At 67.3% G+C, this 111,984-nt stretch carries 113 protein-coding genes and 2 pseudogenes (2 of these 115 cut by a window edge); 77 read left to right on the top strand and 38 right to left on the bottom strand.

Going from position 1 to position 111,984, the window contains the following annotated elements:
* From HNQ61_RS08605 to HNQ61_RS08580, 6 genes are all read left to right on the top strand, one after another.
* On the top strand, window positions 1-1,838 hold the 3' portion of the coding sequence (locus HNQ61_RS08605; protein WP_170039924.1) for an ATP-dependent helicase. It extends 499 nt beyond the left edge of the window; only the last 1,838 of its 2,337 coding nucleotides appear in the window; its start codon lies off the left edge, out of view; it ends in the stop codon at window positions 1,836-1,838.
* 89 nt (window positions 1,839-1,927) lie between these two features.
* Complete coding sequence (locus HNQ61_RS08600; RefSeq protein ID WP_170039922.1) at window positions 1,928-2,671, top strand: alpha/beta fold hydrolase; 744 nt, start codon at window positions 1,928-1,930, stop codon at window positions 2,669-2,671.
* A 192-nt stretch (window positions 2,672-2,863) separates the two neighbouring features.
* A complete protein-coding gene (locus tag HNQ61_RS08595; RefSeq protein ID WP_170039920.1) occupies window positions 2,864-3,121 on the top strand; it encodes a hypothetical protein in 258 nt (85 codons plus the stop codon).
* Between the two features lie 139 nt (window positions 3,122-3,260).
* Complete coding sequence (locus tag HNQ61_RS08590; RefSeq protein WP_170039918.1) at window positions 3,261-3,524, top strand: hypothetical protein; 264 nt, start codon at window positions 3,261-3,263, stop codon at window positions 3,522-3,524.
* A 322-nt stretch (window positions 3,525-3,846) separates the two neighbouring features.
* On the top strand, window positions 3,847-4,140 hold the full coding sequence (locus HNQ61_RS08585; protein WP_170039916.1) for a hypothetical protein: 294 nt from the start codon (window positions 3,847-3,849) through the stop codon (window positions 4,138-4,140).
* 180 nt (window positions 4,141-4,320) lie between these two features.
* Window positions 4,321-4,584: a hypothetical protein gene (locus HNQ61_RS08580; protein ID WP_170039914.1), complete on the top strand. Its 264-nt coding sequence runs from the start codon at window positions 4,321-4,323 to the stop codon at window positions 4,582-4,584.
* Window positions 4,585-4,696: 112 nt separating this feature from the next.
* Here the strand turns inward: HNQ61_RS08580 and HNQ61_RS08575 are convergent, their stop codons facing one another.
* Window positions 4,697-6,007: a DUF5723 family protein gene (locus HNQ61_RS08575; RefSeq protein ID WP_170039912.1), complete on the bottom strand. Its 1,311-nt coding sequence runs from the start codon at window positions 6,005-6,007 to the stop codon at window positions 4,697-4,699.
* A 483-nt stretch (window positions 6,008-6,490) separates the two neighbouring features.
* On the opposite strand from HNQ61_RS08575, the gene HNQ61_RS08570 reads away from it, so the two are divergent.
* The 4 genes from HNQ61_RS08570 to HNQ61_RS08555 all read left to right on the top strand — a co-directional run bounded on the left by HNQ61_RS08570 (window position 6,491) and on the right by HNQ61_RS08555 (window position 11,642).
* Complete coding sequence (locus tag HNQ61_RS08570; protein WP_170039910.1) at window positions 6,491-7,342, top strand: carboxypeptidase-like regulatory domain-containing protein; 852 nt, start codon at window positions 6,491-6,493, stop codon at window positions 7,340-7,342.
* Window positions 7,343-7,581: 239 nt separating this feature from the next.
* Window positions 7,582-9,381 (top strand): translation elongation factor 4, encoded by a 1,800-nt coding sequence (gene lepA / locus HNQ61_RS08565; protein WP_170039908.1) that lies wholly within the window; start codon window positions 7,582-7,584, stop codon window positions 9,379-9,381.
* A gap of 281 nt (window positions 9,382-9,662) precedes the next feature.
* Window positions 9,663-10,622 carry a heme-binding protein gene (locus HNQ61_RS08560; RefSeq protein ID WP_183685582.1) on the top strand — a complete coding sequence of 320 codons (960 nt, stop codon included), beginning with the start codon at window positions 9,663-9,665 and terminating at the stop codon, window positions 10,620-10,622.
* A 183-nt stretch (window positions 10,623-10,805) separates the two neighbouring features.
* Window positions 10,806-11,642, top strand: a complete 837-nt coding sequence (locus HNQ61_RS08555) for a glycosyltransferase family 2 protein (protein WP_221305257.1) — start codon at window positions 10,806-10,808, stop codon at window positions 11,640-11,642.
* A 92-nt stretch (window positions 11,643-11,734) separates the two neighbouring features.
* Here the strand turns inward: HNQ61_RS08555 and HNQ61_RS08550 are convergent, their stop codons facing one another.
* Window positions 11,735-12,178, bottom strand: a complete 444-nt coding sequence (locus HNQ61_RS08550) for a DUF5615 family PIN-like protein (RefSeq protein WP_170039902.1) — start codon at window positions 12,176-12,178, stop codon at window positions 11,735-11,737.
* On the bottom strand, window positions 12,175-12,756 hold the full coding sequence (locus tag HNQ61_RS08545) for a DUF433 domain-containing protein (RefSeq protein WP_170039900.1): 582 nt from the start codon (window positions 12,754-12,756) through the stop codon (window positions 12,175-12,177). Before HNQ61_RS08545 ends, HNQ61_RS08550 begins: the two co-directional genes overlap by 4 nt.
* Window positions 12,757-13,095: 339 nt before the next feature.
* Between HNQ61_RS08545 and HNQ61_RS08540 the strand changes: the two genes are divergently transcribed.
* The 11 genes from HNQ61_RS08540 (at window position 13,096) to HNQ61_RS08490 (ending at window position 27,433) form a co-directional block, all read left to right on the top strand.
* Window positions 13,096-14,100: an ROK family protein gene (locus HNQ61_RS08540; RefSeq protein ID WP_170039898.1), complete on the top strand. Its 1,005-nt coding sequence runs from the start codon at window positions 13,096-13,098 to the stop codon at window positions 14,098-14,100.
* 716 nt (window positions 14,101-14,816) lie between these two features.
* Entirely contained in the window at window positions 14,817-15,566 is a 750-nt protein-coding gene (surE, locus tag HNQ61_RS08535) for a 5'/3'-nucleotidase SurE (RefSeq protein ID WP_205762200.1), read from the top strand.
* A complete protein-coding gene (locus tag HNQ61_RS08530) occupies window positions 15,548-16,222 on the top strand; it encodes a protein-L-isoaspartate(D-aspartate) O-methyltransferase (protein ID WP_205762198.1) in 675 nt (224 codons plus the stop codon). The genes surE and HNQ61_RS08530 overlap by 19 nt, the downstream gene beginning before the upstream one ends.
* A 151-nt stretch (window positions 16,223-16,373) precedes the next feature.
* Window positions 16,374-18,122, top strand: a complete 1,749-nt coding sequence (locus HNQ61_RS08525; protein WP_170039894.1) for a hypothetical protein — start codon at window positions 16,374-16,376, stop codon at window positions 18,120-18,122.
* 207 nt (window positions 18,123-18,329) lie between these two features.
* Window positions 18,330-19,271: a glycosyltransferase family 2 protein gene (locus HNQ61_RS08520; RefSeq protein ID WP_170039892.1), complete on the top strand. Its 942-nt coding sequence runs from the start codon at window positions 18,330-18,332 to the stop codon at window positions 19,269-19,271.
* Entirely contained in the window at window positions 19,268-20,416 is a 1,149-nt protein-coding gene (locus HNQ61_RS08515; protein ID WP_170039890.1) for a glycosyltransferase, read from the top strand. The genes HNQ61_RS08520 and HNQ61_RS08515 overlap by 4 nt, the downstream gene beginning before the upstream one ends.
* A gap of 535 nt (window positions 20,417-20,951) precedes the next feature.
* A complete protein-coding gene (locus HNQ61_RS08510) occupies window positions 20,952-21,734 on the top strand; it encodes a methyltransferase domain-containing protein (protein WP_170039888.1) in 783 nt (260 codons plus the stop codon).
* Window positions 21,710-22,876 carry a glycosyltransferase gene (locus tag HNQ61_RS08505; protein WP_170039886.1) on the top strand — a complete coding sequence of 389 codons (1,167 nt, stop codon included), beginning with the start codon at window positions 21,710-21,712 and terminating at the stop codon, window positions 22,874-22,876. Before HNQ61_RS08510 ends, HNQ61_RS08505 begins: the two co-directional genes overlap by 25 nt.
* Window positions 22,873-23,982 (top strand): glycosyltransferase, encoded by a 1,110-nt coding sequence (locus HNQ61_RS08500; RefSeq protein ID WP_170039884.1) that lies wholly within the window; start codon window positions 22,873-22,875, stop codon window positions 23,980-23,982. The genes HNQ61_RS08505 and HNQ61_RS08500 overlap by 4 nt, the downstream gene beginning before the upstream one ends.
* Before the next feature lie 149 nt (window positions 23,983-24,131).
* The gene (locus HNQ61_RS29530; RefSeq protein WP_170039882.1) at window positions 24,132-26,570 is read left to right on the top strand and encodes a polysaccharide biosynthesis tyrosine autokinase; all 2,439 of its coding nucleotides are present in this window, start codon (window positions 24,132-24,134) and stop codon (window positions 26,568-26,570) included.
* Between the two features lie 461 nt (window positions 26,571-27,031).
* Entirely contained in the window at window positions 27,032-27,433 is a 402-nt protein-coding gene (locus tag HNQ61_RS08490) for a hypothetical protein (RefSeq protein ID WP_170039880.1), read from the top strand.
* Between the two features lie 268 nt (window positions 27,434-27,701).
* Here the strand turns inward: HNQ61_RS08490 and HNQ61_RS08485 are convergent, their stop codons facing one another.
* Window positions 27,702-28,268 carry a GNAT family N-acetyltransferase gene (locus HNQ61_RS08485; protein WP_170039878.1) on the bottom strand — a complete coding sequence of 189 codons (567 nt, stop codon included), beginning with the start codon at window positions 28,266-28,268 and terminating at the stop codon, window positions 27,702-27,704.
* Between the two features lie 197 nt (window positions 28,269-28,465).
* Between HNQ61_RS08485 and HNQ61_RS08480 the strand changes: the two genes are divergently transcribed.
* The 14 genes from HNQ61_RS08480 to moaA all read left to right on the top strand — a co-directional run bounded on the left by HNQ61_RS08480 (window position 28,466) and on the right by moaA (window position 42,275).
* Window positions 28,466-28,633: a hypothetical protein gene (locus tag HNQ61_RS08480; RefSeq protein ID WP_170039876.1), complete on the top strand. Its 168-nt coding sequence runs from the start codon at window positions 28,466-28,468 to the stop codon at window positions 28,631-28,633.
* Window positions 28,634-28,711: 78 nt separating this feature from the next.
* Window positions 28,712-30,439 carry a single-stranded-DNA-specific exonuclease RecJ gene (gene recJ / locus HNQ61_RS08475; protein WP_170039874.1) on the top strand — a complete coding sequence of 576 codons (1,728 nt, stop codon included), beginning with the start codon at window positions 28,712-28,714 and terminating at the stop codon, window positions 30,437-30,439.
* A 571-nt stretch (window positions 30,440-31,010) separates the two neighbouring features.
* Window positions 31,011-32,438 carry a DUF4139 domain-containing protein gene (locus HNQ61_RS08470; RefSeq protein ID WP_170039872.1) on the top strand — a complete coding sequence of 476 codons (1,428 nt, stop codon included), beginning with the start codon at window positions 31,011-31,013 and terminating at the stop codon, window positions 32,436-32,438.
* Window positions 32,439-32,560: 122 nt separating this feature from the next.
* Window positions 32,561-33,088 (top strand): 16S rRNA (guanine(966)-N(2))-methyltransferase RsmD, encoded by a 528-nt coding sequence (rsmD, locus tag HNQ61_RS08465; RefSeq protein ID WP_170039870.1) that lies wholly within the window; start codon window positions 32,561-32,563, stop codon window positions 33,086-33,088.
* Window positions 33,085-33,579: a pantetheine-phosphate adenylyltransferase gene (gene coaD / locus HNQ61_RS08460; RefSeq protein ID WP_170039868.1), complete on the top strand. Its 495-nt coding sequence runs from the start codon at window positions 33,085-33,087 to the stop codon at window positions 33,577-33,579. The genes rsmD and coaD overlap by 4 nt, the downstream gene beginning before the upstream one ends.
* A complete protein-coding gene (pta, locus tag HNQ61_RS08455) occupies window positions 33,576-34,559 on the top strand; it encodes a phosphate acetyltransferase (RefSeq protein ID WP_170039866.1) in 984 nt (327 codons plus the stop codon). The genes coaD and pta overlap by 4 nt, the downstream gene beginning before the upstream one ends.
* Window positions 34,560-35,225: 666 nt before the next feature.
* The gene (locus tag HNQ61_RS08450) at window positions 35,226-35,558 is read left to right on the top strand and encodes an STAS domain-containing protein (RefSeq protein ID WP_170039864.1); all 333 of its coding nucleotides are present in this window, start codon (window positions 35,226-35,228) and stop codon (window positions 35,556-35,558) included.
* Between the two features lie 133 nt (window positions 35,559-35,691).
* Window positions 35,692-36,156, top strand: a complete 465-nt coding sequence (locus HNQ61_RS08445; RefSeq protein WP_221305256.1) for an ATP-binding protein — start codon at window positions 35,692-35,694, stop codon at window positions 36,154-36,156.
* A gap of 19 nt (window positions 36,157-36,175) precedes the next feature.
* The gene (locus HNQ61_RS08440; RefSeq protein WP_170039860.1) at window positions 36,176-37,735 is read left to right on the top strand and encodes a SpoIIE family protein phosphatase; all 1,560 of its coding nucleotides are present in this window, start codon (window positions 36,176-36,178) and stop codon (window positions 37,733-37,735) included.
* A 7-nt stretch (window positions 37,736-37,742) separates the two neighbouring features.
* Window positions 37,743-38,627, top strand: a complete 885-nt coding sequence (gene rsmA / locus HNQ61_RS08435; RefSeq protein WP_170039858.1) for a 16S rRNA (adenine(1518)-N(6)/adenine(1519)-N(6))-dimethyltransferase RsmA — start codon at window positions 37,743-37,745, stop codon at window positions 38,625-38,627.
* A 1,518-nt stretch (window positions 38,628-40,145) separates the two neighbouring features.
* The gene (locus HNQ61_RS08430) at window positions 40,146-40,451 is read left to right on the top strand and encodes a hypothetical protein (protein WP_170039856.1); all 306 of its coding nucleotides are present in this window, start codon (window positions 40,146-40,148) and stop codon (window positions 40,449-40,451) included.
* Between the two features lie 79 nt (window positions 40,452-40,530).
* Window positions 40,531-40,776, top strand: coding sequence for a molybdopterin converting factor subunit 1 (moaD, locus tag HNQ61_RS08425; RefSeq protein WP_170039854.1), 246 nt, complete (start codon window positions 40,531-40,533; stop codon window positions 40,774-40,776).
* Window positions 40,777-40,779: 3 nt separating this feature from the next.
* Window positions 40,780-41,226, top strand: a complete 447-nt coding sequence (locus HNQ61_RS08420; protein WP_170039852.1) for a molybdenum cofactor biosynthesis protein MoaE — start codon at window positions 40,780-40,782, stop codon at window positions 41,224-41,226.
* Window positions 41,223-42,275, top strand: coding sequence for a GTP 3',8-cyclase MoaA (gene moaA / locus HNQ61_RS08415; protein WP_205762196.1), 1,053 nt, complete (start codon window positions 41,223-41,225; stop codon window positions 42,273-42,275). Before HNQ61_RS08420 ends, moaA begins: the two co-directional genes overlap by 4 nt.
* Before the next feature lie 80 nt (window positions 42,276-42,355).
* On the opposite strand, the gene HNQ61_RS08410 is transcribed toward moaA, so the two are convergent.
* Complete coding sequence (locus tag HNQ61_RS08410; RefSeq protein WP_170039850.1) at window positions 42,356-42,670, bottom strand: pinensin family lanthipeptide; 315 nt, start codon at window positions 42,668-42,670, stop codon at window positions 42,356-42,358.
* A gap of 618 nt (window positions 42,671-43,288) precedes the next feature.
* On the bottom strand, window positions 43,289-44,317 hold the full coding sequence (locus HNQ61_RS08405; protein ID WP_170039848.1) for an LLM class flavin-dependent oxidoreductase: 1,029 nt from the start codon (window positions 44,315-44,317) through the stop codon (window positions 43,289-43,291).
* 208 nt (window positions 44,318-44,525) lie between these two features.
* Between HNQ61_RS08405 and HNQ61_RS08400 the strand changes: the two genes are divergently transcribed.
* The 23 genes and pseudogenes from HNQ61_RS08400 to HNQ61_RS08290 all read left to right on the top strand — a co-directional run bounded on the left by HNQ61_RS08400 (window position 44,526) and on the right by HNQ61_RS08290 (window position 62,440).
* A complete protein-coding gene (locus HNQ61_RS08400) occupies window positions 44,526-45,008 on the top strand; it encodes a tRNA (cytidine(34)-2'-O)-methyltransferase (protein WP_205762194.1) in 483 nt (160 codons plus the stop codon).
* Window positions 45,005-45,874, top strand: a complete 870-nt coding sequence (locus HNQ61_RS08395; RefSeq protein ID WP_170039846.1) for an alpha/beta fold hydrolase — start codon at window positions 45,005-45,007, stop codon at window positions 45,872-45,874. The genes HNQ61_RS08400 and HNQ61_RS08395 overlap by 4 nt, the downstream gene beginning before the upstream one ends.
* Before the next feature lie 254 nt (window positions 45,875-46,128).
* Complete coding sequence (locus tag HNQ61_RS08390) at window positions 46,129-47,343, top strand: acetyl-CoA C-acetyltransferase (protein WP_170039844.1); 1,215 nt, start codon at window positions 46,129-46,131, stop codon at window positions 47,341-47,343.
* Between the two features lie 115 nt (window positions 47,344-47,458).
* Complete coding sequence (locus tag HNQ61_RS08385) at window positions 47,459-48,370, top strand: hypothetical protein (RefSeq protein ID WP_170039842.1); 912 nt, start codon at window positions 47,459-47,461, stop codon at window positions 48,368-48,370.
* On the top strand, window positions 48,367-49,206 hold the full coding sequence (locus HNQ61_RS08380; protein WP_170039840.1) for a hypothetical protein: 840 nt from the start codon (window positions 48,367-48,369) through the stop codon (window positions 49,204-49,206). Before HNQ61_RS08385 ends, HNQ61_RS08380 begins: the two co-directional genes overlap by 4 nt.
* A gap of 72 nt (window positions 49,207-49,278) precedes the next feature.
* Window positions 49,279-50,163 carry a 3-hydroxyacyl-CoA dehydrogenase family protein gene (locus HNQ61_RS08375; RefSeq protein ID WP_170039838.1) on the top strand — a complete coding sequence of 295 codons (885 nt, stop codon included), beginning with the start codon at window positions 49,279-49,281 and terminating at the stop codon, window positions 50,161-50,163.
* A gap of 80 nt (window positions 50,164-50,243) precedes the next feature.
* Complete coding sequence (locus HNQ61_RS08370) at window positions 50,244-50,735, top strand: hypothetical protein (RefSeq protein ID WP_170039836.1); 492 nt, start codon at window positions 50,244-50,246, stop codon at window positions 50,733-50,735.
* 2 nt (window positions 50,736-50,737) lie between these two features.
* Window positions 50,738-51,094 carry a TIR domain-containing protein gene (locus HNQ61_RS08365; protein ID WP_170039834.1) on the top strand — a complete coding sequence of 119 codons (357 nt, stop codon included), beginning with the start codon at window positions 50,738-50,740 and terminating at the stop codon, window positions 51,092-51,094.
* A gap of 217 nt (window positions 51,095-51,311) precedes the next feature.
* Window positions 51,312-51,983, top strand: coding sequence for an NAD(P)H-binding protein (locus tag HNQ61_RS08360; protein WP_170039833.1), 672 nt, complete (start codon window positions 51,312-51,314; stop codon window positions 51,981-51,983).
* 204 nt (window positions 51,984-52,187) lie between these two features.
* Window positions 52,188-52,607 (top strand): VOC family protein, encoded by a 420-nt coding sequence (locus HNQ61_RS08355; RefSeq protein ID WP_170039832.1) that lies wholly within the window; start codon window positions 52,188-52,190, stop codon window positions 52,605-52,607.
* Window positions 52,608-52,619: 12 nt separating this feature from the next.
* Entirely contained in the window at window positions 52,620-53,111 is a 492-nt protein-coding gene (locus tag HNQ61_RS08350; RefSeq protein WP_170039831.1) for a hypothetical protein, read from the top strand.
* A gap of 76 nt (window positions 53,112-53,187) precedes the next feature.
* Window positions 53,188-53,526: a hypothetical protein gene (locus tag HNQ61_RS08345; RefSeq protein ID WP_170039830.1), complete on the top strand. Its 339-nt coding sequence runs from the start codon at window positions 53,188-53,190 to the stop codon at window positions 53,524-53,526.
* 67 nt (window positions 53,527-53,593) lie between these two features.
* A complete protein-coding gene (locus HNQ61_RS08340; protein WP_170039829.1) occupies window positions 53,594-53,953 on the top strand; it encodes a hypothetical protein in 360 nt (119 codons plus the stop codon).
* A gap of 41 nt (window positions 53,954-53,994) precedes the next feature.
* Window positions 53,995-54,546, top strand: a complete 552-nt coding sequence (locus tag HNQ61_RS08335) for a DinB family protein (RefSeq protein WP_170039828.1) — start codon at window positions 53,995-53,997, stop codon at window positions 54,544-54,546.
* A 140-nt stretch (window positions 54,547-54,686) separates the two neighbouring features.
* Complete coding sequence (locus HNQ61_RS08330; protein WP_170039827.1) at window positions 54,687-55,337, top strand: DUF6891 domain-containing protein; 651 nt, start codon at window positions 54,687-54,689, stop codon at window positions 55,335-55,337.
* A gap of 203 nt (window positions 55,338-55,540) precedes the next feature.
* Window positions 55,541-55,906: a hypothetical protein gene (locus tag HNQ61_RS08325; RefSeq protein ID WP_170039826.1), complete on the top strand. Its 366-nt coding sequence runs from the start codon at window positions 55,541-55,543 to the stop codon at window positions 55,904-55,906.
* Between the two features lie 90 nt (window positions 55,907-55,996).
* Window positions 55,997-56,638, top strand: a complete 642-nt coding sequence (locus HNQ61_RS08320) for a hypothetical protein (protein ID WP_170039825.1) — start codon at window positions 55,997-55,999, stop codon at window positions 56,636-56,638.
* A gap of 55 nt (window positions 56,639-56,693) precedes the next feature.
* The gene (locus HNQ61_RS08315; protein ID WP_170039823.1) at window positions 56,694-57,668 is read left to right on the top strand and encodes a hypothetical protein; all 975 of its coding nucleotides are present in this window, start codon (window positions 56,694-56,696) and stop codon (window positions 57,666-57,668) included.
* 63 nt (window positions 57,669-57,731) lie between these two features.
* Window positions 57,732-58,468: pseudogene (locus HNQ61_RS29190) on the top strand (DNA alkylation repair protein).
* Window positions 58,469-58,575: 107 nt separating this feature from the next.
* Window positions 58,576-59,175 carry an HD domain-containing protein gene (locus tag HNQ61_RS08305; protein WP_170039821.1) on the top strand — a complete coding sequence of 200 codons (600 nt, stop codon included), beginning with the start codon at window positions 58,576-58,578 and terminating at the stop codon, window positions 59,173-59,175.
* 254 nt (window positions 59,176-59,429) lie between these two features.
* Window positions 59,430-60,965: an NUDIX domain-containing protein gene (locus tag HNQ61_RS08300; RefSeq protein ID WP_170039819.1), complete on the top strand. Its 1,536-nt coding sequence runs from the start codon at window positions 59,430-59,432 to the stop codon at window positions 60,963-60,965.
* Between the two features lie 191 nt (window positions 60,966-61,156).
* The gene (locus tag HNQ61_RS08295) at window positions 61,157-61,735 is read left to right on the top strand and encodes a GNAT family N-acetyltransferase (RefSeq protein WP_170039817.1); all 579 of its coding nucleotides are present in this window, start codon (window positions 61,157-61,159) and stop codon (window positions 61,733-61,735) included.
* 96 nt (window positions 61,736-61,831) lie between these two features.
* A complete protein-coding gene (locus tag HNQ61_RS08290; RefSeq protein WP_170039815.1) occupies window positions 61,832-62,440 on the top strand; it encodes a short chain dehydrogenase in 609 nt (202 codons plus the stop codon).
* Window positions 62,441-63,091: 651 nt separating this feature from the next.
* Here HNQ61_RS08290 and HNQ61_RS08285 read toward each other — a convergent pair.
* Window positions 63,092-64,654: an adenosine deaminase family protein gene (locus tag HNQ61_RS08285; protein ID WP_170039813.1), complete on the bottom strand. Its 1,563-nt coding sequence runs from the start codon at window positions 64,652-64,654 to the stop codon at window positions 63,092-63,094.
* 229 nt (window positions 64,655-64,883) lie between these two features.
* Here HNQ61_RS08285 and HNQ61_RS08280 point away from each other — a divergent pair, with 229 nt between their 5' ends.
* Both HNQ61_RS08280 and HNQ61_RS08275 read left to right on the top strand, forming a co-directional pair.
* Window positions 64,884-65,303 (top strand): hypothetical protein, encoded by a 420-nt coding sequence (locus HNQ61_RS08280; protein ID WP_170039811.1) that lies wholly within the window; start codon window positions 64,884-64,886, stop codon window positions 65,301-65,303.
* Window positions 65,304-65,700: 397 nt separating this feature from the next.
* Window positions 65,701-66,111, top strand: a complete 411-nt coding sequence (locus HNQ61_RS08275; protein ID WP_170039809.1) for a hypothetical protein — start codon at window positions 65,701-65,703, stop codon at window positions 66,109-66,111.
* Between the two features lie 345 nt (window positions 66,112-66,456).
* Here HNQ61_RS08275 and HNQ61_RS08270 read toward each other — a convergent pair whose 3' ends face one another.
* Window positions 66,457-67,779, bottom strand: a complete 1,323-nt coding sequence (locus tag HNQ61_RS08270) for a hypothetical protein (protein WP_170039807.1) — start codon at window positions 67,777-67,779, stop codon at window positions 66,457-66,459.
* A gap of 280 nt (window positions 67,780-68,059) precedes the next feature.
* On the opposite strand from HNQ61_RS08270, the gene trhA reads away from it, so the two are divergent.
* The 4 genes from trhA (at window position 68,060) to HNQ61_RS08250 (ending at window position 70,751) form a co-directional block, all read left to right on the top strand.
* Complete coding sequence (gene trhA / locus HNQ61_RS08265) at window positions 68,060-68,698, top strand: PAQR family membrane homeostasis protein TrhA (RefSeq protein ID WP_170039805.1); 639 nt, start codon at window positions 68,060-68,062, stop codon at window positions 68,696-68,698.
* A gap of 148 nt (window positions 68,699-68,846) precedes the next feature.
* A complete protein-coding gene (locus tag HNQ61_RS08260) occupies window positions 68,847-69,227 on the top strand; it encodes a type II toxin-antitoxin system RelE/ParE family toxin (RefSeq protein WP_170039803.1) in 381 nt (126 codons plus the stop codon).
* Entirely contained in the window at window positions 69,224-69,577 is a 354-nt protein-coding gene (locus HNQ61_RS08255; protein WP_170039801.1) for a helix-turn-helix domain-containing protein, read from the top strand. The genes HNQ61_RS08260 and HNQ61_RS08255 overlap by 4 nt, the downstream gene beginning before the upstream one ends.
* Before the next feature lie 298 nt (window positions 69,578-69,875).
* Window positions 69,876-70,751 (top strand): Ig-like domain-containing protein, encoded by an 876-nt coding sequence (locus HNQ61_RS08250; protein WP_170039799.1) that lies wholly within the window; start codon window positions 69,876-69,878, stop codon window positions 70,749-70,751.
* 173 nt (window positions 70,752-70,924) lie between these two features.
* Here HNQ61_RS08250 and HNQ61_RS08245 read toward each other — a convergent pair whose 3' ends face one another.
* The 10 genes from HNQ61_RS08245 to HNQ61_RS08200 all read right to left on the bottom strand — a co-directional run bounded on the left by HNQ61_RS08245 (window position 70,925) and on the right by HNQ61_RS08200 (window position 80,352).
* Window positions 70,925-72,280, bottom strand: a complete 1,356-nt coding sequence (locus HNQ61_RS08245) for a radical SAM protein (RefSeq protein ID WP_170039797.1) — start codon at window positions 72,278-72,280, stop codon at window positions 70,925-70,927.
* A gap of 189 nt (window positions 72,281-72,469) precedes the next feature.
* Window positions 72,470-73,399 (bottom strand): phosphoenolpyruvate carboxykinase (ATP), encoded by a 930-nt coding sequence (locus HNQ61_RS08240; RefSeq protein ID WP_170039795.1) that lies wholly within the window; start codon window positions 73,397-73,399, stop codon window positions 72,470-72,472.
* Window positions 73,400-73,406: 7 nt separating this feature from the next.
* Entirely contained in the window at window positions 73,407-73,793 is a 387-nt protein-coding gene (locus tag HNQ61_RS08235) for a lasso peptide biosynthesis B2 protein (RefSeq protein ID WP_170039793.1), read from the bottom strand.
* Complete coding sequence (locus HNQ61_RS08230; RefSeq protein WP_170039791.1) at window positions 73,790-74,068, bottom strand: PqqD family protein; 279 nt, start codon at window positions 74,066-74,068, stop codon at window positions 73,790-73,792. Before HNQ61_RS08230 ends, HNQ61_RS08235 begins: the two co-directional genes overlap by 4 nt.
* 141 nt (window positions 74,069-74,209) lie before the next feature.
* Window positions 74,210-75,355: a tail fiber domain-containing protein gene (locus HNQ61_RS08225; RefSeq protein WP_170039789.1), complete on the bottom strand. Its 1,146-nt coding sequence runs from the start codon at window positions 75,353-75,355 to the stop codon at window positions 74,210-74,212.
* A 94-nt stretch (window positions 75,356-75,449) separates the two neighbouring features.
* A complete protein-coding gene (locus tag HNQ61_RS08220; protein WP_170039787.1) occupies window positions 75,450-76,508 on the bottom strand; it encodes a tail fiber domain-containing protein in 1,059 nt (352 codons plus the stop codon).
* A gap of 54 nt (window positions 76,509-76,562) precedes the next feature.
* Window positions 76,563-76,925: a hypothetical protein gene (locus HNQ61_RS08215; RefSeq protein ID WP_183685580.1), complete on the bottom strand. Its 363-nt coding sequence runs from the start codon at window positions 76,923-76,925 to the stop codon at window positions 76,563-76,565.
* 7 nt (window positions 76,926-76,932) lie between these two features.
* Window positions 76,933-78,711, bottom strand: a complete 1,779-nt coding sequence (locus HNQ61_RS08210; RefSeq protein ID WP_170039785.1) for a hypothetical protein — start codon at window positions 78,709-78,711, stop codon at window positions 76,933-76,935.
* A 357-nt stretch (window positions 78,712-79,068) separates the two neighbouring features.
* Window positions 79,069-80,112, bottom strand: coding sequence for a radical SAM protein (locus HNQ61_RS08205; RefSeq protein WP_170039783.1), 1,044 nt, complete (start codon window positions 80,110-80,112; stop codon window positions 79,069-79,071).
* 81 nt (window positions 80,113-80,193) lie between these two features.
* Window positions 80,194-80,352 carry a hypothetical protein gene (locus tag HNQ61_RS08200; RefSeq protein WP_170039781.1) on the bottom strand — a complete coding sequence of 53 codons (159 nt, stop codon included), beginning with the start codon at window positions 80,350-80,352 and terminating at the stop codon, window positions 80,194-80,196.
* Between the two features lie 955 nt (window positions 80,353-81,307).
* Here HNQ61_RS08200 and HNQ61_RS29820 point away from each other — a divergent pair.
* The 3 genes and pseudogenes from HNQ61_RS29820 to HNQ61_RS08185 form a co-directional block, all read left to right on the top strand.
* Window positions 81,308-81,526 (top strand): annotated as a pseudogene (locus HNQ61_RS29820) (DEAD/DEAH box helicase); the annotation flags it as partial.
* Window positions 81,527-81,839: 313 nt separating this feature from the next.
* On the top strand, window positions 81,840-82,856 hold the full coding sequence (locus HNQ61_RS08190; protein WP_170039779.1) for an ankyrin repeat domain-containing protein: 1,017 nt from the start codon (window positions 81,840-81,842) through the stop codon (window positions 82,854-82,856).
* A 417-nt stretch (window positions 82,857-83,273) separates the two neighbouring features.
* Window positions 83,274-83,423: a hypothetical protein gene (locus HNQ61_RS08185; RefSeq protein WP_170039777.1), complete on the top strand. Its 150-nt coding sequence runs from the start codon at window positions 83,274-83,276 to the stop codon at window positions 83,421-83,423.
* A 57-nt stretch (window positions 83,424-83,480) separates the two neighbouring features.
* Here the strand turns inward: HNQ61_RS08185 and HNQ61_RS08180 are convergent, their stop codons facing one another.
* From HNQ61_RS08180 to HNQ61_RS08165, 4 genes are all read right to left on the bottom strand, one after another.
* Entirely contained in the window at window positions 83,481-84,803 is a 1,323-nt protein-coding gene (locus tag HNQ61_RS08180) for a tyrosine-type recombinase/integrase (protein WP_170039775.1), read from the bottom strand.
* A 16-nt stretch (window positions 84,804-84,819) separates the two neighbouring features.
* A complete protein-coding gene (locus tag HNQ61_RS08175) occupies window positions 84,820-85,035 on the bottom strand; it encodes a helix-turn-helix domain-containing protein (protein ID WP_170039773.1) in 216 nt (71 codons plus the stop codon).
* A gap of 229 nt (window positions 85,036-85,264) precedes the next feature.
* Complete coding sequence (locus HNQ61_RS08170; RefSeq protein ID WP_170039771.1) at window positions 85,265-86,557, bottom strand: toll/interleukin-1 receptor domain-containing protein; 1,293 nt, start codon at window positions 86,555-86,557, stop codon at window positions 85,265-85,267.
* A 367-nt stretch (window positions 86,558-86,924) separates the two neighbouring features.
* Window positions 86,925-88,337, bottom strand: coding sequence for an RCC1 domain-containing protein (locus HNQ61_RS08165; protein ID WP_183685577.1), 1,413 nt, complete (start codon window positions 88,335-88,337; stop codon window positions 86,925-86,927).
* A 756-nt stretch (window positions 88,338-89,093) separates the two neighbouring features.
* Between HNQ61_RS08165 and HNQ61_RS08160 the strand changes: the two genes are divergently transcribed.
* Both HNQ61_RS08160 and HNQ61_RS08155 read left to right on the top strand, forming a co-directional pair.
* Complete coding sequence (locus HNQ61_RS08160) at window positions 89,094-89,234, top strand: hypothetical protein (protein WP_170039765.1); 141 nt, start codon at window positions 89,094-89,096, stop codon at window positions 89,232-89,234.
* Window positions 89,235-89,277: 43 nt separating this feature from the next.
* The gene (locus HNQ61_RS08155) at window positions 89,278-91,191 is read left to right on the top strand and encodes a recombinase family protein (protein WP_170039763.1); all 1,914 of its coding nucleotides are present in this window, start codon (window positions 89,278-89,280) and stop codon (window positions 91,189-91,191) included.
* Window positions 91,192-91,588: 397 nt separating this feature from the next.
* On the opposite strand, the gene HNQ61_RS08150 is transcribed toward HNQ61_RS08155, so the two are convergent.
* The 5 genes from HNQ61_RS08150 to HNQ61_RS08130 all read right to left on the bottom strand — a co-directional run bounded on the left by HNQ61_RS08150 (window position 91,589) and on the right by HNQ61_RS08130 (window position 95,150).
* A complete protein-coding gene (locus HNQ61_RS08150; protein WP_170039761.1) occupies window positions 91,589-92,209 on the bottom strand; it encodes a hypothetical protein in 621 nt (206 codons plus the stop codon).
* A gap of 70 nt (window positions 92,210-92,279) precedes the next feature.
* The gene (locus tag HNQ61_RS08145; RefSeq protein WP_170039759.1) at window positions 92,280-93,086 is read right to left on the bottom strand and encodes a hypothetical protein; all 807 of its coding nucleotides are present in this window, start codon (window positions 93,084-93,086) and stop codon (window positions 92,280-92,282) included.
* Between the two features lie 265 nt (window positions 93,087-93,351).
* A complete protein-coding gene (locus tag HNQ61_RS08140) occupies window positions 93,352-94,032 on the bottom strand; it encodes a hypothetical protein (protein ID WP_170039757.1) in 681 nt (226 codons plus the stop codon).
* A complete protein-coding gene (locus tag HNQ61_RS08135) occupies window positions 94,029-94,370 on the bottom strand; it encodes a hypothetical protein (RefSeq protein ID WP_221305255.1) in 342 nt (113 codons plus the stop codon). The genes HNQ61_RS08140 and HNQ61_RS08135 overlap by 4 nt, the downstream gene beginning before the upstream one ends.
* Before the next feature lie 372 nt (window positions 94,371-94,742).
* The gene (locus HNQ61_RS08130; protein WP_170039753.1) at window positions 94,743-95,150 is read right to left on the bottom strand and encodes a hypothetical protein; all 408 of its coding nucleotides are present in this window, start codon (window positions 95,148-95,150) and stop codon (window positions 94,743-94,745) included.
* A 272-nt stretch (window positions 95,151-95,422) separates the two neighbouring features.
* Between HNQ61_RS08130 and HNQ61_RS08125 the strand changes: the two genes are divergently transcribed.
* Window positions 95,423-96,715 (top strand): tetratricopeptide repeat protein, encoded by a 1,293-nt coding sequence (locus HNQ61_RS08125; protein ID WP_170039752.1) that lies wholly within the window; start codon window positions 95,423-95,425, stop codon window positions 96,713-96,715.
* Window positions 96,716-96,726: 11 nt separating this feature from the next.
* On the opposite strand, the gene HNQ61_RS08120 is transcribed toward HNQ61_RS08125, so the two are convergent.
* Window positions 96,727-96,975: a hypothetical protein gene (locus HNQ61_RS08120; RefSeq protein WP_170039750.1), complete on the bottom strand. Its 249-nt coding sequence runs from the start codon at window positions 96,973-96,975 to the stop codon at window positions 96,727-96,729.
* Window positions 96,976-97,158: 183 nt separating this feature from the next.
* Here HNQ61_RS08120 and HNQ61_RS08115 point away from each other — a divergent pair, with 183 nt between their 5' ends.
* The 3 genes from HNQ61_RS08115 (at window position 97,159) to HNQ61_RS08105 (ending at window position 99,403) form a co-directional block, all read left to right on the top strand.
* Entirely contained in the window at window positions 97,159-97,893 is a 735-nt protein-coding gene (locus HNQ61_RS08115) for a hypothetical protein (RefSeq protein WP_170039748.1), read from the top strand.
* Window positions 97,894-98,362: 469 nt separating this feature from the next.
* Complete coding sequence (locus HNQ61_RS08110; protein ID WP_170039746.1) at window positions 98,363-98,797, top strand: helix-turn-helix domain-containing protein; 435 nt, start codon at window positions 98,363-98,365, stop codon at window positions 98,795-98,797.
* Window positions 98,798-98,800: 3 nt separating this feature from the next.
* Window positions 98,801-99,403, top strand: a complete 603-nt coding sequence (locus tag HNQ61_RS08105; protein ID WP_170039744.1) for a hypothetical protein — start codon at window positions 98,801-98,803, stop codon at window positions 99,401-99,403.
* A 162-nt stretch (window positions 99,404-99,565) separates the two neighbouring features.
* On the opposite strand, the gene HNQ61_RS08100 is transcribed toward HNQ61_RS08105, so the two are convergent.
* From HNQ61_RS08100 to HNQ61_RS08080, 5 genes are all read right to left on the bottom strand, one after another.
* On the bottom strand, window positions 99,566-100,018 hold the full coding sequence (locus HNQ61_RS08100; RefSeq protein WP_170039742.1) for a hypothetical protein: 453 nt from the start codon (window positions 100,016-100,018) through the stop codon (window positions 99,566-99,568).
* Window positions 100,015-100,416 carry a hypothetical protein gene (locus HNQ61_RS08095; RefSeq protein ID WP_170039740.1) on the bottom strand — a complete coding sequence of 134 codons (402 nt, stop codon included), beginning with the start codon at window positions 100,414-100,416 and terminating at the stop codon, window positions 100,015-100,017. The genes HNQ61_RS08100 and HNQ61_RS08095 overlap by 4 nt, the downstream gene beginning before the upstream one ends.
* 215 nt (window positions 100,417-100,631) lie before the next feature.
* Window positions 100,632-101,219 (bottom strand): hypothetical protein, encoded by a 588-nt coding sequence (locus HNQ61_RS08090; protein ID WP_170039738.1) that lies wholly within the window; start codon window positions 101,217-101,219, stop codon window positions 100,632-100,634.
* A 222-nt stretch (window positions 101,220-101,441) separates the two neighbouring features.
* Window positions 101,442-102,059 (bottom strand): hypothetical protein, encoded by a 618-nt coding sequence (locus HNQ61_RS08085; RefSeq protein ID WP_170039736.1) that lies wholly within the window; start codon window positions 102,057-102,059, stop codon window positions 101,442-101,444.
* Window positions 102,059-102,718 (bottom strand): hypothetical protein, encoded by a 660-nt coding sequence (locus HNQ61_RS08080; RefSeq protein ID WP_170039734.1) that lies wholly within the window; start codon window positions 102,716-102,718, stop codon window positions 102,059-102,061. The genes HNQ61_RS08085 and HNQ61_RS08080 overlap by 1 nt, the downstream gene beginning before the upstream one ends.
* A 363-nt stretch (window positions 102,719-103,081) precedes the next feature.
* On the opposite strand from HNQ61_RS08080, the gene HNQ61_RS08075 reads away from it, so the two are divergent.
* Window positions 103,082-103,384: a hypothetical protein gene (locus HNQ61_RS08075; protein ID WP_170039732.1), complete on the top strand. Its 303-nt coding sequence runs from the start codon at window positions 103,082-103,084 to the stop codon at window positions 103,382-103,384.
* A gap of 749 nt (window positions 103,385-104,133) precedes the next feature.
* On the opposite strand, the gene HNQ61_RS08070 is transcribed toward HNQ61_RS08075, so the two are convergent.
* From HNQ61_RS08070 to HNQ61_RS08055, 4 genes are all read right to left on the bottom strand, one after another.
* Window positions 104,134-104,454, bottom strand: coding sequence for a hypothetical protein (locus tag HNQ61_RS08070; RefSeq protein WP_170039730.1), 321 nt, complete (start codon window positions 104,452-104,454; stop codon window positions 104,134-104,136).
* A gap of 315 nt (window positions 104,455-104,769) precedes the next feature.
* Window positions 104,770-105,060 carry a hypothetical protein gene (locus HNQ61_RS08065; RefSeq protein ID WP_170039728.1) on the bottom strand — a complete coding sequence of 97 codons (291 nt, stop codon included), beginning with the start codon at window positions 105,058-105,060 and terminating at the stop codon, window positions 104,770-104,772.
* A gap of 218 nt (window positions 105,061-105,278) precedes the next feature.
* Window positions 105,279-105,638, bottom strand: coding sequence for a hypothetical protein (locus HNQ61_RS08060; RefSeq protein WP_170039726.1), 360 nt, complete (start codon window positions 105,636-105,638; stop codon window positions 105,279-105,281).
* A gap of 165 nt (window positions 105,639-105,803) precedes the next feature.
* On the bottom strand, window positions 105,804-106,082 hold the full coding sequence (locus HNQ61_RS08055; protein WP_170039724.1) for a ribbon-helix-helix domain-containing protein: 279 nt from the start codon (window positions 106,080-106,082) through the stop codon (window positions 105,804-105,806).
* A gap of 1,120 nt (window positions 106,083-107,202) precedes the next feature.
* Here HNQ61_RS08055 and HNQ61_RS08050 point away from each other — a divergent pair.
* On the top strand, window positions 107,203-108,282 hold the full coding sequence (locus tag HNQ61_RS08050) for a DUF5677 domain-containing protein (RefSeq protein WP_170039722.1): 1,080 nt from the start codon (window positions 107,203-107,205) through the stop codon (window positions 108,280-108,282).
* Between the two features lie 868 nt (window positions 108,283-109,150).
* Here HNQ61_RS08050 and HNQ61_RS08045 read toward each other — a convergent pair.
* Window positions 109,151-109,732 carry a hypothetical protein gene (locus HNQ61_RS08045; protein WP_170039720.1) on the bottom strand — a complete coding sequence of 194 codons (582 nt, stop codon included), beginning with the start codon at window positions 109,730-109,732 and terminating at the stop codon, window positions 109,151-109,153.
* Window positions 109,733-111,014: 1,282 nt separating this feature from the next.
* On the opposite strand from HNQ61_RS08045, the gene HNQ61_RS08040 reads away from it, so the two are divergent.
* Complete coding sequence (locus HNQ61_RS08040) at window positions 111,015-111,938, top strand: DNA-processing protein DprA (protein ID WP_170039718.1); 924 nt, start codon at window positions 111,015-111,017, stop codon at window positions 111,936-111,938.
* A 4-nt stretch (window positions 111,939-111,942) separates the two neighbouring features.
* Window positions 111,943-111,984 carry the beginning of an HAD family hydrolase gene (locus HNQ61_RS08035; protein ID WP_170039716.1) on the top strand. It continues 444 nt past the right edge of the window, so only the first 42 of its 486 coding nucleotides appear in the window; its start codon is at window positions 111,943-111,945; its stop codon lies beyond the right edge, outside the window.

The raw sequence follows: 111,984 nt of genomic DNA, 5'->3' as shown, positions 1-111,984 counted from the left end.
AACGCGTGGTGGCGGATGTGTATCCGCGCTACCAGCAGGCGCTCAAGGACGCCAACGCCTTCGACTTCGACGACCTGCTCGTGAAGCCGGTGGAACTGCTGCGCACCCATCCGCACGTGCTGCGGCGGTACCAGGACCGCTTCCGCTTCCTGCTCGTGGACGAGTACCAGGACACCAACCGCGCGCAGTACGTCTTTCTGCAGCTGATGGCGGCGGAAGCCCGCAACCTGTTCGTGGTGGGCGACGACGACCAGAGCATCTACGGATGGCGCGGCGCCGACATCCGCAACATCCTGGACTTTGAAAAGGACTTTCCGGATTCGCGGATCGTGCGGCTGGAGCAGAACTACCGGTCGTCCGCCAACATCCTGGACGCGGCCAACCGCGTCATCAGCCACAACGTGAACCGCAAGGGCAAGACGCTGCGCACCGACGCGGCGGCCGGCGAGCGGATCACTCTGGTGGAGGCGGCGGATGAATCGGACGAGGCTCGCTGGGTGGCGGAGGAGATCCAGGCGCGGATGGCGGATGACGCACGCCTGTCGCTGCGCCACTTCGTCATCCTGTACCGCACCAACGCGCAGTCCCGGGCGATGGAAGAAGGGCTGCGGCGCGAGGGCATGCCGTATCGCGTCATCGGCGGCACGCGGTTCTACGAGCGGCGCGAGGTCAAGGACGCGCTCGCCTACCTGCGGCTGGTGAGCAACGCGTCCGCGGATGAGGCGTTTCTGCGCATCGTCAACGTTCCCCGCCGCGGCATCGGCGACGCATCCGTCACGCGGCTGGCGGAGCACGCGGCGGCGCGTCGCATCCCCCTCCTGGCGGCTGCGGCGGAGGCGGGTTCGGTGGATGGCATCCGCGGCGTGGCGGCCAAGGCGCTTCCGGAACTGTCCGCGCTGATCGGAAAGTACGCAGCGCTCGCCTCGCTGGAAGGGGTGGAGCTGGATCAGCTGCTGCGCGAACTGGTGCTCGAGTCCGGGCTGGTGGAGGCGCTCAAGGCGGAAGGCCCGGAAGGCAAGGACCGCCTGGCCAACCTGGACGAACTGATCGCCGGCGCGGCGGAGATCCAGCGCCGCCTGGTGGACGAAGATCCCGAGCTGATGATGGAGCTGGAGGATGCGGGGGAGACGTCGCCGCGCCCGCTCGACCTTTTCCTGGGCCACGTGGCGCTGGTGGCGGACGTGGACCAGCACGATCCCACGGCCGACGCGGTGTCGATGATGACGCTGCACAACGCCAAGGGGCTGGAGTTTCCCTTCGTCTTCATCAGCGGGATGGAGGACGGCCTGTTTCCGCTCATCCGCGCGTACGACGAGCCGGAGGACCTGGAAGAGGAGCGGCGGCTGTTCTACGTCGGCGTGACGCGGGCGGAGCGCAAGCTGTACCTGGTGCACGCCAAGCGGCGGCGGCGCGGGGCGCAGTACATGGACAGCGCGCCCTCCCCGTTCCTGGAGTCCGTCCCCGAGGACCTGACGGAGACGCGCAAGACGCCGCGCATACTGGAGCGTTCCTCCTCGTGGTCGCAGCCGTGGAAGCAGGGAGGCTCGTACACTTCCCGCCGCGAACGGCTTTTTGGCGGCGACTCAGCGTGGGGCGGGGGAAAGAAGAAGGACGACGGGGACGATTCCGGGTACCAGGTGGACTACGCGGACTCGCAGGACGCGCCCTCGCTGCGAAAGGGCGCCCGCGTCCGCCATCCCACCTTTGGCTCGGGGACGGTCAAGGAGCTCACCGGCTACGGCAACGACGTCAAGGCCGCGATCGAGTTCGACTCCGTGGGGCGCAAGACGGTGGTGGTGCGCTACGCGAATCTGGAAAGCGAAACGGATTGGGATTGAGGGCGCTCGCGGCGGTGCTGTGTGCGATCCTCGCATCCGCGCCCGCGAGGGCGGACGGGCTTGCATCCACACCAGGCACGGAGACGGTGATGGTTGATGGACGGATTTCCGCGCCGCGGTCCGGCAGGGTGGGCGCGGCGGTGGCCGTGGCGGCGCTGGCCGGCGCGGGCGTGGTGATGGCTCTTCCCGCGCGGCCCGCGCCCCCGGTGCCGGGCGACCGGCGCGAGACGGTGTTTCTGGTGCACGGCATGGGGCGCACGCCCGTTTCCATGCTGCTGCTGCGCCGCCGGCTGGAGCGCGACGGCTACCGCGTGGTCAACTGGGGCTACTGGCGGTCGACGGGGAGCGTGCGCGACCTCTCCGCGCGGCTGGCGCGCGAGGTGGCGGCGCAGCGCGGCGACGCGGCGGCCATCCACTTCGTGGGGCACAGCCTGGGCAACATCATCGTGCGGTGCCTGCTGGCGCACGAGACGCCGGGGCCGGTGGGGCGCATCGTGATGCTCGCGCCGCCCAACCAGGGCTCGGCCAAGGCGGACCGCTACGCCTCGCTGGTGGGCTGGCTGCTGCCGATGATCCACGAGCTGCGCACCGATCCCGCCAGCACCGCGCGCACGCTGGCGCTCCCCGACAGCGTGGACGTGGGGATTATCGCCGGCACGCTGGACGGCAAGGTGCGCGTGGCCGAAACGCACCTGGACGGCGCGCGCGACCACATCACCGTTCGTTCCGCGCACAGCTTCATCATGAACCGCCGCGACGTCCATGCGCTGATCGTCGGATTCCTGCGCGACGGCGCCTTTTCGGCCAGCGGGGAAGCACCCGCCATCCGCTGACGGACGGCGGTTCACGCACGGCGAGGCTGGCCGCTCCACGGGGGCGGTCGGCCTTTCTGCTTTCCATCTCAGGAAACGGCGCAATGAGACGGCTGGATGAATCCTTATCCGCCGCTATATTGATCGCACTCTCGGCGCCGCGGCTCGGGTGTCCGTTGCGCTGGATCATCAACCGTTCGATGGGAGCAAGTCATGAGCAAGATGAAGCTTGAACTCGACGCGCTGACCGTGCAGACGTTTGCGACCGCGGCGGAGGTGGACGCGTACGAGGGTACGGTGGACGGCCACGCCGCGCCGCCCAAGACCAACGGCTGCGGCTCGGAGATCGACGCCTGCCCGTCGTCGCTGGGCTGTACGTACCAGTGCGACACGGTGGAGTTCTGCAGCTCGTTCCGGGTCTGCAACACCCTGGACCAGTGCGTGACCACCGTGCGCTGCGAGATCGGCTGAGCATCCGCGGATCTGAACGAACCCCTTTCCCGCCCGGAGAGGGGTTCGTCGCGTCCGGCCCGCAGCACCGGAGAAGCACGACCGTGGCGGTACTGATGCCGTCGCGTCTCGATCTGAACCGCTCTCAAGAAAGCACGCCATGAACAAGATGAAGCTGGAACTCGACTCGCTGGATGTGCAGTCGTTCGCGACCGCCAAGGTGGATGGGTACCAGGGCACGGTGGACGGCCACGCCAAGACTCCGGCGTGCACCCTCGGCTGCGGCTCGGAGATCGATGCCTGCCCGTCGTCGCTGGGCTGTACGTACCAGTGCGAGTCGATCGACCGCTGCACCGGCCTGGGCTGCGAGTCGTTCGACACGAACTGCCCCACCAACGTGTGCGCCGTGACCGAGACCTGCTGATCGCTCGGTGAGAGCCCCTCGCCCGCTGGCGAGGGGCTCTCATCGATCCGCATCCCGCTCGCCCGCGGATCCGTTCCGCGAGCGCGACCAGGTCCTCCCGCGATTCGTCCTTCCCGTCAGTTCCCCCGCGTTCCTCCGCCACCCCCGCGTCCTCCGCGTGAACGCCGTTCGCGAAGCCTGCGGCGGCCGGCAGTCTTGTGGAAAGTGCACAGCGTTGCCCGGTGACAATCTCCTTATCTGACTTTATATTACGGAACTCGATCGCACGGCGGCCCGTACGCCGGCGCGATCCAACAAGGAACCGCTCGCAAGGAATCATCCCATGAGCAAGATGAAGCTGAACCTCGACACGCTGGCCGTGCAGTCGTTCGAGACCGCCGGTGCCGGCGCCGCCGCCCGCGGCACGGTGGATGGCCACGCCATCGCCAAGACGTACAACGGCTGTACCTCGGAGATCGACGCGTGTCCGTCGGCGCGCGGCTGTACGTTCCTGGAAAACTGCGAGACGCAGAACTGCGTCACCTACGACGCGGCCTGCAAGACGTACAACGGCTGCACCTCCGAGGTGGATGCCTGCCCCACCGGCCGCGGCTGCTCGGACGTCTTCGTCTGCTGATCGGCATCTGCAAAGAACCCCTCGCCCGGCACGCCGGACGATGGGTTCTTTTTCTGCCCGCTGCACCCGCGCCAGTGCTCGCGCGGCGACGATGAAGAGTTGCACGGCCGGCGCGATCCGCGCGCCCGCCGCATGGACCGCCATCACCGCGGTCCGGAACCACGGAAAAGGAACATCCTCATGAACAAGATGAAGCTGGAACTGGCGGAGCTCGAAGTGCAGTCGTTTGAGACCGCTGCCAACGCCGGCGCGCGCCTGGGAACGGTGAACGGCCACGCGGAAGGCAAGACCACCGTCGGCTGCGAGGGCACGGCCGTCATCTGCCCCGTGGAATCGGACAACGACCACTGCCCGTCCATCGGCTGCACGTTCTTTCGCCCGTGCGACACCAACGTGCCGTGCGAATCCGTGGACTGCGCGCCATCGGAATTCTACATCTGCTGATCCACGCGGCGGAAGCGAAGAACCCTCTCCCCGGCGGCCGGGGAGAGGGTTCTTTTCGTTCCGGCCCGCCAGAGCCCGCGGGGGATGCGCGTCCGCGGGATCGAAGCGTGGGTCAGGGCATGGTGGTGTCGGCGCGGCCGCTGAGGGAGATGGTGCTCACCCAGCCGTTGCGCTCGTCGTTGTCCTTGCCGGTGTGCAGGCGGGCGATGCCGAACTGGATGGGCCCCAGCGAAACGCCGCCGGACAGCATGTTGCCGCTTTCGCCGTCCGTGGCCACGCCCGCGCGCAGGGTGATGATGGGCAGCTTCTGCTGCACGCCCAGGCTGAGCTGGTTGCGCCACAGCGCGCTCACCGGCGAGGCGTCGCCCAGCTCCGACGTGTACGAGGCGCCGATGGTGGTGCGGGTGGGGAGCACGTACGCGCCGCCCACGCGCAGGGTGGTCGGCATGGCCAGCTCCAGGTCGCCGCGCAGCGACTGCGCCAGAGCGTTGATGGCCGGCGAGACGGTGGTGGCGTCCAGGTCGAACTCCGTCTCGCTGTCCTCGTAGCGCGCCAGGATCGCCTCGGGGTCGCCGTCGTCGTAGTCGGCGCTGTTGAGCGTCACCGAGCGGATGCGCATGTTGTCGTCGTTCCACTTCATGGTGTTGACGACGTTGTCCACCGCCACGCCCAGCGTGAGCCCCGGAATGGGCTCCATGGCCGCGCCCAGGTCCAGCCCGTAGCCGTTGCCGCCCTTGGCCTGCAGGCCGGCGTACGTCACTTCCACGTCGGTGGGGACCGCGTTGTTGAAGACGGTGCGCTGGTTGACGAAGGCGGAGCGCACGCGGTCGCGCGGCAGGAAGTAGTGGCCGGTGGCGCCCAGGGCCAGCGGGCCCACGCGGGTTCCGTAGCCGGCGTGAAAGTCCCAGAACGAGGCGCGCGAGCCCGCCGTGTTCTGGATGTTGTACTGCGCCAGCTTGCTCTGGTCAAAGCCGTTCAGCACCAGGTCCACCAGGCTCTTGTTGATGCTGTGCTCGCCCTGGATGCCGTACGTGACGCCGAACGCCAGGCGGCGGATCTGCATGGAGATCAGCGGCGCGCGCAGGTAGCCCTCCACGCCGGTGCCGTCGCTGGGGATGTCGTCCAGGATCTCCTGCCGCTCGGCGTCGTCCAGGTCGTTGTAGTTCACCAGGTCCCACACCTGCCCGGGCGTCACGCCCACGGACTGCGCGCCCAGCGCCAGGGTGGGGAAGGAGACCGACCAGTGCGGGCTGTTGGGCAGGCCCAGGTTGGCGGGGTTCTGGTACAGCGACTCCTGGCCGCGCGCCACGCCGATGTACGCGCCGCCCATGCCCAGAGCGCGCGAGGAAAGCGGGACCTGCGCCGAAAGCGGCGCGGCGGCGAGCACCGCGGCCAGCGCGGCGCATGCAACGTTCTTGGTCATCAGACGGTGTTTCAGGGTAGCGGGCCGTGGTGTCCGCGAACGCGGGAACGGCGCCGGAAGTGTGCGGGAACAGCGGTCGTGCGGGCGATGCCGCTCACGTGCGGAATCGCCTTGAAGCTATGTGGATTCCGTGCACGGGGCAACCGTGCCGCCATCCCGGCGGGGCCATTCCCGGACGGCCGGGCGCACGGGCTCCGTCCGCGCCGCCCATGACCGGTATTCGTCACGCGCGAGGGAGAACGATCGTCCCCCGCGCGTCCGGACATCCACAAGGTATGCGGCAGGCACCCGCCCGGCGTGGGTCAGTCAACCCATCCGGCCCGAATCCCGCATCACCCGCCCTCGCCCGGTCCCGATCGCCGCTTTCAGGGTGGATGACGGGAAAGGGAACTCGGCCGCGCGCCGGGGATACACAGTACGCCGGCATCCGGTCTGGATGCCGGCACCGCCGCAGGTACGACTTCCCTTCGCCCGCCAACCGCCATGAGAACCAAGCTCGCACTCCGTCCGCTGCTCGGCGCCGCGCTGCTGGCCGCCGCCATCGCGCCGCACGCGGCCGCGCAGACCATTCACGCCGCGGTGGTGCGCGGGTCCAGCGGCGAGCCGCTGCCCGAGGTGCTGGTGCGCGCCCAGTCTGAGGACGGGCGCACTGTGGGCGCCGGGTTCACGCGGCTGAACGGCGTGGCGGTCCTGCGCCTGCGCGAGGCGGGAACGTTTCGCCTGGTGGCGCAGCGCGGCGGGTACAACGACGCGAGCGTGGGAACCGTGCGGGTGGGCGAGGACGGCGACGTGACCGTGCCCGTGCGCATGACGGCGCGGCCGTTCAGCATGGACACGGTGACGGTCATCGCCCAGCTGCGCAGCGAGCGCGGGCGGCAGGCCTTCAACCGGCGCCGGGTGATGGGCGAGGGCGTGTACCTGGACAACGACTATCTGCTGCAGCGCAACCCGCGCGAGGTGACGGACTTTCTGATCGGCGTGCCCGGCATCGCCATGCGCCCGGGCCGGGAGGGCGCCGTGCCCGTGAGCATGCGGGGCACTCGCTGCATGGTGACGCTGGTGGACGGCCGCCCCGTTCCCGCGCTCATGCAGCCGGTGGAGCGCGACGTGGTCCGCCAGAGCATGAACCGGCTGACGGCCAACCCCCGCGGCCACGTCATCTCCGATCCCGCGGGACGCTCGCTGAACCGCATGGTGTTTCCGGACGACGTGGTGGCCATCGAGGTGTACCGCGAGTGGAGCGAGGTGCCGCTGGAATACCGGCAGTACGCGTTCACGCCGCAGACGCCGGAACGCTGCGGCGCCTACCTGTACTGGACCGGCGCGCGCTGGTAGCCCGCCGCGCGGGGCACCCCGCGCACGGAGGGAAGATGGAGGCCCGGCCCCGGATCACCGGCGGCCGGGCTTCCGCGTTTCCGGCCGCCGCCTTTCCCGGCGCGTCCTCCCGCGCGCCGGGACGATCGCCCGTCATCCGCCCGGGACGGCGCCGGGGCTTTCCGCAAACCGTGGTGCGGGGTTAACTTGCAGTCTTCTGCGCCCTGATTTTTCAAGACCGATCGAGCGGGACACGCACGTTGCGACTGAATCATATCCGTAACTTCTGCATCGTCGCACACATCGACCATGGGAAGAGCACCCTGGCCGACCGGCTGCTGGAAACCACCGGCACGCTGCAGATGCGCGAGATGAAGGACCAGGTGCTCGACTCGATGGACATCGAGCGCGAGCGCGGCATCACCATCAAGCTCAACGCCGTGCGCATGCGCTACAAGGCGCGCGACGGCGGCGACTACCAGCTGAACCTGATCGACACCCCGGGCCACGTGGACTTCACGTACGAGGTGTCGCGCTCGCTGGCGGCGTGCGAAGGGGCCATCCTGGTGGTGGACGCGTCGCAGGGCGTGCAGGCGCAGACGCTGAGCAACCTGTTCCTGGCGATGGAGGCGGGGCTGGAGATCATTCCCGTCCTCAACAAGATCGACCTTCCCGGCGCCGAGCCGGAGCGCCGCCGCGCGGAACTCGTGGAACTCCTGGGCGTGGACCCGGCGGACGTGATCGCCGCGTCGGCCAAGGCGGGCATCGGCATCGAGGACATTCTGGAGGCGGTGATCGCCAAGGTGCCGCCCCCGCAGGGCGACCCCGAGGCCCCGGCGCGCGCCCTGATCTTTGACTCGTACTACGACAAGTACGTGGGGGCGGTGCCCAGCATCCGCGTGGTGGACGGCGTGCTCAAGCCGGGGATGCGCATCGCCTTTGGATCCAACGACAGCGTGTATCCCATCGACGAGGTGGGGTACCTGCAGGTGGGCCGCTTTGCCGCCAAGGAGCTGCGGCCGGGCGAGGTGGGATACGTGATCGCCGGCATCAAGCGCGTGGCCGACACGCGCAGCGGCGACACCATTCTGGACGCCGAGAACATGGCGTCGGAGCTGCTTCCGGGATACCAGGAAGTGAAGCCGATGGTGTTCGCGGGGATCTATCCCACCGACACCGAGCAGTACGAGGACCTGCGCGACGCCCTGAGCAAGCTGCAGCTGAACGACGCCTCGCTCGTGTACGAGCCGGAAACGTCGCTTGCGCTGGGCTTCGGGTTCCGCTGCGGCTTCCTGGGGCTGCTGCACATGGAGATCATTCAGGAGCGGCTGGAGCGCGAGCACAACCTGGACCTGATCACCACCGTCCCCAACGTGAAGTACACGGTGCGGATGACGGACGGCGAGGTGCTGTGGGTGGAAAGCCCCAGCACCCTGCCCGATCCCACCAAGATCGACGAGATCGAGGAGCCGTACGTGCGCACGCGCGTGCTGTGCCCGGCGGAGTACATCGGCGCGGTCCAGAAGCTGTGCCACGACCGGCGCGGCAACTTCATGGGGATGGCGTATCCGGACCCCCAGCGCGTGGAGCTTCAGTACGAACTGCCGCTGGCGGAAATCGTGCTGGACTTCTACGACCGGCTCAAGAGCGCCACGCGCGGCTACGCCTCGCTGGACTACGACCTGATCGGCTATCGCGCCAACCCGCTGGTGAAGCTGGACATGCTCATCAACGGCGACCCGGTGGACGCGTTCAGCGTCATCATCCACCGCGACAAGGCGTACGAGTACGGCCGCAACATCGCCGAAAAGCTGCGGCAGCTCATTCCCCGGCAGCAGTTCGAGGTGGCGATCCAGGCGGCGATCGGGCAGAAGATCATTGCCCGCGAAAGCATCAGCGCGCTGCGCAAGAACGTGACGGCCAAGTGCTACGGCGGCGACATCAGCCGAAAGCGCAAGCTTCTTGAGAAGCAGAAGGAGGGCAAGAAGCGGATGAAGCAGGTAGGAACGGTGGAGATTCCGCAGGAGGCTTTCCTGGCCGTGCTGCAGCTGGGCGGCTGAGGCGGCTCACCTCGCACCTCCGAGAGCGACCCGCGGGGCCGCTGCGCATTTCGCGCGGCGGCCCCGTTCTGTCTCACCGGAGTTCCGGTCCGGTCCAGGGCGCGGGCCGGCGTGTGGAGGCATGGCGCGCCGCATCCGCTCATCCGCGGAACGGAACGACGGCGGCGGCCGTGTCGTCAGTGGGAGCCCGCGAACGTGATGCTTGACGCCGGCGTGCCCGCGATGCATTTCTTTGGCGTCTTTCTTTGCGGTTCACGCCACACCATCATCGGGGGTTCATCATGAGCGGTATGCAGCTTGGGAAGGACTTTGTCTTCAATCCCGAAATTCAGACGCCGCCGGATGCGGGGCTCAAGGCCGCCGCGGCGCCCGTCGCCGAGGGGGCGGAAAGCGGACTGGGGCTGCTGGGCCAGCTGCACGGGCACTGGAAAGGCACGGGCTTCAACACCATCTGGCGTCCCTTCTTCGGCGTGCCCGGCCAGGGCCACTTTCTGGAACTGAACCGCACGACGGAAACGCTGACCGTTGAGAAAATCCATGGCGCCATTCCCAACCGCGGGTTGCTGCAGAAAGACATCGACATGTTCGGTGTGCACTACCTGCAGAAGGTGAAGGACGCCAACACGCTCGAGGCACTGCACTTTGAGCCGGGCATCTGGCTGAACATCCCCGAAACCAGCAATCCACTGGAGCCACCCACGGTCGCCCGCCTGGCTTCCATTCCGCACGGGACGACCGTGCTCGCCCAGGGCACCGCCAGGCATACTCCGGGCGGCCCCACGTTCGACCCCGTCGACATCACGCCCTTTCTGATCGGCCACCCCACGGAGCTGAGGCCGTTTCCGGAGTCGAACCTTGCGGTCACGACCAAGTTCCGCTCACCGGTTCTCACGGGGATCACGCAGAGCATGGTGGACAACGCCAACTCCGTGCTGGCGAGCGACAACGCGGGCAAGAAGATCACTGGCACCAGCACGTTCCGCATCACCTCCGACCCGCAGCCCGTGGCCGGGGGCGGGACGGCCAACACGGCATTCCTTCAGGGACTTCCGGGTGGCGCGCCCAACGCTGACGCGGTGAAGACTTCCGCCATCTTCTGGATCAACGAGGTTTCCGACGGCACCGGGACGCACCTGGAACTGCAGTACACGCAGACGGTGCTGCTGGACTTTGGCGGGCTCAGCTGGCCCCACGTGTCGGTCGCCACGCTGCGCAAGGTCAAGTCCCCGACCCCGGACTGAGCCGGCCGCGGCTGCACCGCCGGCGCGCTGGACAGGGGCGTCTTCCCGCGCGGGAGGACGCCCCTGTCTGCATGGGTCCGTTTGTCCACCGTGGGGCTCGGGGTTACAATCCCGGGCTCGCGCGCCGCGTTCGGCCGCGCGTTCACACGCATCGTTCACGGGGGATGGATGGCGCAGCCGCGGATGTCGGTCGTCATCACGACGTACAACCAGCCCGGGCCGCTGGAGCTGGTACTGTGGGGATACGCCGCCCAGACCGTCCCCCCGCACGAGGTCATCGTGGCGGACGACGGCTCGGGGGCGGAGACGCGCGCGCTGGTGGACCGGCTGCGGCGCGAAACGGGGCTTCCGCTGGTCCACGTGTGGCACGCGGACCGGGGATTCCGCAAGACGGAGATCCTCAACCGCGCCATCGTCGCGTCGACGGGCGATTACCTGCTGTTCACGGATGGGGACTGCATTCCGCGGCGCGATCTGGTGGAGGTGCACCTGCGCGAGGCGGACTGGGGGCACTTTCTGTCCGGCGGATACCTGAAGCTCCCGGAATCCGTCACTCGCGCGATCACGGTGGAGGACGTGCGGGAGGGGCGGGCGGCGGATGCGGGGTGGCTGCGGTCGCGCGGATGGCAGCCGGGCCGGCACGCGCTGCGCCTGACGGGTTCCGCGCGGCTCGCCGGGGTGATGGACCGGCTGACGCCCACCGCTCCGACGTGGAACGGCCACAACGCGAGCGGATGGAAGGAAGACATCGTCGCGGTGAACGGCTACGATCTGGACATGGAGTACGGCGGACTGGACCGCGCACTGGGCGAGCGGCTGGAGAACCACGGCGTTCGCGGGCTGCAGATCCGCTTTCGCGCGCCGGTGCTGCACCTGCACCACGAGCGGCCGTACGCCGACCCCGCCAAGGTGAAGCGCAACCGCGAGTTCCGCGGCCACATCCGCCGCGAGGGCATCGTCCGCTCGCCGCGCGGCCTGGCGGAACTGGAGCCCGCCTCCGAACTGCTCGTCATCCGCTGAGAACGCTCGTCATCGACCGAAAACGGATCGGATCACGCAGAGCAGCAGAGGAGCAGAGAAGGAACGACGAACAGGGAGAGCGATCCGCGCGATCACTCTCCTTTGTTGTTCTTTGCTGCTTTATCTGAACATCCCGCGCTGCGCCAGGAAGAAGCGAGTGCCGGGTCGGGGATCTCGAACATGCTCACCTGTCCCCGGTCGTTTACGACGAGAACGCGGTTGATCATGTCGACCGGCGGATCGGCGGATTCGATGAAGGCGAGCGCGGCCTCGAAAAGCCGGATCTGCTCCGCGCGGGGCACGTCCGGCAGCGAGATGGCACCGGGGTGAACCTCCTCCCGCTGCAGCATGGGCCGGAAATCCTTCCAGTTTCCGGTGACAAGCGTCAGATCTTCATCCAGCATCCGCCGCCGGATCGCGAAGTCCTGCCGACCCTTCCAATCCAGATGCTGGATGTGGTAGGCATTGTACCCACGTCCGTTCGCGACGTCACGCAGCCTGGGCGTAACGTCTTCGTCGATCAGGAACTGGATCACGCGCCGCGGGCATCCTCTGCCCGTTTCATGGCGCGGGTCCATTCCGCGCGGGGCCGTCCCCGGCGCGGGTACAGCTTCGCGTACTGCGTGGCAAGGTCGATGTCGCCCTCCCGCAGCCGCGGGTAGTCTTCCGTCAGCTCCTCGCGCGTCGCGCCGAGTTCCAGCTTGCGCGCGATCGAGTACACGGGGATGCGCGTTCCCGCGAACACCGGGTCGCCGCCGTGTACCTCGGCATCGCTCTCCACCCGCGCGCTGATCCGGGTGAGGAGATCCAGGCGTGCCTCGAACCTCTCGATCGTCTGCCGCAGATCGATGACAACCGAGCCCATCTCCAGCCTCCGGGGGAGTTCGGCGAGCGCCTTGCCGCGGAACAGGCGGTACACTTTGGACCGGATCTCGGGCGCGAGGAGGGAACTGAAGCTCAGGAACACGGCCGCTCCGGCATCCACCACCCGCGTGACGTGGTCCGCGGACCGGCGCAGCAGGCGCGACTGGATCTGCTTTCGGTCGATTGCCTGATTGACCGCCTTGATCGCCACGCCGGCCAGAAACGCGGCCTCGTTCACGGTGATTGCCATCTCTACACTGGTGCGCCGCTCAGGTACTGCAGTCATAATCCATCCCCGGTTAAGGATGGATTATACCCGCGTCATCATCCATGGTCAATCCTGAAAGGGCGGACCCCGGTGGATGCGATCGGGCGGCAGAGCGGAGGACGTGGGCGCTTCCCGGTCCATCCATCCGCGTTTCCTCGCTGACCTTTGTGAGAATCCCAATCCGCGGAGGGGAGCAGCACTCGTGGCGGGTTCGGGAATGGACTTTCCATCCCTTCGCACGGGATGTAGGTTGGCCGCGCCGGTATTTCGGACAAGGACGGGCCGCACCGCGCCGCCCCCGGCGCCCACACAGGAGAACGCATGACGCCCGGAACGGCGCAGAAACGGTGGATCGTGGGGGTGGACCTGGGCGGCACCAACATCGTCGTCGGCCTGGTTCCCATTGAAGGCGGCGAGGTGATGGGCTTTCGCACCGTGCCCACCGACGCCCAGCGCGGCGCCAAGGCCGTGGTGGACCGCATCGTGGCCATGGTGGACGAGGCGATCACCGACGTCACCGCCTCGCACGGCACCACGCGCGACGCGGTGGCCGGCGTGGGGATCGGCTCGCCCGGCCCGCTGGACCGCAAGACGGGAACGGTGATCAACACTCCCAACCTGGGGTGGCGCAACTTTCCGCTGCGCGATCTGGTGGCCAACCAGGTCAAGCTCCCCTGCACGCTGGACAACGACGCCAACTGCGCCACCTACGGCGAGTGGTGGCTGGGCGCCGGCCGCGGGGTGAGCACGCTGGTGGGGCTTACGCTGGGCACGGGGATCGGCGGCGGGATCGTACTGAACGGCGAGATCTACCACGGCTGCAGCGACGTGGCCGGCGAGATCGGCCACATGACCATCGACAGCAACGGCCGCAAGTGCAAGTGCGGCAACTACGGCTGCCTGGAGCAGTACGCCAGCGGCCCGGCCATCGCCCTGCGCGCGGTGGAGGGGATCGAGGCGGGCGCGTCCACGGCGCTGGTGGAGATGGTGGACGGCCGCCTGGACGAGATCACCGCCGCGACGGTGTACGAGGCCACGGTGCAGGGCGATCCCTACGCGGCCGAGGTGATGAAGGACACGGCCAAGTTCCTGGGCGCGGGCGTGGCGAGCATCATCAACATCCTGAATCCGGAGATGGTGGTGATTGCGGGTGGGGTGACGCGCGCGGGCGACACGCTGTTTGAGCCGCTGCGCGCCGAGGTGCGCCGCCGCGCGTTCCGCAGCGCGCAGGAGTGCTGCCGGATCGTCCCCGCGCTACTGCCGGGGACGGCGGGCGTGGCGGGCGCGGCGGCGGTGTTCAAGCGGGAGAATTACGGCGCGGTGTGAACGGAAGTGCGTGAGTGCGGGGTGCGTTAGTGCGTTAGTGCGAGGGAACTGAAGTGCTCGGTGCTCAGTGCCTGGTGCTCAAGGTGACTGTGGCGCGCACTGCCGGTGGGGCCCTCACCTCGCGTGCTTCGCACGACGACCCTCTCCCACGAACAGATGTGGGAGAGGGAGCACACACCAGTTTGGCGCGGATCGGCTGGGTCCAGGGCGGCCCCCACCCGGGCCGGCACCACCGGCCCACCCTCCCCAAAAAAGACTGGGGGAGGGTTGCGGCGGGCGGAGAGTTCAGCGCCCGAGTGGGCGGCTCCGGCGTGGCGGCCGATTGTGTTGAGCGAACGAATACGCCGCTCAAACGGCGGGAACCCCCGACACGGCGCTATTCGCGCCCCGTTCGGGGCTTCAACCGCAACGGAATCCGCCGATGGGTGCCGTGGTCCGCCATCGCGCTGAGGTCTCCCCCTCTCCCGCTTGCGGGAGAGGGGGCCGGGGGGTGAGGGCTGCCCGCCGCCGCGCGAGATCGTCCGGATCGAGCTGAGTGCAGCGCGCCTCCCTCCGCTGGGAGGCGGCGCTGCGATGAGACCGCACTGACGCACTCACGCACTCACGCACCCAGCACTCACGCACTTTCTTCTTTCTACCCAGTACTGTTCTTGGAAAATTCCAGTCCGTGGCAGCGCTCCCGGCATCCCAGAATCAAGCTGCCCGAGAGCGAGCCCATGTTCATCCTGTGCACCAACGACGACGGGTACCAAGCCCCCGGGCTGGCTGTGCTGGCCGAGGCCGCGCGGAGCCTGGGCGCAGTGCACGTCGTGGCGCCGGACCGGGAGCAGAGCGCCCAGAGCCACGCGCTCACCATGCACTTTCCCCTGCGCGCGCGGCTGGTGCGCGAAGGCATGCACCACGTGGACGGCACGCCCACCGACTGCGTCGCCGTGGCCATCGGCGCGCTGCTGGAACAGCGCCCGCACCTGGTGCTGAGCGGCATCAACCATGGCCCCAACATGGGCGAGGACGTGCTCTACTCCGGCACCGTCGCCGGGGCCATGGAGGCGACCATCCTGGGCATTCCCTCCATCGCCGTCTCGTACGCCGGGCGCGACGCGGAGCACCTGGAAAGCTACGGGCCGCTGCTGGCCCGCCTGCTTCCGCAGCTGGCGGACTTCGGCCGGTTTCCGCCAGAAACGCTGCTGAACATCAACCTGCCGCCCATCGACGCGGGTGACGTAAAGGGGATCGAGGTCACGCGGCTGGCCCGGCGTGTCTATCTCGACTCGCTCACCCGCGCCAAGGACCCCAACGGGCGCGAGTACTTCTGGATCGGCGGCGGCGAGGTGGAATGGTCCGCGCCCGAGGGCACGGACTTTCACGCCGTCAGCCGCGGCTTCGTGTCCGTGACGCCGCTGCACCTGGACCTCACCAACCACGCCCTGCTGCAGGACGTGGCCGCGTGGAAGCTGGCGCTGTGAACGACCGCTTCATCGGGCAGCGCCGCGCCCTGCTGAACGTGATGCAGGAGCGCGGGATTCACGACATGAACGTGCTGCGCGCCTTTGACGCGGTGCACCGCCACGAGTTTCTGCCCTCGTCCGTGCTGCACCGCGCCTACGAGGACGCGCCGGTGCCCATCGGGTTCGGGCAGACGGCGTCGCAGCCGTCGCTTCAGGCGCTGTACATGCAGGTTCTGCAGCTGAAGCCGTCCGACAAGGTGCTGGAAATCGGCACGGGATGCGGCTTTCAGACGGCGGTGCTGGCCCAGCTCGCGGACCGCGTGTACTCGGTGGAGCGCCTGCGCGACCTGAGCGTGCGCGCCCGCGAGCGGCTGGATGCGCTGCGGGTGTCCAACGTGGCGCTTCTGGTGGGAGACGGCACCATCGGGTGGAGCCGGTACGCGCCGTACGACGCCATTCTGGTGGCCGCGGCGGCGCCGGACGTCCCCGGTCCGCTGCTGGACCAGATGGCCGAGGGCGGGCGGATGCTGATTCCCGTGGGCAGCCGAGACGTGCAGCGCCTGGTGTGCATTCGCCGCGTGGACGGGCGGTATACGGAAGACGAGGTGACGGCGTGCACCTTTGTTCCGCTGCTGGGGCGCTTTGGATGGGAGAGCGAGGCGCCCCGCGGATGACGCGGTCCCCGTGCGGCGTGCACGGGGACCGCTTTCGTTGACAGAAGATTCTGCCCGCGGTACGTTCCGTCGCATACCTGCTCGCTTTCCGGCACATCGCGCGCATGCGGTTCGTCTCCGCGCACATCCCCATTCCCACTCCCGCGACCCGATGACCGCTCCCAACGGCGACTCCATGGACGGCTTCGTCTTTCCGCCGTTCATTCCGTCGGCTTCGCGCGCCGCGCAGACGCCGCCGCCCGCGCCCGCCGCGGCTCCGGCGCCAGCCCCCGCGCCGGAACGGACGAGCCTGCCGTGGGATTCGGACACGCCCGTCATCCGCGACACCGCCGCACCCCGCGCGGAACCCGCCACGGCGGAGGACGACGATCTGCCTTGGCTGGAGGTTCCCTCGGCCGGGGAAGCCGTCGAGGCCAGGCCCGCGGATGACGGTCAGCCGTGGAGCACGCCGGCGGACGAGAGCGCCGCGGAGCAGCCCTGGAACAACTCGGCGGAGGACGACGCGGCCGCGCAGCGGTGGAGCAGCGCACTGTCCAACGAGCCCGCCGCGGATCTGCCGTGGAACAGCGCGCCCTCAGATGACGCCTCCGACCTGCCGTGGGACACCGCCGCGCCGGACGCCTCCACCGCGGACGCCTCGTGGTCTCCCTCCGATCCGCCCGCCGCCGACGCGCCGTGGGCTTCGTCGGACGAAAAGGCTTCCGACGCGCCGTGGGCCGCCGCCGACCACACTTCTTCCGACACACCGAGGACTTCGTTCGAGAGCGCGCCTTCGGATCAGGCAGCGCCGGACGCGCCCTGGGCTTCGTCGGATGAGGCCCGATCGGACGCGCCTTGGAATTCTTCTGAGAACGACGCCCCCGAGGCGCCGTGGAGCGCATCGGATGAGGCGGCCCGGTCCGACGCCCCGTGGACCGCTCCGGAGAACGCCGGCTCGGCTGCGCAGGATGATGCCATTTCCGGCACGCCGTGGAGCGCTTCGGATGAGGCCGAGGCTGACGCGCCGTGGGCGACCCCGGAGAACGATACATCCGACGCGCCCTGGGCCTCAGCGGATGCAGCCACGCCGGATGCACTCTGGGCCAGCGGGCCGGAGCACGACACGGCGGTGTCCGGCGGATCGGTTCAGGACACGGATGATCTGCCGTGGATGAGCGCCGCGGCGGATGATTCCGTGGTGGATGAGCCCGAGTACGGCGTAGACGCGGTCCCCGACGCGCGCCCGTGGTCGGATAGCACCCCGGCGGATGAGGATGCGCCCGACCCGAAGCCCGCGGCGGCGCAGGCGGACGACCCGTTCCCGGACTGGCTGGCGTGGGATGCCCGCGCGGAGGCGGAGGCATCCGCGGAGAGCAACGCCGTGCCGCCGCTGGACGGCCTCGACGCCTTCCTGAGCCCGTCCGACGCGGACGCGGCGGACGACGTGGTGTGGCCCGTGGCGCAGCCGACGGCCACGGTGCCGGAGTCGGAAGAGGAGTTCTCGTTCGAGTCGCTGCTGGAGCCCGCGCCGGTGCCCCAGCCCACGGTGGAGTTCGCCGTCGCGCCGGAGACGACGCCGGTGGATGCAGGCGAGGAGCCCGCGGCTGACCCGTTTACCGCCGCAGCGCTTACCGAAACCGAGGTCCTGGTGCCCGCGGCGGATCCGTTCGCCACGGATTCCGGCGAGTTCGCGGCGCAGGTGGTGGAGAGCGAAGCCGCCGTCGCCGCCTCGGCACCCGCCGCCTCGGGCGCGGCGCACCCGCTGCAGGGCGCGTTCGAGCAGGCCGCGGCGCGGCTGGAGGAGATCGCGCGCACGCTGCGCGAAAACCCGGATCAACTCATCGCGGGCGCGGCGGGCGATCCGCTGGCCCTGCTGGTGACGGGATACGTGCTGGGCGCGGCTCACGGCCCGCAGCGCTGACCCGTCCGCCGCGACGGAACGGACCGGCCCTCCCGCGTGCCACGCGGGAGGGCCGGTCTTCGTTTGTGCGGCGGCGGCTGTCGCCGGAGTCCGCGTGCGGGATTGCGCCGGCGGGGACGGGGCCGGACGGTTGCGCGGGTTGCCACGGCCGGCGCGGCGCGGCTAGCTTGCCCGGCTCGCCGCCGCTCCCCTCCCGCACCCCGCCGCATGGCCGAACCGGCTCACGCATTCCGGACGACCGGCGCCGCGCCGCGCATCACCGTGGGCGTGGTGACCTGGCAGCGTCCGGAAATGACGCTGCGCTGCGTGCGCTCGCTCGCCCTTGCCGCGCAGTTGATCGCCGAGGCGCGCGTAGTGGACGAGGGATCGGAGCCGCCGCTGGTGCTTTCCGCCGCGGATCTGGGCCCGGGCGTGCCGCCGGTTGTGCTCACGCGCGAACCGTCACGGCCGGGGCTGAGCGCGTGCCGAAACCGCATCGCCCGCGAGGCGCGAACGCCGTATCTGCTTTTCCTGGATGATGATGCGGTGGTGCTCACCGCCGAGTCCATCCGCGCCGCGCAGGCCGTGCTGGACGCCGATCCGTCGGTGGCGGTGATCGCGTTCTCCCAGGCGGAGGCGGATGGAACGCTCTCCGCCGGGCAGCCCGCCGCGGTGGATTATCCCGCCCGCGTGCAGACGTTCATCGGGTTCGCGCACCTGATCCGGCGGGATGCGCTGCTCGCGGTTGGCGGGTACCGTGAGCTTCTGCGCATCAACGGCGAGGAGCGGGAACTGTCGATGCGGCTGCTGGATGCGGGGATGAGCGTGGTGTACCTTCCCGGCGCGCCCATCGCGCACCTGCGTGACTCGGCCGGCCGCGACTCGCGCGCGTATCTGCGCATCATCACGCGCAACGACGCGCTCATCGCCATGCTGAACGAGCCGCTGCCCATGGCGCTGGCCACCGTTCCCCTGCGGCTGCGCCGCTACTTTCCCATGCGGCGCGGGTGGGAAGTGGACGATCCTGGCGGATTCGGCGTGGTGGTGCGCGATCTGGCCGGGTCGCTCCCCACCGTTCTGCGCCAGCGGCGGGGCGTCCGCTGGGCCACCATGCGCGAGTGGCGTCGATTGGCCGCGGCTCCGCCGTACGAGCCGCCGCCCGCCCCGTGAGCCGTCCGCTGCGCCTGCTTACGCTGGGCCATTCCTACGTGGTGGGCACCAACCGCGCGCTCGCCGACGCCATGGCGCGGGCGGGCGGCGGGCGGTGGGAGGTGACCGTCGCCGCGCCGGACGCGTTCCCCGGCGACCTGGGCCCCATCCGCCTGGCCGCGGTCCCGGGCGAGGCGCCGCGGCTGGAGCCGGTGCCGGTCCACGGGGCCGGGCGCATCCACACCATGCGGTACGGTTCCCGCCTGCGCGCGCTCCTGCGCGAGGGGTGGGACGCGGTGCACTGCTGGGAGGAGCCGTTCATCGCCGCCGGGGCGCAGGTGGCCGCGTGGACGCCGCGCGACGCCCGGCTGGTGTACGCGACCTTTCAGAACCTGCCCAAGCGGTATCCGCCACCGTTCGGATGGATGGAGCGCTATGCCATGCGCCGCGCGGCGGGGTGGATCGCGTTCGGCGCGACGGTGGAAGAAACGCTCCGCACCCGGCCCCTGTACCAGGCCCGCCCTCACCGCGTGATCTCGCCCGGCGTGGATACGGCGCGCTTTCGCCCGGACGCGGAGGCGCGCGGCCGCGTCCGGGAGGCACTCGGCTGGTCCGCGGACGGTCCGCTGGTGATCGGCTACCTGGGCCGCTTCGTGCCGGAAAAGGGAATCACGCTGCTGCTGCGCGCGCTGGCGGGTGCGCGACAGCCGTGGCGGGTTCTGCTGGTGGGCGGCGGGCCGATGGAGGGCGAGCTGCGGGCGTGGGCGGCGGGGCAGGGGGACCGCGCGCGCGTGGTGACCGGCGTGCGGCACGAGGAGGTGCCCGCGCACCTGAACGCGATGGACCTGCTCTGCGCGCCCAGCCAGACGACCGCGCGGTGGCGGGAACAGCTGGGCCGCATGCTGCTGGAGGCGATGGCGTGCGGCGTTCCCGTCATCGGCAGCGACAGCGGCGAGGTTCCGCACGTGCTGGCGGACGCGGGCGTCGTGGTGGCGGAGGCGGATGGGGCCGCGTGGACGCGCGAGATCGACCGGCTGCTGGCGGATTCCGGTGAACGCGCCGCGATGGCCGCGCGCGGGCTGGCGCGCGTGGAGGCGGAGTTTGCGCTCCCCGTGGTCGCGCGGAGGCACCTGGCGTTCTTTGAGGAGCTGGTTCGCGGGGCGTAGATCGTCGCGTGGTTGCCGTCTGGTGATTGCATGCGAGAAAAGCTGGTGCCGGCCCGGGCGGGGATCGCGGGCGGCCCCCACCCGGGCCGGCACCACCGGCCCACCCTCCCCGCGCGAGAGCGGATGAATCCGCCGCTCGGACAGCGGGAACCCCCGACTCGACGCCCACAGGCGCCGTTCGGGGCTTCAACTGCCTCCGACGCGAGCGGAGGCGGCGCCCAGTCCGCGAAGGCGGACTTCGTGTTTCTCGAGGCGCGGTTTCAACCGCCGGGCCGATGCCGGAGTCCTGTGCCGCAGTCGACCTTCGCGCTGAGGTCTCCCCCTCTCCCGCTTGCGGGAGAGGGGGCCGGGGGGAGAGGGGTGCCCGCGGCCGCGCCAGATCATCCGGAGCACACCGGACCCGCAGTTCTCCCCTCTCCGTGCGCAGTTTGCACGGGGAAGGGCCGCGGGAGGGGCCACCAGGTCCGCCATTCGCACGATCCGTGTCCGATCCTGTCTGATCCTGATCACCCGAAGTTCATCCACCGGAGCCCACGTGACCCAGCCGGACGCGGATCGCATCGCCGAGGGCGAGTACGCGCGCAAGCAGCTTTCCGGGCGCGCCGGCCTCATCGGCTGGAGCCACGAGCGCCGCTTCCGCACCGCGCGCGGCATGGTCGCGCCGTACGCCGCGCGGCGGCTTCTGGACTACGGGTGCGGCGACGGGACCTTTCTGGCCCAGGTGCACGACCTGTTTCCCGCCGCGACCGGCGTGGAGGTGGACGACGGCCTGGTCCGCGACGCGCGCGCCCGCTTCGCCCCCGTGGGCGGGCTGGAGTTCGTGCACACGGGTGATGTCGATCGTCTCCCCGCTGGCGCATTCGGTGTGGTGACGTGCATGGAGGTGCTGGAGCACTGCACGCCGGACTCGGTGGACGGCGTCGTCGCGCAGATCCGCAGGCTGGCCGCTCCGGACGCCGCCGTCATCATCAGCGTGCCGGTGGAGACGGGGCCGGCGCTGCTGGTGAAGCAGGCGGCGCGCGCCGCGGCCGGGGCGCGCGGCATCAGCGGCTACCAGGACCGCGAGCACTACGCGCCGGGCGAACTGGCGCGCATGCTGGTGGCCGGGCGCGGCACGCAGATCGACCGTCCCGTCTACGAAACCGCGTTCGCGGACGGCTCGCCCAACCGCTACCACGGCCACAAGGGCTTTAACTGGCGCGCGCTGGCCGCCCGGCTGGAGCGCGACTTCGTCATCCGCCGCACCCGCTTTTCTCCCCTCCCGCTCCTGGGCCCGCTGCTGAACAGCCAGGCGTGGATGCTGTGCAGCCCGCGCTGACCCGCCGCGTGGGCGTGGTCTACGACTACGACGCGGAGCAGTGGCCCAGCATGGCGCTCGCCGGCGACCTGCTGGCGGACGGCCTGCGCCAGCACGCGCCGCACTACGACGCCGTCCCCATCCGCCCCGACATGCCGCATCCGGTCAGCCGCCTGCTGGGCGCGCGGGGGCGCAACGCGGACCGCTTCGCCGCGCGCCACGTTGCCTATCCGCGCTGGCTGCGGCGCCACGCCACGGGGATGGACCTGTACCACGTGGTCGACCACAGCTACGCGCAACTCGTCCACGCGCTCCCCGCGGAGAGGACGGTGGTGACCTGCCACGACCTGGACGCGTTTCGCTCCCTTCTCCCCGATCCCGAGCCGCGGCCCGCGTGGTTCCGGATGATGATGCGGCGCGTGCTGAGCGGTCTGGCGCTCGCGGCGCACGTCGTGTGCGACAGCGACGCCGTGCGGGACGAACTGATCGCGCACCGGTTGATGGACGGCAGACGGGTGACGACCGTCCCGCTCGCCGCGCACCCGGACTTCGGCGCGCAGCCCGACGCCGCGGCGGACGCCCGGGCGGCGGCGCTCCTGGGACGGCCATCGTCCAACGTCCTGGACCTGCTGCACGTGGGGAGCACGGTGCCGCGGAAGCGGATCGAACTCCTTCTGCGCGCCATCGCCCCCGTGCTGGCGGACGGGCGCGTGCGGCTGGTGCGCGTGGGGGGCCCGCTGACACCGGCGCAGTCGGCGATCGCGCATCAACTGGGGATGGACGGGCGGATGGTGACGCTGCCGACGCTGGACCGTCGAACGCTGGCGGCAGTGTACCGGCGCGCGGCGCTGGTCATCAACCCGTCCGAGCGCGAGGGGTTCGGCCTGCCGCTGGTGGAGGCGATGGCGTGCGGCGTTCCCGTGCTGGCCAGCGGCCTGGCCGTATTCCGCGAAGTGGGCGCGGAAAGCATCACGTACGTGGCGGGAGAGGATGTGACGGTGTGGAGTGATGCGATCCGCGCGGAGCTGCGGCGGCTGGATGATCCCGACGCGCGGCTCATTTCGCGCGCGGCGGTGCTGGCGCGGGCCAGCCGGTTCACCCTGCCGCGCTACGCCGCCGGGATCAGCGCCGTGTACGACCGCGTGCTGGCGGGTGCCGCGTGAGCCGGCTGCGCGTGCTGCACGTGGGCAAGTTCTATCCGCCGCACCGCGGGGGGATGGAAAGCCACGTGGCCACCCTGTGCCGCCAGCTGAAGGCGGACGCGGAGGTGCAGGTCATCGTTTCCGCGGATGGGAAAAGGACGGAGACGGACGTGGTGGACGGCGTGCCGGTGACGCGGATCGGCACGGCGTTCGGCTTCGCCTCCGCATCCATCAATCCCGGGATGGCGCGGGCGATCCGCCGGGCGGAGGTGGACGTCATCCACTTTCATCATCCCAATCCCACCGCCGTGCTGTCGTACCTGGCCAGCCGCAACCCGGCGCCGCTCGTGGTCACCTACCACAGCGACATCGTCCGCCAGCGCGTGCTGGGCGCGGGATTCGCGCCGGTGCTGCACCTCTTTCTCCGCCGCGCGCGGGTGATTCTGGCCAGCTCCGCGGAGTACGCGCGCACCTCACCCACGCTGCGCCGCCACGCGGACCGGGTGCGCATCGTCCCCTTCGGCATCCGCGTGGACGAGTACGCCGCGCCGGACCCGGCGGAGGTGGCCGCGCTGCGCGGACGGCTGGGCCCGCGGGTGGTGCTGGGCGCCGGTAGGCTGGTGTACTACAAGGGTTTCGAATACCTTGTGCGGGCCATGGCATCCGTTCCGGGCCAACTGGTGCTGGTGGGCGACGGGCCGCTCCGCGAGCCGCTTCAGGCGCTGGCGGAGGAGCTGGGGATCGCGGACCGCGTGACCTTTGCCGGTGCCGTCCCCGACCTGGCGCCCTGGTACGCCGCCGCGGACGTCTTCGTGCTCCCCGCCGTGGAGCGCAGCGAGGCGTTCGGCCTGGTGCAGCTGGAGGCGATGTCGGCGGGGCTTCCCGTCATCAACACGCGCATCCCCAGCGGCGTCCCCTTTGTGTCGATGGATGGGGAAAGCGGGCTCACCGTACCCCCGCGCGACGCGCCGGCGCTGGCGGACGCGCTCGCCCGCCTGCTGGACGACGAGCCGCTGCGCGCCCGCCTGGCCCAGGGTGCCCGGGACCGCGTGGCCGCCAGTTTCAGCCTGGAGCGCATGGCGGCGGAGACGATGGACGCCTACCGCGCGGCCCTCGCCGCCGGCTGACAGACCCTCGCGGGGAACCCGCATCCGCGTTTCTGGTAACGAGATGCGAGCGGGGCCCGCCCCGCGCCGGAAGATCGGCTTTCACCGCGCTCCGCGTACGGCCCGCCCTTCCGGGTGATCAGACCCACACCGCCCAACCCGCCGTATCCGTGTCCGACATCGTTCCCCGTCAAGACCGCCCGTACCCTGAAGCTGTCGCGGCCGCGCCGGTGCTGCGCTCCATGCCCGTGCTGGACGGCTACCCCGTCTCGGAGGGCATTCCCCTGGGCGAGTACCTGGCCGCGCTGCGCCGCTACGCGTGGCTCATTGCGCTGGCCGTGGCGCTGTCGCTGGGGTTTGCCACGTACCGCATCAAGCGCGAGCTGCCCCGGTACGCGGCGTCGTCCTCGGTGCAGCTGGTGAACCCGCGCCAGCAGCTGGCCCCGGCCACCGCGCAGGGGCAGGCCCAGGACGTGGCGGGATGGTACACGGACCCCGTGCTGTCGCAGATTCAGGTGCTGCGCAGCCGCGCCGTGGCGGCGGAGGTGGTGGATTCGCTGGGGATGCGCCTGCAGCCGCGCGACCGGCTGTTTCCGTACGCCTCCATCCAGCACATCCAGGTGATGAAGAGCGCGCGGACGGGCGATACGCTGCGCGCCACCTTTGCCGCCGACCGCGTGGTCGCGCGGATGAACGGGCGCACCGCGCAGGGGCTCTACCGCCAGCCGCTGGACCTGGGGCCGGTGGTCATCACCTTTGCGCAGCGGCCGGCGGGGATCACCTCGGCCACCTTTGACGTCGTCGATGAGCAGTCCGCCATCCTGAACGCGCTGGGCTCGCTGACGGCCGCGCAGCGCGAGGTCACCAACTTCGTCGACATCCAGTACGGCGCCAACGATCCGGTGATGGCGCAGCGCGGGGCCAACGCGTTCGCCTCCGCCTTTCAGGAGATCAGCACCCGCTCGGCGCAGACCATGTCGCGGCGCCGGCGCGTGTTCGTGGAGCAGCAGCTGCGCAGCACCGACTCGCTGCTCGTGGTCCTGCAGGCCCAGCTGAGCGCCTTTCGCAAGGGCGTGCGCTCGTTCTCGCCGCGCGAAACGTTCCGCACCACGGAAGAGGGGCTGGCCAATTTTCGCCTGCAGCGGCAGAAGCTGGTGGGTGAAAAGAGCATCTACGACCAGATGGGCCGCGAGCTTACGAGTGACGCCGGGCGCGAGGGCGCGGAGCAGATCGCCGCGCTGGCCGCGTCGCCGGAAGTGGCGTCCAACAGCGGCATCATGCTGCTGTACCAGTCGTTGGTGCGCTACCAGACGGCGCGCGACTCGGCCACCACCGGCCAGTGGGCGCGCGCGGGGAGCAACCCCGACGTGCAGCAGCTGGATTCGCTCATTGCCACCTACCGCGGCCGGCTGATCCGCGCGGTGCAGTCGCGCAGCGGGTCGCTGGCGGGGCAGATCGGCATTCTGGACCAGGTGATGGCGTCGGACGTGGCCGCCATCTCCGGCCTGCCGGACGCGGAAGCGGAGGAAACGCGGCTGTCGCGCGAGGTGGAAACGCTGCAGAAGCTGGTGGACGATCTGCGGCGCGACCGGCAGGAGGCGCGCATCAACGAGGCGGTGCAGGCGGGGCAGGTGGAACTGGTGGACTGGGCCATGCTCCCCGGCGGGCCGGTGGGGAGCGGCGGCAAGAAGCGGCTGATGTTCGCGCTGCTGATCGGCCTAGCGCTGGGCGGCGGCGGCGCGCTGGCGCTGGACCGGCTGAACACCTCCATCGCGCGGCGCGAGGACGTGGAGCATGCCACGCGCATCCCCGTCATCTCCGTCATCCCCCGCATGTCGGAGCCCCGGGAGGCGCCGGGGCGGCTGGGGGCGGCGGGCAAGATGCTGGCGCGGCGGCGCGACACGGACTCGGCGGACGGGCTGGTGGTGGTGAACGACGTGCAGGCGCCGGGGTCGCAGGCGTACCGCAAGCTGCGCACGCACCTCATTTTCAGCCAGCAGGGCGCGCCCATGCGCACGCTGATGGTCACCAGCCCGGCCGCGTCGGAGGGCAAGACGACGGTGACCAGCAACCTGGCCGCGGTGTTCGCGCAGCAGGGGCTGCGCGTGCTGGTGGTGGATGCGGACCTGCGCCGCGCCAAGGTGCACAGCGTGTTCGGCCTGCCGCGCACGCCCGGGCTGAGCGAGACGCTGCTGGGCGAGCTGCCGGTGGAGGACGCGGTGCGCCCCTCGGGAGTGGAGAACCTGGACGTGCTGGCGGCCGGGCGGCTGGTACCGCACGTGTCGGAGCTGCTGGGCGGCGCTTCGATGGGGCGGCTGCTGCGGGAACTGGGTGCGCGCTACGACCTGGTGATCGTCGACACGCCGCCGGTGATGGCCGCGGCGGACGCCGAGATCCTGGCCGCGCAGTGCGACGCGCTGCTGATGGTGGCGCGCGCGGGGCAGACGGACCGCCAGAGCGCCCGCCACGCCGCCGACCAGCTGCGAGCCGTGGGCGCGCGCATCGTGGGCGCCGTGCTGAACGACCCGGACAGCAAGATGGGCGGGACGGGGCAGTATGCCTATTACTACGAGTACCGCCAAAACAAGGACGACGACGCGGCCGGCTGATCCACCGCCGCGCATCGTCCCCGGAACTCCGGGTGAGGGCGGGAGCATCAGACGATGCTCCCGCCCTTGTTTATCCAGACGAATGACGGATCGGAGAACGTTTGTGCCTGCTGGAGCAACTGAAGTCGCCGCAACAACGGCGGAAAGTCCCCCGAACAGATGGGGGACTTCACCTGCGACAGCGGCAGACCGGTACAAACTTTCCGGGATGCGCATGACTGCACCAGAGTGTCCGGGCAGTGTCCCTTCCGGAGCGGGCGGGGAGGAGCGGATTCCGTGCGCGCGGTGGAGAGAACCGCGGACCCGTCATTCTGGAGCCCCGTCTGACGGGGAATCGGTATCAGTTCGTGAATGAAAAGAAAATCGTTGCTTGTCGACAATCAAAGGCGTATTCTGTGAGTGCGGCTGCGCAGCCCGCTTCTGAAGTGCAGATGGTCACCCCTCTCCTCACGGAGGAATCCATGACGACCCGCAAGTTGATCTGCATGCTGGCCGTGCTCGCGACCGCGGCCTGCGATGGCGGCCGGCAGCCCGTCGCCAGCGCGGAGGGCGGTCCGCGGCTGCTGACCACACCCTCGCTGACCGTGACCGTGACGTCCGGCACGCCGACGCTGACGTGGTCCGCCTCCACCGGCGCGACCTCGTACGAGATTCAGCGCTACATCTCCGATTGGGGCGGCATTTATACGTCGATTCCCGTGGCGGTGTCGCCCAGGTCGTACACGGACAGCGAAACGTGCATCTCGTCCATCAACAAGGGGCACTACGTCGTATACACGGTGGACGCGCTGGACAGCGTGACCGGACAGCGCCTTTCCAGCAGCAGCAAGTCGTTCTACCTGTGCGGCTGGCCGCCGGAGTGAACGCACGCGCCTGAACGCGGAAAGGGCCACCCGAGCGGGTGGCCCTTTCTCAATCCGGTCGATTACGATGGAGTCGCGTGTTCCGACCAAGGCCGCGCGGAGTGAGAACGGCACCGCATCGCGTTCAGGATGGTCAAGGTCCATCACGGAGCCTCCCCCACTGCATCTCAACACCCCTGCGGAAAACCGGCATCGGGCACTCGGCACTGAGCACTTCTGTGTTCCCTCGCACTCACGCACTAACGCACCCAGCACTCACGCACTTCCCCTAGTATTCCCGCCACGCCGGATTCGTCAGGCTCGTCCGCACGTGGTCCTCCCACTTTCCGTTCAGCAGCAGGTAGTCGCGGGCGAATCCCTCCACCACGAAGCCGAGCCGCCGCAGCAGGCGGCCGCTGCGCTCGTTGCGGGGGATGTAGTTGGCCTCGATGCGGTGCATGTTCTGCTCGGTGAACATGTAGCCCAGCGCCGCCTCCAGCGCCTCGCGCATCACCCCGCGGCCCTCGTACTCCCTGTCCAGCCCGTACCCCAGCACGCAGCAGTACGCCGGGGAACGAAAGATCTGCGTGAAGTTGGCGTTGCCCACCACGCGCTCCGGCCGCGCCGCGTCAAAGAAGAAGAGGCGCACGCTGCGCCCGTCGCGGAACTCGGCCAGGTTGGCCCGCACCTGCGCCGCCCAGAACCCGGCCGTAAAGAACTCCGCCCCCATGCGCGGGCGCGATTCCGCCAGGTGCTCGCGGTTGTCGGAAAAGAAGCGCACGATCTCGCTCACGTCGTCCGCCTCGGCAAGGCGGACGATCAGGCGGGGCGTGGTGAGGCGCATCGGTGTCAGCATGGCGGGCCGGGCGGAAACGGGAAGCGGTGCATGCCGCGGAACGGCGGAAAGCTAGCCGTCCCGCCGCCGCGCGAAAGGGTCGCGGGCGATCCACCGCGTCCCCCACGCCGGCGGCCGCCGCCCTCCCCGGCATGCCCGTTGCGAAACCGGGCCCGGCTCGCAGTCCCAACCTCACCATCGCACCGCCGGAGCACGCCGTGGCCGAAGACCGCAAGGAGCCGCCCTTTGAGGGAGGATCTCAGCCCGTTCCCCACCAGAAGGATCCCGTGCCGGGGCCGGGCCGCAGCGTGGCCCAGGTGGTTACGCTGATCCTGTGCGTGCTGGTGGTGGCCGCCGCCGCCGTCTGGATCTTTTCGCACGTCTGATCCCGGGGCGCGCCACCTGTCCGTTTTGTGGCGGGTGGCGGCTTGACCCATGGACGGCTTGACGGCTAGCTTTTTGGCATGCCAGCCACCATCGCCGAACGCCGCTGGGTCGTATCCCCCGCGCCCGACAACGCCGCCGTAGAACGTCTGAGCCAGGCGCTGCGCCTGCCCGCCGCCCTGTGCCGCCTGCTGGTGCAGCGCGGCTACGGCGATGCGGATGCGGCGCGCGGTTTTCTGCGCCCCGCCGCCGCGCACATCCATCCGCCAGCCGGCCTGGCCGGCATGGGCGACGCCGTCGCGCGCCTGCGAAAGGCCATCGACGGGCGCGAGATCATTCTGGTTCACGGCGACTACGACGTGGACGGCATCTGCGCCACCGCCCTGTACGTCCGCGCCCTGCGGATGATGGGGGCCGTGGCGCTTCCGTTCGTTCCCCACCGCGTGCAGGACGGGTACGACCTGGCCGACGCGGGGATCCGCGCCGCGGCGGAAATGGGCGCGTCCCTCATCCTCACCGGCGACTGCGGCATCGTGGCGCATGACTCGGTGGACCGCGCGCGCGCCGCCGGGGTGGACGTCATCGTCACCGACCACCATACGCCGGGCGACACCCTTCCCGCCGCGGTCGCCGTCGTCAATCCCAACCGCGCCGATTGCGGGTACGCGTACAAGGGCTTGGCGGGCGTGGGCGTGGCGTACAAGGTGTGCTGCGCGCTCGCGGAGGACATCGGCTTTCCGCTGGAGCGGCTGCACGGCTTCCTCGATCTCGTGGCCATCGCCACCATCGCCGACGTGGCGCCGCTTTCGGGGGAGAACCGCGCGCTGGTGCGGTGGGGGCTCAAGGTCCTGCAGCAGACGCCGAATCCGGGGCTGCGCGCGCTGCTGCGCGTCACCGGGCTGGCGGACAAGGGCGAACTGACGAGCACGCAGGTGGCCTTTCAGCTGGCGCCGCGCATCAACGCCGTGGGGCGCATGGGCGAGGCGCAGCGCGGTGTAAAGCTGCTGCTGACGGACGACGAGGGGGAGGCGATGCAGATCGCCCAGTCGCTGGAAGATGACAACCGGTGGCGGCAGACGGTGGAAGGCGACACGCTGAAGCAGGCCCTGGCCGCGCTGGAGATCGGTTTTGATGCGGACCGCGACCGCGGCGTGGTGCTGTCGGGAGAGGGATGGCACCCGGGGGTGATCGGGATCGTGGCGTCGCGGATGGTGGAGCGGCTGCACCGGCCCGTGGTGATGATCGCCATGGGCGAGGACGGCGAGGGGAAGGGGAGCGCGCGGTCCACCTCGCGCTTTCACCTGTATGATGCCATGCGCGACTGCTCGGCGCACCTGGTGCGCTTCGGGGGGCACAAGGTGGCGGCCGGGTGCAGCATCCGGCGCGAGAACGTGGATGCCTTTCGCGACGCGTTCAACGCCCGCGCCCGCGCGCTGCTCTCGGATGACGACCTGGTGCCCGAGGTGCGCATCGACACGGAGATCGAACTGCACCACGCGGATCTGGATCTGGTGCGCATGCTGCGGCACGCCGGCCCGTTCGGCGCGGGGAACGCCACGCCGGTGTTCGCGGCGCGCGGGGTGGCCGTGGTCGGGTCGCCGCGCATCGTGGGCAAGGGGCACCTGAAGGTCACGCTGGGCGCGTTCGGTTCGCGGATCGACGCCATCGGCTTCGGGATGGCGGAGCACGCGGCGGAGCCGTGGTTCGGACGGCAGCTGATGGACGTGGCGTTCAAGCTGGAAGAGAACACGTACAACGGCCGCACCAGCGTGCAGGCGCGCCTGGTTGACCTGCGCCCGGCGGGCTGAGCGCTCGGCGGGCGGAGTCCAGGGCGGCCCCCCACCCGGGCCGGGACACCGGCCCACGCTCCCCCGAATAAGACCGGGGGAGGGTTGTTCGCGGCCGAGGCTTCGGCGCGGGGAGCGGAGATTGGGCCCGCGGCGCATCCCGTTGAGCGAATGAATCCGCCGCTCGAACAGCGGGAACCCCCGACGCGGCGCTATTCGCGCGTCGTTCGGGGCTTCAACTGCACCTGGAGAGGAACGAGGCCGAGAGTGCAGTCCGCGAAGGCGGACTTCGTGTCTTTCGAGGCGCGGTTTCAACCGCCGGACGAAAAGGTCGCCGCCCCGATCCGAATCAGTCATCCACACGACACTGGGGTGTGCTCCCTCTCCCACATCCGTTCGTGGGAGAGGGTCGTCGTGCGGAGCACGCGAGGTGAGGGCCCCAGCCGGCCGCCGCACCCAGGTTCGCCTCCCGCCCATCCTCCTCCCCGACCGCCAGTTTCCCTGATCCGTCAGATCCACCGCTCCCCCGCCGTTCTCCACCGGCGCCGCGCTCCGCGGCGCCGCAGCAGGTTCTCCACCGCCCAGGCTCCACATGACCCACCTTCGTCTTGCCCTCGCCGCCGTGCTCGCCGCCGTTCCCGTCGCGGCGCAGACGCCCGTCATCTCCACCGCCGCGGACAGCCGCGACGTATCGCTCACCATCTACAACGGCGGGTACGCCGTTCTCCGCGAGCAGCGCGAAGTTCCGCTCACGACGGGGATGAACGTCATCCGCTACGAGGACGTCGCGCAGACCATTCAGCCCGCGACGGTCAGCGTTTCCGGCCGCAACAGCCCCATCCGCGTCCGCGAGCAGAACTACCAGTTCGACCTGGTGAGCCCGCAGGCCATTCTCGACAAGTCCATCGGGCGCACGGTGCGCTTCCGCCGCGCGCGGCCGGACGGCGGCGTGGAGGTGCTGGAGGGCACGCTGCTCAGCACGGGCGCCAACGGCACCGTCCTGCGCACCACCGACGGCCGGCTCGTCCTCAATCCGCAGGGCGAAGTGGAAGTCACGGAGCTTCCCGCCGGCCTCATCTCGCGCCCGTCGCTGCTGTGGATGCTGGATTCCGAGCGCGGCGGCCGGCAGACGCTGGACGTGTCGTACCTGGCCGGCGGGCTGGGGTGGTCGGCGGATTACGTCGCCGTCTTCGATTCCGCGGACGGCCGGGTGGACCTCACCGGCTGGGTTACGCTCACCAACGGCAGCGGCACCACGTGGCGCGAGGCGCAGCTGCAGCTGATGGCGGGTGACGTACGTCGGGTAAGCTCCGTGATCCAGGGAAGGGTAGCGGGGGCGAACTTGCAGCGGGAGGCGCCCGCCGCGTACTCCGCGCCGGCGTTCGTGGAGGAAGGTTTCTTCGAGTACCATCTGTACACGCTGCAGGGACGGACGACGCTGGCCAACAACGAGACCAAGCAGATGACGCTGCTCACGGCGCCGGGCGCGCGGGTCCGCCGCCGTCTCGTGTTCGATTCGCAGCGCTCGTGGAACTGGAACGCCCAGCCCGGCGCTGGCGTGGTGACGACGGAGGTGAAGGCGGCCATCATGCTGACGCTGTCCAACACCGAGGCAAACGGGATGGGTATGCCGCTTCCCGCCGGCGTGGTGCGCACGTACAAGCGCGACGCGCGCGGCAACATCCAGTTCCTGGGCGAGGACCGCATCAGCCACACGCCGCGCGACGAGGACGTGCGCCTGTACCTGGGCGACGCGTTCGACGTGGTGGCCACCCGCCGCGTGGTGGAAGACCGCACCATCAGCGACCGCGCGAACGAGACGGTCGTGGAGATCACCGTCCGCAATCACAAGGACACCGCCGCGGACGTGGACGTCACCGAGCACTTCTGGGGCGAGGGGCGCATCCTGAACAGCACCGCGGAATCCACCCGCGTCGATGCGCGCACCATCAACTTCGCCGTCAGCGTTCCCGCGCGGGGCGAGCGGGTCATCACCTACCGCCTGCGCCAGACCTGGTGAACGACGGCTACGCGCATCCATCCGCGTCACCGGCGGGTCGGGAGGGATGAGGATGGATGCGCGGCGCGGGCGGGCCGTGTAGGTTGTCCGCCGTCGTGCAGGCCGGACAGCGGATACGGTGGATGAGAATCGTTGCGGGGGAATGGGGCGGGCGGCGCATCAGCGCGCCGCCGGGGCGGGAAACGCGCCCCACCACGGACCGGGTGCGCGAGGCGTGGATGAGCGCCGTCGCGGACTTCCTTCCGGACGCGCGGGTGCTGGACCTGTTCGCCGGCTCCGGCGCGCTGGGGCTGGAGGCGCTCAGCCGCGGCGCGCGTCACGCCGTGTTCGTGGAGAACGGCTCGCCCGCCCTGCGCGTCCTGCGCGAGAACCTGACCGTGCTCGGCGCCGGCGAGCGCGGCGAGATCGTCAAGGCGGACGCCATCCGCTACGTGGCGGGTCTGGAGCGGGAGGCGTTCGACGTCGCATTCGCCGATCCGCCGTACGCGCAGGGATGGGCGGCGGCGCTGGTGGACGCGTTCATCGCCGTGCCCTTTGCCGCGCTTCTCTGCGTGGAGCACGGCCGCAACGACCCGCTTCCTGCCACGGACGGCGCGCGCACCCGCCGCTACGGCGACACCCAGCTCACCTTCATCCCCGCGCCCGAATGACCCCGCACCGCATCGCCATCTGCCCGGGATCGTTCGACCCCATCACCCTGGGGCACGAAGACATTATCCGCCGCAGCTTCCGCTTTGCCGACCAGGTGATCGTGGCCGTCGCGTTCAGCGCCACGCAGGTCAAGAGCGGAATGTTCTCCGTGGAAGACCGCGTGCAGATGATCCGCGAAACCTTTGCGGACGAGCCGCGGGTGGAAGCGGTGGCGTTCCAGGGGCTGCTCGTCAACTTCGCCCAGGAGCGCGGCGCCAGCATGATCGTGCGCGGGCTGCGCGCCGTGAGCGACTTCGAATACGAGTTCCAGATGGCGCTCATGAACCGCCGCCTGTGGGACGGAATGGAAACCGTCTTTCTGGCGCCGGACCTGGACCATTCCTACCTGTCGTCGTCGCTGGTCCGGCAGATTGCCTCGCTGGGCGGCGACGCTTCGCCCTTTGTGTCGGCCGCGGTGCTCGCGCGGCTGCAGGCCCGTTTCGGTGCATGAGCTTTCTTGACGACGTTCGCCGCCGTGCCGCGGCCCAGCCGCGCCGCATCGTTCTCCCGGAAGGCGCGGACGAGCGCACGCTGGTGGCCGCCGCCCGCCTGGACCGCGACGGGCTGGCGCGCGTGACCGTGGTGGGGGGGGAGGAGATCGCCGACGAACTGCGCCGTCTGGGCGCGGACGGCGTGGAGGTCGCCAACCCGGCGCGGGACGGGCGCCGCGACCACTTGGCCGCGCACCTGCTGGAGCGCCGCCGCGCCAAGGGGATGACGGAGGATGACGCGTATCGCCTGGCCGCCGATCCGCTCCTGTTCGGCGCGCTGCTGGTCGCCACCGGCGGGGCGGACGGGTGCGTGGCCGGCGCGGTGAACACCACGGGTGACGTGCTTCGCGCCGCGATCTGGGCGGTGGGCCCGGCGGAGGGAATCCGCACGGTGTCGTCCACCTTCTACATGGTGGTGCCGCCCTTTCGCGGCGGTGAGGCGGCGGAGGTGCTGAGCTACGCGGACGGCGCCGTGGTCCCCGATCCCACCGCGGAGCAGCTGGCCGACATCGCGCTCGCCAGCGCGGACGCGCGCCGCCGCGTGGTGGGCGACGAGCCGCGCGTCGCGTTCCTGTCGTATTCCACCAAGGGAAGCGCGTCGGGGCCGTCCATCACCAAGGTGCGGCGCGCGCTGGAGCTGTTCCGCGAGCGTGCGCCCGGCATCATGGTGGATGGCGAACTGCAGGTGGACGCGGCGCTGGTGGAATCCATCGGATCGCGAAAGGCGCCGGGCTCGCCCGTGGCGGGAAAGGCGAATGTGCTGATCTTTCCCGATCTGGATGCGGGGAACATCGCCTACAAGCTCACGCAGCGGCTGGCGGGCGCGGAGGCGGTCGGGCCCATCGTGCAGGGGCTGTCGCGCCCGGTGAACGACCTGTCGCGCGGCGCCACGGTGGAGGACATCGTGAACGTGGCGTGCATTACGGGGCTACTGGCGTGACTGGAAGTGCGTGAGTGCGGAGTGCGTGAGTGCGTGAGTGCGTGAGTGCGTGAGTGCGTGAGTGCGTGAGTGCGAGAACTGAAGTGCCCAGTACCCAGTGCCTAGTACCAGCTCGGAAGGTGGCGCGGCCGCTGGCTGGGGGCCCTCACCCCGCGTGCTGGGCACGACGACCCTCTCCCACGAACGGATGTGGGAGAGGGAGCACACACCAGCCCAGTGCGGAACCCCGAACGCAGTTGAAGCCCCGAACCGGACGCGCCAGCGGCCGGTGTCGGGGCTTTGCGATGTTCGAGCGGCGGATTCATCCGCTCAGGATCGGTTGGCGCACGCCGAGCCTGTGCGTGTCACACCGGCCCTCGCCTCCACCCCGCGTGCGTCCGGGATGCGGCGGCGCATCGTCCGGTTCGGGGCGGAATGGCATGGCGTGGCGCCATGTTTGCGGCGGAATCATTGCGTGATGTTCATCATCATCCACTTTGATGGTGCCGGCTGGACGGGGATGGCCGCGGACGCGGATGTGGGGCCGGGCGGGCGCTGCCTCTGGCGCGGAGCGGTCCGGGGCCGCAATATGGCCGTCGCGGCGCGCCCGAGTGCGCCGGAAGTGGCACATGGATTGCCCCCCGCCAAGGGAAGGGGCAACGAAAACCGTGGATCATCTGAGGAGTCATGAGCTTCCACACGAGCAAGCAGAATGGTGTGGTGGTGGTAGACGTGGACGGCCAGCTCATCGTGGGCAACCGTCAGGAACTGAAGCAGAAGGTGCTCGACGAGCTGGAAGGCGGCGAGCGCAAGTTCCTGATCGACTTCTCCAACACCGGCTACATCGATTCGTCCGGCCTGGGCGTGCTGGTGAGCCTTTCCAAGAAGATCCGCGAGCAGGGCGGCGAGCTTCGTCTGGCCAACCTGAACGAAGACCTTCGCACGCTGTTCGAGCTCACCAAGCTCGACACGCTGTTCAACATCGCCGACACGCGGGACGCCGCCCTCACGGGCTTCTGATCCGCCGAGGCTACACGGCCCGGCAGCCGCACCGGGACACCTTCCCGGGGCGGCTCGCCGCGTTATGGAGCAGGAGCAGCAGCATGCACCGCCGGACACACACACGCGCCCCGGGCGCCTCCGTACGCTGATCATGGCCCCAAACCGCGGCGGCCCTCCCCCTGAGGGATGCGCCTTTGTCATGGAGCTGCCCAGCGACCTGCGGGTCATTGAGGCGGCGGTCGGCTACCTGGCCGACCGCCTGCGCGCGTACCAGTTCGACGGCTCGCGGCTCAACCTCAACTTTCGCGTCGGCATGGCCGAGGCGCTCGCCAACGCCATGATCTACGGCAACGGCAGCGACCCGGAAAAGCGCGTGCGGCTCGAGGTGGAACTCGGGCCGGACGAGGTTTCCGTGCAGGTGCACGACCAGGGGCCGGGCTTCGACCCCGACCGCGTTCCCGATCCCACGCTCCCGGAAAACCTGGACCTGGGCGGCGGGCGCGGCATCTTCCTCATCCGCACGCTCATGGACGAGGTCCGCTACAACGACGCGGGCAACTGCGTCAGCCTGGTGCTGCGCCGGCACGAGCCGCTGCGCCGCGCCTCCGGCGAATGACGGACCTCCCGAACCCCACGTGACCACGGCCGCCGCCAGCCCGCCCCGACTGCCCGCCTCCGCGCGCGAAGTGCTCGACGATTTCGGTCGGGCATTCGGCGGAGCCGCGCGCGTGTGGCGCCGCATGGAAGACGGATGGATGCCGCTGGGCGACGGCGGCGGCCTTCCCGGCCCGGCCGGGTGCACGGCCGACGTCCCCGGCACCACGCTGGCGGTGGAACTGGCGGACGCCACCCCCGCGCAGGCCGCCGCGGCCGCCGCGTTCCTGGGCTCCGGCATCGCCCGCGCCGCGCGCCACGACGAGGAGATGCGCTCGTTCAGCCGCGAGATCGCGGAGCGGTACGAGGAAATCACGCTGCTGTACTCCATCAGCGAGATCCTGGGCTCCATCATCTCGCTCAAGGACGCGGCGCGCACCATCCTGGCCGAGGTGTCCAGCATCCTGGGCGCCAGCCGCGCCGCGCTCTGGGTGCACGACGAGGACGCCCGCGTGCTGCGCCTGGCCGCGGTGGAGGGGGGCGAGGGGCAGACGGCGCCCATCCCCATGGACGACCCGTGCTCGGTGACCGCCGCCGTTTTCCGCGAAGACCGGCCCGTCATCCTGGGCCCAGGCGAGGAGTACACCCGCGCCGACTGCCCCACCGGGGCGCGGCAGCGCGGATCGTTCCTTTCCGTTCCCGTCAGCTACTCGCCGCCGGAGGGGGAAACGCGCACCATCGGCGTCATCAACCTGATCGGCAAGGCGGGGAACGACGGGTTCAGCGCGGGCGACATGAAGCTGCTTTCCGCCATCGCCAGCCAGATCGGCGCCGCGGTGGAGAACAACCGGCTGATCGCCGAATCCGTGCGCCAGGAGCGGATGGAGCGCGAGCTGGAGTTGGCGCACGACCTTCAGCTCAAGCTGCTTCCTCCCCTGGAGCAGTTCGCGGGATACGCGCAGGTCGCGGCGCGCTGCGTGCCGGCGGAAAGCGTGGGCGGCGACTTCTACCACCTGTTCCGCCTGCCCGGCAACCGCCTGGGCGTGCTCATCGGCGACGTGAGCAGCCACGGCTTCGGCGCGGCGCTCATCATGGCGCTTACGATCAGCGCCGTGGCGATCCACGCGTCGGAGGGCGACGCGCCCAGCGAGGTCCTTCATCGCACGCACCGCGCGGTGATCGACGAACTGGAAAACACGGAGATGTACCTGACGCTGTTCTACGGCGTCATCGACCCCGCCGCGGCGACGCTCACCTACAGCAACGCCGGGCACGGCCACGCCTTTCGCATCCGCGGCGAGGACGGCAGCGCCGAGCGGCTGGGCGCCACCGATCCCCCGTTCGGCATCGTGGACCGCGACACGTACGGAGAAGCGGTCACGGGATGGACGGGCAAGCACGACCTGCTCTTCCTCTTCACCGACGGCCTTTCCGACGCGCTGGACGCGGGGGAGATCGAAGGCGAGCGGGTGCTGGTGGATGAGGCCTCGCGCATGCGGGCAGACGAGCCGGGCGCCATCATGGAACGCCTGTTCATCGCGGCGGGCGAGGCCAGCAACGTTCCCCCGGACGACCGCACGGCCGTCGTCGTGCGCTTCTAACCGCATCGTGCGCGATCCCACGCAGTCGGGCCCGCACCGCGCCAAGCGGTCGCTGGGGCAGAACTTTCTGGTGGACGGCAACGTCCAGCGGCGCATCGTCGAGTCGCTCAAGCCCAACCTGATCGACGAGGTGATGGAGATCGGGCCGGGGCAGGGGGCGCTGACGCAGCACCTGGCCGGCCGCGTGCGCCGCCTGATCCTGGTGGAGCTGGACAACAACCTGGCCGCGCGGCTGCAGGAAAAGTACGCGGACACGCCCGGCGTGGAGATCATTCACGAGGACGTGCTGCGGGTGCCGCTGGAGCGGGTGTCCCAGGATCCGCGCGGGCTCAAGGTCATCGGCAACATCCCCTACAACATCACCACGCCCATCCTGTTCGGGCTGCTGGAGCGGCGCCCGCGCCCGCGCGAGATCGTGGTGATGATCCAGCGCGAGGTGGCGGACCGCATTCTGGCGCCCGCTGGAGGCAAGACGTACGGTGCGCTCGCGGTCGGCATCCGGTCGATCGCGACGGTGGAACGCGTGCTGAACGTGAGCCGCGAGGCGTTCCGTCCGGTGCCGGACGTGATGTCGTCGGTCATCCGCATCGTGCCCATGGATCCGCCGCCGCTGACGGAGGCGGACGAGCGCACGCTGCGGTCGCTGACGCGGGCGGCGTTCGGGCAGCGGCGCAAGCAGTTTCAGCGCATTCTGCGCGACCGGTACGGGCTGTCGGCGGAGCAGGTGGAGGAGGTGGCGGTGGAGACGGGGATGGACCTGCAGTCGCGCCCGGAGCAGTTCGAGCCGCAGCGGTTCATTGACCTTGCCCGCGCCCTGCACGCGCGCGGGTACGCGGTGAAGGGCGAAGCAGCGGACCGGGTTGAGCGGGATCTTGATCGACGATCAGATTAGGGCTGCGTGGCTCGGCACGACTGTCCTAGAACTTCAACTTGAGCAAGCAGGAATCTCTGGTCACCTATTGATGTGTTCAAAGATGCATGTTGACCTTCGGACGTTCTCGGGCTAGCCTAATACAGCAACGATTCGAGGCGACAATCCAACAAGCACGTTTTCGAGGACGTGGTGGCGTTTTGGATAGTGGGTCGGCTGAATTGTCGGAGTTGACCTCTCCTTGGCGTTCTAGGGCGTACTGTGTTCTCCTAGAGCGTACTGTGTTCTCGGTGAGGCTACAACCTAGATCGCGTCATGAAGATTGGGCACTAAAGCAGTAGTTGCAAGCGGCTAGTATTGTGCCAGATCGTGAGCGCATTGCCATTACGGCGTAAGCAGGACGCAATATTCGCCAAATAACGAGGTGTTGTTGAATGACGCGATCTCCATGGAAGCGTGCACTCGAGCAGATGAAACTCTCAGCTCTCGGATCGGTGGAACTACTAATTGGGGTGGCTTTCTACGCTGGCACTGGCGTTGGGCTTAGATACTTGATCGATTGGGCAACGAACAATGATGGTTTTTCGGATTTTGATCAAATTGCTGTCTCAATAATGCAAGTTGCTGCTGCCATGGCTTTTGTGGCCCACGGGTTGCTGAGTGTAGTACTCGGTCTGCGGCTAGCGTATTTGGCGTTTCGCAAGGACTGGAGCGAGGGAGACGAGTGATGCGTAAGAAAGTTACAAAAATGCGGTCACTACACGGGACTCTGTCGAGCGTCCCGAGCACACTGTGCACCCATAACCCAGAATACGCCCGGAAGATCCTGTGGTCCTCCGCTCGGTTTGTTCCTGGTGTGCTGCTTTCTACAATCATCACTGTAGTGTTGTTGGCATTAGAGATTTTGCTGGTGCTGCATGGTGGAAGCCGAGTCGCGGTAATTGTAGGACTTGGACTAACGGTATTTCACGCATCATACGTGGTGAACACTGCCATGCAGGCGAAAATAGCGCTCTCCGACCTTGATCGTTGTCTGAGGGGACGCACGCCAGTGCGCCTTACGCCTGATTTGATGGCCCGTGCACTTCGGGCAGCGCAGCCGAGGCGGTCCAAGCTCGGTGTAATCTCGAAGACACTGACGATTGGCACTCCATTCTTCCCGATCGCTGCTTGGGCTGTAGGGGAGATAATCGAGCTAACTGCTCCAGAAATACGTGAGCAACTTGCTAATCTTTCGGAAGATGATCATCGTCGCCCGGATGTAAAGCGGTCGAAAGCCGTCGAGCGAGCTGTTGTCCGGACATCGAATCGGATTGTTCTTAGCAATGCGCGGACTGTGTTGGCTCCGGGCTTCTAAGCTAGGCGTTTGACTACTTCAGCTCCCGCGCTCTGTTGAGAGAGTAGCTATCATTACACGCGTTACCGGCGAGGAAGACTACTTCTGAGACTGCGGGCGATCCTACAGCCTCGCTTCCTACCCCACTGGCCCGCATCCTGCCCATCCGCGAGGCGCACGCACGCCCATCGCGGAGATCCCGAATGCTGATCCAGGAAGTCCTGACCGACCTGCCGCCGGACGAGGTGATCCGGCGCGCGCGCGAGTGGTTCACCCTGCGGCTCACGCCGTACGCCGGCTTTGCCGAAGAATCGTCCGACCACCACATCACGTTCGCCACCGAGGCGGGCGACGTGTCCATCGGCACCGGCCAGCAGGAGGGCCGCACCATGGTGCGCGCCTCCACCTCGCGGCTGCACCACGAGGTTTCGCAGTTCCTTACCACGCTGGCGCTGCCGGAAGAGGTTCGCGAGAACATCCCCGGGCCCGGCGTTTCCGGCGCGGGCTGACCACTCCGCCGCCCCGCCCCCGAACCCGGGCGGGGCGGCGGTGTATGGCGCGGGGATTCCTCCATCTCAGGCGCCGCCCATGAACGTCCGCACTCTCTTCTTTGCCTCGTACCGCGACCTGGCCGGCACCGACGAGCTCGCGCTGGAACTGCCCGCTGGCGCGCGTGTCGCGGACCTGGTGGGCCGCCTGCGCGCCCGCGGCGACGCCCTCGCGCGGCTTCCCGAATCGCTGGTGGTGGCCGTGAACATGGACTACGCGCCGCTCTCCACGGAACTGCGCGACGGCGACGAGGTCGCGTTCATTCCTCCCGTGGCGGGGGGCTGAGCCGTGTCCGCCTGCTTCGCCGTCATCACCGCGGACGCCATCGATCCCGCGCGCCTGCTGGCTGATACCGTGTCGTCCTCCGACGGCGCGGCGCTGCTGTTCTGGGGCGTGGTGCGCGAGCAGAACGACGGCCGCCCCGTGGCGGACCTGGAATATTCGGCGTACGCGCCCATGGCCGAAAAGGAAATGCTGCGCATCGCACAGGAAGCACGCGAACAGTTCGGGACGGGCGCCGTCGGCGTCATTCACCGCACGGGGCTGCTGGCCATCGGCGAGGCGAGCGTGGCCATCAGCGTGGCGTCGCCGCACCGGGGAGAGGCGTACGAGGCGTCGCGCTACGTCATCGAACAGCTCAAGCAGCGCGTCCCTGTCTGGAAGCGGGAGGGCTACGTGGATGGTGAGCGCGAGTGGGTGCCCGGTTTCACCCCCGCGGTGCAGGAGGCGCAATGAGCAGGCTGGTGCAGCTGGGCGGCGTTCCCGTCGTTACCCCCTCGCGCTCGATCCCCGCGGACGGGCCCATGACGGACGGGTTCGGGCGGCGCGTGGAGTACCTCCGCATTTCGGTGACGGACAAGTGCAACCTCCGCTGCGTGTACTGCATGCCGGAGGAAGGGCTGCCCTGGCTGAAGCGCGAACAGCTGCTGAGCTACGAGGAAATCGCCGAGATCGTCCGCGTGATGGGCGGGATGGGGCTGCGGCGCATCCGCATTACCGGCGGGGAGCCGCTCGTTCGCCGCGACCTGCCGGCGCTGGTGCGGATGATCCGCGCCGTGCCGCAGATCGACGACGTGGCGCTTTCCACCAACGCGGTGCTGCTGCATGACCTCGCGGATGAACTGCGCGACGCGGGGGTGGACCGCGTGAACGTGTCGCTGGATTCGCTGCGGCCGGACCGCATCGACGCCATTTCGCGCCGCGCGGGCTCGGCGGAGGCCATCTTTCGCGGGCTGGAGGCGGCGGAGCGCGCGGGGTTCGGGCCCATCAAGGTCAACTGCGTGGTCATGCGCGGCCGCAATGACGACGAGGTGGCGGATTTTGCCGCGATCACGCGCGAGCGTCCGTGGCACATCCGCTTCATCGAGGTGATGCCCACGGGCGAAAACCTGGGCGTTTCCGCGGACGAGTTCGTGGGCTCGGACGAGATCCTGGAGCGCATCGGGGAGATCGGCACGCTGCGCCCGGTGACGGGTCCGGCGGGAAACGGTCCGGCGCGCTACTACGCGTTCGACGGCGCGGCGGGGACCATCGGCGTCATTACCCCCATGAGCCACAACTACTGCGACCGCTGCAACCGCATGCGCCTGACGGCGGACGGCCAGCTGCGCCCCTGCCTGTTCGGCGACATGCAGACCAACCTGCGCGACCCGCTGCGCCGCGGCGAGCCGCTGGAGCCGCTGGTGCGCCACACGCTGGGCATCAAGCCCGAGCGCCACTGGCTGGTGCAGGGAAGCGACGCGGGATCCGGCGGGCTGCTGGCGCTCTCGCAGGTGGGCGGCTGACGGGAACTGGTTGGGATTGATGAGAACGAGCCCCGGCTTCCGAGTGGAAGCCGGGGCTCGTTCCGTCGTTCAGGACGTGATCAGCACATGCCGCCGGCGGGGCCGGTGCATCCCTCGTTGGAACAACACACGCGGTAGTCGGAGCGCGGATACAGGCAGTAGCAGGTCGCCTCGCCGCGGGTCTGGAAGGGAAGGCAGCTGGTGGACGGATACACGCCGTTCCCGCCGGGGCAGTTGAAACAGGTGGCGTACGGGCCGGTTTCGCTGTTGCAGCCGCCGGAGGGGCATGCTTCGATGTCGGTGGGGGCGTTGCCGTGCACGGTTCCGCGGCCGTCCACGCCTGCCGAGGTGGCGAACGAGTCGACGTGCAGGTCGTCCAGCTTCAGCTTCTTCATCGGGGGGTTCCTCAAATCAGGGGGGATTCCGGGGACCCGCGAACCGCGTTGTCCGTCCGGACCCGGTGATTATCTAAACATCTGTCCGCAAAGGCAAGCCGCTGTTTCCGGATGATTGCCTGCGCCGCCGGCCTGCCGTGCGGCCCGCCATCGGCTACGAAAAAGCGCCGGCCCTTCGTGGGACCGGCGCTCTGTTCATTTGGATGCTGGACTAGGTCGCTTGCGCCCGATGCCCGTCTGCTTCCGATCCGACGGCCACGACACGCGCGCCTCGTCGTCTTCACGGAACCGGCCGCCGGGTCGGTTGAAGCCCCGACACATGGACGCGACAGCGGCCATGTGTCGGGGCTTACCGCTGTGTGAGCGGAGGATTCATTCGCTCGACGGCGCCTGCGGCCAACTCCAATCCGGCTTCCCCAATGGCATCTTTCGTCGGGACTGCACCTGGCCGACGCTACTCCGATCCCGACGCTGCTGATCATCCGACGCTGCTGATCATCCGACGCTGCTCGGTCACTCGATCATCCGATGCTGCTCGTCGCCCGATCATGCCCATCGTCCGGCGCGCCTAATCCTCCCATCTCAACGCTCACCTCACCGCGATCATACTTCCGCCCGTCAGTCCGCGGCGATGGACTCCGCGGCCGCGAGCGACTCGCCGGCCTGCGCCGTGATCTCGTACGAGCGCAGGCGCTTGGCGTGATCGTAGATCTGCGACGTGATCATCAGCTCGTCCGCGCCGGTGCGGGCGATGAACGACGACAGGCTGGCACGCACCGTTTCCGGCGAGCCGACTGCCGTGCACGAGAGCACCTCGCTGAGCATGGCCCGCTCGAACGGGGCAAGCTGCTCCTCGTAGTTGTCCACCGGCGGCTGCAAAGGCGTGGGCCGCCCGCGCCGCAGGTTGGCGAACGCCTGCTGCATGGACGACATCAGGAAGCGCGCCTCCTCGTCCGTATCCGCCGCGAACACGTTGAAGCCCAGCATCAGGTACGGCCGGTCGAGCTGTTCCGAGGGCCGGAAGCGGTCGCGGTACACCTGGATGGCCTGCATCATCATCGCCGGCGCAAAGTGCGAGGCAAAGGCGTACGGCAGCCCCAGCGCGGCGGCCAACTGCGCGCCGTACAGGCTGCTTCCCAGAATCCACACCGGCACCTTCTCACCCGCGCCGGGGATGGCGCGCACCCGCTGGCCGGGCACCGGCTCGTCGAAGTACGCCATCAACTCCTGCACGTCGTCGGGAAACGTGTCCACGCCGTTGGTGGTTAGCGTGCGCCGCAGCGCGTGCGCGGTCACCTGGTCGCTCCCCGGCGCGCGGCCCAGCCCCAGGTCGATGCGGCCGGGGTACAGGGCCGCCAGCGTTCCGAACTGTTCGGCGATCACCAGCGGCGCGTGGTTGGGCAGCATGACGCCGCCCGCGCCCACGCGGATGGTGGACGTTCCGTTCGCCACGTGGCCGATGATGACGGACGTGGCCGCGCTCGCCACGCCGGGGATGTTGTGGTGTTCGGCCAGCCAGAAGCGGTTGTAGCCCCAGCGCTCGGCATGCTGCGCCAGGTCCAGCGAGTTGCGAATCGACTGTCCGGCGGTGCCGCCCTCCACGATGGGCGCCAGGTCCAGTACGGAAAACGGGGTGCGATCCGGCATCTGCTTCATCCAGACATTCGGGTGTGATCGGCGGCCCGTGCGCGGCGCCTGATCGCGGCCGGTGGCGCAAACTGTCGCGCCATCAACCGCCTGATGACGCTGGTACACTCATCCCGCCAGACGGATCGCTTGTCGGTGCAATCCGCCCGCGCGAGATTGCCCGTCCACCCATCCGCCGCGCGCCGGTGTGGAGCGCCCGCGGAGCCGAATGGACGACGGAGATGGTGATCGCACGATGGATGTAGCGCTGTATGAGCCGGAGATTCCGGGAAACGCGGGCGGCGTGGCGCGGCTGTGCGGCGCCACGGGATCGCCGCTGCACCTGATCGGGCGGCTGGGATGGTCGTTCGCGCATCCCAAGGCCAAGCGCGCCATGATGGACTACTGGGAGCACGTGGACTGGCACCGCCACGACGCGTGGGAGGACTTCGCCGCGGCGACGGCGGGCCGGCGCGTGTGGATGCTGACCACCAGGGCCGAGCGCACGCTGTGGGACGTGCAGTTCGCGGCGGATGACGTGCTCCTGTTCGGCCCCGAGTCGCGCGGCCTTCCCGATCATCTGCTGGAAGCCGACGCGGAGCGCTGCATCCGCATCCCCATGCGTCCCGTCGCGCGCTCGCTGAACCTGTCCACGGCCGTCGGCATCTCGCTGTACGACGCGCTGCGGCAGACGGGATGGAGGGGCGAGTGACAACGCGCGTCATCCACCATGGCGGCATCCGGATCGCCACCGCGGAGGCGGGTGCCGGCAATCCCGAAACCATCGTCCTCTCGATGGGCGCGACCGCGTCCATGGAGTGGTGGCCGCCACGCTTTGTGGATGCGCTCGTGGCGGCCGGCTGCCGCGTCATCCGCTACGACCTGCGCGACACGGGTGGCAGCACCACCAACCCGCCCGGCGCCTCCGGCTATTCCGTCGCCGATCTGTGCGATGACCTGATCGCCGTCCTGGACGCGTATGGGCTGAATTCCGCGCATCTGGCCGGCATGTCGCTCGGCGGCCTCATCTCGCAGATGGCGGCGGTCCGTCACCCGGAGCGCGTCCGTTCGCTGACGCTGATCGCCTCCGAGCCGCTGAACGGGGGAGAGGAGGACGGGGCGGGGATCGACCCGCGGTTCATGGAGCACTTCGGGACGATGGGGAGCGTGGACTGGACGGATCGCGACGCCGTCACCGCCTTCATGCTGACGACGGCCCGGCTCTCCGCGGGTTCTGCGCATCCGTTTGATGAAGATCGCGAGCGGGAGCGGATTGGACGGGAACTGGATCGTACGAGCAGCATCAAGAGCGCCTTCAACCACGCGCTGATCGCGGGCGAGCTTGATGCGCGCTGGGACGTGCGGAACATCGGCGCGCCCACGCTGGTCATTCACGGCAGCGAAGATCCCATCCTTCCGCTGGCCAGCGGACAGGGGATCGCGCGCCAGATCCCGGGGGCGGAGCTGCTGGTTCTGGAGGGTACCGGCCACGAGCTGCACGACGCCGACCTCCCCCGGATCGCGGCCGCCATCAGCCGGTTCCTGTCCAGCGTCCCCACGTCAGGCAGCGCGGGATAGCTGGAAAGGGTTTCTCACGCAGAGCAGCAGAGGAGCAGAGAAGGGAAGGCTGTCTCTGCTCCTCTGCTGCTCTGCGTGATTCCGTTGTTGCATGGCTCCGGGTGCGGCAGGATGCCAATCCGCCATTGCGAAAGTGAATCGCGCTCAGCGCGGACCGGCGGAAATCGGCTTGACGCGCCGCGCTCCGGCGGGATATTCTGCCGGGCTACCCATCCGGCGCGGTTCATCAAACGACGCACGAGGTCGATCCGAACATGGCAACGCAGGGCAAGGATACGGACATCGTCTTTCTCTCCGCCACGCGGACGGGAATGGGCACCTTCGGCGGCTCGCTGAAGGACTTCAGCGCCACCGACCTGGGCACCTTCGCCGCCAAGGCCGCGCTGGAAGAAGCGGGCATTCCCGCCGCGGACGTGGGCCACGTGGTCTTTGGCAACGCGCTGCAGACCTCGGCCGACGCCATCTACCTGGCGCGCCACATCGGCCTGAAGGCCGGGCTCCCCATCGACACGCCCGCCCTGACCCTGAACCGCCTGTGCGGCTCGGGATTCCAGGCCATCATCAGCGGCGCCATGGAGATCATGCTGGGCGAGGCCGAAGTCGCGCTCTGCGGCGGCACCGAAAGCATGAGCCAGGCGCCGCACGTGATCCGCGGCGCGCGGTGGGGCGACCAGCGCCTGGGGCCCGCCGGCAAGTTCTACGAGGACGCGCTGTGGGAGGCGCTCACCGACCCGTTCGCCGGCTGCAGCATGGCGGTGACGGCGGAGAACCTGGCCGACCAGTACGGCATTACCCGCCAGCAGGTGGACGAGTACGCCTTCCGCAGCCAGCAGCTGGCCGGCGTGGCGTGCGAGCAGAAGCGCTTTGACGCCGAGATCACGCCCATCACGCTCAAGAGCCGCAAGGGCGAAACGCTGTTCGCCTGCGACGAGCACATGCGGCCCGAGACCACGATGGAAAGCCTGGGCAAGCTGAAGCCGTACTTCAAGGAAGGCGGCACGGTGACGGCCGGCAACGCCAGCGGCATCGGCGACGGCGGCGCGGCGGTGGTGATCGCCAACGCGGCGTACGCGCAGCGAAACGGCCTGCAGCCCATCGGCCGCCTGGTTTCCTGGGGCATCAGCGGCGTGGAGCCCAAGCACATGGGCATCGGTCCTGCGCCGGCCTCGCGCCTGGCGCTGAAGCGCGCGGAGATGAGCGTGGACCAGATGGACCTGGTGGAAGTCAACGAGGCGTTCGCGTCGCAGTACTGCGCGGTGGAAAAGGAACTCGGCCTGGACCGCGAGCGCACCAACGTGTCCGGCGGCGCCATCGCCATGAGCCACCCGCTGGGGATGAGCGGCGCGCGCATCACCGTGCACCTTCTGCACGAGCTGCGTCGCCAGGGCAAGCGCTTCGGCCTGGGTACGGCGTGCATCGGCGGCGGGCAGGGCATCGCCCTCGTAGTCGAGGCGTTCCCCAAGGCGTAAGGAAAGGAGAGTGCCCAGTGCTCAGTGCCGGAGTGCCCAGCAGCCGGGCGCTTGAACCTGGGCACTGGGCACTTGATCCTGGGCACTGTCCTTCTGGCACTTCTGTTTTCTTTCGATGAGCGACGCGAGCGGATCTTCCGGGCCTCCGGGCCCTCCGGGCCCTCCGGGCCCTCCGGGCGGCGGCAACCTGCCGGCCCGCCTCCTCTCCAGCCAGCAGCTGGAGGCGGTGATCCGCCGCGCCGTGGAGATCCAGTCGGCGGCCGGTACGCCGGACGAGGGGATCAGCGAGGGCGAGGTCATCCGCATCGGGCAGGAGCTGGGGCTGGACGCCGTCACCGTGCGGCGCGCCATCACCGACATCCGCGCCCGCCCCCCGGCGGAGCGCGGCACCCTGGCCCGCGTGATGGGGCCGGGCGAGGCGCGTGCGTCGCGCACCATCCGCCGCCCCGCCGCGCAAGTGGGAATGCTGCTGGAAGAGTACCTGCAGCGGGTGGAGTACATGGTGGTGCAGCGCCGCTTTCCCGACCGCACGCGCTACGTGCGCGCCACCGGGGTGGGCGCCGCGCTGGGCCGCGCCGCGCAGAAGTTCGGCGCCTCGCACCGCGCGCTGGACCTGGTGCAGCTGGACGTGGGCGTGTACGCGCTGGATGAGGACAGCGCACTGGTGGAGGTCTCCGTCGACATGAGCGGCGTCCGCGCGGGCACCGCCGGGGCCGGCGTGGGGATCGGCGGCGGGCTGGGGGCGGCAATCGCGGCGTTCGCGCTCGCCACGCCCATCATCGACCCGCTCGCGCTCGTTGGACTTCCCGTGTTCGCCGGCTCGGTCGCGGCGGTGCGGGGGATCTACGGCGCGGTCCGCGGCAGCGCGCAGGACAAGCTGGAATCGTTTCTGGACCGGCTGGAGCACAACGAACTGCGTCTTCCGCAGCCGCGGCAAAAGCCCGGGGCGCCCCGTCCGGGCGGCGGCTTCGGGTTCGGAGGCGGGCGCGGAGGGTCCGGTCCCGGGCGGCCCGCAGGCGGTTCGTGAGCCGCCGGTCGCTGGCCGCCGCCGCAGGGGTGCTGCTGCTGGCCGCGCCGCTCGCCTCGTGCGGGCGCGACGCGCGCGCGCAGGAGTCCGCGCCGGACGCGCCTTTGCCGGTCGCCGCGGTGACGGGAATTCCGACCGTGGCGGGGGCGGAGCTGGTGAGCGGGTTCTGGACCGGCGGCGGAGAATCGGTGGAGCTGTTCGGCAACGGAACCGTGCTGCTGTACCGCTGGCCGGCCCGGGTGATGGGCCGCTACCAGTTCGTCACGCCGGACCGCATGCTGATCGAGTTCCCCTACACGGGCAGCGTCCCCGGAGACTACAGCGTGTCGAGCGACGGAAACACGCTGCGCCTGTGCGAAACGGACCGACCGGCGCGCTGCCTCACGCTGCGGCGCGCGGAGCGGACAGCGGAAGGCACGGTGGTCCGCGCTTCAGGGACGCCGTCGCGGCTGGCGCCGCCTCCCGAGTTCGAGGGGCCGCGTCCTCCTCCTGCGCCGCGGGACGGGCAGGGGGAGCTCCGGCTGGCGCCCCAGCCCTCCCGGCCGCCCGCGGAGGCGCGCTCGGCCGAGGTGGGACCGCTGCTCAAGCAGGCGCGGACGCTGCAGGAAGTCTACCGCTTGGAGAACGGCCGGTACGCGGCCACGTGGGACGAGCTGCGGACCGCGGGATGGGAGCCCGTTCCGCTGCGCTGGTTCCACCCGCCCGTCATCCGCAGGGCGACGGGGGACCAGTTGTGCATCGACGTGCAGCCCAGGGATCCTGACCTGTGGCCCGTGCACATCATGGGCGGCGGCGACGGACAGCCCGGCCGCGGAACCTGCGCGCAACAGCGCTGACGCGAAAAGATCATCGATCAACCCAATCCCCGTCCTTCGCGGACGGGTCGCACAACTCATAAGGAGACCAGGATGGCGGAGATCAAGCGGGTCGGAGTGCTGGGCTGCGGGCTCATGGGCAGCGGAATCGCGCAGGTGTGCGCCGCGGCGGGATACGACACGCTGGTCCGCGAGGTCTCGGACGAGCTGTGCGAGCGCGGCATCGGCGGCATCAGCAAGCAGCTGGGCAAGTCGGTGGAAAAGGGGAAGATGGCCGCGGAGGACCGCGACGCCATCGTCGGCCGGCTGCGCGGCACCACCAAGCTGGAAGATCTCGCCGACTGCGACATCATCATCGAGGCCGTGGTCGAGGACCTGGCGATGAAGAACGAGATGTGGCGCACGCTGGACGCCGTCTGCGGGCCCGACACCATCTTCGCCAGCAACACGTCGTCGCTCACCATTGCCGACATGGCCGCGGCCACCAAGCGTCCGGAGCGCATGGTGGGGCTGCACTTCTTCAACCCCGTGCCGGTGATGAAGCTGGTGGAGGTGGTGAAGACGATCGCCACCGACGCGCAGGTGTTCGACACGGCGTTCGAGTTCGCCAGGTCGCTGGGCAAGGAGCCCATCGTCTGCAAGGACAACTCGGGCTTCGTGGTCAACCTGCTGCTGGTGCCGTACATGATGGACGCCATCCGCTGCCTGGAGCAGGGCGTGGCCACCACGGAAGACATCGACAAGGGGATGCGCCTGGGCACCGGCTACCCGATGGGGCCGTTCGTGCTGTGCGACTTCGTGGGGCTGGACACGCTCGACAAGATCGGCGGGATCATGTTCGACGAGTACAAGGAAAAGCGCTACGCGAGCCCGCCGCTGCTCAAGCGGATGGTTTCGCTGGGCTACTACGGCCGCAAGTCGGGTAAGGGCTTCTACGACTACTCGGGCGCTGAGCCCAAGCCCATGCCGCTGGTCTGATCCAGTTAACGCGGGAAGGAGGATTTGCTTCCTTCTTCCCGCACTATTTGGAATCCACAACGGGCGTATGGAGACATTCAATGCAGCCGGAAAGCGGTCAAGACGAACTGGACAAAATCAGCATTGATCAACTGCACAAAGCTGTTCTGCAGCTAAGCGGAAACTGTTTTGAGATCAAGAAGCTTTGCGCGACTGTCTTGGTGTCAGCCAGCACTCTCGTGACCACGTTCACGAACAGGCAACTTGACGCCTCTCTCTTCGTGGGAGGTGGGGTCATTACTCTGTTCTTTTGGATGCTTGATGGCCAGAGCTATTATTATCAGGAGAAGCTTCGCGCACAGATGAAGAAGCTTGCGGAGCACATTGCCGATCGTGATAAACAGAAAGTGACTGTCCTTGGGGTCGGGATGCCCTTAACAGAAGAACGCGAGAACTGGAATGTGGTACAAAGATCCTTTCATGCCGCTTTCAACGGTTCAATGCTGTTCTACGTCCTCCTCCTCATCATCATGCTCGGGCTTGGCACGTTATATTCAGTCGGGGGGATAGCAGCTAATTCGCCGAGCAGGTAAGCGTGAGAATCTTCGTCAGCTACACTCTTCGGGATAACGTCTTGGATCGTGCGACGCTGGTCGCACTCGATTCGTATTTGCGGGAGTTTGGTGATCCTTACATCGATCTGCTGCACAATCCAGGTGAAGATCATCAGCGTCATGTCCTAACAATGCTAAGGAGTGCGTCCTTAGTACTTGCCATTGTCACGCCGAAGTATGATAGATCGGAATGGGTGAAGCTTGAACTCGCTCTCGCCCACCAGCATCAGATCCCGATCATGTCTGTCGATGCTCCACGGGGCATTACTGGCGCAGCACTTAGTGCTCTGTTTGTGTCAGAAGAGTGCACGGCTGGTATCTTGACGCCTTCCCCATAAACCTCTCTGATCGGTCATTCTCTGTGGGGCGGCGCAGTTGCGACGTCCCTATTCCTGTTTATTGGCGACGGCTCCTTTGTACTACAGACTTTGAACACCTTGGATGCCGTGCGGAGATTTGAGCTGTATACCTTGACGCGGCACGTCTAGGAAGCAAACGGGATATTCTCGATCGGGGGGAAGTAAGAAACGCGCGGGCCAACCCGGGAGGGCGGCGATGAAGGTTCTGGTGTTCGGGGCGACGGGGGCGGCGGGCGGGAGCGTGGTGCGGGCGTGCGCGTCCTCGCCCGCGGTGAGCGAGGTGCGGGCGGTGGCGCGGCGGCCGCTGGCGTTTGCGCACGCCAAGCTGCGCGTCGTCATCCACGGCGACTTTCTGGATTATGCGGCGATCGAGGACGCGTTCGCCGGCGTGGATGCGTGCTTCTGGTGCCTGGGCATCTCGGCCACGCAGGTGCCGGGCGAGGCGGAGTATCGCACGATCACGCACGACTTTGCGCTCGCCGCCGCGCGCATGCTGCGGCGCCACAGCCCGGACGCGGCGTTCCACTACATCAGCGGGCAGGGCGCCGCGCTCGACAGCCGCATGATGTGGGCGCGGGTCAAGGCGCAGACGGAGCAGGATCTGATGGACGAGTTCGGCGCGGTGTGCTGGCGGCCGGCGTTCATCGACGGCGAGGATTCGCCCAACGCGCCGCGCTACCTGCAGGCGCTCCGCCCCGCGTTCCGCCTGCTGCGCCCATTCGCCGGGCTGTACGTCGCGGGGCAGGACCTCGGCCTGGCCATGATCCAGGCCACGGCGGAGGGGCAGCGCGCCCGCGTCATCGCCAATCCCGAAATCCGCAGCATGGCCCGCCGTGCGCGCGAGTCCGGCGGCGTACGCGCGGGCTGATCCATCAGCGTCATCCTGTCGATCCACACGTATCCCGCCCGGGGTGCGGCCGCATCCATCATCCGCTGAACGCACGCCCTGATCCCGCCGTGGCGCGAGACGGGAGGCGAAAATCATCAGCCTTGTCCGGTGCGCAAACGGTGATTACCGTGTGCCCCTCGCCGCCGGCCGATGCGGCCCATCAACCCCCAACTCAGGCGGACCGTGCGCATTCAACTCAGCAGCATTTTCGTGGCGGATCAGGCAACGGCGTTGCGCTTCTACACGGAAGTGCTCGGCTTTCAGAAGAAGGCCGAGATCCCCATGGGCGAGTTCAGCTGGCTCACGGTCGTTTCGCCCGAGGCGCCGGACGGCGTGGAACTGGTGCTGGAGCCCAACAGCAACCCCGCCGCGCTCGCGTTTCAGGCCGCGCTGCGCGAGCAGAGCATCCCGATGACCGCGTTCCTGGTGGATGACGTGCACGCCGAGCACGAGCGCCTGCAGCAGCAGGGTGTCATGTTCCGCACGCCGCCGATGGCCGCGGGGCCCGTGACGATCGCCATCTTTGACGACACCGTCGGCAACCTGATCCAGATCTACTCGATGAACGCGCAGCCGGATCAGGACGCGTCCGCCACGGCCTGATCCGCCCGGACGATGTCGCATTCCATCTGCGCAATCGTCCTGCGCGGCCCATTCGACGCGGCCGCGGCGGCGACGTTCGACTTGGCCGGCATTCCGCTGGGCGACGATCTGACGCTGTTCCCCATCACGCACTACTACACCGCGTGCTGGCAGAAAACGCTGGGGGTTCAAGGTGATCTGGAGGGCGTCTTTCCGCCGTCGCTGATCTTTCCGCGGGAACACGTGATCAGCGTGCTGATGGAGCGCATCACGGGCCGCGAGCCGCTCTTTTCCGTGATCGCGACCGACTATTTCGGCGGCGTGGGCGAGCAGTGGGCGCAGGTGTATCGCGGGCACGCGCCCGCCGATCCGTCGGTCACCGCCATCAACCCCGCGCTGCGCCTGCTGGGCGTGAAGGCCAAGCGGGGGCTGGATGAGTTCGACACCGCCGGCCTGGATCGCATCCGCCACGCGCCGGATTCACTGGATCGCTACGTGGATCTGGCGGAGGAACTCGGCGGCTGAGCCGGCGCCCCCGAAACCCGGGACGCCGGGCATCGTAGGAGGAGGAACGAAAGTTCCTCCTCCGCGAGGTGAGCGCATGGGAATCCTGGGGCACGTTCTTCTGGAGTTTGTGTGCTGGCTGGCCGCCGAGGCCGCTGGCGAAGTACTCCGCGACCCGCTGGACAGGCTGTTTGCGCCGCTCGGCCGTGCGCTGCGTTCTCCGGCAGGCGGACGGGTGCTGCTGGTCGTCTGGCTGGTGTCGGTGGGATGGTTCTGGCTGGGCTGGAAGATGGGGACGACCGGGGACGGTGGGTTCCAGATGGCGTTTGCGGTGATCTCGGTGTTCGGGTCGGCTGCGCTGGCGATGCTCTCCACACTGGTGTGGCGGGACCGGAATCATGCTCCGCCGCGCTGGTTCCGGCGCAGCGCGTACTGACGCGAGCCGTCCCGGTCAGGTCCGGCCCGAGATGGCCTGCCGAACATCCCCGATCCGGAGCCGCAGCATGGATTATCTGTCGTATGCACTTGCGGACGTGCTCTTTCTGTTCGTGCTGCCGGTGCTGAACGCCGTTCTCGGCGACCCCGCGGGATGGCTGTTCCGGCAGCTCGTCACCGCGTTCCGCTCGTCCTATGGCTTTCTGCTGCTTCTGCTCATCTGGGCGGTTTCCGTCGCCTGGTTCTGGAAGACGGTGAGCAGCGCGGGTGATCCCGAGAGCCTCTTTTCCCGGATGGCGATCTGGGCCATTCTTGGCGCACCGGCGCTGGCCGGGTTCTCCACCATTCTCTGGCGGAACCGCCACGCCGAACATCTCGACCGTGCCGTCGCGCTTCCGGCCTCGGGCGTCCGCTCGCCGCAGACGTGAATCGCGGCTTTGAAATCCTCCATTCTTCTGATGAAAAGCGAATGACGCCCAAGATGCAGGAAATCGCCGGCGAGCTGGACAAGGCCCGGCGCGGGCTGCTGGCGGCCGTGCAGGGCCTTTCGCAGGCGGAACTGGACGCCAGGCCCAAGCCGGATTCGTGGTCCGTCGGCGAGGTGATGCACCACGTTTCCAAGATCGAGAGCGGGATGATCGGCATGCTGTCCAAGCTCGCGCTCCCGGCGATCGCGGACGGGCTGCCCAAGGATCCCGCGCCGGAGCAGTCCGTGTTGTCGATGGTGGAGCATCTGCCCGTTCTGGACCGCACGCAGCGCATTACCGCGCCCGAGTTCGTGCGGCCCACCCATGGCATCAGCCGTGAGGAACTGGAGGCCGGGCTGGCCCGCACGCGCGGCGAACTGCTGGCGGCAATGGAGCAGGCCGACGGGTACGACCTGAGCGGGCTCAGCCGGCCGCACCCGCGGTTCGGGCCTCTGAACCTGTACCAGTGGCTCGCTCTCAGCGCCCGCCACGAGCAGCGCCACACCGCGCAGATCGCCGAGGCGCGCGAAGCTCTCGCGGCAGGCGCGAACTGATCGGCGCGCTTCCCGCCGGAACGACAGCGTGCCGAACGCGCCAACGCGGGTGCGAGCATGGTTCGTGATGTTCTCGTCCGCGACCGCGGTTCAATCCTGGTGAGCTTTCGATTGGAGAGGCCATGAGTGCGGATGGGATGATGTCACTCCTGCGCAGCTGGTTTTCTGGCGAGCGCCCGCCGCCGCCCGAGCCGGCGGTGGAGGCGTCGGCAGGGGAGGGGCTGGACGATCTTCGCGAGTGGCTGGTGCGCGAGATTGCCGCGGGCTTCAGCGATCCCGATGAGATCGTGGAGGCCGCGGGCGACGTGTTCGAGGGCCAGCTGGACCGGGACGTCGTACAGGCGGAGGCGGAGCGCATGCTTCCCGGGCTGCTGGCCGCGCACGCCCGCGAGGAGGCGACGTGGCCCGAGACCACGGACAACGACCGTCTGGAGGCGGCCTTCGCGGAACTGGAGGACGGCGGAATCGTCTGCCGCGAGAACTTCGCCTGCTGCAACAACTGCGGGTCCGCGGAGATCTGGGCGGAGGTGGAGGCCGTGAACGACATCATCCCCCACGTTCGCGGCTACGTCTTCTACCACATGCAGGACACGGAATCCGCCGTGGAGGGTGGCGGCATCTACCTCTCCTACGGCGCGGTTGCCGACACGGAAGACGCACCGCTCGCCGTTGCGCGCGACGTGGTGAGCACGCTCAGGGATCATGGCCTGCGCGTGGAGTGGAACGGCGAAATCACGCGCCGCATCATGGTTGAGCTGGACTGGAAGCGACGCAGGCGCGCCGCCGTCTGATCCCCCGCGATTGTGGCGCCTCCGGCCGAACCTCATCCGCCTGAGGCCGTTGCTCACGAGAACGAGCCGTGGCTTGATGACACGACGGGGCATGCGGATTCCTCCGCGTGCCCCGTCGCCGTGCGCAATAGATACCGAAACCCGGCCGCGAACCGCCGCGTACGGCGCCGGGGGAGTGCGCCAACACCGGACGGAGCAACGAGATGATTCCAGTGCTGAGCGAAATCGATGGGCTGGTGCGCTTCGGCTGGGCGATGCGCGGACTTCCCGGCGCGATTCGCCGCCGCATCCGGCCCCGTTTTGGTGACCGATACTCGCCCACCGTTTCTCGCCATCTGCGGGTTGCTCCGGCGCTGTTCGTCCTGCTGATTGCCGTGTTCGCGTTCGCGGTCAACATGTCGCATTCGGCCACACCCGCGTGGGCGGAACATGCGGTATTGGGAGCGCTGATGCTGATCCTGGCGGGCTTGATGACCTCGCTCATCGTCCTCATGCACGCACTCCCCGAGGAGAGCCGGCGTCGTCCCGCCGCGCAGAGCGTCCGCTACGATCGCGGCGCATCCCGTTGAACGGACAGCCCCATTGATCGCGGATCCGCGGTGCGGCCGCTACCGAAGGAGCCTACATTCCGCGAGACGAGATTCCCCGCAGCAAGACTCATGAATCAAGATCAGAAGCCGCCGCTGGCGGAGCGCGGACGGCGGCGCATGCTAGGTCTCCTCGCGGCGTCCATGCTCATGACGGCTGTCGCGCTGCCATTGCTGTTCTGGGGCGGGCGGATGGGAATCCCCGCGCGCAGGGCCGAGATCATCGCGGTGATCCTGATCTTCGTGTCGGGGCTGGCCATGCTCGCAGGCGTCGAGCCCGCCCGCCGCGACGCGGTGGACCGCGGCGCGGGCACCGCGCCCGCCCCCATCTCGCGCGCCGTGGTGCTGGAAGTGCTCGGCTTCAGCGTGCTGGTTGCACTCGTTTCCCGCTTCGTGTCGGGCGCGGCGTGGGCGGACGCCATCGGGCGCGTTCCGGGGATCGCGATCTATCTCATCCTTTTCCACGTGCTTGCCCGCGCGCAGCGGCGGGGCGTGCCGCCGTGGTACCGGCCCGCGGGGTACGGCTTCGCGCTCGCCGGGCTCGGAGGCGGGCTGACCTGGGCGGTGATCGCGGGGGCATCCTTGCGGCACGGCGTGGCGTACGGGCTCACGTGGAGCCTGATGCACTACACCTGGGTGCGCTACTCCACCCGCGGCGCGGCGGACATGCTCGCGCGCAAAGCCGGCCACGGCGGGCCGCCGCTCCGGTCGTGAGCCGCATCTCGATCCACGCTCGCCTCCTCCCATCTCCCGTCATCAACCTGACGCCATGCATCGCCTGAAAGCACACATCCGGGTGCTCGCCCTGTGCGCGTGCGCCCTGCTGGCCTCCTGCGTGCGGCCCACGGAAACCAATTTCCGCAAGACCGCAACGCCGCGGGCGGACGAGTACTCCCGCCTGCTGATCCGGCAGATGCTGGCGCGCGACACGACGGCCATGAGGCGCAAGTTTTCCCCTGCGCTGCTGCAGATTCCGCATGCCGCGGACAGCCTGGCCGCGTTCGCCCGCTACTTTCCCGGCGGCGTGAAGCAGGTCAAGCTGGTGGGGGTCAATGCGCAGTGGACCAGCTACGTCACGACTCGCGTGCTGACGTATGAGGCACGATCCAAGGACGATAAGTACGCGGTGATTCAGGTGCAGACGCTGGAGGATGAACTGCACAACCTGTACGTGAACGGATTCTACGTGCAGCAACTCGAGGGGCCGATTCCCCAGCCCGCACCGCTGATTCCCATGCCCGGGGCTCCGTGGTGGATTATCGGTATTCTTCTTCTGGGGGGCGGAATCTTTGCGATTACGCAGATGTTCAAGAAGCGTCCGTCGCGCGATCCTCGCGACGTTCCGCTCTTTCCCGCCACGCCTCGCAAGGGCGCACCGCCGGCCCCGGTCGCGCGGCCCCGGCCGGATGCGCAGCCGCAGCACACGCCGGAGGCCATGTCGTACGTCGCGCCCGCCCTCGTGCTGAACCAGGCTGCCGATGCGACCACCGCCCGCTTGGAGCCGGCGGGGCAGGCGGATGCGGAGTGCGCGCCACTGGCGGATTCCGATGGGAGCTTTAATCCCCTCACGCGGTGCGAGCCGGGTTCCGGCCTCGCGGATTCCGCCACCGCAGAGAGCGAAAGCTCCACGGGGGCCGGCTTCGATTCCAGCCCGGATTCCAGCCATGGGACCGGGTCAGATGCCAGCTATGATTCCGGCACTTCCTCCAGTTATGATTCTGGCTCTGATGTGCGGTTCGACTGAGGCAGTCCGGATCGCCCCGGGCGAAAGTCGTCCCTGATCGAGAACCGGAAACGAGTACGGCGGATGGCGGAAACAGAGACAACCGTGGATGGCGACGGCGCGCTCGCGGAGGTTCGGCGGGAACTGCGCGCGCTCGCCACGCCGGAGAACGCGGCGGTGCTGCAGCGCTTCTTCAAGACCGGCCCGGGCGAATACGGCGAGGGCGACCAGTTTCTCGGCATCCGCGTTCCCCAGCTTCGCGCGCTCGCCAAACGCAATCGGCAGACGTCGCGGGATGACCGGCTGCACCTTCTGCGCTCCCCCTGGCACGAGGAGCGCCTGCTGGCGCTGCTGCTGATGGTGGACGCGTTCGGGCGGGGACCGGCGGCGGAGCGGGAGCAGATCTACGCGGATTACCTGGCGCACACGCGGTTCATCAACAACTGGGACCTGGTGGATACGTCCGCGGAGCACATCGTAGGCGCGTACCTGGGCCCGGAAGGACGCAAACACTGCTGTCGATTGCGGATTCCGAATCGCTGTGGGAACGGCGGATCGCCATCCTCGCCACCTTTCACTTCATCAAGCGCCGCGAATTCACGCCCACGCTGCGGGTGGCGGAGCGCCTGCTGCGCGACCCGCACGACCTCATCCACAAGGCCGTGGGGTGGATGCTGCGCGAGGTGGGCAAGCGCGACCTGGCGGCGGAAGAGGCGTTTCTGCGCGAACCATATCGCGCCATGCCGCGAACCATGCTGCGCTACGCCATCGAGCGCTTTCCCGAGCCGCTGCGCAAGCGCTATCTGGCGGGTGAGGTCTGATACGGGTCCGCGACGCGGACGCTCAGCCTTCCGGCTCACCATCCGCCGCTCCGCGCCCCCGCGCGCGGCTGGCAATGAAGATCACGAATCACATATCCACACGTCCCATGCAGCCTTCTGAACTCAGCGGGATTCTCGAATTTCTGCGCCTGGCCGAAGGGCTCAAGACCACGCCGCGCAGCGGATGGACCACCGCCGGCGAGCGCGAAAGCGTGGCCGAGCACACCTGGCGCCTGTGCCTGATGGCCATGGTGCTGCATCCGGAGTTTCCGGAAGTGGATTTTGCGCGGCTGGTAAAAATCTGCATCATCCACGACCTGGGCGAGGTGATCGGCGGGGATGTGCCCGCGCCCGACCAGGCATCGTTGGCGGCGGGAAAGGCGGAGGACGAGCGCCGCGACCTGCTCACCCTGCTGGCCCCGCTCTCCGCGCCGCTGCGCGACGAAATCACCGCGTTGTGGGATGAATACGAGGCGGCCAGCACGCCCGAAGCGCGGCTGGCCAAGGCGCTCGACAAGCTGGAAACCATCCTTCAGCACACGCAGGGCAGGAATCCGCCGGACTTCGACTATCGCTTCAACCTGGACTACGGCCGGCGCTACACGGCCGATCCGCCGTTGATCGCCACCGTGCGCGCGCTGCTGGACGAAGAAACCGAGCGCCGGGCCCGCGAATCCGACGCGCTTGCCGCCAGCGACGGGCAGTAGCCGCTGGATCGATCCGCTGTAGCAGAGGGGCGGAGGTGCAGAAATCTCGCCCGCCTCGCGTCTGCTACGGCGGAAATCGTTTGTCATCAATCCGTTACATTGGCGGAGCGGCGCTGCCCGGGCTCCGCGGATGCGGGTGATGATCGCGCAAATCGGGTCCTGCGTGCAGCTTCGGCGCGCTCCTTGCCGCTCCGGCTTCCAAATCCAGCCCCCGCGCAGTGGACGGCGGCTGGAACGGAACCAGAGGAAATGCCGTGAACGTCGAGAGTTCCCTGACCGGAACGCCGGTGCAGTGTGCCGCGATTCCGTATCGTCTGTCTGATGGAGTCGCCGAAGTCCTTCTCGTTACCCGCCGCAGCGGCGAGGGTTGGATCGTTCCCAAGGGCAAGATCGAGCCGGGGCTGGGGCCGCGCGAGTCCGCCCGGCGCGAGGCGTTTGAGGAAGCCGGCGTAGAAGGCGACATCGGCACGCAGCCGTTTGACCATTACCGCCACGGCCGCGAGGACGGGCCGCTGGTGGTTGCCTTTCTGCTGCGCGTCACCCGCGAAATGAGCTCGTGGCCCGAGGCCAAGGAGCGGCAGCGGGCGTGGGTGCCGCTGGACGACGTGCAGACCCGCCTGACCGATCCGGGCCTGTCGCGCGTGTTGCGCGCGGTGGCCGCGCACCTGGACCCCGCGCAGCTGGCCGCCGCGCCGGCGGATGCGCGCAACTCGTCGTCCGCCAGCCGCACGGCGGGCGCGTCGCGCGGAATTTCGCTCTTTCGTTCCGGCCTGGTGCTGGTGGCGGTCCTTGGGCTGATTGCCCTGGCCGCGCGGGTGATGTTTCCGCACGGCGAAGCCAACGGTGGCGGGAACGGCGCCACGGCTTCCGATGACAAGGACGGCAGGAAGAAGGGCGGCAAGAAGAAGGACAAGGACAAGGGCGGGGAAGCCGGGCCGGTGGCGGCGGCGGGGCTGGCCGCCGCGGGTGTAGCCGGCGCGGACCCGGGGCTCTGCCGCGCGGACGGCTCCGGGATGCAAATGCCCGCGGACGTGCACGAGTCCAGCGGCGTCGCGGCGGGGCGGCGCACCGCCGGGGTGCTGTGGACGCACAACGACTCCGGAGAGCCGGTGCTGTTCGCCATCAGCCCGCGCGGCCAGGAAACCGGGCAGGTGCGCATTGCCGGGGCGCGTGTGCAGGACTGGGAAGACATCGCCGCGGGTCCGTGCCCCGGCGGAAACTGTCTGTACATCGGCGATATCGGGGACAACGCGGGCGCGCGACCCGGTATTACCGTGTACCGCGTGGCGGAACCCGCGCCCACGGACCGCGAATCGCGTCCGGCGGACGCCTTTCCCGCCACGTACCCGGACGGCCCGCACGACACCGAGGCGCTGTTCGTTCTCCCCGAAGGCGGCATGTTCGTCGTGTCCAAGGGAGAAACGGGACCCATCGCCCTCTACCGCTTTCCGTCCACCGCGCGGCCGGGGTCGTCGTCGCGGCTGGAGCGCGTCGTGGAACTGGCCGGCGCTGGCGTAAAGCGAAAAGAACGCATCACCGGCGCCTCCGCGTCGCCGGACGGGCGGTGGGTGGCGTTGCGGACGCTTTCGTCCGTCTCCTTCTACCGTGCGGCGGACCTCATTGCTGGCCGCCCGGGCAATCCGCTGGTGTACGACCTGACGCCGCTGGACGAGGCGCAGGGCGAAGGCATCGGCTGGAGCACCAACGGCGCCATCTACCTCACCAGCGAAGGCGGCCGCAAGAGCGCGCCCTCCACCCTCGCGCGGCTTACCTGCACGCTGCCGTCCTGATCGCGCGGACCGGGGCGGCGCCACACCCGCCCCGGTCCACCTCCAGCTTCTCCGCGCAACTCTTGCTCCGGCAGCGTCGAGGCCGACGCCCCGCTGCACGTCTCCATCTGATCCCGTCCCGTCGCGCGCTGTCGAGCCGCGTCCGATCCGGGCCGTCTTCCTGGCGCGCGCCCAATCCTCCTGCTCTGACGATGATCACACTGCACGAGGAACCACTTTCCATGCTGGTGGAGCATGGCTCCGTGCCGATCCGCTTCGCGGTCAGGCGCGTGCTGGAAGTGTGTGCGGTGGATGGCGGATTCGGTGGGATGACGCTCACGGAACGCGCCGTGGATGAGCCGTGGATCAAGGACTACAACGAGATCGAGCGCCCCGAACGCTGGGCGGCACGGTTCAACGTGTCGCGATGGGGATTGATCGCCGCCCGCGACGACGGCGCGCGGATCGGCGGCGCGGTGATCGCCTTCGGCGCGGATGACGTGATGATGCTGGAGGGGCGGACGGATCTCGCCGTGCTGTGGGATCTGCGCGTGGCGCCGGAGCATCGCGGCCGCGGCGTGGGTGGCCTGCTCTTTCGCGCGGTGGAGCGGTGGGCGGCGGAGCGGGGTTGCCGCTGGCTCAAGGTGGAGACGCAGAACATCAACGTAGATGCCTGCCGCTTCTACGCGCGGCGGGGCTGCACCCTGGGCGGCATCAACCGCTTCGCCTATCCCGATCTGCCGGACGAGGCGCAGCTGCTCTGGTACCGGGATCTGCACGCGGAGCGCTGAGCGGATCGTGCACCATCGCGCGCTCCGCCTTGCGGATCACCGGTGCGGCCCCGCATCGTCCCTGTTCGATCGATCCATCACGACGTGGAGAACATGATGAAGGTTCTGGTAATCGGCGGAACGGGCACCATCGGCCAGGCAGTCGTCCGCGAACTCGGGGATGACAACGAGGTGGTGGTCGCGGGGCGCAACGGCGGGGATCTGCGCGTAGACATCACCTCGCCGGACTCCATCCGCGATCTGCTGCAGCAGGTGGGGACGGTGGATGCGATCGTCTCATGCGCGGGGCAGGCCGCCTTTGCCGCCACGACGGAACTGACGGAGGAGCAGATGGAGCTTTCCGTGCGCAGCAAGCTGCTGGGGCAGGTGAATCTGGTGCGGTTCGGCGCGGCGCACGTGGTGGATGGTGGCTCGATTACGCTCAGCAGTGGGCTTCTGGCGCACCAGCCCGCGCGTGGCAGTGCGGCCATCAGCATGGTGAACGCCGGGGTCGAGGCCTTCGCCAGGGCCGCCGCGCTGGATCTGCCGCGCGGCATTCGCGTGAACGTGGTGAGCCCGCCATGGGTGGCGGAAACGCTGACCGCCATGGGCCGCGATCCGTCCAAGGGCCTTCCCGCGGACAAGGTCGCGCTCGCCTACGCGGAGTGCGTGCGCGGCTCGCGCACGGGCGAGGTGCTGGACGCGCGCGACTTCGCGAACGGATAGGCGGGCGCGCTCAGCGGAGCGTGGTCGGCGAAGCGCGATCGGGTTGGGGATGGATGATTGTGGGGTGGGCGGCGAGGTCCAGGTCGGCCCCCACCCGGGCTCGTACTACTCGCCCACCCTCCCCCAAAAAAGACTGGTGGAGGGTTGTTGGAGGCGGAAAGTACTGTATCAGAGGCGTGGCTTGGCGCGTGAGCGGGTTCTGTTGAGCGAATGAATCCGCCGCTCAACCGCGGGAACCCCCGACTCGCGGCCGCTGTCGCGTCCATGATCGGGGCTTCAACTGCTTGGGAAGCACGCGTCTGGGATGGTCGTCGTCTTCGCGCCGAACGGCTCCCCCTCCCCCGCTTGCGGGGCGACGGGGCTGGGAGGAGGGGGGAGCCCGTCGCCGCGCCAAACCAATGCGGGACGTACGATCCTGGGGTGTGCTCCCTCTCCCACATCCGTTCGTGGGAGAGGGTCGTCGTGCGCAGCACGCGGGGTGAGGGCCACAGCCTGCCGCCGCGCACGTCCCTCGGTCCCGCTCCAAACCGCTCCCGATTTCCCGCCCGGAAGAAGGAGCCGAGGTTCCGCCGCGCCTCCGAATCCGTCGGCCGATCGGGAGCACGCCTGTCGATGTCTTTCATCGAACGAACGAAGAAGCGGGCCGGCGGATCAGCGCGCGGCGGCGGGAACCGGTGCTTCCAGCATCTGCGCGGCCTGCTGCTCGAAAGCGGCGAAGCGGCGCTCCAGGTCGCGTTGCAGACGCGCGCGCGTGCTGCGGGCAACGAACGCGTTGCACCGTGCGCCGTCCATCCCGCCCGCGGACGCGGTGCACGCGGCCGCCGGCGTCAGGGCGTTCAGATCGCGCCACAGCGGCTCGCCCGCCACGAACGCGTGCTGCAGTGACGTGCGCGCCATCTGCTTGAGCGCGGGATAGCCCAGGTTCTGGTCGCGCACGGCCTTGAGGTACTCCAGCGCCATCTCCGACCGCGCCACGCCCTCGTCATCCGTGCTCAGCGCCACCGGCACGCCCGCCTGCATGTACGCGTGCAGCGGATGCGCCGCGCCGCGAATGCCCAGGATCATGTCGTTGCTGGTCAGGTTGATCTCCACCATCGTCCCGCGGCGCGCCATTTCTGCCATCAGTTCCTGCGCGCTGTCCTCGTGCATGATGTCCACGCCGTGTCCGATGCGGTCCGCGCCCGCCACCCGCACCGCCTCGCGCACGTGAAAGCGCAGCCCCTCGTCCGGCACCAGCCCGGGAGCCAGCTCGCCCGCGTGCAGCGTGACCTTGACCGTGGGAAAGTCGCGGCGCAGAAACTGGATCATGCGCATCTGCAGCGAATAGTCGCGCATGGCAACGGGCGCGTCTTCCGGCTGCACCAGGTTCAGGCCGACCACCCGCGGATCGGATTGCGCCATCAGAAAGCCCAGAAGGATCTGCGCAAACACCTGCTGCGGCGGGTTGGCGCGCGAAACCTGGTACAGCCAGCGCACGTCCACCGCGCACCCCGCGTCCGGGCGCGGACCGCCGCAGCCCAGCAGCGTGTCGCGGCGCGCGGCGATGCTGTCCAGCCGCGCGGAGGCGGCGCGGCCCACGTCGCGCATCCCCAGCGCCAGCAGCGTGTCGCGCATCCGCCCGAAGTCCGGCGTCCAGCCCGCCTGGTCGCCCAGCGTGCGCGCGGCGCGGCGGTCCGGCGTCATCATCAACTCCATGTACAGCAGCTTGCCGCGGCCGGCGCGCGACGACGCTTCCGCCAGTTCGTCGCCCACGCGCCGGTCGAGCGCGTTGGCGCGGCCGAAGGTGGCAAAGAACTGGTCGTGGCCGCTGACCGTTGTGGAATCCCAGTTCCGCATCGACATTGCGTCCACCAGTTCCGCGTACAGCGCGGACGTGTCGGCAATGGCGGAGGCCGGGCGCAGCGTGTCGGACGGCGTGCACGAGCGCGTCAGGATCGTGTGCTGGCGGGTATTGATGCACAGTCCGTCTTCCGCCGCCCAGCGCAGAAAGCTTTCCGCGTAGACGGCGCCGGACAGGTGGTTGTGCAGATCCGCGCCCTTGGGCATTTCGCGGATGAAGGTTTCCAGCGCCCGGGGCTGGGAGCGCACGGCGTCCATGTAGCGCGCCGCCTGCTCTTCGGCGGCGGGGCGGGCCTGCGCAGAAGCCGCCAGGGGGAGCGCCGCCAGAATCAGCGGGAGCGCGAGTGCCTGGCGGGAGAACGATATGGTCCGCATCGAAGACGGTGGGGCGGGGAACGGAGCGGCGCGGCCCGTCCGGCCGCCGCGGTGGCCCAAGATAGAGAGTGCGCCGCGCGGGCGAAAGCGAACGGTGCTCCCGCCCATCCGCAACCGCCGCGGGAGCGGGAACAGACGGCGGCGGGCGGGGTTCCGGTCAGGTACTCGGGATGGGGAGGGCATGGCCGTCGCGGGGACGGCCGGCCACACGGGAGGACGGAGACATGCGATGAAGAACACGTTTGTGCGATGGACGGTGGTCTGCGGCGCGGTGCTGCTGGCGGGGTGCATTCGCCCGCGCGCCACCGGCCCGGTGCCGGGCACGGATGAAAGCGGCGAGATCACGCTGACGCTGGGCGAAACGCGCCTGCTGGATGACGACGTATCCGTCACCTTCGGCCGCGTGGGCGAGGATTCCCGCTGCCCCGCGGACGTGCAGTGCATCACCGCCGGAAACGCCGTGGTCGCCTTGCTCATTCAGGAGCGCGGCGAGCACAGCGAAACGCTGCAGCTGAACACGCACAGCAATCCGCGTTCAAAGACGGAAGAGGAGATGCGCTTCGAGGTGATCAGCCTTACGCCGCTGCCCAAGGCCGGCGAAGGCCCGCCCAGCACCTACGTCGTGCGCCTGCGGATTACGCGCGCCTGAAAGCGTGTCGCGGAACCTGCGTTCCAGCGCAGGTCGATCGCTAGTAGGCTCCCTACGCCAGAGGCGATCCTGAGGAGGCGCCGCACGCACCTTTCACGGCCCCAGACCCTGGCGCCGACGAAGGATCTACTTTCCCCGCGAGAACGGGCGTGCATCACGCGACGTTGGCTCGGCGGAGAGTAGATCCTTCGGTCGCGCAGGGTTCGGAGCTGGCGGAAAAGGCTGCGCACGCTCCCTCAGGATGACGCCTCGGGTCGGGTTCCGCGGTGAGAGATGCGTCCGGCGCGGGTTGGCGCCCAGGCGCGTGTCGATGACGTGAAGCTTGACGCGCGGGCCCGTCCCGCGCATCACTTCACCCGTTCACCCCGCCCAATCCCCGCGCTCCCCCCCACGGCTCATGCTCCGCAGTATCCTCGCCGTTCTCGCCGGCTTCTTTCTGATCCCCATCCTGAACCTGGCCACCAACGCCGCGCTGGGCCGCGTGCTGCCGGAGTGGTACCCGGCCGCGGGGCGCGTGGAGTCCGTGCCCGCACTGCTGCTGTCGTGCGCGTACGTGGCGGCTTTCGGCATTCTGGGATGTTACATCACCGCGCGCCTGGCTCCGTCGCGCCCCATGCTGCACGCGCTGATTCTGGGCGCGCTGGGGCTGGCCGTCAGCATTCCCACGGCGATGGTGGCGTGGAATGACACGCCGCCGTGGTTCAATCTCTTCAACCTGCTCGCGGTCATGCCCTACGCGTGGATCGGTGGCCGCATCCGCGAACGCCAGCTTGCCGCCACCAGATCCGGCCCCCTCGCTCACGCCTGATCACGCCTCCGCCCGTGTGGCCGGAGGACGACGTCGGGTTCGGTCGATGACGGAAACGGATCGGCCCCGGTCGCCAGGGGGTGGAGTGATCCACCGTCGATCTCCTGAATGGGTCGACTTCGACGGTGGGTGGGCGTCGCTCGGTCGCGGAAGCCGAGCCCGGGTTCCCAAGGATGATGAGAAGCAGTTGATCGCGGATGATGAGAAGCAGTTGATTGGTATGATCCGAATCGGCTTCTATCCACGGAGCGGAGGACCAACATCACCTTCGGTCGATCGACGAAAGCGGGCGCGCGGCCATCCAGCCGCGCGCCCGCTTCATCCTCCTCCGATGCCGGACAGCGATCAGTCCACGAGCCGCGACACGCGCTCCATGACCTCGCTGGCGAATCGCTCCACCACGCCGCGCGTAAGTTCCTCATTTCGTTCGCCCAACCCCGGGTTGCGGGACGCGTTGTCGAACAGGGTCTGCTCGTCGCGCGAGAGCAGCAGCTGGCGCCAGTTCCCCGCAAAGCGCGGTTCGCGGAACCGGTTGCTCGCCCGCGCGGAGAAGTCGTCGGCGGACAGTTCGCGGCGCGAGGGCACGTCCACCAGCGTGTAGCGCACGCGAACGCGCGTCTGCCGCTGGCCGGAGGCGACCGTGTACGCCGTGTCCGCGCCGGTGCGCAGCTTGGCCGCGCGCCGCTCTGTGCGCACGTCGCTGCTGTCCATCCACACGCTGTCCACCTCCATCCGCACCACCACGTCCGCCTCCAGCGCCCGGCCGATCCCCGCCGCCTCGTACCCGCTCAGCGGCGTACGCGAGGATCCGCGCCGGCGCACCTCCCGCCGCACCTCGCGCGGGTCGATCATCCGCACGAACATGGGCGCGCGCGCGGGAGCGTCCTCCAGTTCGTCATCCACCTCCGTCAGCCAGTCCGCCTCAATGGCCCCCTCCATCCCCGGCGCGAGCGAAAGCGGAAGGACGGCGACGCGGACGGTGCCCTCCTCCAGCACGCGGGCCTGAAGCTCCAGCGCGCGGTCCATTCCCGCGTAGTCGCGCCCCAGCAGCCGCACGGCGCGGTCCGTCACGTCGTACGCGGCGCGATAGCGGCCGGCCTGCGCCTCGCGCTCGCCCCACGCCAGATACGTCGCCAGCCGCGCCTCGTCAATGCGCGCCCGCTGCTGCGCGGAGGGTTGCCAGCGACTCACCGCGCGGTCCAGCCCGCCGAGTGCGTCGCTCCACCGCCCGCTGCCGGCGTACTGCTCGCCGCGATCCAGTGACGCCTCGATCGCCGCGTCCAGCGTGCTCCGCCGGTGCTGCGCGTAATCCGCCGGCGCGGCGAGGGGGACGTTTACGGCGGCCGCGTCGCGCCGCAGGGCATCCAGGCGCAGCAGCAGATCCGCCGCCTCGCCCGCGTCCCCGGCGGAGAGCGCGGCCTCTGACCGCGCCAGAAGCTGGTCCACCGCGCGGGCTCCCGTTTCCTGCACGCGAATCCGCGCATCCGCCAGCGACGGGTCGCGCCGCAGCGCATCGATGTAGCGCTGGGCGGCGTCCACGGACTGGCCGCGCTCCTCCAGCCGCTGTCCCTGATCCATTCGCTTGGACGCGGTCACGCACCCGCCGAGCAGCAGGGGCGCAAGCGCGGCCAGGAGCGCCGCGCGTCGGATCGTGAGTTCGATGTTCATGGGAGGAGCGGTGGGGCGGAAGGAGCGGAGGAACCGCGCAGCCAATGTATTTCCCCTGATCTACCGCGAACAGGGCGGCCGGAGTTCCACGCGGCCGGGCCGATGATGGACAGTGCGGCTGCTGGCGCGTATTGTCCGGCGGGACAATGCCTGAGCCGCGCTCACCGCAAGTGCTTGGGTAACGCCCAGATAACGGCCTCGCGCGGAGCCGCGCCCGGCGTTATCGTTCTCATGCGGCGGACCCGTCCGCCCTCCTGACACACTGCACGCCGGAGCCAGCATGGACGCATCCAACAACCCGCGCGAAGAACTCGCGAACGCGATCACGCATGGCGTGGGCGCGCTGGCGGGGGCCGTGGGCGCGCTGGTGCTCGTGGTGGGCGCGGCGCTGCACGGCGACATCTGGCAGGTCGTGAGCAGCGCGGTGTTCGGAGCCTCGCTGGTGCTGCTGTACACCGCGTCGACGCTGTACCACGCCGCCCGCGATCCGCGCACCAAGGCGCGGCTCCAGATTCTGGACCACTGCGCCATCTACCTGCTCATCGCGGGGAGCTACACCCCCTTCACGCTGATCGCGCTGCGCGGCGGATGGGGATGGAGCCTGTTCGGGGTGGCGTGGGCGCTGGCGGTGGCGGGAGTGATCTTCAAGCTCTTCTTCACCGGGCGCTTTCCCCGGCTTTCCACCGGCATCTACATCGGGATGGGGTGGATGGCGGTGGTGGCCGCCGTGCCCATGCTGCAGAGCCTGTCCGCCGCCACGCTGGGGTGGCTGGTGGCGGGCGGAGTGACGTACACGGCGGGAACCGTGTTCTACCACAACCGGCGGCCGTACGCGCACGCTATCTGGCACCTGTTCGTGCTGGCGGGGAGCACGTGCCACTTCATCGCCGTGGCCACCCAGGTTCTGCCACCCAGTTGACACCACGACCGCACACCCGATTCGGACCCTTTTATCCGCCCGCGAGGATCATCCTCGCGGGCGGATTTCTTTTGCCCATCCCCAAGCCGCCACAGGTGAGCGGCTGGGTCCTCACCCTTGTCCCCGAATATCGGAATGGAGTATAATCATGGAGAACGGTCCCAAGCCTCTCATCTGGATCGGACGTGCGCGCCGGGAGTTCGAAGCATTTCCCGCTAAAGCGATCGAGGAAGCGGGCTTTCAGCTCGAGTGGATTCAGAACGGTGTTGATCCGGCGGATTGGAAGCCCATGGAGACCATCGGGCGGGGTGCGTGTGAACTGCGGGTTCGCATCTGGGATGGAGGAACGGTGCAGTTGCGAGTGATCTACGTGGCCCGGTTTGCGGAGGCCGTGTACATCCTCCACGCGTTTGAGAAGAAGACTAAAGCCACGTCACGTCATAACCTGGATGTCGCCAAGGTGCGCTACGCCGGAATGCTCCGCGAGCGCGGCAGCATGCATAATTTCAGGGGAGGAAGATCGCCATGATCGGACATGTCACGCCGGCCGACGCCAACATCTTCGCGGATCTCGGCTTTGAGCCGATTGAAGCGGCCAGTCTGTTTCTTCGCTCGCAACTGATGCGCGAACTGGTCGTCATCATGCGCCAGCGGGAGCTGAAGCAGCAGGAGGCGGCGGCGCTGTTCGGCGTTTCGCAGCCCCGCGTCAGCGAACTCAAGCGGGGAAAGATCGACAGCTTTACGATCGACTCACTCGTCAACATGCTGGCGCACGCGGGGATGGAAGTGCGGGTCTCGCTGAAAAAGGCAGATGAGCCGCGTGTGGTCGCGCCGGAGGTAGAGGAGGAGTGGCCGGAGCCCGAGCACGCGCTGGGCTGAGTGGACGGTTCTCCTCGCGATCGCGGCAGAACGGCTTCCCAGCGCGGGGAGCCGTTCTTCGTTTGATGTGATCAGACCGATGAGGTTGATCATTTCTGAAAATCGTATTGTGTCAGGAAGAGTGTCTCGTTCAGTTCGCGCCGTGTGGGATCAGGAAAGCAGGTCCGGAGAAAATGCTTGACCCGGATGTGTGAGAGAGCGAAGTTGATCGTGCGATAGATGGCGCATAGTGGTTGATGATGATCTCTTCCGCGCTGCCTGTCCATCCCGCCTCTCCTCTCACTCCCGGAGTTCATCCATGCGCATCACTCAACATCCGCTCCCGCTCGCGGCCGTTTCCCTGATGGGCGCCGCCGTGATTCTGGCCGCGTGCTCGGACCGTGCACAGCCGCTGCTGCGCACCGTGCCGGACACGCCCGTGCGGCAGGTGGCGGCTCAGGCGTACCTGCGGTGCAGCGCCGACGTGGCGGCCGGCACCGTCGCCTGCCGCGAAGTGTCGCCCGGCACTGGCGGCGGAGGCGTGCAGGCGGCGCACTACATCTACGTGGAAGGCGCGCCGCACGCGCTGATGCCCATCAACGACTACGTGGCCAGCAGCACCGAAGTCGCGTTCGACCTGCGCGTCCTCAACCTCGTCCCGCAGGCGATCGGCACGGACGACGGGGTGACGCTGCACTCGCGCGGCGTGCGGGTCTTCTTCTTTTCCAACCAGTCGGTGACCAGCGGAACGGGTAGCGTTTCCATCATCGAGCCAAGCACCACCGGCACGTTCACGCGATCCAACCAGGCGTACCACCAGTTCAACGAGATCATTCCGTCGCAGGACACTTCCGTGGCGGAAAAGCACTTCCGCTTCGGCATCACCGGGACGGTGACCTCGTTCGATTTTCTGCTGGGCGTGAGCACCAACATGCAGTGGGCGGCCATCACCTCCGCCTCATCCGCCGCGGCGACGGTGGCGGTATCCGACTCGGTGGATCTGGATGCGTGGCGGCTGAACTCGCTGGGCGACACGATGGCGATCTCGTCCATCACCTGGGCCAGCAGCGATCCCGCAATCGCCACCGTGGGGAGCACGTCCGGCGTCGTGCACGGCGTGAGCGCGGGAACGGCCAACGTCATCGCCAGCCAGTCCGGCTCGCGCCCCGACACCGTCGTCATCACGGTCAACTGAAGCGCATCCCCGCCGGTCCGGCCCAAGGCGCCGTGGATCGGCATCCGCCCGAGACGGCTACTCATCTCCGGGCCGCAGACCGTCCATCTCCGGACTTCTGATCGTCACCCCCGGACGCGAAAAGGCCCCCGGTCCAATCCTGGACCGGGGGCCTTTCTTTCCAGCGGAATGGTTCAGACCGCGGCGGGGACGGCGGACGTCATCAGCTCGTCCGCGTTCTCGTCGTTGGGCGCCAGCGTGTCCATGAAGGAGCTGACCGAGAACACCGCGTTGCCCGCGCCCGGAGGGCCGTACCCCGGAGGCGGCTGCAGGCCGTGCTTTTCCAGCGCCTCGCGATACGTTTCAAGCAGCCGGATGTGGTATTCCAGCGGCGCGCCTTCCGGGTTGTCGCGGCCCAGCGGCGTGGCGGGCTCCGGGCACCAGGTGGTGAACCGCGGTGTCACCCCGCGCGACATGAAGTGGTCAAGCCCTTCGCGCGTGCTGGCGATGGCCTCGTTCACCGTCGCGAAGCCGAAGGGCCGCGCCATCTCCACGCCCGCCACGAAATTGGGGATCACGTACCGCGCGCCGAACACCTCCGCCGCGTCAAAGATGCGCCGGTGCCACTCTTCGCGGCCCACGTAGCGTTCCTTGCCGGGGCAGATGATCTCGAACAGCCGCTTGTCCCACACTTCGTAGTTGGGATGGTAGATCTTGATCCCGTAGTCCTTGAAGCGCTGCACGTCGGCGCGGGGCAGCGCCTGCGCCACCACCTTGCCGATCCACCGGCCGGGAAAGCGCTCTTCGATGGCCTGCGCGTACAGGCCGTAGAAGTCGGCCTCCTCGCGCCCGTCCACCTTGCTGGTCACGCTGCCGCCCGTGAGAGTGTACGCGTGCGAGCTGTGCCCCGTGTCGTACTTGTCGATGATGGCCAGCGCCTCGAGCACTTCCTCGATGGGCTTGATGCCGGTGTACGGCCGGCCTTCCTGCTTGTGCTGGCGCCAGTTGTGGTTGATGTCGCAGTACTGGCACTCCTCCTTGGCGCCGAAGTACTGGCACATCCGGAAGACGGTCAGGTAGATCAGGTAGCCCCACTGGATGGTGGGCGCGATCTCCATCACCGTCTTGCCGTTGCTGAGCGTGTGCCGGTAGTACTCCGGCATGCCCGGCAGCGCCGCGTCCGCGATGGGCGCGCCGTCCATGGTGAGCGTGAGCGTTTCCGACCCCGCCGCGCGATAGACGCGGTAGGGCGAATCGGGGTTCACGCGCACCGACACGATGGTGCGGCGCAGCGCGTACGGCCCGCCGGTGAGCGCAAGCTCCTCGGGCGGGCGGCGGCGCGCGGCGTTGCCCAGCTGCGCCAGCGGCTTCTGGTCAAAGGAGAAAATGAAGTACGACTTGGGCTTGACCTCACCCTCGAGGTTGTCGGTCAGCGCCGAATCGTCGAACGCAATCCCGGTCCGCAGCAGGTCCTCCTTGAGGACGGCTTCGGGCGGAATGTGCGGAAACCTGCTCATCAGCCCTTCTACGAGGGCCGTGCGATTGCTCATGGCGGTGCTGCGTCCTTCCCGGTGCGCCAAGGTGAATGCGGCGCATGAATTTATACGAATGGCGCCGCGCCGGAAACCCGCCCGGCACGGCGCCGCTCATTCCCCCGAATCCCGTCGCGTCCCGGGCTGCCCGAGTGCGACGAAAATCGACCACCAGATCCGTCGATCACAGACGTGGTCCGGCAATCATCATCCCGACACGCCCGCAGTGACGCGGTCGGCCAGCAGGGCGGGGTCGGCGTAGCTGTCCAGCCCCAGCCGCAGCGACCACGAGGGAAGCTCCGCGGCCGCCTGAAGAAGCGCCAGGATCTGGCGCGCCGCGCCGCGGTCCGCCAGCAGCCAGGGCGACTGCCGCATCAGCCGGCCCAGCGCCTCGGCGGCGGACACGCGCTCCAGCGCCGTGGGCTGGTCCGCCTCCACCCGGGGGAAGAGCAGCCCCGCCAGCGGCGCGGACCGCACCCACCGGCCCGGCCAGCGCGCGTGCGGGTCCGTGGTTCCGCGGCGGTGCAGGGGAGCGCCGGACTCCCATCCCTCATCCAGGTGAAAGGGTCGCGGCCACCCCTCGGCCTCGATGCCGCCCGGCACCGCGCGCAGGATCACGTGGTCGTCGCTCACGTAGCGCCAGCCGGCCTGGAGCAGGTTGGCGCAGGTGGTGGTCTTGCCCGCGTGCGTGTCGCCCACCAGCAGCCAGGCGCGCCCGTCCGCATCCACGGGGACAGCGGCGTGCACCAGCGCGCGTCCCATGCGCCCCAGCAGCAGCGCGCCCGCAAGGGTGGCGGCGGTGAACACGTCCCACTCGGATGAGCCGAACGGCGCCGCGTCCGCCACGGCCAGCTCCGCGCCTCCGTCCAGACGCACCGTGCCGCGCAGCCCGGAAACGCCGGCCAGCACCGCACCGTCCGCATCCACCCACCCGCTCACGTTGCCGATGCGCAGCGTGGGGTCTGAGGAGGGCGGCGGGTCCGCCGGGGCGCCGCCGGAAATCCGCAGCACGCGGGCACCGGGGCGGCGCTCCTCGTCCACGGGAATCAGCGGAAGCCAGCGTTCGGCGGCGCGGGCGAGCGCGGGGTCGATCTCCGCGCGAAGGGAGCCGTCCTGCAGGAGCGAGCGAACGATCACGGAAGCGTCAGCGGAGCGGAAAGGCGGTCATGGCGTCGGGCGCGGGCGGCTCCGCGGCGGGATCGTGCACCACCCACGCATGGGCGGCGATTCCGGTTCCGCCGTCGGCGCTGCGCACCCCGATTCGCACCACGGCGGGCACCCCGAACGACCGCAGCACGAGGCACTGGGCCACGCTGCGGTACAGGCAGGTGTTTCTCCACGGCAGGCCGGGGACGGTGCCCAGCAGCCCCACCATGCGCAGCGCGGCGCCCTCGGCCCCGCGGGGCGCGCGGACGGCCACGCCCGGTTCGGCGGGGGGACGCAGCAGCTCCGTCCAGCGGCGGCCGTGCAGCCAGAGCGGCACACGCAGCGCCGCCCACACCCCCGTCGCCGCCGCGCCGACCAGGCTCATTCCGCGGCGGGCGCGGCGAGGCCGCGGGCGGCCAGGTCCGCCAGCAGCGCCTCCACTGCCTCGGCCGCGTCCGCGCGCTCCACGTCGAACTTGGCGCACAGGTCGTCCACCAGCGCCTCGCGGCCCAGGCCGCGCTCCAGCCCCTTGAACACCACCGCCGCCGTCTCGTTGAGGCGGTAGTAGTTCTTGGTTTCCATGTTCAGCAGCACCGCCTCGCCCTCCAGGTGGGCGGCGAGGATGTCTTCGGGGACCTTGTATTCGCGCGGATCGGTCATCGTGGGCTCGGCTCGGGAAGCGGGACGTCGCGCACAAAGATGGCCCCGTACGGGTCCGTCAATCAAGTGCTGGACAAAAAAGAGCGGCGCGGCGGACACCATGAGGCATCCGCCGCGCCGTGGATCGAGAGGAGATGAGCGTCAGGGCTTCGGGGCCGCCTGCGCGTTCACCAGCGCCTCCAGCCGGGCGATCCGCGCCTCCAGCGACTCGATGCGCGCATCGCGCTCCGCCACCTGCCGGGCCAGATCCGTCGTCCGTGCTTCCAGCGCCTTCACCGCGGCCAGGTTCACGCCGTCCAGATCGCTCATGTTGATGGTGCGGTCGTCGGAGTTCAGGCCGAACGCCGCGTGCCAGTCCTGCGCCATGGGCCCGATGTGGCGCACGGCGCGGTCTTCCTCGCCGATGTAGCGCCACTCCGACACCGGAACGCGGCGCAGACGGGTGAGCACGTCCTCCCCGTCCAGCGCGGCGAAGTCCATCTTGCGGTTGCGGTCGGAGATGACGTTCCAGGAGCTGCCGCCGGCATTGATGCTGACGCCCGTCGTCTTGGTGGCGTTGCTGTACAGCCGGTACCCGCCCGCGGCGCGGACGGAGAACTGGTTGTTGGCGCTGGCCTCCACACTGTCGGTGGTGGACGCGTCCGCGAACACGATGGCTCCCGTGCGCCCGTTGGTGCTGGCGCGATGCCCGATCGCTACGGAGTAGTCCGCGTCCGCCGTCGCGCGGTAACCGATGGCCACCGCGCCCTGCCCGCTTCCCGTTGAGCAGGAGCCGCCCCCGTCGAGCTCACCGGTCGTGTTGGTGAACCCGATGGCGACCGAGGCGAACCCGCACGCGTGGTTGGAAGCACCGGCCGAGAAAGCCGCGGTGCCGCGCACTTCGCTGGCGCTTCCGAAGCCCGCGGCGTCCGTGCCGGACACGGTGACGTTGTCGCCGAAAGCAAAGGTGCCGAACGCGCTTGCCGTGGTGTTCAGTCCGCCCGCCCACGAGTAGAAGCCGATGCTGGCATCGTCCCACTGGGAAACGTTCACCTCCCCGGCCCGGAAGGCAGCCTTGAACGGGTGGTACATCAGCCGCTGCCCGGGACCGCTCGCCGGGATGATGCCGTATCCAATGCGGCCGATGACGACGAGGCCGCCCGCGGAGTCCACCCGGAAGCGGTCGCCCAGCGGCGAGCCGGACCGCATCCGCAGAAGGATGTCGGACTGGGCGCTGGCGGAGGGCGCGGATACAGCCGACAGAACGGCGGCGGCCAGGAGCGGCAGAAGGCGGAGACGGGCGTTCATCGGCAAGAGCCTTTGGATGGATGATGGACAAAAGAGGCGGGACCGGCACTCTGCATGAGGGCCGGTCCCGCCCGGTACTGCACGCGCGGAAGCGTCAGGGGGTGCCCACGGGCTTCAGCAGCGCTTCCAGCCGCGCAATGCGGGCTTCCAGCGCGGCGCGGTCCGCCCGAAGCGTCTCGTTCTCCGCCGCCAGTGCAGCCGTGCGCGACTCCAGCGCCTGGATGCGGGCGGACTGATTCGTGGTCCGTGCTTCCAGCGCCTGGGCCGCGGCCAGGTTCACGCCGTCCAGGTCGCTCATGTTGATGGTGCGGTCATCGGCGGTCAGGCCGAACGCCGCGTGCCAGTCCTGCGCCATGGGGCCGATGTGGCGCGTCGCGCGGTCTTCCTCGGCGGTGTAGCGCCACTCCGTCACCGGAACGCGGCGCAGGCGGGTGAGCACGTCTTCCCCGTCCAGCGTGGCGAAGTCCGTCTTGCGGTTCCGGTCGGAGACCACGGCCCACGAGCTGCCGCCGGCGCTCAACTGGACCCCGGCCGTCATAGTGGCGTTGGTGAAGAGCCGGTACCCGCCCGCCGCGCGAGCGGAGAACTGGTTGTTGGCGCTCGCCTGCACGCTGTCGGTGGTGGAACCGTCGGCGAACACGATTGCGCCCGCGTGGCCGTTGGTGCTGGCGCGCTGCCCGATGGCCACGGAGTAGTCCGCGTCGGCCGTGGTGCGGTAGCCGATAGCCACGGCGCCCGTGCCGTCGGCGTTGGCCGTATAGCCCAGCGCGTTGCTGTAGCTGCCCAGCGCGGTGGACTGGTACCCCATGGCGAACGAGCCCAGTCCCAGGGCGATGGTGTTGTATCCGCCGGCCCAGGAGTAGAAGCCCACGTTGGCGTCGTCCCACTGGGTGCCGGCGGAGCCGATGGACCCCGCGCGGAAGGCCGCCTTGTACGGGTGCCACATCATCCGCTCACCCGCCCCCGTGAACGGGATGATGCCGATGCCCAGCACGCCCTTGGCCACGAAGCCGCTGGCGGAGTCCACCCGGAAGCGGTCGCTCAGGGGCGAGCCGGACCGCAGCCGCAGAAGGATGTCGGACTGTGCCGCGGCGGGTGCCGCGGAAAGCGCCAGCAGGGCGGCGGCCGCCAGCGCGGATAGACGGATGCGCATGCTCGTCCTCGTCGGAGAAGGTGAGAGTGCCCCGGTTTCGTCCAGGGCGCTGGTTCAGGAGCGTGGCCGTGCGCGGCAGGCGGCTTCCACCCGTGCGCGCGCGTCATGCGGCAGATCCGCGGCCTGCCGCAGGCACTGCTCGGTTCCGGCCATGGCGCGTTCCCGCTGCTTCCACTCCGGAGATACGTCTTCAGCCGCGGCGGCCACGCTGTCCGCGCGCGTGGGCGCCGTCTCCCGCGATGCGGAGGGAGCGGCCGCGCGGGGGGGCGCGGTAACCGGCTCCGGCGCGCGTGCTGGCGCGGGTGTCGCGGCCGCGGCCGGCGCGGAGGGCGGTTCCGGCTCGGCCTGTTCCGCGCCGCACGCCGCCAGCGTCAGGACCGCGGCGAGCAGGCGGCCGGTGTGGATCATCGTCGGCATCGGCGGATCAGTTGCTTTCCGCCTGCAGGCGGAAAGCCCCGTCCGTGATCCTGCCGGCCTCCACCGTGATCGGTGCGCGGGCGGTAAGGTCGCCCGCGAGGGTGTAGGTGCCGTTCACCCGCAGCCGCGGTGTGCGGCCGGCCACCGTCGCGGCCGTTCCGGACAGGGTCAGACGGCCCGACGTGGCGGTGATCCCGCCGGTGGTCCCGGTCAGCACGTTCGCGGTCGCGGTCAGGTCGAAGGCGGACACATTCAGGGTCGCGCCGTTATCCACCGTGACGCCGCCGATCTGTACGTTGCTCACCAGCAGGGGGAAGATGGAGCCCCCCACCGGAGCCTGCGGGATCAGCACGGAGTCCAGCGTCATGGGAGCGGCGCCCAGCGCCCAGTTGGCCCCGTTGGTCCAGTCGGTGGTCCCCGCGCCCGCCGTCCACACGCGGGTGACCCCGGCGATCAGCAGCGACTGGTTGCCCCGGTTGCGGCGGCCCACCGCGCGGAGGTCCGACACGCCGTAGTCCTGGTAGGTGAGGGTCAGCGTCCGCTGTCCGCCCATCAGGGCGCCGCCCGCGGCGACGGTGTTGGCCGGGCTTCCCGCCTGCGGAACCAGCCGCACCGTATCCACCGCCGTCGTGATCAGGTTGCCGTAGCGGTCCAGCGCGTTGACGTTGACGCTGAACGGCACGTTGGTGGCGGGGCGACCGGGGGTGCCGGTGCGGAAGTAGGGCTCGCACGCGCTGCGCGATTCCCCCGGGCGCAGCACCAGCAGGCGCAGGTAGGCAGCGGGGGCGTTGATGAAGGTCACCGGGGTGGCCGCCGTTCCCGCCGTGCGCACAGTGCACAGCTGCCGCTGCCCCGGGTAGTCGGGGACGGCGGGGTCCACGGCCGGGCTGCCCGGCAGCGTGGTGACCGTGGTGGCACCCAGCTGGGTGGCGCGCTCGCGAATCCGGCGCACCGCGGCCGTGTCCATCGCCTCTTCCATGCTTTCCGTCATCCGGGTCTCGCTGTCGGTTACGGCGAGCACCTCGAAGAAGAAGCTGAACACGTCCTGCACGGAGGAGGGCTGCAGCGGAAGGCGGAACGACAGCGTCAGCACGCCGTCGAACTGGTTGGCGTCCGCCGGAACGGGGAGAAGGCGGTCGGTGGTCGACAGCCGGCTGCGCACCACGTAGCCCACGGGGAGGATGTTGGTCACTCCGGCCGGCGGGGTGATGGCGGCTACCTCCGGCTCCGACAGCACCTGCAGCACGTCGGGGTACAGGGCGGTCATGCTTTCCAGGTCGCTCCCCAGGGCCACCGCGCCCGTGGGCACCACCTTGGGGGCGATGGCCGGGTCGGCGGCGGCGCCGTCAAAGCGCTTCAGGCTGGAAAGCGCCGTGCCCGGCACGCTTCCGGACTTGGATACCAGCAGCATCGTCAGGTTGGTGAGCGGCGCGCCGGTTCCGTTCTTTACGCGATAGGTGAACGAGACGTAGCGGTGCCCGCCCGCGGTGCGCGGGCCGTCGGTAAAGGAAGCCGACGATACCTGCTCGAACACGATCCCGGTCCCCGCGATCGCCACGGCCGGGTTGATGCCGTCCGGCGTTTCGGGCGGTACCGCGGCCACGCTGGAGTTCATGGGGCCGTCGCCGATTCCGGTCACGGCGATGCGGTACACGCCCACGGGGACGGGCGCGGTGACCGGAGGGGTGCCTCCGCCGGAATGGTCAGGCGAATCGGTGACCTGGTCGGTACACGCGGCCAGAAGGACGGCCAGCGCCAGGGTGGGCCAGAACGGAGAGTTGCGCACGTCACCCTCGGGAGGAGAGGGAAGGGAAGGAGGCCCGCGGCGCGCGGACACCCGTTCACGTCAGGAAAAGCTACCGGCCGCCGCGGTCCGGGTCGTGGGTAATCTGACCCGGTTGACGGCGGGGCGTGCGGGATGGACGGAGAAGCCGCGTCGTGGGCACCAGAGTACCCCGCCGCGGGGGCGGAGTCAAGGGTTGCATGTGGCGCACATCGTTGCGCCGCATGCATTTGCGCTACCCGGGCGACAATCCGCCGCGGCGCGCCGGGGCCCCAAGCACGCGCTGCCCCGCCGAACTCGGCGGGGCAGCGCGTAGAAGGATCGTAAAGCCATGCGGGCCGAAGGGCGCGCGGCGGTGCGTCAGCCCGCCGTGACCAGCGTGCGGCGCGGCCTGGGTCCCAGCGTCACCAGCGGCCGCACGGGCGCGGGGCCCGCGGCGCCCACCCACGGGCTGGCCGGGTACTGCCGGATCCACTCCATCTTGCCCTGGCTGCGCGCGCAGCGCATGCAGGGAAAGGCGTCGAAGGGATCGCCGTCGTTGCGGGGACGGCTGGCGCGGGCCAGCGCGGCGAGACCTTCCTGGTAGCGCGTCCAGGCTTCGGTGAACGGAAGCTCGTTCAGGTCCGCCACCACGTCGCGCTCGTTGAAGCCGTACTCGCTCAGCTGGCAGCACAGGCTCAGACGACCCTTGGCGTCCACGTACACGCGCTGGCCGGAGAGCGTCTGGCACATCACTTCCTCGCCCTCCATGGGCGCGCCGTAGTCCAGCTGAATGTCGCAGCGGCGCGTGGAGTCGGCGCGCAGCGCCAGGATCTCGTCGCGCACCGCCGGCCACTCTTCCGGGGGCAGGTCGCTGTCGCGCGCCGCGCTGCCGGGAACGGGCTGCGGAAGGATGTAGTGCAGCCGCAGCGCGCCCAGCGACTCGGCCAGGTCGGCGGCGCGGCGGATCTGGTGGCGGTCGCGGCGGTCAATGACGATGCTGAGCGCGGCGGGAATGCGCCGGCTGGTGAGCAGCGCCATGGCCATCATTACCCGGCGAAAGCTGCCGCGGCCCCGCTCGGAGTCATGGGTCGGCTCGTCGGCGCCCGACAGGCTGATGCGCACGTATCCGGGAGGATGGCGGTCCAGCCCCGGCATCAGCCGGCGCATGTGCCATCCGTTGGTGACGAACCGGTAGGGCACCCCGCGGGCGTGCAGCCCCGCGATGATGGTGTCCCATTCGGGGTGGATCGTGGGCTCTCCGCCGGTCATGCTCACGATGACGTTGCCAAACAGCTCGCGGGCCGCGTCCGTGGTGCGGAACACCAGATCCGGCGACAGGTTCACCACCGTGGTGACGTCGTCGCGGATGCAGTGGGGGCAGCGAAGGTTGCAGTGCTCGGTGAGGGCGAAGCCCAGGAGCATGATACGATCCTTCCGATAGAAGAACAGAGGGAGCGCCGGCGTGCGGCGCTCCCCGAATGCGGTCCCTGGAAGACTGCGGTCCTAGAAGACGGTGCTGCCGCCGCCGACGTCCACGCCGCCGTCAACCGGGTCTCCGGTGGCCAGCGTCAGCTCCGTAAGGCGCGGAAGCTCCACGACGCTGGGAGCGGTCCAGGGGCGGCGCGAGGCGCCGGCGGTGCGGTCGAGAGCCTGCTCGGCCATGCGATTGTCTCCGTGGAATGGCGGTCCGGGTGCCCGGAGAAGCCGGGCGTGACCGGGAGGTCGTGTCGGAAGTCGAGTCCAGCGGGCGGAACGCCGAAGCAGTACCGCCGGGGGTGTGGCTTCGGGATGAATTTACACCCGATCCGGAGATCGCGCAACGCTCATCCCATTCACGCGGACGAGTTTCGGTGCGGGACGGCGGTTTCCGGGGCGCCGTGCGGGCATCGAGGGGCGTATCACGTTGTATCACGTCCGGTTACGGCGGCGCTGGAAACGGATCGCGCCAGGATTCTGGAATCCCTTCCCCGGGATCGAGCCGCGGAATCGGAGGGTTAGATCGGTCCCCATCAGACATTTCAGGCCACAAGTGGGACGTTCGTGCCTCATCCCCGCCTCACCCGTGCCCTCCCCGTGACGTACTCGAAACGTTCCGGCCGCCGCCGGGCCTCGACCGTCCGCGTCCATCATCCAGGCATCCGCCGTTCGAAGCCGTCCGGACGCCCTGGCGTACGCGTGCTCCGCTGTTCTGCGGAAGCATCGCGGTTCATCATCGGCGCGGTCGATCACGCGATCATCGAGGGGTGCGTTTGCCGCTGGAGGAACCCACGACGTCCAGGGACGTACGTCCCGGCGCGCATGATCGACGATCAACCATGATGTCCGGCAGATGGCAGACCCGTTGCGCGTAAGCGGTGTACCCCTTTCATTCACGCGCAGCAAACCGCGCGCTCCGGACTCTGCCGTCATCCGGTGCATGCGCGGTGAGAGTGCCGTCAGCTTTGCCGCCACCGAGTTCGAGCCGGCTTTGGAAGAGGAGTCCGTCGCAATGCCGCCAGGTGCCGCCAGCCGCGCCCAGCCCGCATCAGAAACCCCCACCCCCGATCAGGCGCCGCGCGAGTCCTCGTCCGGCGGCGCGAGTGCGCCGTGGAACGGGGAAGAAAGCCGGGACGCGGGCCTGGACAGCGCGCGCGAAGTTCTGCGCAGGTACTGGGGATACGATGACTTCCGCCCGGGACAGGACCGGGCGGTTCAGAACATCCTGGGCGGTGGCGACTCCCTCACCGTGATGCCCACGGGTGGCGGAAAGTCGATCTGCTTTCAGGTCCCCGCCCTGCTTCTGCCCGGGGTGACGCTGGTCGTGAGCCCCCTGATTTCGTTGATGAAGGACCAGGTGGGCACCTGCCGTCAGGGTGATGCTAAACGGTAGAATGATAGGTGTTTAGCTGGGCTTGCGGGGAGCCCTGCAGGTAGTACCTCCGGGGCGCGCCGTCATTCTGCCGTCATGGGCCGTCGGGAACACACGGGAGGGGCTCTTCGCACAGGCGCGGAGGCCCCTTTTTGCGTTCTGCGGTGGGCTGCAAGCAGGCGCTGCGGTGGGTCCCACAGCCGGGATGCGAGCCTACCTGTCCAGCCATAGATTGTCGTTCGGAGCCCGGCGGCGCTCAATGCCGGACATGAGCCTTCTATACGCACGCGCTGGAGCGGCGATGAGCGACTCGGGTGAGCAGATTCCGGACGTGGTGGTCGATGTGACGGGAAAGCTGTGGAACGTGGTGGATGAAAGCAACGGCGCAACCGTGAGCTTCCGAGTCAATGCGGTGGAGGGAAGTGAATCCTTCATCTCCGAGGCGGATCCGCGCCGGATACACCCAGCGGCCTTATGGGACGTCGCCGATCCTCGCGAAGCGATTGCGAAAATCGAAGCGATTGTGGACGACGCCGATGCAGCGAATGCTTCAAAGGTGATCCAAGGTATCTTCAACCACCAAGAGAGACCCGTCCCTGAGCAGTACCTACGTGCGCTCAACTCTCATGGGACCTACGGCTGGACACCCCTGTACCGCGCTGTCCTACTCGGTCGTGAGAGCGATACAGTCCGGGCATTGATCGAGGCGGGCGCTGACCCGGGAAGGACTCAGGGTCCGGATGCGTTCCCCTTTCAGAACTGGACGCCGGTAGCCGTGGCGTTGGAACGAAGGGATGCTCAGCGGCTTGTCGATCTATTCAGCCGGAAAAAGATGGATGAGGATCTTGTGGTCGGCGTACTGGCTGCGGCGCGCATCGTGGATGAGCACCGCGCGTCAGTCCACACCGATCCGATGCAGCAGGCGATTATCCAGTCCGCGGCGGCGAGCACGAGGATTCGGTACACTGCTAAGTTGGCGCCCAACCCGGAGGCTGTTAAGTACGCCGCGAGATTTCTACGAATATCTCCTGCTGACTTCTCCGAACTGTATTCATCAAAGCAAACCGTGGGATTCGCGCCTCTCGGAGCAGAGAGCCCGCTGATTCGTTACCTCATCCAGCGTGATCTCCCGTCCTTCCGAAAACAGCTGGCGGTATCCGAACCAAGTGAGATTCGCGCTCAGTGCGATCACTTCCTGAAACAAGTACTGGACGTACCTGGGGGAGCCAAGTTATGGACGGGCTTTAGGGAAACGTTGCGCCAAGCACAGAAACTTGCCTCCAGAGAACACCCAAGAGGGGGAGGGCGAGTGAGATAGAGGCTTGCGCCTGGCACGGATTGGAGGACAGTCTGCGGGTGCACCGTCCACCAAGTCAGTCTCCCTCTGATGCTAGAAGTGTTTCCAAGATTCGCCTCGAAGCCGTTCCCGCAGATCAGAGTGATCCGGAGCGGGCCTGACCGCCTTCTGCCGGACGCCTTTGCGGAGGCGCGCTGGCCCCTCCGCTGTGCAGTATACTGGTATCATGAGCACGTCTGGTGTGAAGAACCCGGATGTTTCTGCCGCGGACGAGACGTCGGTGGAGATGGAATCTGCGCTGTTTTCTTCCAGGATGGCCTAATCGGCTTATACAGCCTCGCCCACAGAGGCGCTGACGACTACTTGCTGTGGGACCGGATCGGCAAGATTGAGCGCTTGGAGATGCCGCGTTTCTGGCACCTCCGAGCCCTCCGCCGGATGCCGGATCACGTGCTTGAGAAGACCACGCACCCGGACGCGATATACGGACTGTGGGCGGGGGTAGACGAGGCGCTGCGCCGCGGGCTGCTGGACTACGGAAAGCAGGAACCGGTAGAAGCAGAGCCCGAGCTGGTTGAGGCCGCGTAAGCCGAAGCTCACGACAAAACGTGTCTGGTCCATCCCGCTGCGGAACGCGCCACCACCTCAACTCAGGCCCAGCGTGTCGTGCAGCACGGCGCAGCCGCGGGCGGCGTAGTCCCCCACGTGCCGCGCGTAGATCATGGTCGTCTGGATGTTGTCGCCGTGGCCCATCAGCCGGGCGAGCGTGACGATGTCTACGCCCGGCACATTACGTTCGGGGTCACCCTGCACCATGTGCACGGCATACGTGTGCCGCAGATCGTAGGGCCTGAACTCCGCGAACTCGGCGTGGCCTTTCTTCACCAGCCGGTCGCGGACCTTCCCGAACCAATGCTGGCCTTCCCAAGGCAGAAACGGGAAGACGGGCTCATTGTACTTCCGGTTCCACTTCTTGGCGTACGCGATCAGCTCCTCCGCGAGCGAACGCGCGATGAAGACGGTGCGCTGGCGGTTCCCGGTTTTCGTGCCGCCCAACCATACGGGTACCATGGTGCTGGTGGGCGACTTGTTGATGTGGATGTCCCGCGTCGTCGCCCTGCAGCCCTCGTTGAACGTGGTCGCGCCTGTCGCTAGCAGCCAACGGTAGAAGAGCGTTTCGGGCAGCTGCCGCGGCATCTCCCGCTCAGCATCATACAACTCGCTCTCCGCCCGGAAGAGCTGCCACTGCTCTCGGGTCATGTACGTCGGCTCCTCCTTCACCAGCTTGGGCCGATACGACGACTGCACCGGGTTCACCTCCAAGTGCCCCTTCTCCACCAGCCACGAGGCGAAGGCGGATAGCGCCGCCCGGTGGTGCACCACCGTTTTGGGGCTGAGTCGGCCCTTCTTCGGATACCGAATGGATGGCCGCTGCTCGAGGTAGCGCACCCACTTGCTCGCCCAGTCCCGCGTCAGGTGCCGCAGGGTAACCGGTTCCCGCTGCCCGGCCTGCTTTGCCTTCTTTCCATCAACCGGCCCGTTGATCTCTGTGTCCACATACGCGAGAAACACCTTGATCATGTCCTTGTACAACGCCAGGGTCGTGTCGAGCGCTGTACGGTTCGGATCCTCCAGGTACTGCGTCAGAAGCGGAGCGAGATCGACGCTTCGCTCCTCCTGCTCCCGTTCCAACTGCTTCAGGTGAGCGACCGCACCCGCCACACCCTGCTCATCCATCACCTGCTTCAGGGTGGGAAGCGAGATGCGCCGCGCCTTTACCGCGGCGAGTACATCGAACCTCCCCTCCTGGTACAACGATTGGAGCTTGCTTCTGTACGCCTCCATGACCTTTCGGTCCGTGGAGCCCGACGACATCTCAAACCTGCCTGACTCCCATCCCGGTGTGCGAAAACGGATCTGGTGGTAGTTCTTGGCCTGCTCCCGCAGCGACAAGAGCTTTCGAGCCATCCGTGTTCCTTCCGTTTCAGGCGGCCTTTTCGACCTGTGCTCCCGCGAGCCATTCCACGATCGCCTGCGTCCGAAACAGCCGTCGTCCGCCGAGCTTGTAGCTCGGGATGCTGCCATGCTTCGCCATCCGGTAAACATCGTCTACGTGCATCTGCAGCACGGGGGCGAGGTCTTCTGCCCGGAGGATCGGTTTTCCCAGCCATTCCGGCGGGACAAATCGCTCGTCTACCATGAAGCTCGTTGGCGCGGGTAGACCCACGCGGGTGCGCGGGTCGGCCGCCGGTCGCTTCCGGATTTGTCGCCTTCCTTCATGCCGGACCGGCTGGTTCCAGCCGCACACTCCCGGGCCGTCTCATACGACGCCAAACCCGTGAGCCCGTGGTCCTGACCAGGCCCGGAAACGAAACCGCCCCGGGACAGAAGCCCCGGGGCGGATGATTGAAGGATGTGCAGTCGTGTTGCTATTCCAAGGCGCACACGCCTTCGAACGCGATTTCGTGGGCGGGCTGGTTGCTGTACGCCTTCCGACGCCGACCGCGGAAGCGAACCCGGAGCCCGCAGTTTGCGTCTGGCCGAAGCGTGAGTTCGAGAATGTGCTCGACGATCTGCTCACGCTCCAGTTCCAGCACCGCCAACAGTCGCGCTGCGGCCAGGAAGAACGGAACGTCCTCGCGGAACTGGCCATACAGGGCAGGAAGGGGAGACTCGGTGAGCGAGCGTCGGCCTGATCCCTGAACCAGCATCTCCAGCATCGAGTCCGTTTGTCCCCACCGTACGACCTCTGCGGGCGGCTTCTCATTCAACAGGAGGCGCCGGGCGCGCAACTCAGCGATATCGTCAGCGGATTTTCCTGACGTACCCATCTCGCTGAGATAACCACCGGGCTGTTCATTCAATCCTACCACCACGGTCCATCGCTCCCCTGCAGCATCGAGCGAGCGATCAGCCGCTTCCACCATGCCTTCGTTCGCCGTGTCCCCGTACGCCAGCCACGCGTGTGTCGGTTGCCAGCCGCTCTTCAGTTCGCTCAGGAACGCCGCGTCTGCCCGATCACCTGGGACTAGAGTGAACTCGACGCGGGCACCCTGCTCGCGGATACGCTCAGCCGCGATGAACAGCTTCGTGTCCTTGGCTTCAATGAGCACCAGGTTGGTCTGCGCCGCCACCGGCCCAGCAGGGGGCACCGCCGCTTGCGCCGAGACGGTCGGTATGGGCGGCGGCGCGGCAGCCGGGGCCGCTCCCGCTCCAACCACGCGCCGCGGGCCAATCGGTGGCACGTCCACCAGCTGCTGTCCCGTGAGCCGCGCGTAGAGCTGCTCGTGGCCCGAATCCGTGCTCACGTCGTAACGGGTGACTCCCTGGAGGAAGTCGGGCACGAACTGCTGATCGGCTGGGGAGAAGAAGACGGGGATGAACTTTTCGTTGAGCCCCTGACCCGCGTAGGTCGCCAGAATGACGAGGGCCCCCTCCCAGGTCGCGCCCAACCCGCGGCCCGGCTCCTCGTGAAGATCCACACGTCGCAGGTACGTTTCGGTGCAGACGACCAGCACGTGAGTCGCCGCAGAGATCTCCCGGCGCATCCACTGCGGCCAGCCCTCGGCGGGGTTCGGCGCATACTGGTCGAGCATGACGAAGACCCCATCCCCGCGGAGGCGCCGGGCGAGTGCCGCGACCCGGGCCTCATGGTCTGGGGAATCATGGCTATAGCTGATGAGCACCCGCTCGGGATGCGCCTGCGGATCGTAGTCGCTCATGTGATCACTGGATGCTTGATGGATCCGGCATGCGGACGTGGTGCTTTCGAGGGCGATCTGTTCAGCGCAATCCGCGGACCGGAAAACGCAGTCGGGCCAGAGCACAGGGCCTCGCTCTCGCTGGCGGAGATCGGGGCCGGAACTGTCCCAAGGAGTGGTTCTTCACCCGCGTCTCGCGCGCGCAACAGCACCGGCCGAGATCAGCGCTGCTCGGCCACGCTCCGCGTCGGTAGACCTCCCGCACCGCGATCCTCCCTCCGTTCGGTTCTGGTTCCAACGCAGAACCCCTCCAGCTCTTCTGCGCCGGAGGGGTTTTCGCATTTGCCGCGGGAATCGGATTCGTCCGTGGTCTCAGAGGGGAGCGGGCTCAGCGACTCCCCGCGACCGCCACCGGCACATGGCGGAATACGTCGGTGCCGTCGCCCACGGCCGACCAGCGGTTCTGTCCCCAGCAGTAGGCTGGCCCGGCGGTCACCGCACACCCGTTCGATGCTGCGGCACTGATCCCCGTGAAAAAGGTGCCTGTCGGCATTACAACCTCAGAGGGAGCCCACTGGATCCTGCTCGTAGCGGGACCGTTGCCGAGTTGGCCTTCCTCATCTAAGCCCCAGCAATACCCTTTCCCATTCGTTCCCAGAGCGCAGGTTGCCGTAGTACCGGCCGAGATGGAGACAAACGTTACACCTAATGGCATTGCGACTTCCGTGGGTGCATACCTGCTGGCCTCCGACACGATCCCGTCACCAATCTGCCCAAGCCACCCGGCCCCCCAGCAGTACGCCTTTCCACTGAGAACCAGCGCGCAAGTGTGAATGTCGCCTGCAGCAATGGCCGTAAAGCCGTCATTCAGATTCGGACGGACGACCTTTAAGGGCGTAGCAGAACTGAATATGCGAAATCCCACTCCCAGTTGTCCGTGGTCCGCATAACCCCAGCAGTATGCATCCCCGCCCGCAGTCAACGCGCAGGTGTGTTCTCCAGAGGCGGAGATTTCTGTAAACCTGATGCCGGGAGGCATGGCGACAGGAATCGGTGTCATGGCTTCGAACGGGAGTGAGGAACCGGTGCCGAGCTGTTCAGCCCCGTTCCCTCCCCAGCAATACGCGGCACCCTCTTGGTCCAGAGCACAAGCGTGACTGGTAGCAGGCGCGATCCGGACGAAGCGAACTCCTGCAGGCCGCGAAATCCTGAATGGCACCTCGCCGACGCTCGACATCTCGCCCGGCCCATACCCCCAGCAGTAGATGTGGTCGTCAGTGGTAAGGGCGCACGTGTAATGCTTGTCCGAAGACGTGGTCGTGAACCGAACGCCCGCGGGAGCGGCGATAGGTGATGGCACGTTCGCCGGAGCGTACGCGTCTCCATCCCCTTGTTGGCCGGACATGTCGGAACCCCAGCAATACACCGCGCCCGCGTCAGTAAGGCCGCAAGTGTGCATGCTCCCGCCGCTGATCTGCGTAAAGTGCAGGTAGGGGGGCGTTTCGGGAGTCACGCCTGCATCCGCCTGAACGTAGACGGAAAACGTGAAAGAGGCGGCGCCATTCGCCGCGAAGCGCCACACCTTGCCCTCGCTGATCTCCGCAGGCGCGAGAATGCCGTCTCCGCCCAGTGCCGAATATTGGAAGTACGCCTGGTCGGCGTCCGTAAAGGAGGCGCTTCCGTCCGGGTTCGCGATAGTGGCTCCGTTCGTGGGACCGGAAACGAAGAACACCCTCACGCCGGTCGGGCTGGGTTGAACCCCGTCCGTGGTTGCGAGCGCCACTGCCAGCAGGTTTTGCACGGTTACTGTGCTGGAGAGTACGTCGGTCCCCACGTCGTACGATGTCGCGGTGCTGGCGAGCCGCACGAACCGGTTCTGGCCTCCGACGATCAGTCGGTCCGGTCCGTCCGCCGACCCGGGTAGCAATCCCGTGGTGCAGTACAGCGTTCCTTTGCGTACCTCGGCAACGCAGCGGACCAGGGCAGCTGGGGTAGCCCCATTTTCGGAGCCGGGATCTACGGCTGCCGGTTGGTCTCGGCACGCCCCCAGCAAGAGCGCGAGGAGTACGACAGCACGGGCGGGTGTCGGGTAATGGGTCATGTGTAGTCCCGGTCGCAGAATGATTGTCGATCTACATTTAGTAGCGCATAAGGCGCGATCTAAGCTAAAGGTCAGGTGAACAGGTTACAAGGTTTTTGTCAGGTTGGTGGAGAACTCGCCGTCGATGTCGCGAGCGGTTTCGACGGGTACTCGCGTAAAGCCTTGTCGACGGTGCCGCTCGTGTCGAGCGTGGATCGTAACCCTCCGGCGGTCAAGGATTCACATTGTAAGCTCATACACGACATCAACCCTGCAGCGTGACCCACACCGTCCCAAAGAGGCTAATACCTTTGATACTCTTGTATCTGTTTGAATAGTCTACATTTAGAAGGTGCAGTGTCGGATTTTGTCACGTAATACCCGCCCATTTCCACTGTTCACGAGCCACATTGCTCCGGCCAAACTGATGGAACGCCGCACTGTCGGCGCATAAACCAAGGGGCTGACGGAGAAAGAATGGATTGGGAAGTGAAGATTGTTCAGTCGAAGAAGCCGATGGATATCAACCCGCTGTCTCATATCCTTGCAGACATCATCCTGCAAAATGTGCGGCGGGAGCTCGATGCTGCGAATGCTTCTCAAGAGCCCGATGGATAAACCATAGATACGGAGGATCAGCAACTTCAATCATTTTAGACCTATGAATCACAGCAACCTCGCGGCGGCATATGGGCGGAAAAGTACCGATGATCAGCAGGGCGTTCACGATCAATGGAAGATTTGCTTCCAACGTGCCCAGAGTGATGGACGGCACGTTCCGGAAAACGACGAGTTCCGGTTCGGTGACAATGACGCGAGCGGGAAGACCAGCAACCGCCGCGAGTTCGAGCGTCTTGTTGAGGTGGTGCGTGGGGGAAGAGCCCCGTTTCGCTATCTGTATGTCAAGGACAAGTCTCGCCTCGGGCGTTGGGTCGATCCTCGGAAGCACACCTTCTACGAGTGCTTGTTTGAGGAGCAGGGAGTAAAGATCATTTACTGCGATCAGGAAGAGGTGGATTTCAGCGCAGGTGTGCGTGGCAGCGAAGGAGGTGTGTACCTGAAGGACTCCGCTGACAACTTGTTCGCCGCCCAGGAACGTCTTCAGATTATCAGCCGAACCCGCATTGGCAAGCGCCAAGCGTTTATCGGGGGGAGCTACCCAACGCACCTAATCCCGTACGCGACTAGGCGCATCCTGGTGAGTCGCATTACAGGCGAGGTTCTCGGCGAGATTGGCGCACGCGCCAACCGCGACAAGGAGACCACACTCATCAAACTGGCCTGGGTAGAAGGGGAGCCACTCGAACTTGTCCGAGAAATCTTCAACCGAATCAGTAGGGGCGAAAGTCTACGAGAGGTTGGAAAAGATTTCAATCAACGCGGTATTCCCGCGCCGCACGGAGGGTTTTGGAGCCATAAAGCTGTTGGGCAGGTCGTCCGCAATCCGATCTACGTGGGGGATGCAATCTGGGCGCAAAAGTCGGGTGTGCCACCTGTCCACTACACGAAGGTACGAGCGGATAGTGCTGAGCCGATTCTCTACCCGGATTTCGCTTCGAATCCACCCGTCTCCCGGGAAGACTTTGCAACTGTGCAACGAATCCTCGCCGGAAATCGGGTGAACTGGGAACGAAGACATTCAACCAGTCCAAACTACCTCGCTTCCGGGCTGCTGGTGTGTGGGCACTGTGGGTTCAGCTATTCTGGCGTAGCAATCAAGGGTCCTTCCAACAGACCGGGCGTAAGACTTTACTACCGTCACGCCGATCCTGTTAGCAAAACTCCAGGGATAAGAGGCGACGACCAACGTTGCGCGAAGCGTCAACCATGTTCAGATAAAGGGCGTTATGTACGAGCCGCAGTTGTGGAAGAACGTGTCCTGCGGGCCTTGGAAGAGGTGCTCCGAGACGGGGTGATTGTCGACAACGTGCGGCGTGCAATCGAGCAGCGGCTGGGGACGGGAGCAAAAGCAGATCAGGAAAAGGATAGGCGGCGCCTCAATGAGCAGATCATGCGGCTGGATCGTGCCGTTCAGCGCTGTATCGAAGACAGCGCGTCTGCAGATATGGAGCTTGTACGCGTTAAGCTCGCCGAAGCCCGCGACCGCTTCGCCAGGGAAGCAGATGAACTGCGTAAAAGGCTGCGTGAATACGAAGCACAAGAACGGCTGTACAACCAAGCAATGCAAGATGCACGTTTGGCACAGAACCGTGCTCTGAGCCTCCGTGAGACTCTAAAGTCAGGTGAGGTCAGGGCCCGCAAGGAAGCCATTGCTTCAATCCTGGAACGGATCGAGTTGACCTTGCCGAGTCGCGGTTCGTTCGCAGAAGGCCAGCTCACATCGGAAAGGAGAGCGGGTTTTCGGTTGACTGTACATGCGTATCCTGTTTGGTCGTATTCTTCAGGCGATACCCATCAGAAACCCAGCAAACCACGGAACCCACTTAGGGTCGTGGGAAGTGATGGGGCTATTTCATCCCAGGATGCTAGCGCGCTTACGCTTGTTGGTTCGGATGCATACAAGACTGGGCAGCTTGACCTGCTCTTCGAGTTTGGGTGGATGAGGGCAGAATGAGGTAGTCCTTAGCCCACCTCGGCGTGCTGTCCATAGGTAATCGCCCGCGCACGCTTTGTCTGTGGGCAGGGACGTACGACTCTTGCCTTGTGTCCTCCACTCATCCGGCTGACTATTCTGATCCGCGTTGCTGATGCATTGGTACGACTCAGCGTGCATCACCCACATACAATGGAGCGCTCCGCCGATGGTTATGAAAATCACTCGATACGTCGATCCCGACTACCCTGACGCAGGGTATCTGAAGATCGACGGCTCCGAGTTCCCTGTACCCCGCCCGGAGTCGCACCGCCAGATCTTGGACCTCACGGCCATCGCGGCCCTCGCGGCGAGCACTGCCGACTCAGGCGGGCACTTGATCCGTTCTGCGAAGCATTCGTACGTAGCGCTTTATCAGCTAGAGGAAACTTGGGTGGAAGTTTAACCGGCCTAGATTCCTGATCTTCGGCCACAACCGAATCGTCGCGAGGCGCAGCGGACCATGCGGGTGGCTCATGAGCGCGGTCACGTCTGAATGTGTGATCGCCTCCAGCTGCGCATTCGTGGCGTTGGCCAGCGCAGTGCTGGCCGCCGCGCAGCAGCTCGTGCACGAGACTCCAGCCAGCAGCGCGACTCGGTACTCGTCGGGATCCAGCGACCGCCAGCGTGCCTGATCGTACTCAAGACCCACATAGCGTGCGAGAGCTCCAGTGGCTCCTGCCGCATCCTCTACCCCGAGCCAGTTCGAGTCAGCGTCGAACTCCGCCAGGAGTGTCGGCGGTTCGGCGTACAAGGACTCACATCCAGCCAGTGCTGGGTGTTGCTGCCACGTCCTGCAGCCCCGGCCGAACCCGCCGGTGGCGCCCTCAGAAAGGCGCCACGCGTCGACTGAGAACAGGCCCGGCGGACGGTTCGCGACGACGAAGCCAAGCTCCGTCCGGCAGTTGACGATGTTCAGGACGCCGGGATTGATGCCGTGATCGTCGTGGGTGACGCCGTCGCCGCTGACGTGATGGAAGAGCGCAAAGCGTCGGCTCATACGTCATTCCCGATCACGCACCCCACGCCGACCAGGTGCCCGCCCGTGGTGCCCGCGGGAAAGCGCCTTGTCACGCGAACAGCGTGTCCAGCCACCGAGTGCTTCCGGGCACGCCTCGAAACAAGGCCTCGGGCAGCAACTCGCCGGGCCCAGTCGTCGCACCGGCGGCATGGCGGCGGATCGGGTAGACACTCGCCTTCCCGTAGTCTGCAGTGACGTATGCGATGGAAAGTCCCTCTTGTCGCACGGGGCTGTCCTGCCGGAGGTCATGGACCCAGCTCTCCCCGGTCACCACGGCGGCCAGCAGGTCAAGCTTGCGCTCGCGGATGAACGCGCGGACTGAAGCGCGGAACTCCTCCGTTGCGACGAGCGCGTCCTCGTCCGATGCGGGCAGGGCAGGGGAGAAGAACGAGTACGCGCGCGCGTCTGTGGCCAGCAGGTGCACGCACGAGTCAATGAAGACGCCGCGTGCGAGATCCAGTCGCGAGGACGCGATGAAAGCGGACAGGAACTCCTCCAGAAGGCCAGGCGTTCGCCACCGGATAGGTTCCTGGCCGCAGTGCGCGTGCTGATTGCGCCACGGATCGAAGGGTGCCAGCAGTCGCGGGAACTCGTTCCCCATGTCCACCAGGGTGCCAGGGAAGATGGCTTCGTGACGGCCGCCGCAGTACCGGCAGGACGCGAGCGCGGCCAGTCCTTCGGGCACATGGGTGAGATCCAAGGTCGTGTCGCCTTCCCCCGTGTAACTGCCGAACGAACTCCCCCATCTCCTACGCGGGTTCTTCCACTCCATCGCGTCCAGCTTCGGCAGCGCTTCGATCCGGTAGACTCCGCGCCGCCACTCCCGTCCGTTTCCGTGCCTGATGTACCTGCTCATGAGGGCTCCGCGCTCGAAAGGCTCAATACTGCGAACGGCGCAGCCTTCCCGGCGGACACGTGCCGCGTCAGAGCCATGAACCTGTAGCACGCCAGGATTCGGCGCTCCCGAGGGGCAGTCGCTCCGGAAACGCGAGGAGCTTCGACGTAACGTCACGTCGAAGCTCCTCACTTTGGCCGTGCGTGATCGACGGCGGTGAATGTCATGATCGTCCGCCGCTTCGAATGCCAGGCCCATCCCCGCCTCCAGACGGGACGCTGAGTTCTCAGCGACGGGCATCTCGCCACTCCAGCGGCCGAAGCGCCGCGCCGACGCACGTGAGCCGGTAGACGTGAGTTCGGTCTACAATCTGTTGCTCGGCGAAGGCGTGGCTCACAAGCCACCGCAGATCTTCGCTCCAGAAGCAGCGCGTCCAGGCTCCTGGAGCCGCGTCCTCGTCGGTCAACAACCCATTCAGCTCGCGCGCGGTGCGCCACTCGGGTTCACCCGGGACCCACTCGCCGACGGCCGACCCGCCAAGTTTTGACGCGAGCACAAGGGCCTCCCATGCTCGGAGCGGTCCTTCCCGGAGAAACACGCACGGATCTCCACCGGGTATCGGATCACCTACTCCCGCGGGCCACACGTTGACCGACTCGGCCAGGCTGTCCACGCCGACCTGTGCAATCCGATACAGCCACAGCGGACGGCCTTCCCCCGGCGGGCGTGCATCATGAGCGAGCACGCGACCTCGCCGCGCCTGCAGCCGCATCAGCTCGGCTGCGCCCCAGATCCGCGTCTGGCGCTCGATTTCGCTCGGATCCACCCAGCCGCGAACGCCGAGCAGGCGGTAGCCTCCGTCGCGCGCAGCCAGTTCGGCGAGGTAAAGCAGAATCTTCGCTGTTGGGTAGCTGAGCGATCCCCCTGCGGAAACCCCCGCGCGACTCCCTGGCCCCGTGCCGCTCAACTTTTTTCCGCGTTCCCGAGTAGTCGAAGGCCCAGGAGCCGCACACGTGTATCCTGCGATGCGCAGAGCACGGCGATGTCCGCGGCCGTGGGGGCGACCTCAGGTCCCCGCTCCAGCTCCAGGAGGACCATCTCGACCATGACTGCGAGGACACGCGGTCGCAGTTCCTGGATTTGGGAGTCCAAGCGCTCGGCGTGCTCTCGCAACGTCCTTCTCCCGGCCAGCCTCCACATCGTTTCCAACTCCGCGCTTCCGATCCGGAGCATCCTGTTCACCTTCTCCTCTGGATGAGCGTGCAATGCCACATCGGCCATCCACCCGTACCCGGTGCTGCTCACCGCAGAGGTTTCCGCTCATTCTGGGTGATCAGCGTCTTGCCCGGCCACGATCTTGGTCGTTCAGATCCTCCGCGCCCGTGGGGCGGATCCTCTGGGCGGCTGGGGGCCGGAGTTCCTCATGGTTGTGCGAAGGAGGCCGTAGCGGCTGAGTTGTGCCAACACAGGTCCACCTCAACGCCGATCACCACGCGGCGAGATCGGCTGAGTCACGACTGGAGAGCCGCGCCACCATCAACCCGATCGGTTCCACGCGCTTCACTTTGGACCGGTGACACGGGATTCCGCGCACGGGATCACGAACTGCAAAGGGCCGCTCTCCGAGGAGGGCGGCCCTTCTTCTCCGTGCGGCTGCGACGCCGTTCTCGCTCGCGCCTACATCCCGCCCGCACGCATGTACGCGCCGTAGTTCCTGAAGTCCTCACGCCACGCTGGGTCTTCCGGCAGCACGTCGTCCATCTGCTCTACCAGTACGTCCACGAACACGCCCCGCCGTGCCGGGGCGTGAAGGACGGCCAGCACGCGGACGGCTGCCGCGGCAGACTCCGGCGAGACACCGTCAGCTCGGGCTGCTGCCTGCGCAGACAGGCGCGTGTACCACGACTCCAACTTTCGGAGGATTTTCCGCTGCGGCTCAGTACCGTTCAAGAACTTGTCTAACCCGCTGGGTGACATACCGATCTGCTTGGCGATCTGACGCAAACTCGTCCGGTCAACCATGGTCGTTGCGGCAGTGCGAATCGTAGGAATAACCGCCTGCTCTGCGGGATCGTAGGTTGCCATGTTGAATCTGGAGGGAGTGGACGCCGAAACTGGTCACAACGTGCACCTTTTCCGCCAACTGCGCAACGGGATCTAATCCGCCATCCCGCGTACAATCCGGCAGCGTGGTTTTCCGCTGTTCCGCGGGATTCGGGTAACCTGAAATCACCAGACTGACAGAATGCGCCAGCTCATCGCGAGGGGCGCGCAGAAGGGGGCATCGCGGAATGGCGTTGCCTGCTGCGCGCGGTTATTCTGTCCGCATCTGACGCGATTTCTTCATTGAGGACTGCATGGCCGTACAGAAAGCACGCCGGAACAAGCGGCCGCACTGCATGCCCCTCGCGCCGCTCAGGCGCATGGGGGACGGCTCCAAGCCCGTGGGATGGGAGATCATCCAGGTCATTGATGGTGAGCTTGGGGTTGTGCTGTGGAATGCGCTGCGAAGCATCTACGAGTGGGTCAAGCCGACCCCGGGTGAATCGGAACGGCTGCACCTGTTCGGGGGCCCCTCGGCAGCGTCACGCCAGCGCGTGCTGGCCGCGGTTGGGGAGGCACCTCACCTCGCCCAAGCGCTTCAGACGGTCTCCCTTCTCAGAGAAGACCCCGGCGCGGCAGGGCCGGAATCCATCGGAGAAGCTTGTGCTCAGATCAGCGCCTGGGCGGAAGAACGTTCGCTGCTGGAAGTCGCCGGGCATTTCGCGGAAGCCGGGGCCTACGCAGATCCCGAGAACCCGGCCCGGGCGAATGCCGCGGGACGGCTGTGCCGCCGCTTGGGGCTACCGGAGCGCTCCGGCGCCTGGTTCCGCCGGGGACGCTACGCATCGCACCGGACGAAGAACCGGGCTGAGCGCATCCGGGCGCTGCTCGGCTACGGCGCTCTGATGCGCAGTCTGGGACGGTACGAAGAGGCCGAGGCACACTATCTCCTTGCCGCCAAGCTCGCGGAGCGCACCCGTCGCCGGAAGCAAGCTGCAGAGGCGCATCACGATCTGCTGTCCATCGCTATCCTACTCGACGATCTCGAGACGGCGGAAGCGCACGTATGGGAGGCACTGCGTCTGTATCCGTCGCGCCACCCGTACCTGCCGGTGCTGGGGCACGACTGGGCTTTTGCTCTGATCCTGCGTCGCTTTTACTCTCACGCGATCCCGCTCGTCGAACTTGCGCTGTCCCGGGTACGCGTGCCCGAGTTCCGCACGCTGATGTTCAGCACGCTCGCCCGCGCCGCCGCGGGTGCGCGACAGGCAGAGCTCCACGGCAGCGCGGAAGCACAGGTGCTACAGCATGTCTCTCGATTTCCGGAGTATGCACCTGCGGCGCTGGTCAACCTCGCCCAGGCTGCTTGGCTCTTCAACGCGTGGGACCGCGCGGAGGAGTTTGCCCGGCGTGGCTTGGAGGCGGCCCAGGCCCATTCGGATGAGCGCTACCAGAAAGACGCGCTGGATCTGCTGAAGAACCTGAAGGTGCGGAAAGCTCCACCCAGCGAACTGGCCCCGGCACTGCCGGACGTGATCGACAGCGTACGGGCCCGTTTCCAGGCGCGGCTGCGAGAGGCGCGACCTCCGCGCCCCCCGCAGGAGTAGAAGGACCGGGCTCAGTTCCCGGACCCGATCACGTACCCGTTGTCGGCCGCAGCGCTATCCGCGTTCGCGGCCGTTTCGTTTGTCTGCGCAGGGTCGGACGCATAGCGCCCTTGGGGAGGCAGGGTGTCCTGGTCGCTGCGGTTGCCCGAGCCGATCACGTACCCGGTGTCGAAGCGCGGCGGAGCGGCGGAAATCCCGGTAGGGGCTTCGGTGCAGGCTGCCAGCAGCAGCCCCAGGGCAGCGGCGATGCGGATTCTCATTGTCGTCCTCGCGGAAATGGAAAGAAGGGGTCAACCTCCGGGCAAACTTACGGAATCCGCCACCTGACGCCACTCCTAACCCGCCAACTACATCCACCGAATAGCTCGCCACCTCTGCCCCCCTCTCCTTCCGCCACCCCATGCTGGTTTCACGTCCCCGCCCGCAACGGGTACCCTGCACCCATGGTGCGACCAGATTATTTGGGCGGTACAGCCGCCAATGTGCTTTCCTGGCTGTGGAATCTCGACGCACGCGCAGGCGGCTACACCCGGCGCGGTGTGCGTGGCTGGGCCAGGCGTGAAGACGTCGAAGCAGGATTGAAGATTCCCATCCCCGAACTGCTGCCGCGGCTGCGCGACCGCGGGCTGCTCGAGGAGGATCACGTCCACGTGCCGGGGACGCGGCCAGTCGCGGTCTACCGGATCACTGGGCTGGGTGATCTCCTGCTCGCCCGCACGCAGGGCAGGGAAGCGCTCCCGCCCTGGCCAGCGGGGCTCACCGACGTGGAAGACGACGCGGTCTACCTGCCACCCGGGCCCTCCAGCGCACTCCGGCTGCTCCGTGACGTTGTGGATTGCCCGTCCACGCAGGTCGGGATCGGCTCCGGCTGGCGCACGGAAGACGAGTTGCGCGATCAGTTCAACCCCGAGCCGGAAGGATGGGACGAAACGGATACGGGTCCCTGGCTCGTGGGCGATCCACCGTGGAAGCATCCAGTTTCGTCGGGAGGTGCCGAGTCCAATACGCCCGTGCCCCATGGGTTCGATCGGGCAGCTCTGGCTTGGCTGGAACGCGCGGGGCTGGTGGAACGAACGACCTTCACGCCTCCCAAACGCAAACGCCCGATCGTGTTCTGGCGAATCAGCCAGGTCGGAGCACAAGTCGATGAAATCGTCTGGCACCAGCCGCAGGGCTGACGCGCAGGTGTGCAGATGAGTCCGCTGCGTGGGCCCCGAAAGATCGGTCGCTGGGTTTTCGCGTGGGAGCGGTGAATCATGATTCGGCACCGCCCGTCGCGGCATAGCGCGTACAATGGGCCCCAGATGACCACATTGACCACTTCGTGTACGGGTTCGGTCACGCCGCGGCGCTGGTGGGGATTCCTCTCGGGCCACGCCGGATGCACGGCACGGGAACCACGAGTCTGGAGGTGGACGCGTACGCTGGCGGAGGTGGGCTCCAGAAAGCAGCCCGCGATGGCGTGAATCGACAGGCACCCTGCCGCGCGGGAAAGACTCTGGGCCCCGAGTGTTTACTTGGTCCACATCGTGGTGTGGGGACCCCCCTACTCCTAACCCGCCATCCGGTGAAGGTCGCGGACACTTGGACGTCAGATAGGTTTGGCACCGTTTACTTCGTTCATTTCACCTGCTGGGAGAAGGTTGAATGCCGCGACTTCATCGTCATCGGATCGCACGGGCATCAGACTCGGAGAAGCTTACAGAACTGCTTGAGATCGAGATGCTTCGTCAGGTGGTGCGCCGCGAACTGCGCACGCATGCGGGGCAGCGTACGCTCGCGCGCGAGATCGGAGTGCATCGCACCACGATCCGGAAGTTTGCGGAAGGTCAGTCTACGCCCGAAATCTCGAACTTGGCTGAGATCCGCGAGTGGGCGTCGGACCGGCCCCGAATAGAGATGCCGATGGCGCTGGTTGCGCTCGCGGTCCTGATGGACGATCTGCCGCCAGCCAGCCGTCCAGCAGCGCGCCAGAGGTTTGCTTCGCTCCTGATGGATCTCTACGAGGAGACGGGCGAGGGCATTCCGACCTGGGTCACCGACGAACTACGCGGGCTGGACCGGCCGCGGGTGGGAGAATGAGCGATGGCCGAACACGACTGGCGAGCGGTGCCGATGGAGACGCTGCGCGCGTGGGTGCGTGATGAGAGTGCCAAGGACTCTATACGCAGCTTGGCGGAAATGCTGGGGATCGGGCGAACCACGCTTACGCACTTCATGGACGGGGTAGGCGTGCCCCACCCCCGGATCCGGCGCACCGTTGCGCTGGCGTATCTGCGCTCGCAGAACCTCGTCCCGCGTGAAGATGGGGCCGATACGCTGGACCGGCTTGAAGCTGCTCGGAAGCACCTGATCGCGGCGAACGAGCAAGAATCCATCCGGGTTTTGGCGAGCAAGGTTGGACTTGGCGCCTCCACCCTCCACAGTTTTTTAGACGGCGCGGACCCTCAGCCGCGGACGCGCAGGAAAGTGCTGGATTGGTACGCGGGCCAGATGCATGCGGCTCCAGACCGCGTACAAAGCGCGCTGGACGTGCTGCTGGAAGGAATGTCAGAGGACGAAGTTGACGACGCGCGCACGGATCTTCTCCTCGCGGTGGCCAAGCTGTACGAAGCGCGGGGAAAGCCGCCCCCAAGTTGGGTTCAGGCACGGACTGAGTCAGCTGACGTCCCCGAGGACGGCGCATAGTGTGGAATCATGGCGGCTGATCGAGGTGGCGGAACGGGAGACCTCGGACGGAAGCAAACAGGCCGACACGGCGTCATGACGCGTGTCGGCCTGTTTCGATAGGACAAAAAGAACTCTGTGGACAATCCCCGCCACACTCTGTAACTGTCCGCCTCACTCCGCTCACCGCGGCCAGCCTGGCGGAGGACCATCCGTTGCGGCCACGAAGATCAGCCCGCCGGATGCAACATCCCCAGCCGAAATACGGAACGTGACCATTTCATCTACGCGGTCGGGGCGGATCCGCAGGAGGGCGGCTGGTACCGGCTCATCGTGGAGTTCCGGTGCATCGCAGATCGCGGCGAGATTCACCACGCCTGGATCACCTTCCAACCAGAGCCGATCCGGCAGCTTTGCGATCAGCGCAGGGGTGAGAGGCGCCGAATCCGTTGCGGTGGCAAACGCGAGCACCCGCGCGGGCAAGCTGAAATCGCGTGGGTGCGGACGCGAATAGAGCACAAAGCCCCATGTGCCTGGGCTGAGTTCCCCGGCCAGGTACTTCCCGAGCTTGGCCCGGAACTCATCCACCCGCGGATCCGCGTCGAACGCATCAGCATGCGAGAGAAACCGTCTCATGCCAGCCACGACCAAAGCAGGAGAAACCCGCCCAGGTACACCGGCGCCAACGCGAAGCTCTGCTGGTTTCCGCCTGCAGCCGTGAAGGCCAGAGCAATCAGAATGAACGCAACAATCGCGGCCAAGCCACTCCGGACTGCGTCGGGCTCCCGCGGCGAAGGAGCACTCGGCTGCACGTACACCAGGTGGTGCTCTTCAATGAGCTCGATTCCTTCACGGCCGCATGGATCCATGATCTTCCGCCGTACGCGACGTCGCGTCTCCTCCTGGATCGTCTGCGCCCCCTGCTCACCGGCGCTACCTGAAACGTAGGTGAGCCCGGCTGCCGCAGCTGTGCAGCCGCAGCACGTGGGCGCCGCCGAAAGTGGATGCTGCTGTCGGTCAAATCTGTCGGCCATGGGAGCCTCTCGTGATCTGGTGAGCGATCTCGATCACGAGTACCCGCCGGTGCCGAGCAAAGGCGGAATCCGTCGTTGGCAGTTTTTCTAAGAGCGTTCCGCGGCCTGACCAAACGATGGATGCCTACGAGGAGGTGCACAGGCAGGAAGCTCACCTGTGCACCTTTACACTTGCTGTGATGTATTGCGAAATCTCGGAACTGGCCCAGTGGCGATCAGCGCCGCCGACGGCGGGTCGCCAGCCGTTCAAAACCAGCGAGAAGGTCGTCCACATGGCAGAATATCCTGCCGACCGCGAGTTCTGAATCGGATGGGATCGAGAGCCGGAGAATGTCTACGGCGCGGAGGATCACTTGAGAGCGAGGATCCGCACCTTTCTTTTGCCGCCCGGCACGCGCGAGCGCTTCGTGTTGCGAACACATTTCCCGTCCGCGTGGAGTCGCTGCGAGTGTCCCAGCTTCAACGGTGATCAAGCCCCGCGTGACGAGCGATTTGGCTGTTCGCCGATCTACCGCGTCGTGAGAGACGGGAACGCGACTCTGGATGACCTGCCGCAGCAGCTCGTACTGCGCTTGGCGAAGCTTGTTCTGTGATCCATCGAAATCGCGCTCCGGGGTCTGCAGATTCGCGTTTCGTGCGCGTTCTGTCGCCTTCACCAGTCCGTTGTCACGCGTCGCCAGATTACGAACCTGCAAAGCATTCACGGTTCGGCCGTCCAACGTATTCGCTGGGAGTCCCTGCGCAGCACGAAGGAGTTGCCGAAGAAGTTCGCGTTGTTTTGTGCTCAGAGTGTCGGCGGGCATGGTGTCCTGGTGTATGGGTACGCCGACATGGTAGCGGGTCGTCGGGACGGATGAAAAGGCATTATGATTCGAACGCGTTCTTCGGATAAAAGCACGAGCGTCTACGGCTGGTGCGCGCGATTTCCCCGCATATCCGATACCGGCAGGGCAGGGAGAAGAGTACAACCAGAAAGCGCCCGGCTCAACAACGAGCCGGGCGCCGTGTTCACCAGAGTCACCCTTTCACGTCGTGGCTTCTGGCTCGATCTCGATCCACGCGCCCCCGCGGCAGTAAAGAAAACTGGTCTGATACTCTCCGACCGAGTGCAGGATTCCATCGTGCCCGATGTCGGCCAGCCCACCGGCCCGCAACCACGCGTAGTTCTCAGCTTCCCTGCGGGCTACGCGGCGGACCTGACGCGTGTAAACGATTTCGTCACCCGCGCCAACCATCGCATCCACGTCCAAGCCGGGTTTCACCGTATCCGCGCAACGGGCGGGCCCACCCCAGATCACCACCACGGATGTCTGTCCGTCACGGGAGCACAGCGCCGCGTGATCCAGCTGGCCCGCCCGCGCGAACTCGCCGCTGATCACGTTGTTTCCGAGCGTGTCGCCCTCAAACCGGTACTGCGGCACCGTGCAGCCGGAGGCTTGAAGCGCGGCTGCGAACGACGCCGGAAGTTCCGGGAATGCGGCAGGGCGGAGCCGCGGCGCGGCGCGCGCGGCAGCCTCGAAATCGACCCGATCCGTCTGCGCGGCCACGCGGGCCGGGAGGCTCACGCACCACACGGTCACCAGCGCAATCGCCAAGTACAGGAGCCTGCTTTCCCTCCCGCCCAGGTTGAGGCCCCGGCTCATCAGAGCTGCTCCGTGACGATTTCATACGCACCGGCCGCTTCCATCCCGTGCACACGCACCACGTACGTGCCTGGGCCGGGCGCCACGACCGGATCCGTCGCTGCAGGCGTTCCTTCCCGGGAGTCGGTGATCGCACCGACGAGGAAACGGAGTTGGCCGGTGACCGGATTCCGCTCGAAGACCTGGACCTGCACGAGCCGCCCGGCGCCACGGTGCGGGGCAGACACCCGCGCGTTGAAGCGGGTGGCGCGGCTCAGCGTCAGCGTGTAATCGTCGCTATCGCTGCGGCCTGCCAGCGTGCCCTGGATGGTTTCTCCCAGCCTCAGTTCGCGCACCGCGGTCGGCAGCACGCGGAGGACATACGCGCCGCCAAATCGGGAATCCATGCCTTCCACCCGGATGATGACCGTGCCGTTGCTCTCCAGCATCACCGGCTCCGTCGCACCAGGCTCGCCCTCGTCGCTGCCTACGATCACGCCCTGCTCGAACGCCAACGCGCCCGTGACGGGGTGTTGGCGATGGATCGAGGCGCGCAGCTGAGTGATGGCGCCGGGCGGGACTTCGAGGACCGCGTTCACCGGAGTGCCCGCCGACACCCGGACTGCGTACTCGTCAGCGTCGCCCGCCCCGGCGAGGGTTCCGCGGACCACGTTGCCCAACGTCAGCTCCCGCGATGCTTCTACGCCTGCTGTGCGCGTTGCAGGGCTGGGCGCCATGCTTGGTGCGGGCCGCTGCGCGCACGCCGCCCCAAAGGAGAGCAGGAACAGTCCCGAAAAAGTCCGTGGTCCGCGAAGCATAGGCACCTTCTGGCCGGTAAGTGGATCAGCCGGGGCGAGAACGCCTTGCCGCTACAGCAGCGAAGAAGTACTGTCCCCAGTGTACGAAACTCAAGAGTACCAAGAGTATCAAACGGGCGCCAGTGCCCGTGGGGGCGAGCAATGCCTGCCCCTAGCCGTTCTGTGCGTATCGGACCAATCCGCCAGTTCGCCGCGGCGCGGGCGTCGGCGCTTTCGGTCAATCGGGTGGCTGCGGAGATCGGCCTCACCGCGCGCGGGCTGCAGAAGTTCCTGAATGGGTCCGAACCGCAGGCCGGGACGCAGCAGAAACTAGAGAGGTGGTACCTGCGGGCGCGGATAGAAGCTGGCGGTGAGACGGATGCGGATACCGCGAGGGCGGCGTTGGCGGTGCTGATGCACGACCTGCCACCAGGGAAAAGAGACGCCGCGCTGGTGCGGATGGTCCAGCACTGGGAGGCGGAGTACGACGCGGCTGGGGTGCCGCGGCCCGGGTGGCTGATCGCGATCAGCGATCAACACGATGCGTGAGAAGAAGGGCCGGACCCGGCACCGGGTCCGGCCCTTCCTTTGTGGCATGCGCCTGCTTGTCGTCGGTGGGGAACGGGAGCGCTGAGCGATCTGCTCGACCTCAGCGGTTCAGGGGCAAGCGACTCCCGAGCACTTCCAGCCAGCGCGGGATTTGTTCGCCCACCGTGCACACCACGCGGTTCGAACCCCGCATCGCGCGTGGCAAGTTCGAGCAGAGAGGCAGGATCTCCGCATCCGGTTAGGTCAGTCGGGCTTCATTCATGCGCCAGCGTACCCGGGCAGGGCGGCCGCACGAGATTGCTCTCTGTATCCAGCATTCCTGCTGCTTGCCTCAACCTGCGGATGTGAGGCTGACACACCCAGCCTCAGACCCGCATGCGCAGGGGTGGATACGTGGGACCGAGGAAAATCAGCAGGTCGGCCCGGCGGGGGAGACGCTGTTGTCCGCGCCTTGCTCCAATCGACGCAGGATCATCTCCACTCAAGCGGCTTCGACCCGTGCTCGAAGAGGTCCCACGGTCACTTCCGCTTGGGTCGTGAAAACTGCTGCAGGGCGTTGGTCGGCGAGCCGCCAGAGCGTCTCCATCTCGGTTGAGGAGAGTCGGTCATCCATCAAGTGAGGTTCCCCTTTCGTTCTTCTTGAATGCTGAGAACGGGACGCGTTGTAAGCGTCCTCGGGGCAGAGTTCCACAAGCCGCGAACTGGAACAGACAGGGATCCCGAACCATCGTCCGGGATCCCTCTGCTTCTCAGTGCTCCGTGTTGATGACCATGGCTGACTCAATACTCGCGGGGCACATCATCCAGGTATGAGCTTCCCCCGTCGGCTCGAGAGAGGTGGTCACCCAGATCACTGCCCCATCCGGAAGTGAATGAACGGACAAGATCGTTCCGACCTTACCGCGGATCGTTTCCTCGTTGATCTCCGTATGCTCCTCCCCCGCATCCCCAAAGTCGCCCGCAGCGTGGCGAAGGATCAGTTCCATGGGATCCCACCCCGCGCGTTCAATCCGTTCGAGGGTCGTAGTACTCGCCGTGATACGGCCGATGGGAAAGAGCTGATCAGGCATTCGATGCTCCAGGTCGAGTGAATGGACTGCAATCGCGGCTCACCCTACCGGTTGCGCGGCCAGCTTCCATTTCCGTGCGGCTCCTGTCCGAGCGGATGAATGCCGTGCTCGTGATCCGGAGCGGGATGCCGACGCTCCGGGTCCAAGGGGGAAGACGGCGGGAGACGCGGCGCCAGACACGTCCGGGACGGCTGTCAGCCGCGATGTCTTTGCATGAAGGTGGGATGGTCCACGGCGCTTCAAAACAGGGATCCCGCGCCATCGTCGCAGGATCCCTTTGCTGTTCAGTGCTTCGCCTGGCTGATCATCTCTGGATCACCACTCGCTGGGGCACATCACGCAGGTGTGGGCCTCTCCCGTCTGCTGGAGGGAGGTGGACACCCAGATGGTTTCTCCATCCGGCAGCGGATACGCGGACAGGATCGTTCCCACCTTTACCCGGATCGTCACCCGGTTGATCTGCACGCTGTCCTCCCCCACTTCGCCGTGGTCGCCTGCCGCATGACGAAGGATGAACTCCATGGGATCCCGCCCCGCGCGTTCAAGCTGGTCTAGCGCGGCGGGCGTCGCCGTGACGACGCCGAGCGGAAAGAGCTGATAAGGCATTTGGTGCTCCAGGTCGGGTGATTAGCCAATCGCGGCTCACCCTACCTGTCCCGAGCGCCGACTCACGATTTCCATAGTCGGCGTGGCTTGCAGCTGAGGGATGTCCCGTTGAGGATAAACCCCCGTGCCGAGTTGGCGACAAGTCGCCACTCTTCTGCGGAGCGGGTTGATGCAGTACCGGCGCTTAGCGAGCCCCGCCCGGATGGAGTCACCTTTTGCTAGTCGCCTGAACGAGCGCGCTTTCCTTCACTGAAGTAATATCCTAAAATGAACGCTAGTAAGGGTGCGAACACGGTAGAGTGGAACGTCGCCACCTCCTTGAGCAAGGTTACGTAGCTGTCGGTATCTGGGGCTTCAGCACGAAAAAAGACGAAAAACCCCAAGACCAAGAGGTTGAACGCAAGTGAGCCACCGAAGATTCCGATGAGCGACTTCGATAGCCAACTTGCGTTCTGGCTCCGCTCCTGCTCTGCATTCCAATCGCGTTCCTGCCATTTCACGAGGTCTGGAACGCGGATCTCCTCATTCCAGGGTTGTTGATTCGGATGGATCAGTCCCGGAACGCGAATCTCCTCCACTGTCACGTGGCTCGCAGTTCGTCTCGGTGGTGAGACTGGAGCGGGCTTCCTCTTCATGAGGCGTTTGAGGCCGTCAGGAAACATAACCCCCTTCGCTTTCCTCTGGGCGATCCCCGGGGGCGGTGCTGGAGCGCCCCGCCCCCGGCCATCTAAATCGATCGCGGGTCACTGTGGCAGCACAAGCTCTTTCAGGATCACTCCATCCTGGGTACCGATATAGAGATGGTTGCCTTTACGAGCTTCGTGTAAGACGACCTTCACCAAACCAAGTGCGGTCCGAATCAGATCAGAGAGGCTTCGCTGGGACAGCTTGGCCATTTCCTGAAGCTCCTCGTAGACAGAGTTCGGCAGATTCACGTTCAGGCGACGGGTCTCCTGCGCGTCCTCAACTGATGTTGCAGCGCGTGCATTGGCCGAGGTGCGGGTGGTGGCGAGATTGCTCATTAGATGCTCCAGTTGAACGGTGTGTGGGTGAAAGGCCACATGGGCTAGAAGCATATATGAGTAAACGATGCGCGTCAAGTACTCATTAACGGTGTTGAATAAAGTGCCAGGGTGGTGTATAATGCGTTCACCCAAAGCAGATTCTCTCCCGAAAGGAGGAGGAGCTATGTTACGCAGAGATAGAAGGCATGGCGGATTGAACTCTAAACGAGAAATCGTAAGGATTCAGCCTCTTGAGGTATCCGTCGAGGAGCCGACGCCTTGGGAACCTCCTGAGCCGTGGGACGTAGTGGTTCAGATCGGCAGGGACGCTCTGGATTGCGTCAGGAACATCCCGTTCGATCTTCACTCCTCAGATGACGCTGAGGATCTGCTGGTGGCGGGAGTCGTTTCCGCTTTTTTCGTCGGCGTACTCCTCTCCCGCTTCCGCAGATGATGTCAGGCCTCATTCACGACGGACGGACTGCATCGCTCTGACCGATGTGAATGAGGTGCTCTGAAGCGGCAACGCGGTAGATGCCGCTCTGCAACTCCGTGTTGTGCCGCTTGGTGCTTCTCACACCTGGTGTACGTCGGTCCCACGGCGCTGGTGTGGACGATCCTGTGAACCTGCAGGATTGGGGGCCGCTCACAGATCCTCGTCAGAATCGAGAATGCGGCACCAGGACGCGTAGCGTTCACTGTAGGCCGGAAGCCGTCTGCACCACCACGCTCGAAGTGGACGCCCGCAACTCGTCGCCACATGTACGAGTGGAGGAAGTGCGACGCTTTTTGCATCCCGTGGCGAGAACGTGGGTGAGATACTCTGGATGGAACCGCCTCGCAGCTGGTCAACCCGACCGGCTGGGAACCATCACCGGAGGATCTAACCATGGCTGCAGAGCGAGAGCGTACCACCGCCGATCCGTCCAAGGAAAGTGTCGACAACCGCAGTCGACAGCTGGATCCTGAGCACGATGCGTATTGGCGCTCGCGTGGGGAAGAAGGACGACCGGACACCCGGCGCACAAAGACTGACGTGCGCAAGAAGCAGTAGCTCCGGCGAAGGCCACGTCGTACCTCGAGGTGCGACGTGGCCTTTATCGTCTCATTCACCTCTTAGCCCATTCGGGGTACCACGATGCGAGTTCATATCCTCCACCAAGACACTTCGCTGGCGATCTACACTGAAGAGTACAAGCGAAATCGGACGACAGAAGGGCCGCTCACCGAGGCGGAACTAGCCGAGATCTGGACCGGCTACAACGAAGAACTCGAGCAGACAGTACCGCGGCGCATCCCGCTCATGATCGCCGAGATCCAATCCGCGGAGCGCGCCGCCGCGCGTTCCCACCGTGAGATCAAGGTGGCTGCTGGCGTGGAGCAGCGCTGGGGTGCCGCCTTCCGCCACTTGCAGCATCTGATTGGAGCGGTTGAAGAACTCGCCCGGCGGTTCATCATCAGGCTTGAGGAAACGCCAGACGAGCACGTGGGCAGCATACACGTTGCTCGGACGGTCCTGATTACGCGCGCGATCCAGACGGCGCTCGGAGCCGAAACCCTCCTGCGGGCGGGACACTGTGCTGCAGCTTGGGCCCAGTGGCGGACCCTGCATGAGTTGGCAGTGGTGGCCCTGTTCGTCAACAAGCACGGTGATGCCGTGGCCGCCGCCTACATGCAGCACGGCATCGAGCAAAGCTACCGCACATTGAAGGCAATCCAGACCCACCACAAAAGCATCGCTGATGATCCTAAGCTGGCCGAGTTGCTGAAGGCGTACAGCGGCTGGAAGAAGATGCTGGAGAGTCCAGAAATGTATGGTTCTGGTTTCGGGGCAACCTACGGATGGGCGGGAGCGGTCCTCGGGAAATCGCGCCCTGATTTCACGGACCTAGAGGCTGATGTGAAGATGAGCGTGGCGCGCGCAGAATACCAACGCGCAAGCAATGTTGTGCACCCGGGCGTCCGCGGCTTTCTGGACCATCAGCCGGACGATCCTGCCGAGAGGGCGAGCCAGCCGTGGCAGCCGCACGCCGCGCTGCTCGGGGAACCACTCGCGCTCACTGCCAAGACGTTAACCGCGCTCATCGGCGGGATCGTCGACGTGTCCAGTGCCGCGTCGGACTACGTGCTGCTCGGCACCATCTCTCACTTCCGCGATGAGGTACTGGCGACAGTGTATCCCCGACGAACAGAACACGGGACAGAGCACAGCCCCTAAGTAGAGCGGATACGGCGCGGCTGCGTCGCGGGGGCCAGCGCTCTGGTGGCCCTGGCCGCATTCGTAGCTTGGGGTGAGAAGCCGCATGCTGCTGGCCCACGACGGCATAGCCGACGTGCACTCCACCCCCTTGTTTCAAGCGGATTTCACCGGCTGCTCGTTGTGGATCGCCCCGCGCGTGCAATCCGGGCGAGAGGCGCAGGTCGCTGTTACGATGCCGAGAGGGGACTGCTGATCACCAAGCACCAAGCCATCGATGGTCTGCAGGGGCTATATACGGCGAGCGCGACGTAGACTCATCTTCCCAGAAACGATCTCTCGCACATCCGCGAACCTCAACGCCCTGCTGATCCCTCGAGCTGCATCGTAGCCCACTCCCCATCGACCGGCGTACGCCGACGCCGACTCCTCATTTACGGAGCAGAGTTCCTTTAGCTCATCGAGAGCTATGTACCGGAACTGCTCCGACTCCCAGGCTACGGGCGCACGATCAATCTCATGGTTCAGTGAGCAGAATCCGTACGTTTCATCCGCGAAGCCGATAACGCATACCCCCTCGCCCTCGGCACCGAGCGTGGCGCAATGTGAACAACTCGCATCCGCGCACCACAAGTGATTCCGGTACCAATAGGCCGCCCACCGGATCTCCCGTGGGGTGCCTTCGAAGGAGTGCAGGGGAAGGGGATCAGGCCCGGTGCGAACCGCCGGGAAATCAAGTGAGATGTGTCCAATCGGAACTCTCTCGAGAACAGGAGTGTCGGATCGCGCGATCAAGGAGCAACAATGAAGTGGCATGAATGGAGATGGGCTGGAGTCGTCACACGGTGACGGCTCCGCGCCTGCCGCAGCAAGCCCCATCCAGTGCCCGCTACTTATGGGTGCTGGTAACCGAGCCGGTCGATGGGATAGGCTTCACGCGCTTCATGTGTTGCTGAAGTACAGTGCGCATGACGTCCAACACGCGGCCCTGCGCAGTTGCACGGAGCTCCTCGTTCTCTACGAACGAGTACAGTCTCTCGACGTCGACATGCCTGCTGTGGAGCAAGTAGCCGAACAGTTCCGTGTCCTGCTTCTGCAATGCGTGGTTGAAAGGACTGGAGTACAAGGAGAGGATTGCCGGAAAGTCCTGCGTGACGTACGGGTTCGCTCCTGCTGCGATAAGCACTTTAACAAGCGGCAACCTATGCTCAGGATTCGCTTTGAGGATTACTCGAAAGAGCGGTGTGAACCCGTCATCTCCGTGTGCATCAACTACTTTCGTATACTCCGAGTTCTCAAGGATGAGTTCCAGTGCTTTAACTTCCCCTGCGCCCGCCAAACGGTTCAGGCGAGCGTGTGGATGACGGTTGACAACGAGTAGATCAAGCACGTCTTCACCCAGCTTTTCCAAGTCCGCGAGCGGAATCGGAATGCTGACCTTCGTTCCATCCCCCAGAGTGACAGTCGTCATAGCAGCAGAGCTTCCGACACAGATCCAATCTTCTCCAGACTTACTCTGTGCAATCCAATGCTTCGTCATCTTTCTAACCGGGATTCGTGTTTGTCTCAGATCACCTCTAACTCTAACACCGACTGAGACTGGCAATATTGGCGGGTGAATGGCCGGGCACCAGAGGAGCCTGCTTCTTTCATCGAGCTCTTCAGATGCTGTGGGATAGTTGTATGCGATCCCTTCGCCTGCTTACGATCGTGGATCGTAGCTGTGTGCTCGTCCGCAACCAGGCACGCATGGCGATGAGGAGAGGGGACGTCTCCGTTCGAAAATCCCCTTAACGCTTCAAGCGATAGTAACGGCGTTCTTGCCGCATACATGCATTCGGCGTATGTTCGGGTTCCCTGTTGAGGGCGTGCTCCTTTTATGGGCAGACGGACGCCGCCGTGCCCTTCGGGGACTGTATCCCAGGCACTACGAAACAAAAACAGCGTCGCGTAAGTGCCTTTCGGCGGCAGAGCAGCGTTGTGGAGGGACGTTGGCGAGGATGGAAGGACCGGCTATATTGCGCCACTCCTGGGTGTAGTTGCGAACCCCTTCTGAACTGGGTGACCTAGTCTCATGCCTCCTGCGTACAATAAGGTCGGCGGGCTGATCTACATGGAACATCTTGATGCGAGCGGGGCCCCCTCGCTGCTTACTATGGGATTTCGCATCACAGACGATGGAACCGAAAAATGGACACGAAGATTTAACCGGTTTAAGGCCGGGGTCGCAGGCTCCGTGGAGGCGGGAGTACGTACCATGAGGGCAGCACTGCAGGGGACACCCAACTGCAGCGGGGTTCGGCTACCGAATGTTCATCGCGTCACCGTAGTCGGTGCTATCTCCTCAAGAGACGGTGCGCTGAGGAAGGGCTCGCCTGTTTGGCGGCTCGGTGAGGGCATCGCAGAGGTGAAGCGGTGGGAGTGGAGGCCGGATCTGCTCCAAAAGTCACAACATCGCTCGCTACACACGATCTACAATGCGGCGGAACGCGATGCGGAGGTGATGGGCCGGTACACCAGTGCGGCAGTTGGCGGTAGCGCCGGAGTTTTTCTCATCGCGGATGATTTCTGCACGCGAGGCACCACTTCGGCTGACATAAGCCGGGCGCTCATTGCCGCGAACCCTGGGTGGCAGTGTCTCGGGATCACACTGGCGAAAACCGAAAGAGCGACGTTCTGGAGCACGGGATTGAGCAATGATCACATCCCCGATGATCTCGACCAGATCTGGGGAGGAGACTAGGTTACGCCCGATGAAAACGACATCCGACGCCTATGAGCTGCTCTGCGTGCTCCAATGGCCCAAGATCGGCCCCGCCACGGCACTGGACCTGCTCCGCCGCAAAAAGGCGGAAGACTCAGTGCTGGAAGCAGCTGAGCAACGATTTCCCGGTGTTGACGCAGCACAGCGGCAGGTCGCCCGCGACCGAGCAGAGCAGATCATTGAGCGCTGCTCCGATCTCGGGCTCGCCGTGCTCGGCTACGATGATGCGTCTTTCCCCGTGCGCCTTCGTACAATCCCGGATGTTCCCGCGATCATTTACGTGCGCGGTGATCCGGGGGTGCTGCATTACCCCAGCCTTGCCGTCGTGGGCACTCGCCAGGTGAGCTCGGCAGGTGCGCGTGCCGCCGAACTGATCGCGCGGTTTCTTGCGCGTCGCAGCTTCAACGTCGTCAGCGGCCTCGCACTGGGCGTGGACATGCACGCGCACGTCGGCGCGCTGGAAGCGAACGGCATCACAACCGCTGTGTTGGCGCATGGGCTTGATCGGGTCGCGCCGAGCTCGCATCGGGCACTGGCTGAGCGGATCGTAGATTCTGGGGGAGCGCTCGTGAGTGAGCATCCACCAGGCGTCCCCCCGCGGCCAGCGGAGTTCGTTCGGCGGAACCGGCTGCAGAGCGGCCTTTCTCTCGGATCTGTTGTGGTGGAGAGCGGCGTGACCGGCGGCTCAATGCATCAGGCGCGGTTCACGTGCGACCAGAAGCGGCGCCTCTTCACGGTATTAGCGGAATCGGACGAGACACGGGGTGATCTCAACGAAGCGGGCGCGAGACACCTGATCGATACGCTCGGCGCGGTTCCGCTCCGTGGCACGCGAGATCTCGCCCGGGAACTCACGATGTTGGAGGTACCGCTCCCGCAGTCCGAGCCACCCCAGGTGCACATGGAGTGGTAACCCCATGGGTCGTGCTGCGGTCATTTTTGATCTGGACGACACGCTC

Origin of the sequence: Longimicrobium terrae (assembly GCF_014202995.1) — a bacterium.
Taxonomy (GTDB): domain Bacteria; phylum Gemmatimonadota; class Gemmatimonadetes; order Longimicrobiales; family Longimicrobiaceae; genus Longimicrobium; species Longimicrobium terrae.
This window is presented reverse-complemented; position numbering and strand designations above follow the sequence as displayed.

Excerpts from the sequence above, each read along its gene's own strand:
- HNQ61_RS08255 (WP_170039801.1), top strand. The coding sequence starts at position 69,224 with ATGATCGGACATGTCACGCCGGCCGACGCCAACATCTTCGCGGATCTC.
- HNQ61_RS08095 (WP_170039740.1), bottom strand. The coding sequence starts at position 100,416 with ATGGCCGACAGATTTGACCGACAGCAGCATCCACTTTCGGCGGCGCCC.
- HNQ61_RS08540 (WP_170039898.1), top strand. The coding sequence starts at position 13,096 with ATGACGCCCGGAACGGCGCAGAAACGGTGGATCGTGGGGGTGGACCTG.
- HNQ61_RS08275 (WP_170039809.1), top strand. The coding sequence starts at position 65,701 with ATGCTCCGCAGTATCCTCGCCGTTCTCGCCGGCTTCTTTCTGATCCCC.
- HNQ61_RS08360 (WP_170039833.1), top strand. The coding sequence starts at position 51,312 with ATGAAGGTTCTGGTGTTCGGGGCGACGGGGGCGGCGGGCGGGAGCGTG.
- HNQ61_RS08320 (WP_170039825.1), top strand. The coding sequence starts at position 55,997 with ATGAATCAAGATCAGAAGCCGCCGCTGGCGGAGCGCGGACGGCGGCGC.
- surE (WP_205762200.1), top strand. The coding sequence starts at position 14,817 with ATGTTCATCCTGTGCACCAACGACGACGGGTACCAAGCCCCCGGGCTG.
- HNQ61_RS08230 (WP_170039791.1), bottom strand. The coding sequence starts at position 74,068 with ATGACCGATCCGCGCGAATACAAGGTCCCCGAAGACATCCTCGCCGCC.
- HNQ61_RS08385 (WP_170039842.1), top strand. The coding sequence starts at position 47,459 with ATGAGCGACGCGAGCGGATCTTCCGGGCCTCCGGGCCCTCCGGGCCCT.
- HNQ61_RS08290 (WP_170039815.1), top strand. The coding sequence starts at position 61,832 with ATGAAGGTTCTGGTAATCGGCGGAACGGGCACCATCGGCCAGGCAGTC.
- HNQ61_RS08340 (WP_170039829.1), top strand. The coding sequence starts at position 53,594 with ATGGATTATCTGTCGTATGCACTTGCGGACGTGCTCTTTCTGTTCGTG.
- HNQ61_RS08045 (WP_170039720.1), bottom strand. The coding sequence starts at position 109,732 with ATGACGACTGTCACTCTGGGGGATGGAACGAAGGTCAGCATTCCGATT.
- HNQ61_RS08215 (WP_183685580.1), bottom strand. The coding sequence starts at position 76,925 with ATGCCGACGATGATCCACACCGGCCGCCTGCTCGCCGCGGTCCTGACG.
- HNQ61_RS08065 (WP_170039728.1), bottom strand. The coding sequence starts at position 105,060 with ATGCCTTATCAGCTCTTTCCGCTCGGCGTCGTCACGGCGACGCCCGCC.
- HNQ61_RS08490 (WP_170039880.1), top strand. The coding sequence starts at position 27,032 with ATGACGACCCGCAAGTTGATCTGCATGCTGGCCGTGCTCGCGACCGCG.
- HNQ61_RS08350 (WP_170039831.1), top strand. The coding sequence starts at position 52,620 with ATGTCGCATTCCATCTGCGCAATCGTCCTGCGCGGCCCATTCGACGCG.
- HNQ61_RS08100 (WP_170039742.1), bottom strand. The coding sequence starts at position 100,018 with ATGAGACGGTTTCTCTCGCATGCTGATGCGTTCGACGCGGATCCGCGG.
- HNQ61_RS08335 (WP_170039828.1), top strand. The coding sequence starts at position 53,995 with ATGACGCCCAAGATGCAGGAAATCGCCGGCGAGCTGGACAAGGCCCGG.
- HNQ61_RS08145 (WP_170039759.1), bottom strand. The coding sequence starts at position 93,086 with ATGAGCAGGTACATCAGGCACGGAAACGGACGGGAGTGGCGGCGCGGA.
- rsmD (WP_170039870.1), top strand. The coding sequence starts at position 32,561 with ATGAGAATCGTTGCGGGGGAATGGGGCGGGCGGCGCATCAGCGCGCCG.
- HNQ61_RS08330 (WP_170039827.1), top strand. The coding sequence starts at position 54,687 with ATGTCACTCCTGCGCAGCTGGTTTTCTGGCGAGCGCCCGCCGCCGCCC.
- HNQ61_RS08470 (WP_170039872.1), top strand. The coding sequence starts at position 31,011 with ATGACCCACCTTCGTCTTGCCCTCGCCGCCGTGCTCGCCGCCGTTCCC.
- HNQ61_RS08070 (WP_170039730.1), bottom strand. The coding sequence starts at position 104,454 with ATGCCTGATCAGCTCTTTCCCATCGGCCGTATCACGGCGAGTACTACG.
- HNQ61_RS08410 (WP_170039850.1), bottom strand. The coding sequence starts at position 42,670 with ATGAAGAAGCTGAAGCTGGACGACCTGCACGTCGACTCGTTCGCCACC.
- HNQ61_RS08325 (WP_170039826.1), top strand. The coding sequence starts at position 55,541 with ATGATTCCAGTGCTGAGCGAAATCGATGGGCTGGTGCGCTTCGGCTGG.
- HNQ61_RS08225 (WP_170039789.1), bottom strand. The coding sequence starts at position 75,355 with ATGAACGCCCGTCTCCGCCTTCTGCCGCTCCTGGCCGCCGCCGTTCTG.
- HNQ61_RS08235 (WP_170039793.1), bottom strand. The coding sequence starts at position 73,793 with ATGAGCCTGGTCGGCGCGGCGGCGACGGGGGTGTGGGCGGCGCTGCGT.
- HNQ61_RS08105 (WP_170039744.1), top strand. The coding sequence starts at position 98,801 with ATGGCCGAACACGACTGGCGAGCGGTGCCGATGGAGACGCTGCGCGCG.
- HNQ61_RS08155 (WP_170039763.1), top strand. The coding sequence starts at position 89,278 with ATGAATCACAGCAACCTCGCGGCGGCATATGGGCGGAAAAGTACCGAT.
- HNQ61_RS08555 (WP_221305257.1), top strand. The coding sequence starts at position 10,806 with ATGTCGGTCGTCATCACGACGTACAACCAGCCCGGGCCGCTGGAGCTG.
- HNQ61_RS08110 (WP_170039746.1), top strand. The coding sequence starts at position 98,363 with ATGCCGCGACTTCATCGTCATCGGATCGCACGGGCATCAGACTCGGAG.
- coaD (WP_170039868.1), top strand. The coding sequence starts at position 33,085 with ATGACCCCGCACCGCATCGCCATCTGCCCGGGATCGTTCGACCCCATC.
- HNQ61_RS08250 (WP_170039799.1), top strand. The coding sequence starts at position 69,876 with ATGCGCATCACTCAACATCCGCTCCCGCTCGCGGCCGTTTCCCTGATG.
- HNQ61_RS08590 (WP_170039918.1), top strand. The coding sequence starts at position 3,261 with ATGAACAAGATGAAGCTGGAACTCGACTCGCTGGATGTGCAGTCGTTC.
- HNQ61_RS08570 (WP_170039910.1), top strand. The coding sequence starts at position 6,491 with ATGAGAACCAAGCTCGCACTCCGTCCGCTGCTCGGCGCCGCGCTGCTG.
- HNQ61_RS08180 (WP_170039775.1), bottom strand. The coding sequence starts at position 84,803 with ATGGCTCGAAAGCTCTTGTCGCTGCGGGAGCAGGCCAAGAACTACCAC.
- HNQ61_RS08245 (WP_170039797.1), bottom strand. The coding sequence starts at position 72,280 with ATGAGCAATCGCACGGCCCTCGTAGAAGGGCTGATGAGCAGGTTTCCG.
- HNQ61_RS08220 (WP_170039787.1), bottom strand. The coding sequence starts at position 76,508 with ATGCGCATCCGTCTATCCGCGCTGGCGGCCGCCGCCCTGCTGGCGCTT.
- HNQ61_RS08115 (WP_170039748.1), top strand. The coding sequence starts at position 97,159 with ATGGTGCGACCAGATTATTTGGGCGGTACAGCCGCCAATGTGCTTTCC.
- HNQ61_RS08580 (WP_170039914.1), top strand. The coding sequence starts at position 4,321 with ATGAACAAGATGAAGCTGGAACTGGCGGAGCTCGAAGTGCAGTCGTTT.
- HNQ61_RS08125 (WP_170039752.1), top strand. The coding sequence starts at position 95,423 with ATGGCCGTACAGAAAGCACGCCGGAACAAGCGGCCGCACTGCATGCCC.
- trhA (WP_170039805.1), top strand. The coding sequence starts at position 68,060 with ATGGACGCATCCAACAACCCGCGCGAAGAACTCGCGAACGCGATCACG.
- HNQ61_RS08575 (WP_170039912.1), bottom strand. The coding sequence starts at position 6,007 with ATGACCAAGAACGTTGCATGCGCCGCGCTGGCCGCGGTGCTCGCCGCC.
- HNQ61_RS08595 (WP_170039920.1), top strand. The coding sequence starts at position 2,864 with ATGAGCAAGATGAAGCTTGAACTCGACGCGCTGACCGTGCAGACGTTT.
- HNQ61_RS08430 (WP_170039856.1), top strand. The coding sequence starts at position 40,146 with ATGCTGATCCAGGAAGTCCTGACCGACCTGCCGCCGGACGAGGTGATC.
- HNQ61_RS08050 (WP_170039722.1), top strand. The coding sequence starts at position 107,203 with ATGCGAGTTCATATCCTCCACCAAGACACTTCGCTGGCGATCTACACT.
- HNQ61_RS08600 (WP_170039922.1), top strand. The coding sequence starts at position 1,928 with ATGGTTGATGGACGGATTTCCGCGCCGCGGTCCGGCAGGGTGGGCGCG.
- HNQ61_RS08085 (WP_170039736.1), bottom strand. The coding sequence starts at position 102,059 with ATGAGCCGGGGCCTCAACCTGGGCGGGAGGGAAAGCAGGCTCCTGTAC.
- HNQ61_RS08175 (WP_170039773.1), bottom strand. The coding sequence starts at position 85,035 with ATGGTAGACGAGCGATTTGTCCCGCCGGAATGGCTGGGAAAACCGATC.
- HNQ61_RS08370 (WP_170039836.1), top strand. The coding sequence starts at position 50,244 with ATGCAGCCGGAAAGCGGTCAAGACGAACTGGACAAAATCAGCATTGAT.
- HNQ61_RS08520 (WP_170039892.1), top strand. The coding sequence starts at position 18,330 with ATGGCCGAACCGGCTCACGCATTCCGGACGACCGGCGCCGCGCCGCGC.
- HNQ61_RS08185 (WP_170039777.1), top strand. The coding sequence starts at position 83,274 with ATGCCGGATCACGTGCTTGAGAAGACCACGCACCCGGACGCGATATAC.
- HNQ61_RS08170 (WP_170039771.1), bottom strand. The coding sequence starts at position 86,557 with ATGAGCGACTACGATCCGCAGGCGCATCCCGAGCGGGTGCTCATCAGC.
- HNQ61_RS08445 (WP_221305256.1), top strand. The coding sequence starts at position 35,692 with ATGGCCCCAAACCGCGGCGGCCCTCCCCCTGAGGGATGCGCCTTTGTC.
- HNQ61_RS08295 (WP_170039817.1), top strand. The coding sequence starts at position 61,157 with ATGATCACACTGCACGAGGAACCACTTTCCATGCTGGTGGAGCATGGC.
- recJ (WP_170039874.1), top strand. The coding sequence starts at position 28,712 with ATGCCAGCCACCATCGCCGAACGCCGCTGGGTCGTATCCCCCGCGCCC.
- HNQ61_RS08400 (WP_205762194.1), top strand. The coding sequence starts at position 44,526 with ATGGACGACGGAGATGGTGATCGCACGATGGATGTAGCGCTGTATGAG.
- HNQ61_RS08260 (WP_170039803.1), top strand. The coding sequence starts at position 68,847 with ATGGAGAACGGTCCCAAGCCTCTCATCTGGATCGGACGTGCGCGCCGG.
- HNQ61_RS08405 (WP_170039848.1), bottom strand. The coding sequence starts at position 44,317 with ATGCCGGATCGCACCCCGTTTTCCGTACTGGACCTGGCGCCCATCGTG.
- HNQ61_RS08160 (WP_170039765.1), top strand. The coding sequence starts at position 89,094 with ATGGATTGGGAAGTGAAGATTGTTCAGTCGAAGAAGCCGATGGATATC.
- HNQ61_RS08150 (WP_170039761.1), bottom strand. The coding sequence starts at position 92,209 with ATGAGCCGACGCTTTGCGCTCTTCCATCACGTCAGCGGCGACGGCGTC.
- HNQ61_RS08545 (WP_170039900.1), bottom strand. The coding sequence starts at position 12,756 with ATGGCAATCACCGTGAACGAGGCCGCGTTTCTGGCCGGCGTGGCGATC.
- HNQ61_RS08345 (WP_170039830.1), top strand. The coding sequence starts at position 53,188 with ATGGGAATCCTGGGGCACGTTCTTCTGGAGTTTGTGTGCTGGCTGGCC.
- HNQ61_RS08450 (WP_170039864.1), top strand. The coding sequence starts at position 35,226 with ATGAGCTTCCACACGAGCAAGCAGAATGGTGTGGTGGTGGTAGACGTG.
- HNQ61_RS08120 (WP_170039750.1), bottom strand. The coding sequence starts at position 96,975 with ATGAGAATCCGCATCGCCGCTGCCCTGGGGCTGCTGCTGGCAGCCTGC.
- HNQ61_RS08200 (WP_170039781.1), bottom strand. The coding sequence starts at position 80,352 with ATGGCCGAGCAGGCTCTCGACCGCACCGCCGGCGCCTCGCGCCGCCCC.
- HNQ61_RS08485 (WP_170039878.1), bottom strand. The coding sequence starts at position 28,268 with ATGCTGACACCGATGCGCCTCACCACGCCCCGCCTGATCGTCCGCCTT.
- HNQ61_RS08390 (WP_170039844.1), top strand. The coding sequence starts at position 46,129 with ATGGCAACGCAGGGCAAGGATACGGACATCGTCTTTCTCTCCGCCACG.
- HNQ61_RS08560 (WP_183685582.1), top strand. The coding sequence starts at position 9,663 with ATGAGCGGTATGCAGCTTGGGAAGGACTTTGTCTTCAATCCCGAAATT.
- HNQ61_RS08090 (WP_170039738.1), bottom strand. The coding sequence starts at position 101,219 with ATGCCCGCCGACACTCTGAGCACAAAACAACGCGAACTTCTTCGGCAA.
- HNQ61_RS08130 (WP_170039753.1), bottom strand. The coding sequence starts at position 95,150 with ATGGCAACCTACGATCCCGCAGAGCAGGCGGTTATTCCTACGATTCGC.
- HNQ61_RS08270 (WP_170039807.1), bottom strand. The coding sequence starts at position 67,779 with ATGAACATCGAACTCACGATCCGACGCGCGGCGCTCCTGGCCGCGCTT.
- pta (WP_170039866.1), top strand. The coding sequence starts at position 33,576 with ATGAGCTTTCTTGACGACGTTCGCCGCCGTGCCGCGGCCCAGCCGCGC.
- moaA (WP_205762196.1), top strand. The coding sequence starts at position 41,223 with ATGAGCAGGCTGGTGCAGCTGGGCGGCGTTCCCGTCGTTACCCCCTCG.
- HNQ61_RS08375 (WP_170039838.1), top strand. The coding sequence starts at position 49,279 with ATGGCGGAGATCAAGCGGGTCGGAGTGCTGGGCTGCGGGCTCATGGGC.
- HNQ61_RS08055 (WP_170039724.1), bottom strand. The coding sequence starts at position 106,082 with ATGAGCAATCTCGCCACCACCCGCACCTCGGCCAATGCACGCGCTGCA.
- HNQ61_RS08205 (WP_170039783.1), bottom strand. The coding sequence starts at position 80,112 with ATGCTCCTGGGCTTCGCCCTCACCGAGCACTGCAACCTTCGCTGCCCC.
- HNQ61_RS08305 (WP_170039821.1), top strand. The coding sequence starts at position 58,576 with ATGCAGCCTTCTGAACTCAGCGGGATTCTCGAATTTCTGCGCCTGGCC.
- HNQ61_RS08040 (WP_170039718.1), top strand. The coding sequence starts at position 111,015 with ATGAAAACGACATCCGACGCCTATGAGCTGCTCTGCGTGCTCCAATGG.
- HNQ61_RS08280 (WP_170039811.1), top strand. The coding sequence starts at position 64,884 with ATGAAGAACACGTTTGTGCGATGGACGGTGGTCTGCGGCGCGGTGCTG.
- HNQ61_RS08585 (WP_170039916.1), top strand. The coding sequence starts at position 3,847 with ATGAGCAAGATGAAGCTGAACCTCGACACGCTGGCCGTGCAGTCGTTC.
- HNQ61_RS08285 (WP_170039813.1), bottom strand. The coding sequence starts at position 64,654 with ATGCGGACCATATCGTTCTCCCGCCAGGCACTCGCGCTCCCGCTGATT.
- moaD (WP_170039854.1), top strand. The coding sequence starts at position 40,531 with ATGAACGTCCGCACTCTCTTCTTTGCCTCGTACCGCGACCTGGCCGGC.
- HNQ61_RS08315 (WP_170039823.1), top strand. The coding sequence starts at position 56,694 with ATGCATCGCCTGAAAGCACACATCCGGGTGCTCGCCCTGTGCGCGTGC.
- HNQ61_RS08525 (WP_170039894.1), top strand. The coding sequence starts at position 16,374 with ATGACCGCTCCCAACGGCGACTCCATGGACGGCTTCGTCTTTCCGCCG.
- HNQ61_RS08190 (WP_170039779.1), top strand. The coding sequence starts at position 81,840 with ATGAGCGACTCGGGTGAGCAGATTCCGGACGTGGTGGTCGATGTGACG.